Genomic DNA, 112,077 nt, shown 5'->3' on the forward strand with positions numbered 1-112,077 from the left:
GGCCTGACCGTCAATGGCCACGGCGACCTCGACCTGCGCGTGCTGGGCATGGACTACAACGTCGGCGTGGTGGTCGAGGGCGATCAGCGCGCCATGCCCGACCCGGCCTGCCAGGTCAACGAGCGCTATGTCGGCATCGAAGTGCCGCTGCGCTGCCGTGGTCCCCTGGAATTGGGCGCCAAGGCCTGCCGCCTGGACCAGAATGGGCTGGGCAAAGTGGCCGCGAAGCTGGCCGGCGACCGCCTGAAAGACAAGATCGATGAAAAACTCGGAGAAAAAGTGAGCCCAGAATTGAAAGACGCGCTCAAGGGGCTGTTCAAACGATGAGCCCCGAGCAGTTCTCCAACGCCGTTCTGGATTGGTACGACCAGCACGGCCGGCACGACCTGCCCTGGCAACAGGGCATCACCCCCTACCGCGTGTGGGTGTCGGAAATCATGCTGCAGCAGACCCAGGTCAGCACCGTGCTCAACTACTTCGACCGCTTCATGCAAGCCTTGCCGACCGTGCAAGCGCTGGCCGAAGCGCCGGAGGACGAAGTGCTGCACCTGTGGACCGGACTTGGCTACTACACCCGCGCACGTAACCTGCAGAAGGCGGCGAAGATCGTCGTCGAGCAGCACGGCGGCGAGTTCCCGCGCAGCGTCGAGCAGCTGATCGAGCTCCCCGGCATCGGCCGCTCCACCGCCGGCGCCATTGCCAGCATCAGCATGGGCATCCGTGCACCGATCCTCGACGGCAACGTCAAGCGTGTGCTGGCCCGCTACACCGCCCAGGCGGGATACCCCGGCGAGCCCAAGGTGGCCAACCAGCTGTGGGCCACCGCCGAGCGCTTCACTCCTCAGGCGCGGGCCAACCACTACACCCAGGCGATGATGGACATGGGCGCGACGCTGTGTACCCGCAGCAAGCCCAGCTGCCTGATCTGCCCGCTGCAACGCGGCTGCGAGGCGCACCTGCACGGCGAGGAAACCCGCTACCCCGAGCCCAAGCCGCGCAAGACGCTGCCCCAACGCCGCACGTTAATGCCGCTGCTGACCAACCACGACGGCGCCATCCTGCTCTATCGCCGTCCGTCCAGCGGGCTGTGGGGCGGGTTGTGGAGCCTGCCGGAGCTGGATGACCTCGGCCAGCTCGACGACCTCGCCTACCAGCACGGCCTGCGCCTGGCCGAAAGCCGCGCGCTGGATGGCCTGACTCACACCTTCAGCCATTTCCAGCTGGCCATCGAACCCTGGCTGGTGCGCGTCGACCCGATCGGCGAGCACGTGGTCGAGGCCGACTGGCTCTGGTATAACCTCGCCACCCCGCCGCGCCTGGGCCTCGCCGCCCCGGTGAAGAAGCTGCTCAAACGCGCGGCCGACGAATTGATTGCAGGAGAAGCCCGATGACCCGCACCGTGATGTGCCGCAAGTACAACGAAGAACTGCCAGGCCTGGACCGTCCGCCCTACCCCGGCGCCAAGGGCCAGGACATCTTCGAGCACATCTCGCAGAAGGCCTGGGCTGACTGGCAGAAACACCAGACCATGCTGATCAACGAGAAGCGCCTGAACATGATGAACGCCGAGGACCGCAAATTCCTCCAGGCCGAGATGGACAAGTTCTTCGCCGGTGAGGAGTACGCCCAGGCCGAAGGCTACGTTCCACCGAGCGAATGACCCCAGAAATCGTAAGCGACGGAATTAATTTAAAAAATTTTCAAAAAAGTCGTTGACGGAAGGTCTGAAAACCTTTTTAATTCGCCCCGTCGCCCAGATAGCTCAGTCGGTAGAGCAGAGGATTGAAAATCCTCGTGTCGGCGGTTCGACTCCGTCTCTGGGCACCACCTTCAGCTTCTGGTGGTTGCAAAGTTACCCGAAGCGACACAAGAAACCCGCCTAGTGCGGGTTTTTTGTTGCCTGCGATTTTTGCTTCAATAGGCTCCCCTATCGCCCCAAGGACCCGACACCCATGGCCTCCAATACCAAGCAACAGAAACGCGCCAAACGCGCCGCCATCAAGGCCAAGCAGAATCGCATGGTGCGCAGTGGCCAGGCGGTCAAGGCCAGTGCCGGCGACAGCGCCAGCGTCGAGCAGGTCTTCAACAAGGCCATGGAGTCGGGCAGCTACGAACCGCTGTTCAAAAAGATGAAGGAAGCCCAGGAAAACGGCCTGGTGCCGATGATCTCGGTGTTCCTGGTCGACCCGCTGCTGACCTTGGTACTCAAGGGGCACAAGGAAGAACACGCCACCGACTACATCGTGCTGGTGTTCACCGCGTACCGCAAATGGCTCGATGGCGCCGACGAGGACACCACCATGGCCTGGCTGGAAAGTGACGAGTTCCAGGACGCTTATGTGGCAGCCTCGGAGGTCGTGGCCAAGCAGCAGCAACAGCAGAAGCAGTTTGGCTGAGAGGGGCTCGTCTCGAGTTTGGGGGGCGGCGGATATCGAGCGCCGCCCCACCACAAACCTCGCGTCGAACAAACAAAAAGGCCGCGCCCTGCACAGGACGCGGCCTTTTCATCATCAGCAGCGCGGATCAGTTATCCAGCGCCACCCGCCCGGCAGCTTCACGCTTGCGGTGCACCAGCAAGCCCGCCGCCACCACACCGATGCTCAGCAGCGCGGTCGCGATGATCTCGATGCGATGATCCTCACGTAGCGCCATCACCCCCAGCACCGCGACGATGAAGGCGATGGTCGCCCAGGTCAGACCTGGGAACAGCCACATCTTGAAGTCGATCTTCTCGCCACGCGCCTCACGCTGGCTGCGCATGCGCAGCTGCGACACGGCAATCACCAGGTACACCAGCAACGCGATGGCGCCGGAGCTGGCCAGCAGGAACTCGAACACCTGCGCCGGGGCGACATAGTTGGCGAACACGCAAAGGAAGGCTGCCGCGGTCGACAGCAGTACAGCGACATGCGGAGTAGCCGCCTTGGTGGTGCGCTGGGCGATGGCCGGCGCATCACCGCGCTTGCTCAGCGAGAACAGCATGCGCGAGGAGGTGTACAGCGCTGAGTTCAGGCAGCTGGTCACAGCGACCAGGACCACGATGTCGACGATCAGCTTGGCGTTCGGCACGCCGATACGGCTCAGCACGGTCTGATAGGAGCCGGTTTCGGCCAGCGCCGGGTCGTTCCACGGCACCAGGGCCACGACCAGGAAGATCGACACCAGGTAGAACAGGCAGATACGCCAGATCACCGAGTTGGTGGCGCGGCTGATCTGCTTGCCCGGGTCTTTCGATTCGGCGGCAGCGATGGTGACGATCTCAGTCCCCATGAACGAGAACATGGTGGTCAGCATGGCCGCCAGTACGGCGCCCAAGCCATTGGGCATGAAGCCTTGGGTATCGAACAGGTGACTGGCACCACTGACCTGGCTGCCCGGCACCAGGCCGAACATGGCCACGCAACCCACCACAATGAAGCCGATGATCGCCAGCACCTTGAGCAGAGCGAACCAGAATTCGAACTCACCGTAGTTCTTCACACTGCACAGATTGGTCAGAGTGAGCGCCAGGGTGATCAGCAAGGAGAAGGCCCAGAGGTCCACCGCAGGGAACCAGGCATGCAGGATCGCGGCGGCGGCATTGGCCTCCAGCGGGATCACCAGCACCCAGAACCACCAGTACAGCCAGCCAATGGTGAAGCCGGCCCAGCGGCCAATGGCGCGGTCGGCGTAGGTGGAGAAAGAACCGGTATCCGGCGAGGCGATCGCCATTTCACCGAGCATGCGCATCACCAGCACCACCAGGGTTCCGGCGGCGGCGTACGCCAGCAGCACGGCAGGACCGGCCGCCGCGATGGCGTGCCCAGAGCCTACGAACAGACCGGCGCCGATGACGCCAGCAATCGACAGCATGGTGACATGCCGCTGTTTGAGCCCCTGAGCGAGGTCATTGGAATTGTTACCGCTCATAAAACTACCTTTGTAAGGAGTGGACCACGCCGATTGCCATACGAAGTGCACCTGGGGGTGGGATTAGGCGTCACTGCAATCGGCGCATTGCAACTGGCAATAAGTGGGCCAGTTGCTGAATGGTTTCGTCGGACAGGACTTTCGCGCCAAGAACTGCGCGGCCTGCAGGGTATTCGGCCAGGATCCGACCGAATGGTCATCGGATGACTCCACCAACGCCGGATTACTGAAATACTCACTTACAAATGCACCAAAGGTGCTCCTCGGTAACACCTTTGCACCAGCGCAACGCAAATCAGTACAACCTCAAGGTGCAACCTTGTCACTTTGACGGGCGCGACCTACGTACCGCAGATTACCGGCGAATGGTCTAAAACCGCTTCCAACGACCGGCCAAAGCTGGCACCATCGCGCCTTTTTTCATCAAGGCTATGGCGCTGGGCCGATCCATCGCGGACATCTGCGCGACGTTGCGCTGCAGCGATGCGACAAACTGCCCCAGCATTGCCCCAAGCCCCTTGCAACCCAGTTGGCCGCCATAATGCCGCTATGCTAGCGTGGCGCTCGCCAGGAAGGCCGCCAACAGCTGGGAACGCACCCGAATACATGAGGACCGCACATGGCCCAGGCCACGCCCGCGCTGGAAATCCGCAACCTGCACAAACGCTATGGCGAGCAGGAGATTCTCAAGGGCATTTCGCTGACTGCGCGCGACGGCGACGTCATCTCCATCCTGGGGTCGTCCGGCTCCGGCAAGTCCACCTTGCTGCGCTGCATCAACCTGCTGGAAAACCCGCACCAGGGCGAAATCCTCGTCGCCGGCGAAGCCCTCAAGCTCAAGGCCGCCAAGAATGGCGACCTGATCGCCGCCGACAACCGCCAGATCAACCGCCTGCGCAGCGAAATCGGCTTCGTCTTCCAGAACTTCAACCTGTGGCCGCACATGTCGATTCTCGACAACATCATCGAGGCGCCACGCCGCGTGCTCGGCCAGAGCAAGGCCAAGGCCGTCGAAGCTGCCGAGGCGCTGCTGAACAAAGTCGGCATCTTTGATAAGCGCCACAGCTACCCCGCCCAGCTTTCCGGTGGCCAACAACAGCGTGCCGCCATCGCCCGCACCCTGGCCATGAAGCCCAAGGTCATCCTGTTCGATGAGCCGACGTCGGCGCTCGACCCGGAAATGGTCCAGGAAGTGCTTAATGTCATCCGCGCGCTGGCCGAAGAAGGTCGCACCATGCTGCTGGTGACCCACGAAATGAACTTTGCCCGCCAGGTGTCCAGTGAAGTCGTCTTCCTGCACCAGGGCTTGGTCGAAGAGCAAGGATCGCCGCAGCAGGTGTTCGAGAACCCGACCTCGGCGCGTTGCAAGCAATTCATGTCCAGCCACCGCTAACGGAGCAACACATGCAGACCTACAAGAAACTCTTCCTGGCCGCTGCCGCCACGCTGGTGTTTTCGGCCAACGCCCTGGCCGCGGAAAAACTGCGCATGGGCATCGAAGCCGCCTACCCGCCGTTCAACAACAAGGACGCCAGCGGTAACGTGGTCGGCTTCGACAAGGACATCGGTGACGCCCTGTGCGCCAAGATGAAGGTCGAGTGCTCGGTCGTCACCTCCGACTGGGACGGTATCATTCCGGCCCTGAACGCCAAGAAGTTCGACTTCCTGGTGTCGTCGCTGTCGATCACCGACGAGCGCAAGCAGGCCGTCGACTTCACCGACCCCTACTATTCCAACAAGCTGCAGTTCATCGCGCCGAAGAACGTCGACTTCAAGACCGACAAGGCCTACCTCAAAGGCAAGACCATCGGCACCCAGCGCGCGACCCTGGCCGGTACCTGGCTGGAAGACAACTACGGCAGCGACATCGACATCAAGCTGTACGACACCCAGGAAAATGCCTACCTGGACCTGGTGTCCGGCCGTATCGACGGCATCCTGGCCGACAAGTACGTGCAGTACGAGTGGCTGAAAAGCAAAGATGGCTCGAACTTCGAGTTCAAAGGCGAGCCGGTGATGGACAGCGACAAGATCGGCATTGCCGTGCGCAAGGGTGACACCAAGCTGCGCGACGACCTGAACAAGGCCCTGGCCGAAATCAAGGCCGACGGCACGTACAAGAAGATCAACGACAAGTACTTCCCGTTCAGCATCGAATGATCCGCCCTGACCGGCGCGCCCTCGTGGCGCGCCTGTCCCTAGAATGACCTGCCCATGAATATTGACCTGCACGGATTCGGTCCGGCCATGATGGCCGGCACCCTGATGACCGTAAAACTGGCGCTCTGCGCCCTGCTGCTGGGGCTGGTCCTGGGCCTGCTCGGCGCCCTGGCCAAAACGTCCTCGGTCAAGCCCTTGCAATGGCTTGGCGGCTTTTACTCGACCCTGGTGCGCGGCGTGCCGGAACTGCTCTGGGTCCTGCTCATCTATTTCGGCACTGTCGGGCTGATGAACAGCCTCGGCGAAGCCCTGCACCTGCCTGGCCTGGAACTCAATGCCTTCGCCGCCGGCGTGATCGCCCTGGGCTTATGCTTCGGCGCCTACGCCACCGAAGTGTTTCGCGGCGCGATCCTGGCGATCCCCAAGGGGCACCGTGAAGCCGGCCTGGCCCTCGGCCTGAGTAAAGGCCGGATTCTCGCGCGGATCATCCTCCCGCAAATGTGGCGCATCGCCCTGCCGGGCCTTGGCAACCTGTTCATGATCCTGATGAAGGACACCGCCCTGGTGTCGGTGATCGGCCTTGAAGAAATCATGCGCCACGCGCAGATCGGCGTGACCGTGACCAAGGAGCCGTTCACCTTCTATATGGTCGCGGCCTGCATCTACCTGAGCCTGACGGTCGTCGCCATGATCGGCATGCACTTCATGGAAAAACGCGCCGCTCGCGGCTTTGCGAGGGCCGAACAATGAATTGGGAAGTCATCATCAAGTGGCTGCCACGCCTGGCCCAAGGCGCGACCCTGACCTTGGAGCTGGTGGCCATCGCGGTGGTCGCCGGTCTGATCCTGGCCATTCCGCTGGGCATCGCCCGCTCGTCCCGCCATTGGTACGTGCGCGCCGTGCCCTACGGCTACATTTTCTTCTTCCGCGGCACGCCGTTGCTGGTGCAGTTGTTCCTGGTCTACTACGGCCTGGCGCAGTTCGACGCGGTACGCTCGAGCAGCCTGTGGCCGTACCTGCGCGATCCGTTCTGGTGCACCGTGCTGACCATGACCCTGCACACCGCGGCCTACATCGCCGAGATCCTGCGCGGGGCGCTGCAGTCCATCCCCAAAGGCGAGATCGAAGCAGCGCGAGCCCTGGGCATGTCGCGGGGGCAGGCGCTGCTGTACATCATGCTGCCTCGCGCTGCGCGCATTGGCCTGCCGGCGTACAGCAACGAAGTGATTCTGATGCTCAAGGCCAGTGCCCTGGCCAGTACCGTGACCCTGCTGGAACTGACCGGCATGGCCCGCACGATCATCGCTCGGACCTACCTGCCGGTGGAGATCTTCTTCGCCGCCGGCGTGTTCTACCTGGTGATCTCGTTCGTGCTGGTGCAAGGCTTCAAGTTACTGGAGCGCTGGTTGCGCGTCGACGCGAGCCAGGGCCGCTAGCCCCTGAGGCTGCTTGCAGCCTTTCGCGGGACAAGCCCGCTCCCACAGGTTTTCCGCTGTATGTACAGCCGGTAAAGATTCTGTGGGAGCGGGCTTGTCCCGCGAAAGAGCCCCCGAAAACACCCCCACATCTGTAAAACCACCATGCCTTCCATCCTCCACAGCCACTACCTAGCCGAACGCTTCCAGGCCCTCGACCAGTTCCTGACCGAGCACCAACCGCTGTGGAAACCCCGGCCCTTCACCGCCCTGCGTCTGGACTGGGAAACCACCCACCCCGAACTGGCCGCCCACCTGCGCCAGTGCACCCTCGCCGACGCCGAAGCCGACCTCGACACGCAAAGCCTGCCCGCGCCCTTCCCGCAACTGGCGGCCCAGGCCCGGCAACTCTCAGCGGTGGGTGAGCTGCCCGACACTGGTCTGCTCCAGGCCGGGCACCGCCTCGACGTCAACGTGCCTGGGCGCAAGTGGCAGCAGATCGAAGCCTTCAGCCGCCGCCTGGGCTTTCGCCAACAAACCCGTCATTGGCTCGACTGGTGTTCGGGCAAGGGCCACCTCGGCCGTCGCCTGCTGCAGCCCGGCCAGCAACTGACCTGCCTGGAGTACGATCCGGCCCTGGTCGAAGCCGGTCAGGCGCTGAGCGACCACCATCAGTTGCCGGCGACGCACGTGCGCCAGGACGTCATGGACCCCAGCAGTGCCGAACACCTGGGCAGTGACAAGAGCGTGGTGGCCCTGCACGCCTGCGGCGAGCTGCACGTGCAGTTGTTGCGCCTGGCCAGCCAGCGCGGCTGCCGCCACGTCGCGGTAGCGCCCTGCTGCTACAACCGCATCCCGGGCGCGCACTACCAGCCGTTATCCACAGCCGCCCAGCGTTCGTCACTGGCGCTGAGCCTGACCGACCTCGGCCTGCCGCTGAACGAGGCCGTCACCGCCAGCGCCCGCGTGCGCCACCAGCGTGACTGCTCGATGGCCCGGCGCCTGGGCTTCGACCTGCTGCAACGCGAGCAACGCCAACGTGACGAATACCTGTCCACCCCCTCGTTGCCGATCGCGTGGCTGGACAAACCGTTCGAGCAGTACTGTCGCGAGCTGGCGGAGCTGCGTCAGGTCGAGCTACGCGGCCAACCGGACTGGGCGGCCCTGGAAGCCGCCGGCTGGCAGCGCCTGGCCGAGGTACGCAACCTCGAACGCGTGCGCAACCTGTTCCGCCGCCCCTTGGAACTATGGTTGGTGCTCGACCGCGCGCTGTTTCTCGAAGAACAAGGCTATCGGGTCAGCCTGGGCTTGTTCTGTGATTACCCGCTCACACCACGCAATCTGTTGCTACTGGCCGAACGCGACACTTAGCCACAGCACAGCCTGTGGATAACTCTGTGAACAAGCTTTTGATGAATGGTTGGATCCGGGCGCTATTTAAAGGGTTCGGCTTATTCCGGGGTACCGCTCCAGGCCAATGAAAACAGGCGTTTGCGCAAAGACCGGTGGTTATGTGAATTGGCACGCTCTAGGCAAAAGTCACTGATGCCTCTTGTGCATAAACCTTTGATGTGGTTGTTGACGCACCACCGGTATTCGCGATTTGGGGGCTTTGTATCGTGTTTTTCGCTGTGTTTTGTCCCTATCGCCGTGGATGTCGGCGATAGGGCGCGCTCGATCAATGCAAGCCGTTCCTGGCGATTTCGATATCGTTCATCAGGGCCTTGGCCAGGTTGGTGAGGTAATCCGCTGCGCCTAGCAGTTTGTGATCGTCTTCAAGGTCACCTTCACGCAGCAAGTGCTTGATGTATCCGAGCAGAATCGAGACTTGTTCGTAGACATCATCGATCGGGATGCCGGGTTGGACCCGGAGCAAGTCGACCGACGAAGCGCCTACCTCTAGGAAGGTTTCGATGCCTGCGGTGACTACGGGTTTGGGTTGAGTCACATCAGAATTTTTCATGACGATTTTCCGGATTCGAGCCTCAGAAGCCGCCACATCAACCTTTCTCACGGGTTAGGGTGGCAGCGGTGCGCGGGGTGAGAAACCGAGCGAATCCAGAAACTCTCGGCCAGACATAGTCTGCCCGAGCACAGCTGCCATGGAGGATGCTGACGTTGGATTCTTGATCAGGTTCTCACGCCCGACCGCCCTGCTAGGCGGCTTGGAAACGTTATCCCTGAAGCCCTTCCCCGCCTACGGCAGTACCTCGCCAGCGCTCGTAGGATACGTCCGATACAATCCACTCACGAGGCATCCAGTTCCAGTTTCAGAAATCCCTGACATCTGCGCCTCTTGGCTCAAAATGAAAAAGTCGGCGCGGTCCCTGTGGGAGCGGGCTTGCCCGCGAACACGGGCGCAGCCCGTACCATCCACCGCCAAACCCGAACGATGTATCATCCCCACCCTAAATACCTAGAAAACCGAGTCGCGCGCTGCCCGCCAGCCCCCGCGACCCTCTGGCGTTGCGCCAGATCGACAATGGACTATCGGACCTAAACATCGTGCCCAAAGCCAAAGCCCTTGCCCTGCTGACCTCCACCCTGGCCCTGGCCGCCTGCGCCAGCGGCAACCCGGCCCCGCACGGCAGCAACCTCGACTGGAACACGCCTGGCATGCAGCTGGGCGGCGACAACGGCCTGCCCATCCGCCACGAGAGCCCTTGCCGCAAGCGCGGCTGCGACAACGACAAGCTGTTCTTCAACCCAGGCAAGACCGAGCCAAGCGTCAACACCATCCACCGTGGCTGGTAGGAAAAATCTCCTTTTAAGCCGGTGACTTAGCTCGTTTGCACGCAAACGCAAGGAAGTGGTTTACAGCCGCCCCCTGATCGCTATAATGACGCCCCATTGCCGGTATAGCTCAGCTGGTAGAGCAACTGACTTGTAATCAGTAGGTCCCGGGTTCGATTCCTGGTGCCGGCACCATATAAATCAAGGGCTTGCAGCAATGCAGGCCCTTTTTTTTACCCTGCACGTACCAACGCACGTACCAAGAGCGGCTTTGAGGTGCTCCATGGATTGGCTGCAATTCTTCGCATCGATTGTCGGATCACTGGCTTGGCCAGGAGCCGCGGTGGCCTCGGTGTTCATGCTTCGAACGCCGCTGGGAAAGGTCGTCCCGTTGATCCGCACCCTCAAGTACAAGGATTGGCAGATCGACGTGGGCCAAGAGCTGGAAGCCGCGAGAGAGAAGGTGGAAGGGAATAGCGGCGACAATGCCATCGCTGTACCTGAGGAACCGACCCCAGCCATCCGGCAACTGGCGCAGATTGACCCTCGCGCCGCAGTTCTAAGTGCATGGGCTCCCGTTGAACTGGCCTTACAAGAGTTGGGCAGAGAGACCGGCGCATACCAGATTGGCGTTCCACTCTATGTGCTGGTCAAGCGTCTGCATGGGCAGGGGGTGGTTGACGACGGTACCTACCAGGTACTGGAACGACTTAGGCGCATTCGCAATGAAGCAGTGCATCTGAACGAGATCAGCTTCGATGAAGCCATCTCGATGGGCGAAATGTGCGAATGGGCTCTGAAGAAGTTGATGGTGTTAGCCGCCTCTACGCACGCGCCCGCCCCTGCGTCTGACCCTGTCCCTTAGGGTATTGGGGGGGGCAAAAAAAGAGTAACTTCAGTAATCCTGACTATTTTTTCCACTGCACGCCAAGGAAATTGCGGCCTCATTGTTTTGCCGGAAAGTGATTTCTTAGTAACCAAATAGTAATCAGATTACCTTTTGTTTTAGTGATAAACGGCTTAGTCAAAATCCTTTAAAATCAATCATTTATCATAAAATTACCTTTTCCATTACCTCTCTATTACTCCCATCTGTAACCGCCCAGGCCCAATGAATACGTGGCCTAGACCTTGTGCTACCCCATCCGGTTACGGTGATTACTCTTTTTCAGCCCCCTCCCCATATCCCGTACAGAAAGCGCGCATAACTGCCTGCCAAACCTCTCCAGGTGCAGGGATCCGCAGAAATGTTCATGCACTCACATCCTGATCAGCCCTAACGCCGTAGGGCCTGCCAGCACCCTGCAGGGGTGCGGAAATTCCGACACGTTTAGCCCGCAGGCGTGGCGGGGGGACGAGGGCGCGCGCCGGGGTCCAGGTGCCGATAGCCGATTAGGTCGACGGGCGTCCTCGCTCAACTCGGAGAAACCGGGTACTGTATAGGCATCCAGTATAGAAGGCGAACCGATGGACATCGATGACAGTGGCTTCGAGTTGGGCATGCCATCGCACCAGGAGCTGTTGGAGCAACAGTGCGACATGCTCTGCAACGAGAATGATGAGTTGCGCCGGGACCTAATGAATGCGAAGCGCAACATAGAGAAGTTGGTAGAGATCAATGCAGACCTGACAGCCAGATTGCGGACGCTACAGCTGCAAAAGAACGGGGGCTATGGTGAAGGGCAGAGGCGCCGACACAGCGTCGGAACCTGGGGAATGATCGGCAACCTGATGACACCGGAAGAGGCGGCTAGTATCCAGGAAAGGATGAGTGGGGCGGCAGGGAAGGCATTTCCCATCAGTGACATCTAGCCCTAAAGATTACGCCACGGCTCGAAGAGCACTGGACAATTTGGTTGTCTTTGACGACGATTTACGGGTGCCGAGCGGGTCGGCGTAACCAATAAAGGCTCAACAAGATGGCTCACTACGCGATTGCGTTTGATCTCGATACCAAGGCAATGAAGGCAGCTGGCCTGTCCCCTGCCCAGCGCACAAAAATCTATCAGACAGAAATCCCTGCCGCGTTGGCTAGCTGTGGATTCACTGCACACCCGCAGGGGTCGCTCTATCACACTGAGGCAGAGCAGAACCCAATTACCGCGATCATGCAGCTTCAATCGGCCCTACAAGGCAAAGCGCCAAGCTTCTGCCAGTACGTCCGGCGCGTTCATGTCTTCCGTATGGAGGAGTGGAGTGATGTGACCGACCTAGTATCGGTGAAACGTCAACCGGCCGCTCCCGCCCCTGACGCTGAAGAAGAACTTGCGGAACAGGAAGACTTCGACGCCGACGCGGCGTGAACAAAAATGGCCGCTTAGAGCGGCCATTTTTTATGCCTGCTCGAATGGCAGGAAGCGAATTACCTGATCCCCTATCCAGTCGTTGATCTGCCCTAACCTGGCTTGGATAGGCTCTAGCTCATTTCGCGTCCATATTTCGGTCGCCTCCTTAATGGAGCCAAACCCACCAGCATTCTGCGGAACAATCCCCATCAACTGCGGTGGTATTCGCAAGGCGGCCAACAGGTCGTCGCGGCTGATGTTCTTGATCGCACCGAAATCATCCTTCGCCGCCACCTCGCTGATCGGAAGCAGCTGAATACCGTCTTTCTTGCCACCTGGTGCGTACATGAACAGGTTACGAAAGTTGCCAGGGCCTTTGCTGTTCCTCATGGCATCCCGCAGGTCATCGACGAATTTCTCGTTATGGGCTGGGTCGGTCATGTACAGGATGAATCCCGCGTGGCTGCCATTCTGGTAGTACTTACGACGGAACAGGGTCGCACTCTCGTTGAGCAACGCGCTCTGCAGGGCAGCCATCCATTCCGGCAGCCCGTAGATTTCCTGGTTGATGTCGGCCTCCCGCAGGTGGCAGACGGTGCCCGTCTTGAATTCGTGCTCGTCCTTCCAGCCCCGCACCTGGTAATAGGTGTTCAGGTCGGTCCCCCGCCGCATGTACTTGGCTAGGCAGGGCTGCAGCCCAAGCGCCCGGCCGAGCATGTTGTCGTGCTTTTCCAGGTAAAGGTTGCCGCACCATCCCCAGTCCATGACGATCTGCTCGAAGGCCTGCCGGCTCAGCAGCTTGTGGGGAACGAAGCTGCGCACCAGCATATTGCGCTTGAATGTGAGTCCGGACTGCAGATACACGCTGGCCCTGGTCGACCGGGCCAGGCCGTCGAAGTTGACCGGAGGCTCATACCACCGCCCATTGGACCAGGACTCTAAGTAGTCCAGGATCTCGCGCCCATCCAGCACCGGAACCGGATCACCGAATGTGAACGACATGGCTTGGCCCCCCGCGCCCTTGGTCAACAGCTCGCCTTCGCTGGGTTGCTGCACCAGGTCGCCGCCGCTCGGCCGGTTCTTGCGCGCTTTACTCATTGATAGATCTCCATGATGCCGGTGTTGGCCACGGTCTGGCCCTCCAGCGGCTCGTTGTGCAGTGCATGAAAGAGCGCCCAAGCCAGGTCGGCGTGGCCGGTGGTGTCGTTGCGCCCTGCCGTGTAAGTGAACTGGCGCCCGCCAGGTGTGATGGTCTTGCGGATCGCCATCAGCGACTGGGCGAGATCGGTCCAGCCGGCGTCGAACTCCAGCCGGCCGTTGGTGATGACGTCCCAAGCCTTCATGACCAGGCGCGTCTTGACCTCGGGGTTGTAGGTGAAGGTCCGCAGCCCAGGGAAGAACTGGCGCACCAGCTGGGCCACAGCGCTACCCATACCAGTCGTGTCGATGCCGATGTAGGTGACCCAATAGCGCTGCGTTACCTTGCGGATCGTCTCGGCCTGGCTGGCGAAGTCCATCCCTCGGAACTGGTGCCGCTCAAGCACCCGGAATTTCCCGCCGGGAACCATAGGCGGTGCCACCACGATCAGTCCGGCCGTATCGCCCGTTTCTGCCGGGTCGTAACCCACCCAGACCTGCCGATCGGCGAAAGGTCGAGCGGCGAATGGCTTGTAGTCCGCCCACTCGGTCCAGCTGTCGACCATGCACGGCTGCAGCACGGCCAGTGGGAAAATGCTCGCGCCGTCGTCGACGAACTCACACATCAGCAGGTTCTGGAATGCTGCTGCGTCGTACTCCAGTCGCAGTTCGTCCAGGTCGAACAGGTCGCAGCCCCGCTCTTCGGCATCCAGGATCGTGACGATCTGCCGCCAGATCCGGTCCTCGCAAAGGCGGCCCATCTGCAACGCGTTGTGGCCAACGTCCAGCTTGATGTGCTGGGCGGTAGGCTTGCCCTTGTTGAAGCGCTCCCCCGTCCAGAAGCTGTAGGCCTCATGCGCCATCGAGCTGGGGGTCGAGAAGTACGTCCTACGGTACTGCTTCTGCATCGCCATGCCCGAGGCGACCTTGTTCAACTCCTTGAACTTGAACGTCCAGAAGAACTCGTCAAAGTAAAAGTTGCCGTGGTAGCCCTGGGCGGTACGGGCATTGGTGCCGAGGAAATGCAGCTCGGCGCCGTTGGCCAGGATGATCGGGTCACCGGCCAGCTCAACTCCAATGGTGTCTCGGGCGAACGCCTGAATGTAGGCCTTGAATATGTGGGCCTGCGCTTTGCTGGCGGACAGGAATATCTGGTTGCGCCCAGTCGTGAGGGCATCGATCAGGGCCTCCCGGGCGAAGTAGAACGTTGCGCCAATCTGGCGCGACTTGAGGATCGCCCTGGTGCGCTGGTTGCCAGCTCGATACCAGTCCTTCTGGTAGTCGAAGCAACCGTCGAGGAACGCCTCCAACAGCTTCTCGACTTGCTCTTCATCGATCTCGTTGCGCTTGGGTTTGCGCTTCGGCCCTTCGTTGCGCTTCGCCAGCTCCGGGTTGAGGTCCGTTTCACTTCCACCGGTCTTGTACCGCTCGATGCGCGCCTGACGCTCCAGCTGCCGATGGAGCAGGTCGATCTCCTTGAAATCCGTACCGGTCTTCGGGTCCTTCAGCAACAGTTGAACCAGGCGCGCCTCGGTCGCGGCCTGTATGCGCTCCAGTGGCGTGGCCCGATCCCATTCGTCCCGCGCCTTCCAGCTGTGGAGGGTTTTCTCTTTCTCGCCGATCAGCTCGGCGATCTCGCACACGCGATAGCCCTGCCAATATAGGTGCTTGGCGTGGCGACGGTGATCAGTAGGCAGTTCACAGATGGTGGCGTTCATGGCGCCGATGCTGCCGCCCGCGCGCGTGATCCCCTACCTCCCGGCGCTGTAACCCCTGGACCTACAAGTGCAGCGCGTTGCCGGGGCCACACGCGATGCCGACCATGCCCTCATCGCCAGGCACACCGCCACCGCAACGAGGAATACCACAATGGCCGGCAATACCGACAACTCCGCCAAAAAGTACCGTTCCAAATGGACCCGAGTCGCTGTCGAGGGTGCGACCACCGACGGTCGCAACATCGAGCGCAGCTGGATCGAAGACATGGCCAGCACCTACAGCCCCAACACCTACGGTGCGCGGATCAACTGCGAGCACATCAAGGGCTACTGGCCTGGGGGTGAGTTCGGCGCCTACGGCGATGTCCTGGCGTGCAAGGCTGAAGAGGTCGAGATCGCCGGCATCAAGAAACTGGCACTGTTCGCGCAACTGCAGCCAAACGATGCGCTGCTAGCCCTGAACAAAGCTGGCCAGAAGATCTACACCAGCATCGAAGTGCAGCCGAAGTTCGCCGACAGCGGCAAGGCATACCTGGTGGGTCTGGCCGTGACCGACACCCCTGCCAGCCTGGGCACCGAGGCGCTGTCGTTCCGCGCCGGCCACAAAAAGGATAAGGACAACGTCTTCAGCGTGGCCGAAGAGACGGCATTCGAATTTGAAGAGTTCACTGACAGTCCCGGCATGTTCGCCGAGCTACGAGCCAAAGTCAGTGGCCTCATCAACAAGGGCAAGGAAAAGGATGGCAAGGACGCCGCCAGCTTCAACGCGCTGGGTGAGCTGATCGACCAGCTGGCCACCCACGGCGCCGAACAGGCCGAGGCCCTGGAAAAGGGGCAGAAGGCTTTCACCGAGCTGGAGAACAAGTTCGCCAAGCTCAGCACCGACTTTGATGCCCTGGTCAAACGCCTGGGCGATACCAAAGACCACACCCAGAAGGATCGCCCGCCGGTTTCCGGCGGTGGCGGCAACGCAGCTGTCACCGACTGCTGATCCAACAGGACCTGAACCAGCCAAGGATTACCGGAGAACCACCCCATGCGTAATGAAACTCGCGCCCAGTACGGCGCTTACCTGGACCAGATCGCCAAGCTCAACGGCGTCAGCGATGCCACCAAGACCTTTACCGTAGCGCCCTCGGTTCAACAGAAACTCGAATCCCGCATGCAGGAGTCCAGCGACTTCCTGTCGAAGATCGGCATGATCGGCGTCGACGAACTGAAGGGCGAGAAAATCGGTGTAGGCGTCAGCAGCACTATTGCCAGCCGAACGGACACCACCGGCAGCGGCGTCCGTATTCCTCGCGACGTGTCCGGTCTGGACAGCCAAGGCTATGAAGCCCATCAGACCGACTTCGACACCGCGATCCGCTACTCCCAGCTGGATGCCTGGGCGCGCCACCCAGAATTCCAGACCATGCTGCGCGATGCCATCCTGCGCCGCCAGGCACTGGACCGCATCATGATCGGCTTCAATGGCACCTCTGCTGCGGCCAACACCAACCGCGACACCAACCCACTGCTGCAAGATGTGAACATCGGCTGGCTGCAGCAGTATCGCGATAATGCCCCTGCCCGTGTGCTCAAGGACGGTAAAGTCGCCGGCAAGATCGTGATCGGCAGCGGCTCCAGTGCCGACTACAACAACCTGGACGCGCTGATCTTCGACGCTGTAGCGAACCTGATCGACCCTTGGCACCGCAAGGACACTGGTATCGTCGTGATCCTGGGCAGCAACCTGGTGCACGACAAGTACTTCCCGCTCGTGAACAAAGAGCAAGCCGCGTCGGAGAAGCTGGCCACCGACATGATCCTGTCGCAGAAGCGGATGGGCGGTAAGCAGCCGGTCGAAGTGCCGTATGTTCCCGACGGTGCGGCCTTGGTCACCAGCTTGGAAAACCTGGCCATCTACTGGCAGATCAACGGTCGCCGCCGTTACACCCAGGAGAACCCGAGCAAAAACCGCATCGAGAACTTCGAATCCAGCAACGATGCCTACGTCGTAGAAGACTACGGCCTCGGCTGCTTGATCGAAAACATCGAGCTGGAGGCCTAACCCATGGCCCTCAGTCCTGCAAAACGTCATTTCATCAAGGCGACCGCCGCGCTTGACGCAGCGTCCGCTGCCCCGTCCGCGCTCATGGCTGGGTTGAGCAGCTATGAAATGCAACTCGCTCAGTTGCACCAGGACCAGCTTCGTCTGTCGAGCATGCAATCAATGGAAGCACGTGCCCAGCTCAAAGCTGGCTTGCTTCCGGCATATGAGGACTACGTTGCCGGCGTGTTGAGCGCTGGTCGCGGCGCCCAGGACGATGTGCTCGTCACAGTGATGGTGTGGCGCTTCGACGCTGGCGACTGGGCAGGCGGCCTTGATATCGCCGAGTACGTGCTGCAGCACGGGCTCAAGATGCCGGATCGCTTCAACCGCAAGCCGGGGTGCACCGTCGCCGAGGAGCTGGCCGAAGCATCATTCAAGGCACTCAAGGCAGGCGGCAGCATCCCGCTGGACATCCTGAAGAGGACGGACGAGCTTACGGCCGACGAGGACATGCCGGACCAGGTCCGCGCCAAGCTGAAGCTGGCCATGGGTCGTACCACCGTGCTGGGCCTTGACGAAGAAAACCCCGGCCAGCCCGGCAACGTGCAGGCCGGCGTTGACCTTATGAAGCGCGCCATCGAGCTGCACGATAGCTGTGGTGGCAAGAAAGACCTGGAGCGCGCTGAGCGCCTCCTCAAGAAAATTGCCGATCCGGTCGGTTAACAGAGCGTCCCGCGCAACCCCGGCGGCTCGGGGTGGATCAGCGGCCTACGGCCCAGCTGTGAAGCCCCGACCACCGCCGACCTATTCAGAGAACGACCATGAGTGGATTCATTGCCGGCGGTCTGGTGTCGAGCGATTCGGTACCGGGCATCCACATCAACAGCAACCCCTTCTGGCCGTCCATTGACCTGGACAAGCTGCGGGAAACCCTGCGCATCGACTCCAGCGTTACCCCTGCCCGCCTCGAAACCGCCGTTGTCGCTGCAATCATCGGAGTCAACCGGGACCTGAGCAAGTGGCGAGCGGCCCGGCAGACCGAAGGCTTCACAACCCTGGGTAGCGTTCCAGATGACGACCACCTCACCAACGTCGAGCGCGTGCACCTGTACGTGCGTGCCGTCGAGTGCGCGGCCGGTGCGGAGGTCTGCGAGCGTTACCGTAACTACGACAGCACGGCCAGCGGAGACAAGAAAGCAGACGCCGACGCTCCGACGATCGACGACTACCGTCGCGACCAGCGCTGGGCTGTGCGTGATCTGCTCGGCCGCTCCCGCACCACGGTTGAGCTGCTGTGATGGCCGAGCAGAAACGCACCCAACAAAACGACACCGTCGACGCCCTGTGCTGGCGTCACTACGGCCGCACGGCCGGCGTCGTCGAGGCCGTGCTCAATGCCAACCCCGGTCTGGCCGATCAAGGTCCAGTGCTGCCCGCCGGCCTGCTGGTCACATTGCCGGATCAACAGACCGCAGCCCCCGAACGCCAAACGGTGAGCCTATGGGACTGACCTACCGCGCCACCACCAAACCATGGAAGGACCCAACCCATGCCTGACCGCCCCGACACCTGGGCCTGGTTCGCTACCTGGCTCGAACACAACTGGCCGGCCCTGTATGCCGGCTGCCTGGCGGTCATCATCGCCGCCCTTCGTGTCATCTACGGCGGTGGGTCCTGGCGCCGGATGGCGATCGAGGCGCCGCTGTGTGGCGCTCTAGCGCTGTCGGCCAGCCACGGGCTATCGCTGGTGGGTATTCCCCTGACCGCGGCCCCGTTCTTCGGCGGCGTCATCGGCCTGCTTGGCGTCGAGTTCACCCGTGCAACCGCGAAGAAGTTCTTCACACGCAAAGAGGAAACCGCATGACCACGCTTCGACACGGCGACCGCTCCCAGGCGGTGCGCGAGCTGCAGCGCAAACTCAATGAAAACGGCGCCAAGCTGAACACCGATGGCGCCTATGGCGATGCCACCGAGGCGGCGGTACGGACGTATCAGGCGAAGGTCGGACTAGTTTCCGATGGGATAGCGGGCACCAAGACTCTCGCCAGCCTTCAAGGGCAGGACACCGGCAAGCTGCTCAAGCACTCCGATCTGGTGCAGGCCTCTCAGCGCCTCGGCGTCCCCGTGGCGACTGTGTATGCCCTGAACGAGGTCGAATCGAAGGGCCGGGGGTTCTTGGACAACGGTAAGCCGGTAATCCTGTACGAGCGCCATGTCATGTACACCCGGCTGCAGTTGGTGCGGCCGTCAACCGATGACCAGGAACAGCTTCACCAGCGTGCCGAACAACTGGCCAAGCAGGTCCCTAGCCTGGTCAACCCCAAGGCTGGCGGTTACATAGGCGGCACGGCCGAGCACCAGCGCCTGACGCAAGCTCGCCAGCTCGACGAGCAATCCGCCCTGGAATCCTGCAGTTGGGGTGCCTTCCAGGTGATGGGCTACCACTGGCAGCGCCTGGGCTACGCCAACATTCAAGAGTTCGTGGACGCTATGAATCACAGCGAGGCGGACCACCTGGAGGCCTTCGTCCGGTACATCGAAGCAGACGCCAACCTGCTCAAGGCCTTGAAGGCGCAGAAGTGGGCGACGGTAGCGAAGCTGTACAACGGCCCCGACTACCAGCGCAACCTGTACGACGTGAAGCTGGAGCGCGCTTTCGAGCGGCACCAGGACCGCGGGCTGGTGGCTGCGTGATGGACCTGCGCACCGGGATAGTGCTGGCCGTATTGGTCGCCGCCCCTGGGCTGTGGGGGTGGTGGCAGAAATCGATGCTGGAAAGCGAAAAGCAAACATCTGCAGACCTGTCGAATCAGCTGGATACCGCCCAGGGCGAAGCCAGAGCCAACCTGGCAACCGCGAACGAACTGAAATCCACCCTGGAGCGCGAGCGCGATGGCCAGACAAAGCTGCTGCAACTCCAGGGCGAACTGCGAGCAGGCCTGGCCAAGCGTGAGCGCCAGATCGAGGACCTCAAGAATGAGAACCAGGAACTACGGAACTGGGCTGACCAGCCTTTGCCTGACGCTGCTCGCCGGCTGCGGCAGCGCCCCACCATCACCGGCGCCGACGCTTACCGTGAGTGGCTGTCCGGTAGTGGTGCCCTGCGTGCTGGAAGCGACGGCCCCGATGAAAAACGGACAACTGCTCAGTGACCAGGAACGCACCGAGCTGGCCTGGGCCGAGTGCGCCGCCCAGGTCGATCGCGTCTATCAGCACCAGGTGACCCATGAACAAGCCCGATAGTCTACGAACCCTGCTGCTCGAGTCCGTGCCAGGTCTCAAGAAAAACCCCGAGCGCCTGCTCATGTTCATCGACCAGGGGAAAGTACGCTGCACCGCGGCCGCGAGCCTGTCGTTTGAATATGGGTACAGTCTGCAGATCATCCTCACGGACTTCGCCGGCCACCCCGACAGCGTGATGCTCCCGATCCTAGGCTGGCTCCGGACCAACCAGTCCGAACTGCTGGTCAACCTGGACAAGTCCGCCGAGGGGCTCAAGTTCGAGGCCGATCTGCTGGACCGGTCCAAGGTCGATATGGCTATCACTCTGCCCCTTACCGAGCGGGTCATCGTCAAGCGGGAAGAAGACGGCAGCTTCAATGTTACTCATGCCGAGGAACCCCAGTACGAGGGTTATGCGGAGCAAGGACCGGTCACCGTGTATGCCGACGGCGAACCGCTTGTGTCCTGGCAACCCCCAGCCGCCCCAGACAGCATGGCCCTGAACATGCCTCACCCGAAGCGCCCAACCCGTGGCTGATCTCGAAGCCCTCGAAGATTGGGCCGGCCCACTGCTGCGCCAGATTGAACCGGCGGGTCGGGCCAAGCTGGCACGCGCCATGGCGCAGCAACTGCGCCGGGGCCAGCAAAAGCGCATACAGGCCCAGCACAACCCGGACGGCACCCCATTCACGCCCCGTCGGCCGCACAAGTTGCGCGAGAAGCAAGGCCGCGTGAAGCGCAAGGCCCAGATGTTCAAGAAGTTGCGCACCTCCACCTACATGAAGGCCAAAGGCGACCCCAAGGCTGTGACCGTAGGATTTACCGGCCGTGTTGCCCGTATCGCCAGGGTCCACCAGTACGGCCTGCGTGACCGTATCGCAGACCGCGGCCCGATGGCCCACTACGAGAAGCGAGAACTGCTGGGCATCTCGCCTGACGACCAGGACATGCTCAAGGACCTGGTGCTCGCCCACTTAGGCCTGTAGCGGCCGTCTCTACAGTCGCCACGGGCTGCGCTCGCGCACGCGTGGCGCGACCATCGCCGGCATGAACTCTCTCGCCGAACTCTCCCGCCTGTTGGAAAACCTGATCCGCTTCGGCCTCATCGCCGAGGTGCAGCACGTGCCACCCCGCGTGAAGGTTGAAACCGGCGGCATCCTCACCACCTGGTTGCCCTGGCTGGCCTGGCGCGCTGGTGCAGATCGGGAGTGGGACCCGCCCACCGTGGGCGAGCAGGTGTTGCTGTTCTCGCCCAGCGGGCAGCTGGCGAACGGCATCGCGGTCACTGGCGTGTTCAGTGACTTGATTCCAGCCAATGGCGACCGGGCCGGCCTACATCGTCGCACCTACGCCGATGGCGCGGTGGTCGAGTACGACAGCGTGGCTCACCACCTGCGCGCCGTGCTGCCGAACGGAGGAACCACCGAGCTGATCAGCACTGGCGGCATCCACATCGTCGGCGATATCACGCACGAAGGTAACTACATCCAGACCGGCGACCAGACCGTCACTGGACTGGTGACCGTGACTGAAGACGTAGTTGCCGCCGGGATCAGCCTCGTCAAGCACACCCACGGGGGCGTGCAGACCGGGAGCGGAAAAACGGGAGTACCGTCGGCATGAATCGCAGGAACGGCTCAACCCTGACCACACGCGAGCATATCGCTCAGTCCGTCGAAGACATTCTCACCACGCGCATCGGCACGCGAATCGCCCGGCGTGAGTACGGCAGCCTGCTGCCCGAGCTAATCGACCAGCCGCTCAACGAAGCGACATGCCTCCGGCTGTACGCCGCAACCGCGATGGCCCTGATCCGCTGGGAGCCCCGAATCAACCTCATCAGGGTGCAACTGAACATTCCCGACCTCACCGGTCGGGCTGAATTGGAAATGACCGCTGTCCTGGTCGACACCAACGAAGAGTTCAACGTCCGCATACCGCTACAACAGGGGAGCACCGCATGAACACATTCCTCCCGATCGACCTTAGCCAGTTGCCGGCCCCCCAGGTAGTCGAGCAGATCGACTATGAGCAGATTCTGGCCGAGCGTAAGGCTTATGCCATCAGCTTGTGGCCCGAGGATGAACAGGAGGAGATAGCCGGCCGCCTTGCACTCGAGTCCGAGCCCATCACAAAGCTGGTGCAGGAGAACGCCTACCGAGAAATGGTCTGGCGGCAGCGCGTGAATGAGGCCTCGCTGGCAGTGATGCTCAGCTCGGCCGCTGGTAGCGACCTGGATCAGATCGCCGGCAACTTCAACGTATCGCGGCTGGTCATCCAGGCCGCGAACCCGCAAGCCGTACCGCCCATCCCGCAGGAGCTGGAGGGAGACGACGCCCTGCGCGAGCGAGCACAAATGGCGTTCGAGGGGCTGAGTACCGCCGGACCTCGCAACTCATACATTTTCCACGCCAGGGCATCGGATGGCCGGGTCGCGGACGCAACAGCACAGAGCCCATCGCCGGCTGTCGCCCTGGTGACAATCCAGTCTGCGCTTGAGGACGGTACCGCCGACCAGGAGCTGATTGACCTGGTCTATTCATACCTCGACGACGAGGACCGCCGGCCGGTCGCCGATCGCCTGATTGTCCAGGGCGCAGAGGTCCTCCCGTATGAGGTCAGAGCCACTCTGTATCTCAAGACCCTGGGCCCGGAAGCAGAGCCCGTGCTCGCAGCGGCCCAAGAGAAGCTGGAGACATTCGTGAACCAGCGCCGCCGGCTGGGTATGCAGGTATCCGAATCCGCTGTGCATGCCGCCCTGCATGTTGAGGGCGTGCGCAAGGTTGAGCTGGATAACTGGACTGACATCGACGCGACCGACAGCCAGGCGCCCTACTGTTCCGGCATCACCCTGACCCAGGGCAGCGACCAATGAGGCTGCTCCCTGGCAATGCAACCGCCCTGGAACGCCAGGCGGCTGAAGCGCTCGCGCAGATCGAGCGTGTGCCCGTGCCGATCCGCGACCTGCTGAACCCTGATCGGTGCCCTGCCGCACTGCTGCCGTTCCTGGCCTGGGCTTTTTCAGTCGATCGCTGGGACAGCCGCTGGCCGGAATCGGCCAAACGCGGCGCCATCCGCTCGTCATTCTTCATCCACTCGCGCAAGGGCACCATCGGCGCGCTGCGCCGCGTCGTTGAGCCCTTGGGCTACCTCATCGAGGTCATCGAGTGGTGGCAGACCGAGCCACAAGGCGTACCAGGCACCTTCGCCATCACCGTTGGGGTCTCGGACGAAGGCATCAGCGAAGAGACCTACCAGGAACTCACCTGGCTGATCGATGACGCCCGCCCGGTCAGCCGACACCTGACCGGCCTGGCGATCAGCCTCGAAACCTCCGGTTCGCTATTCATCGCGACCAGCATTCAGGACGGTGACGAGCTGGACGTATACCCACCCGCAGCCCGCGACATTGACGTGACCGGCTCCATCGGCCGCGGCGGTCGTGAACACACTATCGACTACCTGGACATTCAACATGGTTGACCAGACATCACAGTTTTACGCGATCCTGACCAATGCCGGGGCCGCAAAGCAGGCCAATGCCGATGCTCTTGGCGTTCCCTGGACGATCACCCACATGGCTGTCGGGGATGGCAACCCCAGCGGCGCAGAGAATCCCGCGCTGCCGCAGCCCTCGGCAACTTGGACGGCGCTGCTCAACGAGTGGCGCCGGGCACCTCTGAACCAGTTGAGGGTCGACGAAAAAGACGCCTCGATCATCGTTGCCGAGCAAGTCATTCCGGCTGATATCGGCGGCCGCTGGATTCGCGAGATCGGCCTCTACGACTCCGACGGCGCCCTGGTGGCAGTAGCGAACTGCGCGCCGACCTACAAGCCGCTATTGAGCCAGGGCTCGGGCCGCACCCAGGTAGTGCGAATGAGCCTGATTGTGAGCAGCTCGAGCAACGTGCAACTCAAGATTGACCCTAGCGTTGTGCTGGCCACTCGGGAGTATGTCGACAGCAAGACGGTGCGTGCCTCGCAGGTCGAGGCTGAGGAAGGCACAGAAAACAGCAAAATCATGACGCCGCTTAGGGTGTTCCAGGCGATTGCCAAAGTCGTGAAGCAGGCCACGGAAACGGCCTTTGGGTGGGCCAAGATTTCGACCCAGGCCCAAGTCGATGCGGGTACCGATGATGCCACCATCGTATCCCCCAAGAAATTGCGGGCCACCCTCGTCAAGCTAGGCTTCCTGACGGATGAAGCACCTTACATCAGCACTTTGCTCAAGCACACTCAGACAGGTACCTATATTGGATTTGGTGGTGGTAATGCCAAGGCTACCGCTGGTGTTCCCGATCTGTTCGCGGATACCTCGCGTAACTCTCTGTTGAATATCGAGGCATTCCGGCCGCGGGTCGATATCACTGTCTATCGCGTGTGGGAGGCGACCGGCATTGAGTACGAGGGAATGTACTCCGATGGCGCCAGTGTCATCAGCTGGAGGCGGATATCGAACGATGGTTATCCGGCCTCGGAGAGCTTGACCGGCCCTGCCAAGCTGGCGACCCAGGCTCAGGTTACGACCGGTACCGACGACGCTACGATCATCACGCCGAAAAAGCTGCGCGCCGCCCAAGCGACGCAAGCAGAGGCCGAGGCCGGCACCGATAACACCAAGGTAATGACGCCGCTGCGGGTGTTTCAGGCGATTGCCAAGGTCGTCGTGCAGGCAACTGAAACGGCCTTTGGGTGGGCCAAGATCGCCACTCAGGCTCAGGTAACGACCGGTACCGATGACACCGCGATGGTCACCGCCAAGAAGTTTCGAGCCGGTCTGGCCGCGTTCGGCATCGGCGCACCAGGTACCGATATCGCTGATGCCAACTTGGCATCCTTGACGGGGATATACCGAGTCCCCAGTGGGCTAAATTGCCCACCGGTGCCAGGGTCGTATCACCTGATTCATATCGAAAGGGCACCAGGCTATCAGTCCGCGCAAATCGCCATGGTCGATGGTGGGGCGGGAAGCTCACACTGGACCCGTAACCGGCACTCAGCCGGTACATGGAGCGATTGGAATCAATCTTGGACGACGGGCAACCTGGCGCTGGCAACCCAGGATCAGGTAGACGCAGGCACCAACGATGCTTCGTTCGTGACCCCCAAGAAGCTGCGCCTTGGCTTCACGGCAAGCCTGACCACCAATGGCTATATCGTATTCCCGTCCTGGCTGGGCGGGTTGGTAATCCAGTGGGGGAGAAAGGCCCATGACGCGACGACCAACGCCGTCGCGCTTTCGACAAGCTTCAATATTGCGTTCCCCAATGCTTGTTTCTTCCCCATCGTCATATCTGATGCGGGTTCGACGTGCACGGACCTCAACGCAATTTCCAACACGGTCATGGGCTTTAACATCACCGCTCGCGATTCGGCGGGAACGATCGTTGCGGGCACTTACTACTGGTTTGCCATTGGCAACTGAGGGGAAACGACCATGCTTTACAGCGCAACGACCGGATGCTGTTACATCCCAGGCCTTAACATCGAGGTTCCAACTGACGCCAAGGAAATTACCCAGGAGCGTTTTCTGGCTGTCATTGCCGAACCTGAGCCCGGCAAGGTGCGATCCCATGATGAGGAAGGACTGCCGATCCTTATAGACCCGCCTGTCATCGCGTTAACGTCCGAGCAACTGGCCGCCAATGAACGCGCCTGGCGTGACGCCGAAGTATCGTCGACCGAATGGCTTGTGACCCGTCACCGTGACGAGCAAGACATGCAGTTGGCCACCACGCTGACCGCCGAGCAATTCGCCGAGCTGCTGGTGTATCGCCAGGCCCTGCGCGACTGGCCCCAAACCGAGGCCTTCCCCGACTCGGCACAACGCCCAGTCGCCCCGGCCTGGATCGCTGAGCAGGTCCTGTAAAAAGCCAGCCTACAAGGCCACCAACTCGCCCGCGACCCGCGCGCGCGGCAGCCTGTGCAGTGTCATCCCACTGCACAGGCAACCAACATGGCCGACGAATACCATCACGGCGTGCGCGTCGTCGAAATCAACGAGGGCACGCGCCCGATCCGCACCGTTTCCACCGCGATCGTCGGCATGGTCTGCACTGCAGACGACGCCGATGCGACCGCATTCCCGCTCAACACCCCCGTACTGCTCACCAACGTGCAGAGCGCCATCGCCAAGGCCGGCACCAACGGCACCCTCGCGGCCAGCCTGCAGGCGATCGCCGACCAGACCAAGCCGGTCACCGTGGTGGTCCGTGTCGCTACTGGTGCCACCGACGCCGAAACCACCAGCAACATCATTGGCGGTACCGACGAGAACGGTAAGTACACCGGCATGAAGGCCCTGCTGGCAGCCAAGACGCGCCTCAAGGTCACCCCGCGCATCCTGGGCGTGCCTGGACTGGACACCCTGCCAGTGGCCACCGCCCTGGTCTCGATCGCTCAGGAGCTGCGTGCGTTCGCCTACGTCAGCGCCTCCGGTTGCAAGACCAAAGAAGAGGCCGTCGCCTACCGCGAGAACTTCGGCGCCCGCGAAGTTATGGTCATCTGGCCCGACTTCGAGTTCTGGAACACCACCACCGACGCCACCGACGTATCGCCGGCAGTCGCCCGTGCGCTGGGCCTGCGCGCCAAGATCGACCAGGACACAGGCTGGCACAAGACGATCTCCAACATCCCGGTCAATGGCGCCACCGGCATCAGTGCCGACGTCTTCTGGGACCTGCAGAACCCCGCCACCGATGCCAACTACCTCAACGGCAACGAGGTCACCACCCTCATCAATGCCGATGGCTACCGCTTCTGGGGCAGCCGGACCTGCACCGACGATCCGCTGTTCGCCTTCGAGAACTACACCCGCACCGCCCAGGTGCTGGCCGACACCATGGCCGAGGCGCACATGTGGGCGATGGACAAGCCCATGCACCCCTCCCTGGTGCGGGACATCATCGAAGGCATCAACGCCAAGTTCCGCGAGCTGATCTCCGGCGGCTACCTGATCGGCGGTGAGGCCTGGTACGACGAGGAAGCCAACACCGAGGACACCCTCAAGGCCGGCAAGCTGTACATCGATTACGACTACACCCCGGTCCCGCCGTTGGAAGATCTCACCTTCCGCCAGCGCATCACCGACCGTTACCTGGCGGACTTCGCCAGCCGCATCAATAGCTGACGGAGGCCAGCACAATGGCATTGCCCAAAAAGCTCAAGAACATGAACACCTACCATGACGGCGTGAGCTACATGGGGGTATCCAAGTCCGTAACCGTTCCCGTCCTGGCCCGGAAGATGGAGGCGTACCGGGGCGGCGGCATGAATGGCCCGGTGAAGGCCGATCTCGGTTTCTCCGATGATGGCCTGCAGATGGAATGGAAGATCGGCGGCATCGACTCGCAGGTCATCACCCAGTTCGCAAACCAGAGCGCCTCCGGCCTGATGATCCGCTTTGCCGGCGCCTATCAGCGTGATGACACGGCAGCTGTCAGCGCCGTGGAAGTCGTGATTCGTGGTCGACACGAGACCATCGACATGGGCGAAGCCGTGGCCGGCGAGGACACCGAGCACACCATCACCACCACCTGCAGCTACTACAAGCTCACCATGGACGGCTCCGTCCTGGTCGAGATCGACCTGCTCAACTTCGTCGAGAACGTCAACGGCGTGGACATGCTGGCCGCCCAGCGCCGCGCAATTGGCCTCTGACCCCACAACAGCAAGGACTGAACACCCATGAACAATGAAAAAGCCACTGTCACCGTCGAGGCCACCCCGAAGGCCTTGGACGAAAACGCCGTCGAGTTGGACACCCCCGTAAAACGCGGCGATACCACTCTCGATGTCATCACCCTGCGCAAGCCATCGTCCGGCGAGCTGCGCGGTATCCAGCTCGCTGACCTGCTGCAGATGGATGTCGGCGCCCTGATCAAGCTGGTACCGCGCATCAGCCCGCTCATCGAGGCCGAGGTCCGCGCCCTGGACCCTGCCGATCTGGTGGCGATTGGTGTGAAGGTTACCGGTTTTTTGCTGCAGAAGCGGACGAAGACGGACGCATCCCTCGTTGCGTAGACGACGCCATGGCCGACCTGGCCGTGGTGTTTCACTGGACCCCGGCCGACATGGACCGGCTGGGCGTCCAAGAGCTGATGGAATGGCGCGAGCGCGCGCGAGTAAGGAGTAGTGGCGATGGCAAATGATCTACGGCTGAGGGTGCTGCTGGACGCCGTGGACAAAGCCACTGCGCCGCTGCGCGAGATCAACCAGGGCGGAAAGGAAACCGCCAGCGCGCTCAAGCTGACAAGGGACCGTCTCAAGGAGCTCAACGCCCAGCAAAAGGACGTGAGCGCATGGCGCAAGCAACATGCACAGGCCCGCGAAACGGCCCAAGCACTCGAAGAGGCTCGGGCCAAGGTCAAGGAAATGGGCCAGGCCATGTCCACCGTGGATGCCCCGACCAAGCAGATGACAGCCGAGTTTCAGGCCGCCATCAGGACCACCAACGCGCTCAAGCAGCAGACGGAGGCCGAACAGCTCGCGCTGCGGGGCCTGCAGCGCCGCCTTGGCGAGGCAGGGATCGACACGCGCAAGCTCAACCAGCACAACGCGGCATTGCGCAAGGAACTGGCGCAGACCAACAACACCATCGAACAGCAGGAAACGAGGCTCAAGCAACTGGCCGCCACCCAGCGCAAAGCTGCCCAGGCCAAGGAACGCCTGGAGAAGGCCCAGGGACGGGCCGGCAAGATGGCCGGCGCCGGCGCCGCGGGGGTCGCAGCAGGAATTGGCGCCGGTATGGCCGGGGCCGCGATCCTTTCGCCCCAGCTGGAAGTCGCGCACCAGGGCTCGATGATCGCGGCCCAGTCCGGCGAGTCCGCCGATCGAGCAGGCAAGTACTCGAAAATCATCCGGGATATTCGCACCGACGGCCAAGGCACAGACACAGCCGAAATCGGCGAAGCCGTGGCCGCTGCCAAGAGCACGCTCGGGGCCATGGGCAGTGTCGGCGACAAGGAATTGGACCAGGCCGCACGACGCGCCTTGGACCTCTCCCAGATCATGGGCGTCGACGTAGCCGAGAGCCTGCAGATGGTCGGTATCCTCATGAAGAACAAGCTGGCCGGCAGCAGTGAAGAGGCATTCGACCTGATCGCCGCCGGTATGCAGAAGGTATCGACGCAGATGCGGGGCGAGATCCCCGAAATCCTGCACGAGTATTCCACCCACTTCCGCGGCATGGGGTTCACCGGCGAAGAGGCGATGAGCCTCCTGGTCAACATGGCCCAGCAGGGCAAGTTCGCCCTGGACAAGACCGGTGACGCCATCAAGGAGTTCTCCATCCGCGGCTCGGACATGTCGAAGGCCAGCACAGAGGCCTACGCCTCGATCGGCCTGAATGCCGCAAAAATGTCCACGGCCATCGCGAAGGGCGGCACCGACGCTCGCCTCGCGCTGACCAAGACGGCCAACGCCTTGCTGCTTATCAAGGACCCGGCCCAACGCGCCAATGCAGCAATCGCCCTATTCGGTACCCCTGTCGAGGATCTTGCCGTCGACCAGATACCCGACTTCCTCAAGGCCCTGGCCGGCGGTACCGCCAGCCTTGGAGACGTCACCGGTGCAGCCGACAAGATGGGCAAGACGTTCAGGGACAACCTGGGCGGCGATCTGGACAAGCTCACTGGAACCTGGAGCGCGCTCGTAGGCGAGCTGGTGGACGGTGAGAGCGGTCCTTTGCGGGAGCTAGTGCAGACCGTTACAGAGATTGTGGGCGCAGCCCGGACCTGGATCAGCGCCAACCCAGAGCTGGCAGCCGGAATCGCCAAAGGCGCAGCCGCCGTAGCAGTTCTGGTCGCCAGTATGGGTGCGCTCACAATGGCCATGGCCAGCGTGCTAGGCCCGTTCGCGCTCGCGCAGTACGGCATGTCACTGTTCGCCCTCAAGGGAGCCACAGTGCTCCCCGTGGTCGGGCGGTTGATCGGCATGCTCTCGGGTGGACTGCTCGGCGCCATTCGAACGGTATCGATCGCGCTTTGGGGGCTGGCTGCAAACCCCGTGGTGCTGGCGATCGCCGCGGCCGTGGCAGTGATTGCCGGTGCGGCCTATCTGATCTACCAGAACTGGGACCAGGTGAAGGCCTATTTCGCCAGCGCCTGGGCGGAGATCAAATCCGGGTTCAGCGGTGGCATCGCCGGAATCCTCACCGTGTTGGCCAACTTCAGCCCGATCGGCTTGGTCTATCAGGCATTTTCTGCCGTCCTGAACTACCTGGGCGTAGAGATGCCGTCTCGCTTTACCGAGTTCGGTGGAATGATTATCAACGGCCTAATCGGTGGCCTTACTGCCGGCCTTGGCCTGGTCAAGGACACCATCACCAGCCTGGGTGAATCGACCATTGGATGGTTCAAGGAGAAGCTAGGCATTCACAGTCCGTCGCGGGTGTTCGCCGAGCTGGGCGGCTTCACCACCGAGGGCCTGGCCATGGGCGTTGATGCCGGCGCTAAGGCCCCGCTCGAGGCGGTTGCTCGCATGGGCCAGGACCTCACCAAGGCCGGGCAATTCGACCTGGCGGCGAAAGCACCCGAAATCGCACTTGGGAAAACCCTCGCGACGAGCGCCAGAAGCACGGGTGCGCACCCGGGTCAGCCCGAGCAATTCGACCTAGCTGCGAAAGCGCCTGAAATCGAGGCGGGGAAGGCCCTCGCGACAAGTGCCCGCAGCACCGGTGCGCAACTGGGCAAGATTGAGCTTGCACCCCAGGCCGTACCGAGTCCGGTCATCAACGCAGCTGCCAAGGTTGCTCCAGTCGAGGTTATGAGCTTGAGCAAGCAGTTGGCCCTGGCCAATGTGGCTCAGCCTGAAATCAAGGAGGTAGCCCCACAGCTCAACACCGGCAAGGCCCTTATCACCGATGCAGCCCCAGGCATCAGCCTCGACAACCGCCCGCCTGTGGCAACCGCGGCCCCGGCCGTGAGCGACAGTCACGACGTAATCAATATCAACATTCATCCCGCCCAGGGAACGGACCCTCAAGCAATTGCCCGTGCCGTCAGCGTCGAGCTGGACCGCCGCGATCGCGAGAAGTCCGCTCGTAACCGCAGCCGCCTTTCTGACCAGGAGTAACCCGCCATGATGCTCGCCCTGGGCATGTTCGTTTTCAGCATGCACACCCTTGCGTACCAGGAACTGCAGCGCCAGACCGATTGGCGACACGCCAGCAGTAACCGAGTCGGCGCGCCACCGGCTCGGCAATTCGTAGGCCGAGGCGACGACAAGATCACCCTGCCCGGCGTCATCCTCCCTGAACTGGCCGGCGACCCGATCAGCCTGGACGAGATCCGGAGCATGGCCAACACCGGCCGTGCTTGGCCCTTGGTGGACGGTACCGGACGCATGCGCGGGCTGTATGTCATCGAGAGCCTGAGCGAAACGCAGACGGTGTTTTTCCCAGACGGCGCGCCCCGTCGCATCGAGTTCAACCTCGCCCTGGCCAGGATTGACGCTGGCCGCATCGACCTGCTGGGCAGCGTGGCGAGCCGCACATCGAGCCTGCTGAGGGCCGTGCTGTGACCGACGATGAACTCCGGGTTGTCGCGTACATGCAAGACGTCCAGGACGAGTTGCGGCGCGACAGCAGCAACTCGATGCCGGCATACCGCCTCACCGTCAACGGCAAGGACATGGCCCAGGCCATCAGCCCGAGGCTCACCAGCCTGCAGCTCACCGACAACCGCGGCCTGGAGGCCGATCAGTTGAGCCTGAGCCTCACCGATGACGACGGGCTGCTGGAGATCCCGCCGCGGGGAGCTGTGGTCAAGCTTTGGCTGGGATGGAGCGACACCGGTCTGGTTTACAAGGGCTCGTACACCGTCGACGAAACAGAGCACAGTGGGTCACCAGACATGCTCAATATCCGCGCTCGATCGGCAGATTTGCGCAACGGGTTGAAGACCAAGCGCGAGCGCAGCTGGAGCAGCACCACCCTTGGCCAGGTTTTGGGTGATATAGCGAGTGCCAACGACCTCAAGACGAGTATCGCAGCGGCGGTGGCTGAGCGCGTGGTGGCGCACCTGGACCAGGCCAATGAGTCGGACGCCAACATCCTCACGCGCCTGGGCGAGCTGCACGACGCCGTCATCACGGTGAAGGCCGGCTGTCTGGTGTGCCTCGCGGCAGGCGGCGGCAAGACGGCCGGAGGCACCGCCCTACCCCACATCACCCTGACCAGGAGCGACGGCGACGGCCACCGCTTCCTACAGGCCGATCGCGACAGTTACGACGGGGTGAAGGCCTACTACTACGACGTGGGCAGCACCAAGAAACAGGAGGCGATTGCCGGCGGCGGCGACAAGGTCAAGGATCTGCGCCACACCTACAGCGATCGGGACTCAGCACTGCGAGCCGCCCGATCGGAGCTGAATCGCTTACAGCGAGGTAGCGCCACGTTGAGCTACAACCTGGCCAAGGGCCGGGCAGACCTCATTCCCGAGCTGACCTACAGCCTGCGCGGGGTCAAGACGGAGATCGATGCCATTGTCTGGTACGGCGGGAACGTCCAGCACAGCCTTACAGCCGACGGGGGCTTCACCACCAGCCTTGAGCTGGAAAGCAAACTGCCCGAGGACACCGTCGATACGCTCTACGAGGAACCGAAGGCAGGCGCCTATACAGGCGTGGTGGCGTTCTACAGGGACAAAGCGACCGGGAAGGAAACCTCGGTTGTGGCTGGCGACTCGACAACCCCCAAACGGATCAAGCGGGTATACGACACCAAGGAAGCAGCCCAGAAGGCGGCCGATCGGGAGTGGAAGAAGCTGCAGGCAGCCAAGACATAGTGACAGCCCCGGTTCGCTGACCGGGGCTCATTGTGCTCTATGGGTGGTCCTGCACTTCGAAGGCTTCAAGAATCATCGTGATCTGCCGGCGCTGATCGTCATTCCGACGACAGAACAGCCACACAACACGAACCAGGTCCTTCAAACTTGGGCACTTGCGATCCAGCATAGAAACTCCATTTCAAGCGCTCGGCGCCACCATGGCACCGTACTTAACGCTCGGGAGTCACCTATTTTCTGCATACCAGCGCGTGCCACCATCCCACTTGATGTCAAAGTGACATTATTTTTCTGTAACAAACTTCTTGACGAAGTCAGCGCGTGACTGCTTGTTGTCGTTCGGCTGAATGAAGCTCTCACGCCAGCTGGACGGGTTCGCCGCCAGGTCGGACAGACTGATGCTGTAATACTGCTCTACCTGCGCTCTCGTCACATCCAGAGTCTGAGCCTTGCCATCACGCGGGATGGTAACCGTGAGCCGCTCAAGATCGGGGACTTCCCGAAGAATCCGAACCGACTCGACGGCAAAAATCTTGTTCGCTTTATCCCCTGACTCGTAGTAGTCGGGCGAACGGGCTGGGACCTTCAATACAACTGTTCCAGCTTTTCCCGACTCGCTCACCGAATCGATCGTAGACGACGACAGCACCCGCTCGACCTTATCGCTGAACTCACTGGCGTAAGCACTCCCTATCGACAGCGCAACCAGCAGCGCACCAGCGCCGCGCACCACAGCACGTCCGAAGCCATTCATTCCTTGGGTTCCATACCGTCGCAGCCGCCGGACTGCGATTGCTTGAGAAGCTGGGGCCGGCGCCCGCCGATCCTGGTCAGCTACTTGCTGAAAGTCGCCAGCGCCTCGCTGACGGAATTGATAGTGCCCTGGGCCTCGTGGGACATGCGGCGATAGCGCTCGACCAACTGGGCCTCACCGGTAGAGAGACTGTCCGCCGCCTGGGGTGACGGAACGCCAGTCAACACGAAAAGAACATCCACGCCGGCGCCAACCGCGAGGTTCAGCAGCAGCGCTCCAGCCTCTCGGGTTCCAGCCTCATAGCTGGCAAGGGTCCGTTTGGAGACGCCTACAAGCGCTGCCATTTGGTCCTGGGTTAGATCAAGCCGCTTGCGTTCGGCTTGGAGGCGCGCACCTATTTCTTCAAGAAGATGCACAAACGTTCCTTTTCTATATTTACAAATGAACAAATGTGCATCATCCTTCGCGTACCACTACACGAAATTGCACGATTGCCACTATGCACGCCACCCATATAACCGAGCAAGCCTGCCAGGACGCCCGTCTCCGATTGGAGAAACAGGGTATCTCGGTCAAAGAGTTCGCCCTCAAGCATGGGCTGCACCCAAGCACTGTCTATGCCGTGCTCTTAGGGCAGAAGAAATGCCTCCGTGGTGAAGCTCACCGCGCCGCCGTCCTGCTGGGCATAAAGCCCGGCGCGAAGAAAAAGTAGCCGCCCTGGCCCAAGGAAGAAACCAGAACATGAAGACCCCCGTTCTAGAAACCCTGCGCCAGGTCGTGAGCGCCGTTGTATGCGCTTACCCAGGCGGTCGTGAGTGCGCATCAACGCGCCTCGGCATCGGCCTCAAACAGTTCGACAACCGTGTCTACGAGAACGCCGGCAGCCGCCCACTAAGCTATGAGCAGATCCAGCTGCTCGAGCAAGACATCAACACCACCCACCTGCCCGAGTTCATTGCCCGGCTGTACGGCGGCATGTTCGTGCCGCTGACCAAGACCGAGGACCTGGACAACGTCGAGCTGTACCAGCGTTCGTTGAAGAGCGACGCGAAGCTGGGACTCATCGACCAGTTGATCCATACCGCGATCCAGGACGGCGAAATCGACTCGTCCGAGGCGATGAGAATCATCCAGGCGCTCACCTGCTACATGGCGGCGCGTACTGCCGAAGTGGCAGCCACCATTCAGCTGTACAGCCCCTCAAACGCAAGGGGGCAGCAGTGAGCAGCGCCTACAAACTCGTTTGCCCCCACTGCAACGGAAAGATGCGCATCCGCACCAGTGAAGGCACCCACATTTTTCTGCGGATTGCCTACCTGCAATGCGTGAACGAGGCCTGCGGCTGGTCCGTCCGGGCTCAGTTCGAAATGACCCATGAAATGAGCCCGAGCGGTATGCCGAACCCTACTGTGCGGCTGCCCGTCGCGCCCGTAGCCCTTCGGCGCCAAGCCATGAAGTCCGCCGCTGCTGATGACCAACCCGACCTGCTGGACCAACTGGACATGGAGCAAGCCACCGCATGAATGCAATCGCCCTGACCACCAACCCAGAAACCGATTACCGCGCCGCCATGCAGCAAGCCGCCGTGGCCTTCTTGTTCCGACGCGAAGGTCTGCACTTGGCCGGCGACCACCAGGTGCTCGACAACTGCCGCGCCTTCCTGGCCATGTCGCTGGAAGTGCCCGACCACCTGGTGCAGCGCATCGCTGAGCTGGCTGTCGCTGAGTTCGAGAGTAAGACCACCAAGCGCCTGCAGCTTGTAGGGGTGTGCGTTACCAGCGGCATTTACCGCCCTCGGCTGGTACTGCTGGATACCGTCACCCAGCACCGATACCCAGTGCCAGCGCGCTACCTACCGCGCCGCATGCTGCAACACCGCGACACCTCGAAGTAACCCAGAACCAACCCCTTTCCCGATGCCCCGTACCGCGTGGGTAAGGGGAAACTGCATTCAACTGGTGGCAGATATGAGCAAGATCAACCTTCAAATTGAGCTGGATGAGCAGCAGGCAGCGCACTACCTGCAATGGCTCAACAGCCAATTCAACCTCACCATGGCGGACGTTTGGTATTCCGACCGGTATCGCAACGTACCGGCGGGTGAGCGCGCTCCCAAGGTGCTTGCCGATGTTCCCCACCTGCAAGGCATTTGCCGTACGCGGAAAGCGCTGGAGCAGAAGCTCGGCCCGGCCAAGTCGGAGCGTGCGCTGTGACCACGACCCACCCCATGAAAGAGCGGCTGCGCACTGATGTACTGCAGCGCCTGGAACGTGATTTCGGCCTCAAGCACATGCCTGGAACCAAGTTCATGCGCAAAGGTAAATGCCCTGCGCATGGCTGCGGTCAGAAGACGCTTTACACCTACCACGACGCCCCCTGGATGCTGATCTGCGGACGCCCGGAAAAGTGCAACCACCGTGTGCATGTCAAGGACCTGTACGACGACTTGTTCAACGACTGGAGCGAGTTGGCCCCATCGACCGAGAGCGACCCGGCGGCCACCGCCCGCGCTTATCTGGAGTTCAACCGCGGCTTCCGCGAAGAGTTGATCAAAGGGTGGTACGCCCAGGACAACTACTACGACCACAAGCTCAAGATCGGCAGCGCCACTGTGCGCTTCCCGCTGGAGAAAGGCGGCTACTGGGAGCGCCTGATCGACCGGCCAAACCGCTTTGGCAAAATGAAGGCTCGCTTCCAACCGACCGGAGAAGGCCGCGCAGGCTACAGCGGCGTCTGGTGGCGCCCCCCTGCACTGGATCTGCTCGAAGTAGACGAGCTGTGGATAGTGGAAGGGATCTTCGACGCCATTGCGCTGATGCACAACGGCATTGCTGCCGTTTCCATGATGTCGAGCGCGCCTCTACCCACCGAGTCGCTCAAGGCCCTGCTGCGCACCTGCCAGGAGGCAGACAAGCGCCCGCCGAAATTGATCTGGGCCCTAGACAATGAACCTGTGGCCAAGAAGAACACCCGGCGCTGGGCGAAAGATGCCCGGGAAATGGGTTTCAAGTGCGAGGCTGCGCTCGTTCCCCAGCCTGACGGCCGAAAGGTCGACTGGAATGACCTGCACCTGCGCTGGAATTTCCTGGAAGACGATCAGCGCGCTGGCCAGGTCGAGAGCGACCTCAAGCAGGCCCGCCATGAGGGAGCCTTGCTGCTCGCCGAAACTGCCGAGGAAAAGGGCCTGCTGATGTACGACTGGCAGCCCCGCGGGGAGTTTTCCTTCTCGTTCAAGAACCGGCTCTACTGGTTCAAGTTTGACCTGGAAAAGTTCGACCGCCGGATGCGGGAAATGGACTCTTCCGAAAGCCAGGAAGATCAGCTACTCAACGATCGCCAGCGGCGAGACAAGGCGATGCGCGAGTGTGGGGCGGTAGTCCGCATTGCGAACTGTTATTTCCAGGCTCTGTACAACATGCGCAACGAGCAGACCGACGAGGCCTGGTACTACTTCCGCATTGAACGTCCTGGCATGGCGGCGACCAAGAGCACATTCACGGCTGCACAGCTGTCGTCGGCGCCGGAGTTCAAGAAGCGCCTACTCAATGTCTCCAACGGCGGGATGTTCACCGGCAGCGCACTTCAGCTGGAGCGCATGCTGGAGCCGCAACTGGACTGTCTGAAGCGGGTCAACACCATTGACTGGATCGGTTACACCAGGGAGCACGGCGTCTACGTGTTCAACGACCTGGCGATCGCCAACGGCAAGGTCCACCACCTGAACGACGAGGACTTCTTCGACGTCGGCCAACTGAGCATCAAGTCCCAGAGCCAGTCGCCGACCCTGGTCGTGAATACCGACCTGGCCGACTACCACGCCGGCTGGTTTGACACCTTCTGGAAGTGCTTCGGCGTGCGCGGCGTGGTTGTCTTGGTGTGGTGGCTTGGTTCGCTGCATGCCGAGCAGATCCGCCAGTTGCAGAAGTCCTTCTGTTTCTTCGAGCTGGTCGGTGAAGCCGGCGCGGGTAAGACCACGCTGGTGGAATTCCTGTGGAAGCTGGTCGGCCGGACCGAGTACGAAGGCTTCGACCCCTCCAAGGCCACACCGGCCAGCCGGGCACGCAACTTTGCCCAGGTGGCCAACCTTCCCGTAGTCCTTATCGAGTCCGAGCGAGAGCAAAAGGACGGCGCTCCGGTGAAGCACTTTGACTGGGACGAAATCAAGACCGCTTACAACGGGCGCTCAGTTCGTTCGACCGGCGTGAAGAACAACGGCAACGAGACACGCGAGCCGCCCTTCCGCGCTGCTGTGCTGATCGCACAGAACAACGCGGTCAACGCCTCTGAACCAATCCTGCAGCGGATTGCGCACTGCATGCTGACCCGTGAGCACCAGACACCGGAAACCAAGCTGCTGGCCGAGGAACTGGAACGCATGCCGATGGAAAAGGTGAGCGGCTTCATCATCAAGGCGCTGCAGAAAGAGAGCGAGATCATCCGCCTCCTTGAGGAGCGGACTGGCACCTATGAGCAAGAGCTGCTCGCTCGCCCTGGCATTCGCACCGTTCGGATCGCGAAGAACCATGCCCAGCTCCGCAGCCTGGTCGACGGTCTGGCCCAGGTCGTTCCGCTCAACGATGAGCGTAAGGCGCTGGTGCACCAGGAGATCACCCGCATGGCGGAAGAACGCCAGCAGGCTATTAACGCGGATCACCCGACAGTGCGTGAGTTCTGGGACCTATACGAATTCCTCAATGGCGACGACGACAACGGCGGGCTGAACCACTCGCGCAAGGACAACCTGATTGCCGTCAACCTCAACGAATTCGTCGAGAAAGCCGTCAACAAGCGGCAGCAAGTGCCGCCGATCAGCGATCTCAAGCGGCTACTCAAGACCAGTAAATCTCCGAAATTCATCGAGTCGAACAAGCCGGTCAATTCCGGCCGACAGCCCGACGCTTTCAACACCAGCCGCACCGTTCGGTGCTGGATCTTCCAGCCCTAATCAAGGAGACACCATGCTGATTCACGTACTGATGGGCAATGCCGGCGGCTGCGGGCAAAGCCAGCTGCAGCAAGAGCGGGACCGACTAGCGCAGGCCGGCAAAGACCACTCCATCGTCAACGCTGGGGCCTATGCCGGCGACGGCTTGCTCTCAATCCTGGAAGTGCGATTCCACGCAGGGCAGCGGGACATCTTGGTCGACGACTGCACCAGGTCGCAGATCCTTGAGGTCCTGGCCTGGCAGAGCTGTGTGGAAGACGACGACAGGTTCGACGACCTGGTCGTCCACCTCGCCCGCCGCAACTGAATTCGAAAGAAGTGGTGCCAAGGAGTTGCAGCTCCCCGGCACCAACCATCCCAAGGAGAAACGACATGCAAGTAGAAACCCCCGGAGTTGGCGCCGAGAAGGCTATCACAGGGACGCGCCCAAGGCTGGCCAGCCACTCGTTGGACCTGCCGAACCACTGCGACATCTGCAACAAGGCCCGCTCGACCAGGAAGCACCAGCGCTGCAGCCAAATCCGCCAGCAGCGGAAATCTGTCGAATGGGAGGCATACATGGCCAACGTCGAAGCCAAAAAAGCACAGCAAGGCCGCCGATATGCACGTTAACCAAAACGCCCCCATCGACCTAGTCATCAGCGTTCGTCTCAGCGCCGGCACCTACACCGCTCGCGCGCGGGGCGAGAAGGCTACCGCCAGCAGCACTATCAGCGCCGATGCAGCCGCACGCGCCTTGGCCAGCAAGCTTGGGGCCCACATGACACAGCCGGATCTGTTCGCAGCCAACCGCTGCAGCACCGACTCACACATCCAGTTCACCGCGCAGCGCATCAGCTGAGAGAAAACCAAGATGACCAATTCAGTTCAATGGCGAGTACTTCCAAACAAAGCGAACCAGGCCATGGAACAGGCCGGTGCTGACGCAGCCCGCGAGTACCTGGAGCGCACTGGCAGCAACAGCCTTTTCGCAATTTATGAGGCGATGGCGCTGGCAGCGCCTACTCCACCTCATGTTGAGGACGACGAAGTTTGCGCATCTCTTCCGAAGCCGGAGGACGACTCCGAGCTTCCGGTGGTTGGCGAAGCGGTCTACGACGCCTGGGACATGGCCCAGCAATGGAACGGGTGCCGCGAAGCTTTCCTTCCGGTAGTCATGCGGCTTAAAGCAGAGCGCGACACCCTGAATGCTCTGCTGGCCATTGCCTATGGTGATATTGAGCACGCGAGCAGGAGTCTCGGCCAGTGTGCCAGCTGCGGTGAATGCCCGGAGGAAGACGACATCATCACCCACGACCCGTCGTGCACCTTCTGTGCAATAGAAATGGCCTTGGCTTCCAGCGGAAAGCCCACTGTCCCGACGCAGCGCGATGAGCGGACGGCGTTCGAGGCATACGCTATCGAAAAGGGTTGGCTTCCCCACCAACTCAAGCAAAGGCCAGATGGAAACTATGAAGACTGGGGCGTAAACCCCGAGTGGCAGGCGTGGAAAGCCCGTGCTTCCCTGGAGCGAACCGAGCGCTATGGCTGATCGTGACGAACGGACCAAGAATTTCAGGGCTGAGATTCTGGTCATCATCCAGCAGGTCCTGCCGCTATGATCCATCAACACCCCCCCAGCACAGTCCTGACATTCCAGGACTTGCAACGACTGACCGGGTACACGCGGCGTTCTGGTGTGGAGGGTGCCCTGCGGAAGCAGGGCATCCGCTGGTTCTGGGGCCGGCATGGCCCCTGGACCACCCTCGACCTAGTCAACCAAGCCGGCGGGAAATCGCCGGTCACCGAGAAATATGACAGCGAGATCCTATGAGGCGGTCGCGTAAACACAACCCGCACATCCCTGCGCACATAGACCAGGCCGCCATTCCGGCGGCCGTTTATTTTGACAGCCGCTGGAACGGTGCCTGGTACACCACCTGGCGAGACGAGGGCGGCAATCGCAAGCGGACCAACATTGCCGGGCCTACTGCTACGTTGGCCGAGCTGCACCGCATCATGGAGGAGAGGAATGGCATCGATCGGGATAGCCTCAACCACCTGTGCAAGGAGTTTCACGAAAGTTCGCAGTTCAAGAAATTGGCTAAAAAGACTCGAGAAGACTACGAGTACAGCCGCGATGTGCTTGTGGCCATTCCAACAAAGCTCCAGAAACCCTTGGGCGATCTGTCTGTGCGCAAATTCACCTCGGCACTGGTGCAACGCCTGGTCGATCGGATCGCGGACGAAGGCACGCCGTCCAAGGCCGCGCACGTTCTGCGATACCTCCGGCGCGTGATGCAGTGGGGGCGTAACCGCGGCTTCCTGGAAATCAACGTTGCCCTGGGCATCGAGGCGCCGACCGAACGCAAGCAGCGCCGGCTGCCAAGCCCCAAGGTAATGGCCGCTCTCATCGCCCGTGCCTACGAGAAGGGCCAGCTCACGCGTGGCCAGCGTGGTTCGTGCCCGGCATACCTGGGCTATGTAATGGAGCTGGCCTACTTGTGCCGACTGCGAGGGATCGAGGCCGTGACCCTGACCGATGCCAACGAACTGGAAGACGGCGTGCAGACAAATAGGCGCAAAGGCAGCCGCGATAACGTGGTGCGCTGGACTGCTCGGCTTCGGGCTGCCTGGGAAGGCGCCAAGGCCTATCGAGACCGGGTGTGGACGAGCCAGGCCTATCCCGCTCCAGCAACGGCCGACCGCCGATTCATCATTGTTGCAGCCCACGGCGGCGCACTGCAAAAGTCCAGTTTGGACACAACCTGGCAACGTTTCATCACCAAGGCGATCAAGGACGGTGTCCTTACCGAGGAACAACGCTTCGCACTGCACGACCTAAAACGCCGGGGCATCACAGATACCCCCGGCGATCGCAAGCAGAAGCAAGACGCCAGCGGCCACCGCGACGAGTCCATGCTCGATATCTACGATTTCAGTCTGCCCATAGTGCATCCATCAGGGGACTGAATGAACGGGCGGCGCATAACGCGCCGCGCCGGTCTCATGCCGCCAGTACCCTGCGCAGCATAGCCTCAGCTTCTACGTCATCCCGGCAGTGATAGACCTGCCGCGCCATTTCTCGCATAGAAACACCAGGTGCGATTTCCGCGTCCCCGTCTGCAAGGTCTACATTCGCAAGCTCTTCTTGCGTGGGCAGGCTGCGCCCAAATTCAACAATCACCCACACATCTGCCGCATTGAAGGACAAGCCCGTCCGAGTTTCTAGAGCTGAGAGAATCGAGGCAATCTTCGCGGCACCTGCCCCGTACATCAGAGCGGCACCAAGCTTGGGGCTCAAGCGGACGCCCAGTAACGGTTCACGATTGAAGAACGTGATATCGCAATAGGCCTCTGTCTCGGAGAGCCTTACGAGAGTCTGCAGGGTGTGTTGCTGGCGTACGGCATCGTCGCTGGTCATTTCTGAAACCTCAGATTGGTGTCCGTCCGAATGTAGCCCGGCCTGCGAGCTAGTCAACCCTGCATCCGTGCGTCTGCGTACCAACAGAAATAGGTATCAGTGAATTAGGCCTCTGCAGCTCACAGTTCACGTACCAGAAACCTACGTAACTAGTTGATTTAAAACAAGAGAGCATCTTTCTTGTAATCAGTAGGTCCCGGGTTCGATTCCTGGTGCCGGCACCATACGCAGTATCAAAAAAGGCTCACCGAAAGGTGGGCCTTTTTTGTTTGCGTTGCAAAACCCTCACCGCCCAGGGTCGTGCCGAAACAAATCATAGCTGCCGACGCGATCGATGTAGGAGCTGGCTTGCCTGCGATGGGCCGCGCAGCGGCCCCGGCAATCTCAAATATCCCGCATTCTCTAACCTAAAGGACACGCCCCCGAACACAAACGCTTTGACTTGCCCATCAAGCCCAGCTACGATTTTTATCGTAAATTTTAGATATCTCTTCTGAGGCAAGCCAATGGCGCTTCAATTCCATGAAAGCCCCTTCCACGCCACCCACGATGCAGAGACGGCCAGCAAAATGGCCTTGAAGATGGATCTGTCCATTTTCATAACAGACTGCATCAAAAAAATGGGCCTCAAGCAGCATGATGCTGCGGTCAGGCTGAACGTGACCCAATCGCGTATCTCCGAGCTGGCAAATGGCAAGATCGAGAAATTTACGCTGGACGCCATGATGGACATGCTCGACAAGCTCGGCTTTCGTACGAGCCTGGTCCTGCTCCCGCATGACGCTGGCGCTCTTGCGCAAATCGTCATCTCGCCAGCACCCAGCAGCCAACCCTCCCCATCTTTCTGAGCCCCTGCTTCAGTTCCTTCAATCGGTCTTCAGCAACCTGCATCGCGTGCCGGTCTGATAAATAAATCAGTCCCCTTTTCTCCAGTTCGCCTCAACCCTCGGATTCAGCAAAACCGAGACGAGTTTTTTCTTGAGTTGCTGCCGGATCGTATCCCCCAGCTTTTGCCATTCCTTCAACGCTCGCGCATCGAACTCAAGGCTATAGGTCATCCAGCGAAACCTTCACTCGCTGAGGGTCGGCAAGGCGCTCGCGAACGGTCGCTAGCAGCGCCTCATCTTCATCAGTCATGAGCACAGGTTTAAAAGGCAACTGCCCGCGCTCGGCGACGTACTGCAAGGCTTGGCGCATGAGCTCGGAGGGCGTAACACCCAACCGCTCAAGCTCACGATAGGCTCGGATTTTGAGATCGTCGTCGATACGAACATTGATGGATGCCATGGTGGCTTACTCATTGTAATGACAATGGTCTTTACAGTGGCGCAATTCTGGGCAGCAGACAAGTGGCTTATGAGAACAAACCGACGAATGATTGGCCATCCCCAGGCCAAGGCCTACTGCACACATTGGCAGGTGCCATGCACTTAGGAAACAGTCCTATATTCAGGAACCCACACGATGAGTGGTCAGGATTGCAACCCAGCAGAGCGGCATAATGGCACCGCTTTTTCTCGCCCTCCGCCTCCCCACTCCGCCCCTGCGAGCCACTTTGCAATGATTACCGAAACACGCTACTCGATCATCCTGGAACACAATGCCGAGGTGCTGCTTGAGAACGCCTCCATGGCGCAGGTGGAAGCCTTCTGGGATGCCAACGACACCCGCTACGTCGGCTTGCGCATGGAAGGCGAGGACAGCACGGATGTGCGAGTTCTGGTTTCCGATGAAATGCCGGAAGACGATGAGGAAGAGCTGTTCGTGAAGGCTTGGCAGCGCTTCGATGGACCGCAGCAAGAGGCTATGCAAGGGCAATAGCCCAGACCTGCATAGCCAATGGAAGTGGCTGTGCCCGCCCCATCGCCGGCAAACCGGCTCCTACAGGTACGGCGCACCGCCTCGGGGTCAGAACGCCGTGCTCACCGTCAGCGACATGTTTCGCGGATCGCCATAGATCGCCCCGGCATAGAACCCGTACCGGGTGTAGTAATGCTTGTCGAACAGGTTGTCGACGTTGAGGCTCACCGCCGTATCGTCGGTCAACTGGTACTTGGCCATGGCATTCCAGATCGCGTAACCCGACCAGTTCACGTCCGTGGACCCCGCACTCACGCCGTTGACCGGCTGCCCGGCGGGGCTGGATACCGCGCGGATGTTGCTCTGTGCCTTGACGCCGGCGCCCAGGGTGAGGCGATCGAGCGGGCCGGACAGACGATAGGTGGTCGAGGCCTTGAATAGGTGCGACGGGTCGCTGCGACCGTCGCTGTCGACGCGGCGGAAGTGCAGGTAGGTGTAACCGGCGTAGATGTTCCAGTTCGGCGTCAGCGCACCGGCGATCTCCAGGTCGATACCGTCGGTTTCCTGGCCGGTGCCGGCCTTGTAGGCATCGCCACCGGTGGGGGTGGTCAGGCCATCGTCGAGTACCGCTTTGTTCTCCTGCTTGGTACGGAAGTACGCCGCCGATGCATTCAGCCGCCCGTCCAGCCACGCACCCTTGATACCGGTTTCGTAGCTTTGGCCACGGATCGGCTCGACCTTGGTGCCGCTGGCGGTCTCGGCGGTTTGCGGGTTGAAGATGTCGGTGTAGCTGGCGTAGAGCGAGTAGGTGTCGTTGAGGTCATACACCGCACCCAGGTACGGCGTGACGATGCCACTGTTCTGCTGGTTGCTGCGCACGCCGCTGACGCTGTGGGTGGTGGCCGAGTAATCGGTGGTGCGCACACCGACGATCACCGAGAAAGGATCGGTGATGCTGAGGCGGGTGGCGGCGTACATGCCCTGGAGGCGCGTGGTGGTCTTGCTGTGACGACCGGTGCGTGAGGCGAGCAGGTCGTAGTCGCTGTCCACGCCGTTGTGCCAGTCGGTCACCGGGAAGCCGTTGTTGGCGCGGAACTGACAGCCCACGGACGGCGCGCTGACGGTGTCGGCGCTGACCATGGTGCAGGTGTACTCCGGCGACCAGGCCACGGTGCGGCTGTCGTTGTAGCCGACCATGGCCTGGTGGGTGCGACCGAACAATTGGAATGGGCCGGACAGGTCGATCTGCGCCGACTGCTGGGTGGTGTCGGTGGAGCTGTGCAAGCCGTTGAGCACCGCGCCGCTGCCATCCTGGTCCCAGTAGCCGCCGTAGCTGCCACGGCCCGCCGAGTTGACCTTGGCCAGCCCTCGATGATTGAGCACCTCGGAGGTGCTCTGGGCGGCCTTGAGGTCGAGGGTCCAGTCGTTGTCGAAGCGATGCTCCAGGGAGCCGAAGGCGGTGCGGGTGGTGTACTCGCCGAAGCTCCAGCTCGGCACCAGATTGGTGCTGCGCGGCAGATCGGTCTTGCTGCCGTCGCGGTACCAGATCGGGATGTTGGCACCCCAACCACCGCCGACCACTTTGTTGTATTCGTACTGATAGCCGGCGCCCAGGGTGGTGGCGTCATCCAGGTCGAATTCGAAGTTGGCCAGAGCCGCGCGGGAGCGCTCGGACTGGTTGTCGCGGAACGAGTTGGCATCTTGCTGGGTCATGACGAAACGCGAACGCAGGCGGCCATCCTCGGACAACGGCAGGTTGAGGTCGGCGCCCAGACGGCGTTTGTCCCAACTGCCATAGGTGGCGTAAGCGCTGCCGCCGAAGGTCTTGCTCGGGGCCTTGCGGATCAGGTTGACGGTAGCCGAGGGGTCGCCGGTGCCGCCGAGCAGGCCGTTGGCGCCGCGGACGATGTCGATGCGCTCGTACAGGTCCATGTTCAGGGCGTTGCCGCCGCCGCTGAAGTCGGAGCCGCCCTGGAACTGCAGGCCGTCGACCTTCCAGTTGCTGATCGAGTAGCCACGGGCGCGGAAATCGGTACGCCCGCCCACTTCCGACTTGCTGCTGGTCACCCCTGGAGTGGTGTCCAGCGCCTGCTCGAGGTTGCGAACACCACGGTCATCCATCTGCTGGCGGGTGATGGTGGTGACCGACTGCGGGGTCTGCCGTGGGGTCAGCTTGAGCCCGGTGGAACTGCGGCTGCTCTCGACGGTGTAACCGAGCTGCCCGGCATCGTCCGCAGGGAGCAAGGCGCTGTCCTCGATCTGGGTGGCCTCCAGTTCCAGCGGCTGACCATCGGCGGCCATGGCGCCGGCACTCAGGCTCAAGGCGATGCACAGGGCAAGCGGGCTGAGGCGGCTACCGCCGCAGGAGTGAAATTGGACGTGGCGAAGGGTGCTGTGGGGTTTCATTTGGGAAGACTTCGTATTCGCAGATGATTTTTTGTTACGATTCTATGGATAAGCCCGTTGGGCTCCATGCCCGGCGTGTACGGGGATGTAATCGAACGTAACGAGGCGCCACCGGCCCTTTCCTCTCACAGGTGATTTACCCGATGAGCACGACCCTGCTGGTCGTCGATGATGACGACGAGATCCGCGAACTTCTCTGCGATTACCTCACCGATGCCGGCTACGCCGTGGTGGCGGCGGTCGACGGCGAGGGTATGCGCGAGCAACTGGCGCGGCACAAAGTCGATCTGGTGGTACTCGACCTGATGCTGCCCGGCGAGGATGGCCTCAGCCTGTGCCGTCAATTGCAGGCAGTGCCTGGGCTGGCTGTGATCATGCTGTCGGCCAAGGGCAGCACGTTCGACCGTATCATCGGCCTCGAAGTGGGGGCCGATGACTATCTGGCCAAGCCCTTCGAGCCACGCGAGCTGATCGCCCGGATCAAGGCAGTGCTGCGCCGGCCACAGCGCCTGGAGGCCAGCCTGCCCGAGCCTGTGGGGCAGGCTGTGGCGTTCGCCGGTTTTCGCCTCGATCCGGTCAAGCGCCTGCTGAGCTGTCCGGACACCACTATCCACACCCTGCCCCGCTCCGACTTCCGCGTGCTGCAGGAATTGCTCGAGGCCAATGAACGCGTGGTGTCCCGCGACTTGCTGACACGCAGCGCCTTCGGCCGCGATCACCTCCCCGACGATCGCTCGGTGGACATGTGCATCAGTCGCCTTCGCCAGCACCTGCGCCGAAGCTCGGCAGCCCGCGCGCAGATCCTCACCATCCGCAACGAAGGCTACCTGCTGACCCTCTGTCAGGCTGAGGCCCACGCCTGAGATGCGCCTGCTGCGCCGGTTGTGGCCGCGTACATTGTTCGGCCAGCTACTGCTGATCATGGTCAGCGGCACGCTGCTCATCCAGCTGATGTCGAGCAGCATCTGGTTCGACGTGCGATTCGCCCAGGTGCTGGAGGCGCCGGTACGGCTGATCGCTGCGCGCAGTGCGCCCTTTATCGCCCAGGCTGACTGCCACCCGGGCAGCCTGCAGATTCCAGCGCACTATCGCCTGGGTTGCACCGAGAGCCTGCCGACCAGCCAGCACGACGAGCGTCGCGGACGCCGGCGGGTCGAACTGCTGCTGCGCCAAGCCCTCGGCTATGAGTTGGGACATGAACAGGCCGTGCGCCTGCTGAATGTGAAACTGACCGATGAGCTGGGCCAGCCGATCGTCTGGCGCAGCCTGTTCGGCCTGCGCACCGCGAAGGCGCATATCGCCTTCGCAGTATCCCTGGCCGACGGCCACTGGCTGACCATCGAGGGCCAGGAGCTGCAAGGCTGGAGCGGCGAGTCGGCATGGGTACTGATCAGCGACTACCTGCTGCGGGTCTATGCGTTGCGCATCGTCGCGGTGCTACTGGTCTGCCTGGTGGCAGTACGCCTGTGCCTGCGCCCGCTGCAGCGCCTGGCCGATGCCGCACGCGGCCTGGGCAGCAACCTGGAGCAGACGCCACTGGCCTTGGATGGCCCGCAGGAGGTACGCCAGGCAGCCATGGCCTTCAACGCCATGCAGCAACGGCTGATTGCCATGGTCAACGACAAGGCCTATTTCCTCGCCGCCGTATCCCACGACCTGCGCACCCCGCTGACACGTATGCGGCTGCGCCTGGAGCGGCTGAAGGACGATGAGCAGCGCGAGCGCTTGCGGCAGAACATCACGCAGATGGACGACATGATCGGCCAGGTCCTGGATTACCTGCGCGCCGGCGAGCAGCAGAACCTGCAACCGGTCAACCTCGATCGCCTGGTGGCGCGGCTGTGCGCGGAACTGGCCAGCGCCGAGGAGCCGCTCCCTGTCCGTGGCCAGGCCGGCAGCCTGCAGGTCGATGCCCTGCTGCTGCAACGCTGCCTGCAGAACCTGCTGGTCAATGCGCTGCGCTATGCCAAGGAGATTTCAGTCAGCTTGGAAAGGACTGCCACGGCAGTATCGATCCATGTCGATGATCGCGGCCCCGGCGTCGCACCGGCGTTGCTGGCGACCATCACCGACCCATTCGTGCGCGGCGAGGGTTCGCGCAACCAGGCGTCGGGGGGCTACGGGTTGGGTTTGAGCATCGCCCAACGCATTGCCACCAGTCACGGCGGCGAGTTGGTGATGCTGAACCGCGAGGGGGGTGGATTGCGGGCCAGCGTCGTGCTGCCCTGTTAGCGACTCCAGCCTCGGCACTCCGCAAGAGGGCATTCAGGCCGAGGTATACCTGAACGAAACAGCCCCGGCATAGGCCGGGGCTGTTGCAGACGCCGAGTCGATCAGAAGAAGCTGATCGGGTATTCGACGAAGACGCGCACTTCGTTGCCGTCGTCGAAGTAACCGTTCTGGCGAACGCTCTCCGAGGTCCGCAGCCAGGAGCCACGCAGCTTGAGGGACAGGTCCTTGGCTGGGCCGTCTTGAACCACGTATTGCAGCTGGTTGAAGATTTCGCGCTCTTTACCTTCGCCGAAGCCGTGGGTGTTGATGTTGTCACCCCGCACGTAGGCGATCTTGTAGCTCAGGCCCGGTACGCCATAGGCACCGAAGTCCAGGCCGTAGGCGATCTGCCAAGAGCGCTCGTCTTCGGCGTTGAAGTCGGACCAGTAGGAGTTGGCCAGGTAGATGGTCGAGCCACCGTCACCCACGCCGCCACGGTCCTGGTACCAGCCGTACTGGTAGCCGGTGCTGCCGGTGCTGCGCTGGTGGGCGATGGTCACCGAATGCGGGCCGAAGGCGTAGGTCGCCGCCAGGCTCCAGATGGTGTTGTCGTCGCCGGTCAGGTCGGCGCGGTCGACGTACTTCTTGTCGATGTCCGACTTGTAGCCGTTGAAGTCCAGGGTCAGGGACTGGTCTGCCGAGATCGGGTAGACGTAGTTCAGACCCAGGTAGTGCTTCTTCATGACGTCCTGGACATCGGAGGTGTACAGGGACGCGGTGAAGTTCTCGGTGAACTTGTAGCTGCCGCCGAACACGTCGATCGACTTCAGGTGGCCGCTGTCACGACCTTCGGCGCTCTTGCGCGCTTCCTGAGTGAAGTGACCGGCGTTCACCACCAGGCCTTCGATCTCCTTGGAGGTGATGAAGGTCCCGGTGTAGCTCTCAGGCAGCAGGCGGCTGTCGTCGTACTGCAGCACCGGCAGCTCGGGCATCATGTCGCCATACTTGAGCACCGTGTTGGAAACACGGAACTTGATGGCCGCGCCGCCACGGGCCAGGTTGTGCGGCGAGTTGGCTGGGTCGGTATCACTGGCCTTGAAGAAGTCGATGCCGGGAGCGCCGTTGCGGCCCTTGCCGCCGTCCAGGCGCAGGGCGTACAGGCCGAAGGCATCGACGCCGACCCCGACGGTGCCCTGGGTGAAGCCGGACTCGAACTTGCCGATGAAGGCCTGGCCCCACTCGCTCTGGTCTTTCGTACCGTGCTTCTTGTCGCGGTTCATGTAGGCATTGCGCAGCAACAGGTTGGCGTGGCTGTCTTCGATGAAGCCTTTGCTTTCGGCCTGATCGTTGGCCTGGGCCTGGGTCGCGGCGATCAATGCCAGGGCGACCAGGCTGATCCTGGTTTTCAACATTTGTTTTCCTTATTTCGTAATCAAAAACGCGCTGCAAGATGACGCCGGGAACCAACGCCCCTGTCGTAGGCTTCGACGTTAATGCGGATCCGAACTGGAAAGCCCGCCGGGACAAGCGCAGCGGGCCTTGAACAGCAGCATGGCCAGGGATTGGCCAGCAGGCGTTGGCCGAATCCTAGCCGTGCATGATTACAAATGTCAAAAACTCGTGAAATGCAGGTTGATCTACCTGGTTTTTCGCCTTAGTCCGGGCATTTTTCTCAGTTTTCCAACCTATCCAGGGTATTTTGTCCTACAACCGGCGGCAGCGCTGCACGGGTATGGATCACAAACGAAAACGCCACCGCGAGCGGTGGCGTTTTACGCTGGCAGAGGTGACTGGAGTTCAGCGCCAGACTGCCTGCAAGGCTTCCAGCTCGGCATCGCTAAGCAGACCTTGCGGGTAACGCCCGTCAAGCAGACGTCGGGGGTCGGTCGTCCTGACCCGTTTGCATCCATGGTGCTTCAACCACTGCGTCAAAGTTTTGAGCGATTGAGGACTCATTGCCGATGGGGGCAAAACCGACTCACTTGCGGCGTTCATCTCTACACGTACTCCCTGGGCCGTGAGCGGCTAACTTACGTCGTCATTGTTACAGTACGGGGGTGCCGTATCTGCTTGAAAAAACGATACAAAACGTATGCCATCCTGGTATACCAGATGTCGCCCAACAAAAAGGCCCGTCACGGGACGGGCCTCTTTCGACTCAGGTCATCGCTCACCGCTTTACCGGTGCCGGTTGCTGCTGAGTCAGGCAATGAATGTTGCCACCGCCGAGCAACAGCTCACGCCCGGGGATCATCACCACTTCGTGATTGGGGAAGACCTTGCTCAGAATCGCTCTGGCTTGGGCATCGGCTGGGTCGTCGAAGCTTGGGGCAATGATGCCGCCATTGACGATCAGGAAGTTGACGTACGAGCCGGCCAGCCGCACCGATGGGTCGCGTTCCTGGCTGCCCTGCACCTGATCGACGCCTGCGCACTCTTCTTCGGTCGCGTACAGCGGGCCCGGAATCGGCATCTTGTGCACGACGAACTCGCGGCCTTTGGCGTCGCGGGTATTTTTCAGCACCTCATAGGCGGCATGGCAGCGCGCATAGTTGGGATCGTTGGAATCATCTGTCCAGGCCAGTAACACTTCGCCGGGTGCGACGTAACAGCAGAAGTTGTCGACGTGGCCATCGGTCTCGTCGTTGTACAAGCCATCCGGCAGCCAGACGATGGTGTCCACCGCCAGGTGATCGCGCAGGATGGTTTCGATCTGCTCGCGATCGAGGTGCGGGTTACGGTTGCGATTGAGCAGGCACTCTTCGGTGGTGATCAGCGTGCCTTCACCATCGACGTGGATCGAGCCGCCTTCGAGCACGAAGCCCTCGGTGTGGTAACGCTGGCAGCGCTCCATTTCCAGCACCTTGGCCGCCAATTCCTCGTCGCGGTTCCATGGCGCATACAGGCCACCGTCGAAACCGCCCCAGGCGTTGAAAGCCCAATCCACGCCGCGCACTTCGCCGTGGTCGTTGATGACGAAGGTCGGCCCGGTGTCACGGACCCAGGCGTCATCGTTGCTGATCTCCACCACTCGGATGTTGGGCAGGTCGAGCTGGCGGCGAGCGTTCTCGTATTGGCCGGCAGAAACGGCCACGGTCACTGGCTCGAAACGGGCGATGGCCTTGGCCAAGGTCAGGTGAGCCGCCTGGGCCGGCTTGCCGCCCAGGCGCCAGTTGTCCGGGCGCTCCGGCCAGACCATCCAGACCTGGCTCTGGGGAGCCCACTCGGCTGGCATGTGGAAGCCATCGGCGCGGGGTGTGGAATTGAGGGTTTTCATCGGTAAACCTCTGCGAGGGCCCGGTGTCGATCCGCACCAGGTCGTTGGTCAATTGGATGGCATCGGCGTGTATCCGTTCTGCCGGCAAGTTCATGCCTGAGAATAGAACGCTTTATAGCCGATATATATCGGCATTTAAAGCAGACATGCTAAATTTTTAGACATAGAAATGCCTCACATACCGATAAGAATCGGCATATGAGGCTGTAAAGGCTTAAAGACCTTCCGCCAGGATGCGGTCAACGCTGTCGACGAAGTAGTCGACGCTGGCGCGGGTGGTGCACATCGGCGGCTTGATCTTGAGGATGTTCAGGTAGTCGCCGGTTGGCTGCATGAAGATGCCCAGGTCACGCAGGCGGTTGCAGAGGTGTTGGGTCTCCGCCGTGGCGGGTTCCAGAGTCTGGCGATCGCGCACCAACTCCAGCCCCAGATAGAAGCCCGAGCCATGGGCAGCCCCGGCAAGCGGATGTTTATCGACCAGGGCCTGCAGTCGCCCCTTGAAGTAGGCACCGGTTTCCCGGGTGTTCTGCCACAACCCCTCCTCCTGCATGACATCCAGCACCGCCATGCCGATCCGGCAGCTCACCGGGCTACCGCCGGCCGAAGAGAAGAAGTAGCCCTCGGCCTCCAGCGCCTCGGCAATCTCGCGCCGGGTGATGACCGCGCCGAGCGGCTGGCCGTTGCCCATGCCTTTGGCCATGGTAATGATATCGGGCACCACACCCTGCTCCTCGAAGCCCCAGAAGTACTCACCGAGGCGGCCATAGCCGACCTGCACTTCGTCGGCGATGCACACGCCGCCACGGGCCCGTACCTGGGCATAGGCTTCGCGCAGATAACCGGGCGGCAGCGAGATGCCCCCGGCGTTGCCATAGACCGGCTCGCAGATCATGCCCGCCAGCTGGCGTCCCCGGGCATCGAGATCGGCAAGCTTGGCCTCGACGTCGCGCAGATAGTCGCCAGCGCTGTCTGCACCGCGGTAGCGCCCGCGGAAGGTATTGGGCGCCTCCACCGGGTGCACCCAGTCCGGTCGCGTTTCCAAAGCCTGTGGGTTGTCGGCGATCGAAGTGGAGATCGCGTCCGTGGCCACCGACCAGCCGTGATAGGCCTCCAGCACGCTCAGCAGGTCGCGCCCGCCGCTGTAGGCCCAGGCCAAGCGGATCGCCAGATCGTTGGCCTCGGTGCCGCTGTTGACCAGGAACACCCGATCGAAGCCCGGCGGTGCCAGGGCCAGCAAGCGCTCGGAGAAATCGGCGATGGCGGCGTAGTGGAAACGCGAGTTGGTGTTGAGCAGCGACCATTGCCGCGCCGACTCGGCGGCCATGCGCGGATGACCATGACCGAGCACCGCGACATTGTTGAGCATGTCGAGGTACGAGCGGCCTTGCATGTCGATCAGGTAGTTGCGCCAGCCACGTTCGATGTGCGGCGGCTGCGCGTAATAGTGCTTCTGCGAGCGAGCGAAGCTGGCATCGCGGCGAGCCAGCAAGGCGGCCGGGTCTTGCAGCGGTTCGGCATCGCAATCGAAACCCAGTAGCGCCGCCGGCGACGGGCACAGGGCCAGCCAGGCAGCCGCATGGGATGGCTTGGCGAAGAACGGTGGCTGCACGTTCGACGCTCGGCACAGTTGGACCGCGAGCAGGGCCGAGGCGCTGCCCAGCGACTGGCCCCGGGCAATCGTCGCAGCGTCTTCCGGCGCTCGCTCCAGGCCGCTCAACCACAGGCTCCAGCCGTCGCTGCGCAAGCAACCTCGCCCTTCGCCGGTACGCTGCCAGATGCCCTCCTGGGGGGCGTGAACGGCAGTGCCGGGTTGCAGGTGCAACTCCACACCCAAGGCGCACGTGGCCGGTTCATCGGGGCGATCGATATGGGTTTGCGAAAGGCGATACTGGCCATGCAGGGTGCAGGCCGGCGCGGGTTGGGCGGCCAGCAGACGCTGATCGAAACCAGGCTGCTGCCAATTGCCAGCCTCATGATGACGACTGAGCACGCCCAGGTCGAGCCGTGTCACGGGCAGCCCGGCCAGCGCGGGTAGCAATGGCACGCAGCCCTGCAAAGCCGGGGCCTCGGCGTTCAAGCCGGCCGCTTGCAGGATGGCCGCTTCCATCAAGGCGCAAGGAACCGCCGTGGCAGTGTCGAAGATGTCCCACTCGTGGGCGATATTGTCGAGGATGTACTGATTGCCCGGATCGATCGTCAGTTGCTGCTCGCTGCTGAGGACGAGCACGGCGGCGCGGTTCAGCACCAGCGGCCACAAGGCGCGCAGCTCGGCCTCGGTGAGCGGGTTACAGGCGTGATAGGCAGCTACCGCAGGCAGGACACGCAGGGGATCGCCCTCGGCGTGATGCAACAACGCCGCGCAGGTGACCGACAGATCGGCGATCCGCCAGGTGCGCAACAGATCGCCGAAATCGATCACCCCCTGCAGTTGCCATTGGCGTTCGTCATCGCGGGCCCATACGGCGTTGTCATCGGTGATGTCCAGGTGCACGGCCTGGCTTGGCAAATGCGCCGCCAGCGGTGCCAGGCGCTCGGCTGCCAATTGCGTCGCCTGTTCGACGCTGGTGCGTTTGGACGCATCCTGAAGGCTCGGAAGCAAATGGGCGATGAGCGCGTGGGCATGTTGTGGGTCCCACTGCAACGTCCGCGTCAGGCCAGGGTGGTCGAAATCCGCCAGGGCCTTGTCGACCCGAGCGCACAGCTCGCCAAGCTCGGCCATCAGCCGCGGCGGCATGTGCTTGATGCGGGTCAGCGGCTGACCGTCGATATAGTCGAGCAGGCGGGCGCGCAGTGCCTGGCCTTCGACGTCCATGGCGAGCAGCGCCTGGCCGTCGCGTGCGGGACGCACTGCCGGCACGGGCAGGCCCTGCTCGCGCAGGTAGGCCAACGCCGCATGCTGCGCCTCGAGCTCTACCTGGGCATAGCTGGCGTGGCAGACCTTGAGCACGAACCGTCCCTGATCGCTGTCGACCCTGAAATTGAGGTCCTGCTGGCTGCCCAGCGACTGCAGGCTGCCCGCCAGATCGTAGTGCGCCCGCAGCAGGGCATGCGCCTGAGCTTCGCTGAGCGAAGGGGTGGGCTGACTGGAACGCTGGATCAGGGTGCGGAGGGGCATGAACGGGGAACCTCGGTTTTTTTCTGCGTATATCGCCACTAGCGCGGCGAATAAACAAGAGGGCTTTGAGACAAAGCGTCGGATACACGGTGCAGCCGGCACTTGCCTCAAATGGATACAGTCGACAAGCTAGGCAGGTTCGGAACAACTTCCTTAGGCAAAGGCAACTGCACATGCGCATTCTCGTCACCGGCGGAGCCGGTTTCATCGGCTCAGCCCTGATCCGTCACCTGATCGAGCACACGGGACATGAAGTGCTCAATCTCGATAAACTGACTTACGCGGGCAACCTCGAATCGCTGCAGCGCATTGCCAGCAACAGCCGCTATGAGTTCGTCCAGGCCGACATCGCCGACCAGACCACGGTTTCGGCCCTGCTCGAACGCTTCCAGCCCGATGCGATCATGCACCTGGCAGCCGAGTCCCATGTCGACCGCTCCATCGATGGCCCTGCGGCGTTCATCCAGACCAATATCGTCGGTACCTACGCCCTGCTGGAAGCCACCCGTGCCTGGTGGAACCGCCTGCCTGCGGAAAAGCGCCAAGCTTTCCGTTTTCACCATATTTCCACTGACGAAGTGTATGGCGATCTGCACGGTGTTGATGACCTATTCACCGAGACCACGCCCTATGCACCAAGCTCGCCGTACTCGGCCAGCAAGGCGGCGTCTGATCATCTGGTCCGAGCCTGGCACCGTACTTACGGCCTACCTGTGCTGCTGACCAATTGCTCGAACAACTACGGCCCGTTCCACTTCCCGGAAAAATTGATTCCCCTGGTCATCCTCAACGCCCTGGCCGGCAAGCCTCTACCGGTCTACGGCAACGGCCTGCAGGTGCGCGACTGGTTGTTCGTCGAAGACCACGCCCGCGCCCTGCTCAAGGTGGTTACTGAGGGCAAGGTCGGCGAAACCTACAACATCGGCGGTCATAACGAGCAGAAGAACATCGACGTAGTACGTGGCATATGCACGCTGCTTGAAGAGTTGGCGCCCGAGCATCCAGCCGGTGTGGCAAACTATGCCGACCTGATCACCTTCGTCCAGGACCGCCCTGGCCACGACCTGCGCTACGCCATCGATGCGAGCAAGATCGAGCGAGAACTGGGTTGGACACCTGAGGAAACCTTCGAGTCCGGCCTGCGCAAAACCGTGCAGTGGTACCTCGACAACCTCGAATGGTGCAGGCATGTCCAAGATGGCAGCTATCAAGGCGAACGTCTGGGCAACACCGACTTCAAGGATCTGATTGCATGACAAAAGGTATCGTCCTGGCGGGTGGCTCCGGCACCCGCCTGCACCCCATCACCCTCGGCGTTTCCAAGCAGTTGCTGCCGATCTACGACAAGCCGATGATCTACTACCCGATCTCGGTACTGATGCTGGCCGGCATCCGTGACATTTTGCTGATTTCCACCCCGCAGGATCTGCCGCAATATCGCCAATTGTTCGGCGACGGCAGCCAGTTCGGCATCAACCTCACCTATGCCGAACAACCTTCCCCAGATGGCCTGGCTCAGGCCTTTCTGATCGGCGAGGAATTCATCGGCGATGACCCGGTATGCCTCATCCTTGGCGATAATATTTTCCATGGCCAAGGCTTCAGCGAGCAGCTGCTGCGTGCTGTCAGTCAGCCTGCCGGAGCCACGGTGTTCGGCTACTGGGTTAAAGACCCGGAACGCTTCGGTGTGGTCGAGTTCGACGACCAAGGCAAAGCCCTGTCAATCGAGGAGAAGCCGCTCGAACCGAAGTCCAGCTATGCCGTCACCGGCCTGTACTTCTACGACAACGACGTGGTCAAGATCGCCAAGGGCATCAAGCCGTCGCCACGCGGCGAGCTGGAGATCACCGACGTCAACAATGCCTACCTGCAACGCGGCGACCTGCGTGTCGAGCGTTTTGGCCGTGGCTTCGCCTGGCTCGACACCGGCACCCACGACAGCCTGCTGGAAGCTTCCCAGTACGTGCAGACCATCGAACACCGCCAGGGCCTGAAAGTGGCCTGCCTGGAAGAGATTGCCTTCCAGAAGGGCTGGATCGGTCGTGACCAGTTGCAGGCCAAAGCCGAGGAACTGAAGAAGACCGGTTACGGGCAATACCTACACACCCTGGCGAAAGAGCACGCATGAATATCATCAAGACCGCTATCCCCGATGTCGTGATCATCGAACCCAAGGTGTTCGGCGACAGCCGCGGCTTCTTCTTCGAAAGCTTCAATGCCCGCGCCTTCGCCGAACAGACCGGAGTCGATGTGACGTTTGTCCAGGACAACCACTCGCGCTCGCAGAAAGGCGTGCTGCGCGGCCTGCACTACCAACTGCAGAACCCCCAGGGCAAACTGGTGCGCGTGGTCCAGGGCGAAGTGCTGGACGTGGCCGTGGACATCCGCAAGCACTCGCCAACCTTCGGCCAGTGGGTTGCCGTGCGCCTGTCCGCCGACAACCACCGCCAGCTGTGGGTACCGGCAGGCTTCGCCCACGGTTTCGTGGTGCTGAGCGAATCGGCCGAATTCCTCTACAAGACCACCGACTACTACAACCCATCCGCCGAGCGCTGTATCCGTTGGGATGACCCGACCCTGGCGATCGACTGGGAGCTGGCCGAGCAACCGCAGCTGTCGGCCAAGGACCAGGCTGGCGTGTCGTTCAAGGACGCGGAGCTGTTCCCATGAAGGTCCTGGTGTGTGGCCGCAACGGCCAGGTCGCCCAGGCCCTGCAAGCGGAACTGGGCGGCCTCGGCGAGTTGCACCTATTGGGCCGCGAACAACTCGATCTGGCTCAACCCGAAGCGCTGCGCGAACCCTTGCGGGAACTGGCGCCCGACCTGATCATCAACGCCGCCGCACACACGGCGGTGGACCAGGCCGAACACGAAACCGAACTGGCCTTCGCGATCAACGCCGAAAGCCCCCGGGTTCTGGCTGAGGAAGCCGCCCGCCTAGGCGTGCCGCTGATCCATTACTCCACCGACTACGTGTTCGATGGCGACAAACCGGCCCCCTACACCGAGGACGACGCACCGAATCCGCTGGGGGTGTATGGCCGCAGCAAGCTGGCCGGCGAACAAGCCATCGCTGCCGTCGGTGGCGAGCACCTGATCCTGCGCACCAGCTGGGTATATTCGCTGCACGGGCGCAATTTCCTGCTGACCATGCAACGCCTGCTCCAGGAAAAGCCCGAGCTGCGCATCGTCTGTGACCAGATCGGCGCACCGACCTGGGCCAGTACCATCGCATTCAGCACCCGCGCGCTGATCGAACGCTGGCAAAACGGCCAGGCCGGCGCCTGGGGTACCTACCACCTCACCGCCCAGGGCGAGACGTCCTGGTTCGGCTTCGCCCAGGCCATCGGCGAACAGCTCAAGGCCCGGGGGCTGCCATGCGCCGAGCTGCTGCCGATCCCGTCCAGCGAGTATCCGACCCCTGCGCGCCGACCACTCAACTCCCGGCTCGACTGCTCGCGCCTGGCCCGTGAGTGGCAGGTCAGCCAACCGCACTGGCAGCAGGCGCTGATCGACTGCCTGAAGTAGCGCATAATTGCGCCAGACCCTTCTGGCGCATTCCACCCGATGATTGCAAAGCCCACGCCTCCCCGCCGCCCACGCTGGCGCAGCCTTGCCCTCCTGGCCCTGTGCCTGGCTCCCTTGCTCTGGCCGCTGCACCACCTGGCCGAGCGCTATTATCAGGACCAACTGGCATCGCAGAATCGCCAGACCCTCGACCTGTACGTGGCCAATCTGCTCGGCACCTTGCATCGGTACGAGACCTTGCCGCAGATCCTGGGTGACCTGCCGGCATTGCGTAGCGTGCTGGCCGACCCATTGCGCCTCGAAGCGGTCACCAACGCCAATCGCCTGCTCAAGGACATTACTCGGCAGACCGGTGCCGAAGTGATGTACCTGATGGACGTCCGCGGCAACACCTTGGCCGCTTCCAATTGGGACAAGCGCGACACCTTCGTGGGGCGCAACTTCGCCTTCCGCCCCTATTTCAACGAAGCCATGGCCGGCCACCTGGGTCGTTTCTTCGGTCAGGGCACCACCTCGGCCAAACGCGGCTACTTCTTCGCCGCTGCTGTGCGCGACCGCGAGCGGGTGATCGGCGTGCTGGTGGTCAAGGTCGATCTCGACCACACCGAAACCCTCTGGGGACGCACACCGGAGCAATTGCTGGTGACCGACCACAACGGTGTGGTGGTGCTCACCTCGCGACCGGAATGGCGCTTTCGTGCCACGCGCCCGCTGAGCGACGCCGAGCGCCAGGCCATCATCGCCATCCAACCCTACCCGACCCAGGCGCCGCAACCATTGCAACTCAACCATGACGCCTGGATCTCGCAGAGCCGCGACATCAAGGAAACCGGCTGGCAGGTCAGCATCCTGGCGCCGCGCATGCTGGTCGACCGCTCGGTGCAGACGGTGATGGCCATCGGTGGCGCCACGCTGCTGGTGCTGATGCTATTGGCCGGCCTGCTGATGCAGCGACGCCGTCACTACATCGACCGCATCGACTTCGAGGCCAAGGGCCGCCAGGAGCTGGAAAAGCGCGTGGCCGCCCGCACCGCGGACCTAGAAGGACTCAATACCCGCCTGAAAAGCGCCGTGCTCGAGCGCGAAAACGCCCAGCAGGAGTTGGTGCGGGCCCAGGACGAGCTGGTCCAGGCCGGCAAGCTGTCGGTGTTGGGCACCATGTCGGCGAGCATCAGCCACGAACTCAACCAACCCCTGGCGGCGATTCGCAGCTATGCGGAAAACGCCGAGATCCTGCTCGACCACCAGCGTACCGAGGACGTGCGCGGCAACCTCAAGCTGATCGGCGAGCTGACCGGGCGCATGGCCTCGATCATCGCCCATCTGCGCGCCTTTGCCCGCCGCGACCGCCATGCGCCGGAAAGCGTGGCCCTGCAACCGGCGCTGGACGACGCACTGGCATTGCTGGCCAAGCGCAGGCGGGCGATGGCCGTCGAGCTGATCCGCGACTTGCCCGAGGCCACCTTCTGGGTGCAAGCCGGCGAAACCCGATTGCGTCAAGTGCTGGGCAACCTGCTGGCCAATGCCCTCGACGCCCTGACCGAGAAGGCCAACCCGCGCAAGCTCTGGCTAAGTGCCGAAAGACGTGACGACGACGTCTACCTGTACATCCGTGACAATGGCCCGGGCTTCAGCCGCCAGGCCTTGGAGCATGCCAAGGAACCTTTCTTCACCACCAAGACCCGCACTCAGGGCCTGGGCCTAGGCCTGGCCATTTGCGAGAGTCTGATGCTGGCCCTGGGCGGCGAACTGCTGCTGGGCAATCACCCGGAAGGCGGTGCCTTGCTCACCCTGCGCCTACGCGTGGCCAAGCCCGGAGCCAACCTGCAATCTTCGGAGGATACGTCGGCATGACGACCGAGCCCCTGATCGACAGCCGCGCCCAGGTGATCCTGGTCGACGACGACCCCCACCTGCGCCAGGCCCTGAGCCAAACCCTGGACCTGGCCGGGCTCAAGGTGCTCGCCCTGGCCGATGCCCAGGGCCTTGCCGAGCGTATCGAGCCGGACTGGCCGGGGGTGGTGGTCAGCGATATCCGCATGCCCGGCATCGATGGTCTGCAACTGCTCGAACAGCTGCACGGACGCGACAACGAACTGCCAGTGCTGCTGATCACCGGCCACGGTGACGTACCGCTGGCGGTGCAGGCAATGCGCGCCGGTGCCTACGACTTCCTGGAAAAGCCCTTCGCCAGCGATGCGCTGCTCGACAGCGTGCGCCGCGCCCTGGACCTGCGCCGCCTGGTCCTGGACAACCGAAGCCTGCGCCTGGCCCTGAGCGACCGCCAGCAGCTGGCCACGCGCCTGGTCGGCCATTCGCCGGCCATGCAGCGGCTACGTGAACAGATCGGTGCACTGGCCGGGACCCGCGCCGACGTGCTGATCTTGGGCGAAACCGGCGCCGGCAAGGAAGTGGTGGCGCGGGCGCTGCACGACTTGTCCAGCCGTCGCGACGGCCCCTTCGTCGCCATCAACGCCGGCGCCCTCGCCGAGTCGGTGGTCGAGAGCGAGCTGTTCGGACACGAACCCGGCGCGTTCACCGGCGCGCAGAAGCGCCGCATCGGAAAGTTCGAGTTCGCCAACGGCGGCACGCTGTTCCTTGACGAGATCGAGAGCATGAGCCTGGACGTACAGGTGAAACTGCTGCGTCTGCTTCAGGAGCGCGTGGTCGAGCGCCTGGGCGGCAACCAGTTGATCCCCCTCGACCTACGCATCATCGCCGCGACCAAGGAGGACCTGCGCCAGGCCGCCGACCAAGGGCGCTTCCGCGCCGACCTCTACTATCGACTCAACGTGGCGCCGCTGCGCATCCCGGCCCTGCGCGAGCGCGGTGACGACATTCTGGTGCTGTTCCAGCACTTCGCCGATGCCGCCAGCGAGCGCCACGGCCTGACGCCCCATAGCCTGCAACCCGCCCACCGCGCCATGCTCTTGCGCCACGAATGGCCAGGCAATGTGCGCGAACTGCAGAACGCGGCGGAACGCTTCGCCCTGGGCCTGGAGCTGGCCCTGGATGGCCAGGCACCCACAGCGCCGGCGCCGGCCACAGCAGTCGTGACCGGCAACCTCAGCGAGCAGGTCGAACAGTTCGAGCGCTCGCTGATCGCCGCCGAACTGGGCCAACCCCACGGCTCCATGCGCAGCCTGGCCGAGGCGCTCGGCATTCCGCGCAAGACCCTGCACGACAAGCTGCGCAAGCATGGCCTCAATTTCGAAGGCGGCAGCAGCGGGCATGACGACCAAGAGGACAACCGCCCATGACCACCGACAGCCAGTACCTGCAAACGGTGCTGCATAACGACATTCCCCTGACCCGCGAGATGGGCCTGGAGGTCATCGATTGGCAGGCCCACTGCCTGCGCCTGCAACTGCCGCTGGCGGCCAACGTCAACCACAAGAGCACCATGTTCGGCGGCAGCCTTTACTGCGCCGCAGTGCTGGTGGGATGGGGCTGGTTACACCTGCGCCTGCGCGAGCTGGGCATCGACGACGGCCATATCGTCATCCAGGAAGGCCAGATCAGCTACCCGCTGCCGGTGACCGGCGCTGCGGTGGCGCGCTGCCCAGCGCCGGACGAGAAGACCTGGGAGCGTTTCCTGACCCTGTACCAGCGGCGTGGCCGAGCTCGCCTGACGCTGCACACCACGGTGAGCAACGCAGGCAGCGATGAGCCCGCCGTGACCTTCAGCGGCCAATACGTGCTACATCGCTAGCGCGAGCTGGACCAACGCCTGGCGCCACCTTGCAGTGCCGGGCAACGCCAGGAAGAACGGGTTGAGCAGTGACTCACGAGGCGGATAACGGAATGCCTGGCCATCGAGCCCGATCACCTCTCCGCCAGCCCCTTCCAGCACGCCCTGGGCCGCAGCCGTATCCCACTGCGAGGTCGGCGCCAGACGCGGATAGCAGTCGGCGCTGCCTTCGGCCAGCAGGCAGAACTTCAACGAGCTGCCGATATTGGCCAACTCCAGTTCTCCCACCGCAGCCCCCAGCCCGGCCAGCAACGCTTCCTGCTCGGGGCTGGAGTGACGTCGGCTGGCTACCACGGTGAAGCGGCCATCAGCCGGCGGGGTGTTGCGCACCTGTATCGCCACGACCTGTCCATCGGCCTCGGCGCGCCAGGCGCCCAGGCCGCGTCCACCGAAGTAGGCGCGCCCGTTGGTAGGCATGGTCACCACGCCAAATACCACCTCGCCATTCTCGATCAGCGCAATGTTGACGGTGAATTCCTCGCTGCCGGCGATGAATTCCTTGGTCCCGTCCAATGGATCGACCAGCCACCAGCGTTGCCAGCCCTGGCGTTCGGCCAGGGGGATATTGCAATCTTCCTCGGACAGTACCGGGATCTGCGGCGCCAGCGCCTGCAAACCGTCGACAATGACCTGATGCGCTGCCAGGTCGGCAGCGGTCACCGGGGAGTCGTCGGCCTTGCTCTGCACGGCAACGTCGGCCCGCCAGTAAGGTAGGATCGCGTTGCCGGCCAGAAGGGCGAGCTTGACGACTTCATGCATCAGTTGCTGGTCACTCATGACTCGAACAACCCCCGCTGGATCAGTAGGTCACGGGCCAGGTACAAGGCCGCCAGGGCGCGCCCTTCGGTGAACTGCGGGTGCATGGCCAGGGCCGAAAGCTCGCGCAGGTTGACCTTGTCGACCCGCATCGGCTCCGGCTCGTCGCCTTCCAGGCGCTCCTCGTAAAGGTCACTGGCCAGCACCACCTGGATCTTCTGGCTCATGTAGCCCGGCGACAGCGACAACTCGGTCAGGTGTTCCAGCTGACGCGCGCCGAAGCCGGCTTCTTCCTTGAGCTCCCGTTCAGCCGCGGCCAGCACGTCTTCGCCTGGTTCGATCAGGCCCTTGGGCAGCGACAGCTCGTACTCATCAGTGCCCCCGCAATACTCTTCCACCAGCACGGCGTGCTCAGCGTCCAGCATTGCCACGATCATTACCGCGCCGTAGCCGTTGCCCCGCCCGACCAGCCGTTCGTAGGTCCGCTCGTTGCCATTGCTGAAGCGCAGTTGCACGGCCTCGACACGGAACAGGCGGCTGCTGGCGACGATTTCGCGACTGAGGACGGTGGGTTTCTGGCGCATGGGGCGGCTCCTTGGCGTGAACGGGTTACTATACCGTGGCTTGCCGACTGATCGAGAGTTTCCCATGCCTGTTCTTCCCTGGCCCGCCATCGATACCGTCCTGCTGGACATGGACGGTACCCTGCTCGACCTGCACTACGACAACCGCTTCTGGCTGGACCACCTGCCGCAACGCTATGCCGAGCTGCATGGGGTGAGCCGGACAATGGCGGAGCTGGAACTGCAACCGCTGTTCGAGCGCAACGCCGGCACCCTGAACTGGTACTGCCTGGACTTCTGGAGCCGCGAACTGAAGCTGCCGATCCGCGAGCTCAAGCGCGAGATCGCCGATCTGATCGCCCTGCGCCCGGATGCCGATACCTTTCTCGCAGCAATCCGCCAGGCCGGCAAGCGCGTGGTGCTGATCACCAATGCCCACCGCGATTCGCTGTCGCTTAAGTTGGAGCGGGTGGAACTGGCCCCCTACTTCGAGCGGTTGATCAGTTCGCACGATTACGGTTATCCGAAGGAGAGTCCGCAGTTCTGGGATGCGTTGCAGGCCGATATCGGCTTCGAGCCGCAACGCAGTCTGTTCATCGACGATACCCTGGCGATCCTGCGCAGTGCCCGACGGTTCGGCGTAGGACACCTGCTGGCAGTGCGCCAGCCCGATAGCCAGGCACAGCCTCGCGATACCGAGGAGTTCGCGGCGGTGGAGGATTACCGGGAGTTACTGGTTGGCCTGTGAGGGCCTCTTCGCGGGCAAGCCCGCTCCCACAGGATCTCCACAGGTCCGAACTTTGTGGGTTACTTGTGGGAGCGGGCTTGCCGGCGAAAGGGCCGAGACAGCAGGTAGAAATCAGTCAGGAATACGCAGCACCTGCCCTGGGTAGATCTTGTCCGGATGCTTGAGCATCGGCTTGTTGGCCTCGAAAATCTTGTTGTACTGGTTGGCATCGCCGTATACGACAACCGAAATGGCCGACAGCGTGTCTCCTTTTTTCACAGTGACGAACCTCGCTGCCGCCACCACCGGCCCGGTCACGGTGATCTGATCATCGACGCTGGCCACCCCAGCGATGTTGCCAGCGGCGAGAATGATCTTCTCTTTCTCCTCCTGGCTGGCAACCTCCCCCTTGAGGATGACCTTATCGCCCTCTACAGTGGCGCTGATGTTCGGATTGCCCAGGCCTACGCTTTCAACGTGCTTCTTGAGCTGCTCCTCGGCATTGGCGTTGCCGGGGGTCAGCAGGTCGATCAACTTCTCGCCGGCTTCTTTCACGAAACTGAACAGGCTCATAGCGTTCTCCTTGTCGATATGGACTCGAACCTTGGAGTCTAGGGCATGAATGACAATCCCGCCCCGCTGCGACCCATCGACGCAGTCTATCAAGGCATAGACCCTAGCGATTAGACGTCACCGGCCCACACGCCTAGGCTTGTGCTATCAAATAGCCGCCGGTAATCCACGCCGATGCACAGCAAACCCCCGGTCTGCGCGGCGTCATCGCCCCTGACCCTGCCCGCTGCCAGCAACACCTACGACTACGTCCAGCTCGACGACGGCGCGAAGGCGCGCACGCCGCTGGCCGAGGAAGTGGCCCTGGCGATCGTCTACAACGGCCTCAACCAGGCAGTGATGCTGGTCAGCCCCACCGACCTCGAGGACTTCGCGGTCGGCTTCAGCGTCGGCAGTGGCATCGTCGAAGGCACCACGGAAATCTACGACCTCAAGCTTTCCGGCAGCGGATCGGCGATGTACGCCGATCTGGAAATCTCCAGCCGTGCGTTCTGGAACCTGAAGAACCAGCGCCGGCAATTGGCCGGGACCAGCGGCTGTGGCCTGTGTGGGGTCGAAGCCCTGGAGCAGGCCTTGCCGGAGTTGGCCGTGCTGCCGGGCGCACCACTGCCGCCGGCGCACTGGCTGGCCAACCTGCGTGAACGGATCGATGCCTTCCAACCGCTCGGCCAGCACTGCGGCGCAGTGCACGCGGCGCTGTTCATGAACGATCAGGGCGAACTGCTGCTGGGCCGTGAAGACATCGGCCGGCACAACGCCCTGGACAAGCTGATCGGCGCCCTGCTGCGCCAAGGCATCGACGCCACGGGTGGCCTGGCCATCGTCACCAGCCGCTGCAGCCTGGAGCTGATCCAGAAAGTCCTGCGCGCCGGCATCCAGACCCTGGTCAGCCTGTCGGCACCGACCGGCCTCGCCCTGCAATGGGCACGCAAGCACAACCTCAATCTCATCCATCTGCCCAAACACAGCGCACCGCGGGTCTATAGTCCTGCGGCGGAGTCCCATCAGTCGTGACCTCGTACCAACACATTCCAGACAACACCCCCGCCTCTTCCCCACGCTACAAGCCCTACCACGGCCCCGCCGGTGGCTGGGGCGCGCTGCGCAGCGTGGCCAAGGCCTGGGTGAGCAGCGACAACGCGTTGAAGAACATCCGCGCGCTGCTCAAGACCAACCAGAACGGCGGTTTCGACTGCCCCGGCTGCGCCTGGGGCGACTCGCCCGAAAGCGGCATGGTCAAGTTCTGCGAGAACGGCGCCAAGGCCGTCAACTGGGAAGCCACCAAGCGCCGCGTCGACGCCGCCTTCTTCGCCCGCTACAGCGTCAGCGCGCTGTTGGCGCAGAGCGACTATTGGCTCGAATACCAGGGTCGGCTCACCGAACCCATGGTCTATGACCCGCAGACCGACCGCTACCAGCCGATCGAATGGGACGCCGCCTTCGCCCTGATCGCGCGGCATCTGAACGACCTGACCAGCCCCGATCAGGCCGAGTTCTACACCTCCGGACGTGCCAGCAACGAAGCGGCCTACCTCTACCAGCTGTTCGTGCGCGCCTACGGCACCAACAACTTCCCGGATTGCTCGAACATGTGCCACGAGGCCAGTGGCGTGGCGCTCGGGCAGAGTGTCGGCGTTGGCAAAGGCACCGTGACCTTCGATGACTTCGAGCATGCCGACGCGATCTTCGTCTGGGGCCAGAACCCAGGCACCAACCACCCACGTATGCTCGACCCCCTGCGCGATGCGGTGAAGCGCGGCGCCCAGGTGGTATGCGTCAACCCGCTCAAGGAACGCGGCCTGGAACGTTTCCAGCACCCGCAGAACCCACTGGAGATGCTCACCAACAGTGACCGTCCGACCAACACCGCCTTCTTCCGTCCGGCGCTGGGCGGCGACATGGCGCTGTTGCGCGGCATGGCCAAGTTTCTCCTGCAGTGGGAACGCGAGGCCCAGGCCAAGGGCGAGCCCGCCGTGTTCGACCACCTGTTCATCGCCGAGCATGGCCATGGCGTCGATGAATACCTTGCCGTGGTCGACAGCACCTCGTGGGCGCACATCCAACAGCAATCAGGACTGGACCTGGCTGACATCGAGCTTGCCGCGCGCATGTACTGCCGCGGCAAGCGCGTGATCATGTGCTGGGCCATGGGTATCACCCAACACCGCCATTCGGTGCCGACCATCCAGGAAATCGTCAACCTGCAGATGCTGCGCGGCAACATTGGCGTGCCAGGTGCCGGCCTGTGCCCGGTACGCGGCCACAGCAACGTGCAGGGCGACCGCACCATGGGCATCAACGAGCGCCCGCCGGCGGCGCTGCTCGATGCCATTGAGCGACGATTCAACTTCCCGGTCCCGCGGCACAATGGCCACAACACCGTCGAAGCCATCCACGCCATGCTCGAGGGCCGGGCCAAGGTGTTCATCGGTCTGGGCGGCAACTTCGCCCAGGCAACCCCGGATACCGAGCGTACCGCCCAAGCGCTGCGTAACTGCGAGCTGACCGTGCACATCAGCACCAAGCTCAATCGCAGCCACCTGGTCCATGGCAAACAGGCGCTGATCCTGCCATGCCTGGGTCGCACCGACATCGACCTGCAGGCCGACGGCCCGCAAGCGGTCACCGTTGAAGACTCGTTCAGCATGGTCCACGCCTCGAACGGCCAGCTCAAGCCACTGTCCCCCCAGATGCGCTCGGAGCCTGCGGTGATCGCCGGCATCGCGGCAGCCACCCTGGGCAAGAAACCGGTGGACTGGCACTGGTTGGTGGCCGACTACGACCGCATCCGCGACCTGATCGGCGACACCATCGCCGGCTTTGCCGGATTCAACGAACGCCTGCGCCACCCAGGCGGGTTCTATCTCGGCAACAGCGCCGGCAGCCGTGAATGGAAGACCAGCACTGGCCGGGCCAACTTCAAGGCCAACCTGCTGCCCGACACCCTGCTCGACGAACGCGTGCGCGCCAGCGGTCAGCTACCCGACCTGATCATGCAGTCGATGCGCTCCCACGATCAGTACAACACCACCATCTATGGACTGGACGATCGCTACCGTGGCGTGCGCGGCCAACGTGAGGTGCTGTTCGTCAACGAAGCCGACATCGTGCGCCTGGGCTTCCAGCCTGGGCAGAAGGTCGACATCGTCTCGCTGTGGGGCGATGGCCACGTACGCCGGGTACAGGGCTTCACGCTCCTGGCGTTCGACATCCCCGCCGGCCAGGCAGCGGCGTATTATCCCGAGGTGAACCCGCTCATTCCGCTGGAGAGCATTGGCGACGGCAGCCATACCCCGACCTCGAAATTCGTCGCCATCAAGCTCGAGCGAGCCCGGGACGACGGGCGTATCGTGTAGACGTCAGAGGGTTGGCAATACCCTCTTGCAGCATTGAAAAAGCCCTGTTCCGCAACGGTTCAGGGCTTTGTCTTAACCTACTGAGACACGAGAAAATTCATAAAGTTTCATCATAAAAACAATAACTTAGATAATTGTGTACAACTCGTGCTACTCGTCGGATTTGCGTTGCCAGGCGCCTTCGAGACCTTCACATTTCGCCTCGTCATCCCTATGAGGCTCTCTTGATGAAGAAGTACTCCTCGATTCTGTTGTTGTCTTTCAGCTTGCTCAGCGGCGTTGCCATGGCAGGCGGCTCCACCGAGGCCGGCATTGGCGGCGCATTGGGTGGGGTACTGGGTTCAGTCGTCGGCCAGTCGATTGGCGGTAGCACCGGTGGCGCGATCGGTGCCGGCCTGGGTGGCGCCGCGGGCAGTGCCGTCGGTGCCGACAAGCACCAGCGCGGCGAAGCCGCCATCGGTGGCGCGCTGGGCGCCGCGGGCGGCAACGTGATCGGTCGCTCGGTAGGCGGCACCACCGGCAGCTATATAGGCGCGGCCGCAGGCGGCGGTGCCGGTGGCGCGCTGGGCAACTACATGGGCAACAAGGCCGATGAAGACGACCGTCATGACGGACGCCGCTACCGTCGCGGCTACGACGACGATCGTCGCCACTGGGACCGCGGCCACCACTATGGCCACCGCAAGCACAAGCGCCACTGGCGTCACTAATACCTGGAGCTAGGCCCAGGCAGTTAGAAGAGCCCCGCCCTTGCTGGCGGGGCTTTTTCATGCTGGCCGGTCGAGCGCCAGGCCGGCCAGGATGGCCTGCAACGTCTCTGGCAAGGCCAACGGACGGCCACTGGACCGCTCGACGAACACCTGCACCACCGAGCCCGCCGCGCAGGCCTCAGCCTCTCCTGGACGGAACAACGCCAGGCGGTATTCCACCGTGCTGCCCACAAGCCGCGTGACTCCCAGCCCGACCTCAAGCACGTCCGGGAAACCGGGCAGGGCGTAGAAGTCCGCCGCTGAACTGACCACGAACGCCGCCACCTCGCCTTCGCGAAGGTCCAATGCGGCCTGCTCGACCAGGAAGGCCTGGATCGCGGTTTCGAAGAAACCGTGGACGGTAGCACCGGCAATATGACCGTTGAGATCGTTGTCCTGGGGACGGGTGAGGATCGGGTGGAAGTGGAAGAAGGCGGTGCGATTGGGGGATTCGGTCATGGGAGTGGGCTCGATATCCGCGACGGGTCTATCAAGTGAAACAGAAAAGCCGCCCCAAGGGGCGGCTTTCTCATTCCAACCAGCGACAGCTTACAACTGAGGACCAGCAGCCTTGATGGCCTCGGACACGTCGAACTTCTTGAAGTTCTCGGTGAACAGCTTGGCCAGGCCTTTGGCGGCCTCGTCGTATGCAGCCTTGTCAGCCCAGGTGTTGCGCGGGTTGAGCAGCTCGGTGTCAACGCCCGGAACGGCCTTCGGCACGTCCAGGTTGATGATGTCCAGGTGCTCGGTCTCGGCACCGACCAGAGCACCGCTCTGGATGGCAGCGATCACGCCACGGGTGGTCGGGATGCTGAAGCGCTTGCCAACACCGTAGCCACCGCCGGTCCAGCCGGTATTGACCAGGTAGACCTTGGAGCCGAAAGCATTGATACGCTTGATCAGCAGCTCGGCATACTCACCGGCCGGACGCGGGAAGAACGGTGCGCCGAAGCAGGTGGAGAAGGTCGACTTGATGCCGCCGCCCGAACCCATTTCAGTGGAACCGACCAGTGCGGTGTAGCCGGACAGGAAGTGGTAGGCCGCCTGCTCGTTGTTCAGGATCGACACCGGAGGCAGAACACCGGTCAGGTCGCAGGTCAGGAAGATCACTGCGTTAGGCTCGCCACCCAGGTTGGCCTCGGCACGCTTGGCCACGTGCTCCAGCGGGTAGGCGGCACGGCTGTTCTGAGTCAGGCTGACATCGGCGTAGTCGGCGTGCTTGTTGGCATCGAGAACGACGTTCTCCAGGACTGCGCCGTGCTTGATGGCTTTCCAGATGACTGGCTCGTTCTTCTCGGACAGGTCGATGCACTTGGCGTAGCAGCCACCTTCCATGTTGAAGACGACACCTTCGCCCCAACCGTGCTCGTCGTCACCGATCAGGTAACGGCTTTCGTCGGCCGACAGGGTGGTCTTGCCGGTACCGGACAGGCCGAAGAACAGGGTCACGTCGCCTGCTTCGCCGATGTTAGCCGCACAGTGCATCGGCAGTACGTCGGCAGCCGGCAGCAGGAAGTTCTGCACCGAGAACATGGCTTTCTTCATTTCGCCGGCATAACGCATGCCAGCGATCAGCACTTTCTTGGCGGCGAAGTTGATGATCACGCAGCCGTCGGAATTGGTGCCGTCACGCTCAGGCTCGCAGACGAAGTTGGCGACGTTGAGAATCTGCCACTGGTCGCGGCCAGCCGGATTGAACTGCTCAGGGTTGATGAACAGGCAACGGCCGAACAGGTTCTGCCAGGCAGTCTGGGTGGTCATCTTCACCGGCAGGTAGTGCTCGGCGGCCGCCCCTACGTGAACGTAGGAAACGAAGTGATCCTGGGCGTTGTTGAACGCCTCGACGCGGTCCCACAGGGCATCGAACTTGTCGGCCGGGAACTTGCGGTTGATCGGGCCCCAGGCAATGGCGTCCTGGGTGGAAGGTTCTTCTACGATGAAACGGTCGGCTGGCGAGCGGCCGGTACGGTGGCCGGTCTCGACTACCAGTGCGCCAGTATCGGCCAGCACGCCTTCACCGCGTTGCAGCGCTTCTTTGACCAGTTCATCGACGCTCAGGTCGGTGTACACGGTGTTGTTGGCTTGCGTCATGAGATACCCCATCCGGCCCGAGGCCGAGTGCTCCAAACGTTTTGTAGTTGTCTCGAAAAAACTACTACAGCGAAAAAAGTGGCCGGATTATGCCAGAAACGCCCAAAAAAAGTAGGCCCCTCCTGTCAGATCCGCTCTTTTGCGCAATTCGACAGGAGATTTCCCTAAACTTAAACGTTTCAGTGACGAGTGTCTGACGCCAGGTCAGTGCCACCACCGGCAAACAGCTGGGCCACGTCGCTGGCATCGAAGAAGTAGCGTTCGTTGCAGAACTGGCAGTCGATCTCCACCGTTCCCCCGCACTCTTCCACCAGCTGCTTGGCGTCATGCTCGCCAAGACTGACCAGTGCATTGCCGGATCGTTCGCGCGAGCAACTGCATTTGAAGCGCAGCGGCTGGATATCGAACAGGCGCACGGCATCTTCGTGATACAGGCGGTGCAGCAGGGTTTCGTTTTCCAGGCTCCACTCCTCGGGCTTGAGTGTACTGGCCAAGGCGATCACATGTTGCCAGCTTTCCTCACGCTCTTCATCGTCCGGCTGACGGTCCCGCGGCAGTTGCTGCAGCAGAAGACCGCGAGCCTTGCCCGTGGTGGTATCGAGCCAGAAGCGGGTGTTGAGTTGTTGGGACTGAACGAAATAGTTGGTGAAACACTCAGACAGGTTGGCACCGTCGAGGTCGACGGTACCCTGGTAGCGCTGGCCCTTGACCGGGTCGATGGTCAGGGTCAGATGGCCATCGGGCATCAACTGAGCCAGGCTCGCATCAGCCGGGATCTGGTCCGCTTCATAACGGGCCATGCCGCGGATGTCACGCTCACCCGAGCACTCGACCATCAGCAATGGGATCGGCCCCTGCGAGCGCGCCTGCAGGATCAGCAGCCCGTCGAACTTCAACGCGCCCACCAACAGGGCGGTGGCAGCCATCAGTTCGCCGAGCAGCGCCTGTACGGGAGCGGGGTACTGATGACGTGCCAGCACCGCGGCATAGCTGTCCTCGAGCGTCACCCACTCGCCGCGGACATCGCGGTCGTCGAAGATGAAACGTTGGGTGAAATCGGTATCTGGCAAATCGCTCATAGGTTTTGGCTATCTGAAAATGATGACAAAATGGTTACACCGGCTATCGCGCACTGCGAAGGCCCATGACAGAGCACTCACAAGGCGCTCCGATTTCTGTTTGCAATAGAGGCATTTTATGGACAATCGACCCCTGTTCCAAGCAAGGTGGTCTTGGGGCCCCCTGGTAGCCTGCACCGTGCTACCCATTGCTCTACTGTGTTTCTGGTTGTGGCCTTTTGGCCAGATACTCTGCCTGACTTTCGACGAGTGGCTGTTCCACAGCCTCAATGCGCCACTGGCAGACAACACCGCTTGGCGGTATGTGTGGACCGTCGGCAGCCTGCGGCCCTTCGACATCGTCGTTGGCCTGATCCTGCTGGCCGTGCTGATCCGGGGCAACTTCGTGTTCAAGGCCGGCCAGGTGCGCGAGGCCTTTTTCGGCTTTCTGGTCACGCTGATCCTATTAGTGGTGATTCGCGCACTGTTTTCCAAGTGGGTGGATGCAATGGGTTGGCAACATGACAGCCCATCGATGGTGTTCGACAATGTCGTGCACCTGAGCGACTACTACCCCAATCTGGAAAAAGCCTGGGAACTGAAAGACCGTTCCAGCAACAGCTTCCCGGGCGACCACGCCTCGGTACTGTTGATCTGGGCGCTGTTCATGAGCCTGTTCAGCCGCCGCCTGGTGCAGTACCTGGTGATCTGGGGCCTGGCCTTCCTGTTCATGATGCCGCGCCTGGTGGCCGGTGCCCACTGGGGTCAGGACGACTATATCGGCGGCCTGCTGATGGCGGTACTGGCGCTGGGCTGGAGCTGCCATACGCCACTGGCGGCCAAGGGGAGCGCCTTGCTGCTGCGTTGGACGGCGCCGCTGTTCAGGCTGATGGGCAAGTTGCCATTGGTCGGCCGGCTGGCAGTCGTTCGCTAGCAAACCGGCTCCTACAGGTATAGCGCCGGCCTGTAGGAGCCGGCTTGCTGGCTGATGAGCGCTACTCGAAACTACCATGCAGCTGGTGAATCTGCCGGCGCTGCTTCTTGTTCGGCCGACCGTCGGTAGTCATTCCCAACGCCCCAGCCTTTCGCAGCTCGGCCGCTTGCTCGCGGCGGCGCACGCTTTCCTCGGTTTCTTCATACAACGTCTGCGCCTCGGGTGCCCCACGCCGCACGACCGACAACGCCTTGACCACCACCGTGCGTTCGTCGAAGCCGGTACGCAGCACGAACTCGTCACCCACCCGGGGTTCCTTGCCTGGTTTGCAGCGCTCGCCACGGCAGTGCACCTTGCCACTCTCGATGGCCGCTTTGGCCAGCGCCCGTGTCTTGTAGAAACGTGCCGCCCAAAGCCATTTATCCAGACGAACCTTGTCGTCCTCCTCCTGCTTGCCTGCCATCCCTCTACCTCTGATTCTGTCTTTCATCGAACTGTACTACCGTAACCAGCGGATGCAAAAAATCGCTGCCGTGCTTACAGTTCACCACCTCATCCGCAGGGTGCGCTTCGTGAAGACATTTGACCATCTGACAATGATCGGCCTGCGCGAGTGGGTCGCGCTGCCCGACCTGGGCGTCGCTGGGCTGCGCGCCAAGATCGACACCGGCGCCAGCACCTCCAGTCTGCATGCCACCGAGGTGGAACCCTTCGAACGCGATGGTCAGCGCTGGGTGCGCTTTACCGCCCACCTGGGCTCGGTGGTGCAGTTGCGCCACCGCCGTTGCGAAGCGCCGCTGGTCGCCATGAAAACCATCAAGAGCTCCAACGGCCAGGCCCAGATTCGTTACGTGATCCGTACGTCGCTGGCGCTGGGCGATGAAGTCTGGGAGGTCGAATTTACCTTGGCCTGCCGCAAGAACATGCGTTACCGCCTGCTGCTCGGCTCCAAGGCGCTCGTCCAGGCGCAATTGGTCGTCAACCCTGGTCTCAAATACGTTCAAGACAAACCGGCCTTCCCGGCCACACTCTCTCCTGTCACAGGTGCTGCATGAAGATCGCTGTGCTGTCGCGCAATCCGCGTCTGTATTCCACCCGCCGCCTGGTCGAAGCCGGCACCCAGCGTGGCCACGAAATGGTAGTGATCGATACGCTGCGGGCCTACATGAACATCGCCAGCCACAAGCCGCAGATCCATTACCGCGGCAAACCGTTGGAAGGCTTCGATGCGGTGATACCGCGCATCGGCGCCTCGGTGACCTTCTATGGCTGCGCCGTGCTGCGCCAGTTCGAGATGATGGGGGTCTATCCGCTCAACGAGTCGGTGGCCATCGCCCGCTCGCGCGACAAGCTGCGCTCGCTGCAGTTGCTGTCGCGGCGCGGTGTCGGCCTGCCGGTCACCGGTTTCGCTCATTCGCCAGACGATATTCCCGACCTGATCCAGATGGTCAACGGCGCGCCGCTGGTGATCAAGGTGCTCGAAGGCACCCAGGGTATCGGCGTGGTGCTGTGCGAAACCACCAAGGCTGCCGAGTCGGTGATCGAAGCCTTCATGGGTTTGAAGCAGAACATCATGGTTCAGGAGTACATCAAGGAAGCCGGCGGCGCCGACATCCGCTGCTTCGTGGTCGGTGACAAGGTGATCGCCTCGATGAAGCGCCAGGCCAAACCTGGCGAGTTCCGCTCGAACCTGCACCGAGGTGGCGTGGCGAGCCTGATCAAGATCACGCCCGAAGAGCGCATGACCGCCATTCGTGCGGCCAAGGTCATGGGGTTGAGCGTGGCGGGGGTGGATATCCTGCGCTCCAACCATGGCCCGTTGGTGATGGAGGTGAATTCATCGCCAGGCCTGGAAGGCATCGAGGTGACCACCGGCAAGGACGTGGCCGGGATGATCATCGAGCACCTGGAGAAGAACGGCGGACCTAATCAGACCCGAACCAAAGGCAAGGGTTGATCCGAACCGCAACGGTCCCTTCACGGGCGAGCTCGCGAAGGGACCGTGCAGTCCATCACATTCAAACGGCGTTACGCGGCAGCAAGAGCCCCAGCGGCAGCCTCACCCGCGCCTCGATCCCCCCGCCGGAGCGGTTACGCAGTTCGACGTTGCCACCGTGCTGCGCGGCGATCCGCTTGACGATCGCCAGACCTAAGCCAGTGCCCTTGCCACCTCGCGCCCGATCACCGCGAATGAACGGGTTGAAGATGGTCTCCAGCTCCGACTCATCGATCCCCGCGCCGCGGTCCAGTACGCTCAGCACCACGTACGGTGCGCTCTCGTCACCCGATACGTAGGCGGCCACCTCGACCCCCTTGCCGGCGTGGTGCAAGGCATTGCCGATCAGGTTGCCCAACATGCGCTTCAAGGAAACCCGGCGCAGCGGAAACGGCGGGATCGGCTCCAGACACAGGCGCACACGCTCTTCCGGCTGGTTGTAAGGGGCCACGACTTCCCGCACCAGGTCAGCCAGGTCGACCTCCTCCACCGGCTCGTCACGGCCATCGCGGATGAAGGCCAGGAACTGGTCGAGGATCGCGTCCATGTCCTCGATGTCGCGCACCATGTCCTCGCTCAGTTCGCTGTCATTGCCCATCAGCGACAACGAAAGACGCAGGCGGGTCAACGGTGTGCGCAGGTCATGGGACACGCCCGCCAGCATCAGCTCACGCTCTCGTCCGGCCTGCTCGACATCCTCGGCCATCTGGTTGAACGCACGGTACACCTCGGTCATTTCGCTCGGCGTATCGCTGATCGGCAACCGTACGCTGCGCCCCTGCCCCAGCTGGCGAGCAGCGAAGACCAGGCGCTTGAGCGGTTGGTTGAGCTGACGTACGAAGATCCACGCCGACGCCGTGGACAGCAGGCCGATCGCCAGGAACCAACCCAGCACGTTCCAGATCTTCTGTCCGCGCAGCGGGTGCGGGTACAGCGGCACCTTCAACCAGCCGGGTCCCAGGCTCGGCGCATTCACCCACAAGGCGGGTGGTGCGTGGATGCGCAGGCGGACTTCGGTGTCCTCGCCCAACTCGGCCTGCATCTGCCGCTGGTAGATTTCACTGTACGGCCAGTGCTGCTCGCCTTCCGGCACGCCGGAGCCCGTCACGCGGATCAGGCCCGCAGCCTCGGCGATCTTGTCGCGGTTCTGTTCATCCGCCGCCCAATACGCCCGGAGGGTCAAGGCCACGCCGTGGCTGTACTGGCGGTCGACCAGCACGTCCTCGTTCATGAGCAGATAGACCAGGGTCAGGGCCTTGGAGAACAGGACGACGATCAGCACCAGCCACAGCGTGCGCGCAAAGAAGCTCTGCGGGAACCACAGCGGCGTTTTCATCGATGGCGAGGCATCATCATTTGCTGGCGTTTCCGTCCGGTACGAACACGTAGCCCACGCCCCATACGGTCTGGATATAACGCGGCTTGGACGGGTCCGGTTCGATCATGCGACGCAGGCGCGAGATCTGCACGTCGATCGAGCGCTCCAATGCATCCCACTCACGGCCGCGGGCCAAGCTCATGAGCTTGTCGCGGGTCAGCGGTTCGCGGGCATGCATGACCAAGGCCTTGAGCACGGCGAACTCGCCGGTGGTGAGCATGTGCACCTCGGCGCCGCGTTTGAGTTCACGGGTAGCCAACGACAACTCGTAGTCGCCGAAGGTGACCGTTTCGTCTTCGCTGCCCGGCGCGCCCGGCACGCTTGGCGCCTGACGGCGTAGCACGGCCTTGACGCGGGCCATCAGCTCGTCCGGGTTGAACGGCTTGCCCAGATAATCGTCGGCACCCAGTTCGAGCCCCTTGATACGGCTAAGCTCGTCGCCCTTGGCGGTGAGCATGATGATCGGGATCTGGTTGTTCGCTTGGCGCAGGCGCTTGCACGCGGACAGACCGTCCTCGCCCGGGAGCATGAGATCGAGCACTACCAGATTGAAGACTTCGCGCTGCAGCAGGCGGTCCATCTGTTCGGTATTGGGCACCGCACGGGCACGATAGCCCTTGCTGGTGAAGAAACGCTCCAGCAGGCTGCTCAGCCCCGGGTCGTCATCGACGATGAGAATCTTTTCGCCTTCAGCGTTGTTCGCAGTGCCGGTCATGAATAACTCCTCTGATATCGCCGCACATTATGGCGTAGCCACTGCCGTGCGTGCCGTGTGCATTGTTAGCAGATTTTTCCCCAGGCGCCAGTTCCCAGGCCCGGCCACTGGCCTGGCGCCATCACCGCAAGCGAGTTTCGACGGGTATAATGCGCCGCTTTCATCCAGCGCCGCCGGGCCCATGCCCTGCCGCGGCCCCGCATTCACTATTGTCAGGTGGTTTACATGGACAGCATCAACAGCCGTATCGCCGAAGAACTGGGCGTGCGTCCACAACAGGTCGAGGCGGCCGTGGGCCTGTTGGACGAAGGCTCGACGGTGCCCTTCATCGCCCGTTACCGCAAGGAAGTGACCGGCAGCCTGGACGACACCCAATTGCGCCACCTGGAAGAACGTCTGCGCTACCTGCGTGAACTGGACGAGCGCCGCACCAGCATCCTCGCCAGCATCGAGGAGCAAGGCAAACTGACCCCAGAGCTGGCCCGCGAGATCAAGCTGGCCGACACCAAGACCCGCCTCGAAGACCTGTACCTGCCGTACAAGCAAAAGCGCCGCACCAAAGGCCAGATCGCCCTCGAAGCCGGCCTCGGCGAGCTGGCCGACGGTCTGTTCAACGACCCGAACCTCACCCCGGAAAGCGAGGCAGCGCGCTTCGTCGACGCGGAAAAGGGCTTCGCCGACGTCAAGGCCGTGCTTGAAGGGGCCAAATACATCCTCATGGAACGTTTCGCCGAGGATGCCGCCCTGCTCGACAAACTGCGCAGCTTCCTCAAACAGGAAGCGGTACTCAGCGCCCGCGTGGTGGCCGGCAAGGAAGAGGAAGGCGCCAAGTTCCGTGACTATTTCGCCCATGACGAACTGCTGCGCACCGCACCTTCCCACCGCGCCCTGGCCATTTTCCGTGGCCGCAACGAAGGCGTGCTGAGCGCCTCTCTCAAGGTCGGCGAGGAGCTTCCTGGCACCCTGCACCCCTGCGAACTGATGATCGGCAACCACGTCGGCATCGAGAATCGCGGCCGCCCGGCCGACAAGTGGCTCGGCGAAGTGGTGCGTTGGACGTGGAAGGTGAAGCTCTACACCCACCTGGAAACCGACCTGTTCGGCGAACTGCGCGACAACGCCGAAGGTGAGGCCATCAACGTCTTCGCCCACAACCTGCACGACCTGCTGCTGGCCGCACCCGCCGGCCCCCGCGCCACCCTGGGCTTCGACCCGGGCCTGCGCACCGGCTGCAAGATCGCCGTGGTGGACGCCACCGGCAAGCTGCTGGACCACACCACCGTCTACCCGCACGCGCCGAAGAACGACTGGGACCGCACCATTTCGATCATGGCTGCCCTGTGCGCCAAGCACTCGGTGGAACTGATCGCCATTGGCAACGGCACCGCCAGCCGCGAAAGCGACAAACTGGTGGCGGAGCTGGTTAAAAAGTATCCAGCGCTGAAGATCACCAAGATCATGGTTTCCGAAGCCGGTGCATCGGTGTATTCGGCCTCGGAACTGGCAGCCCGCGAGTTCCCGGACCTCGATGTGTCGATCCGTGGCGCGGTGTCGATCGCCCGTCGTCTGCAGGACCCCCTGGCCGAGCTGGTGAAGATCGATCCGAAATCCATCGGCGTCGGCCAGTACCAGCACGATGTCTCGCAGGTGAAGCTGGCCCGTGGCCTGGACGCTGTGGTCGAGGACTGCGTGAACGCCGTGGGGGTCGATGTCAACACCGCCTCGGTGGCACTGCTGACGCGCATCTCCGGCCTTAATGCCACCCTGGCGCAGAACATCGTCGCCCACCGCGACGCCAACGGCCCGTTCGCCACCCGTGCGGCGCTGAAAAAGGTCAGCCGCCTGGGCGAGAAAACCTTCGAGCAGGCCGCAGGCTTCCTGCGCGTGATGAATGGCGACAACCCGCTCGACGCTTCCGCCGTGCACCCGGAGGCTTACCCGCTGGTACAACGCATCGCCGCCGACACCGACCGAGATATCCGCTCGCTGATCGGCGACAGTGGCTTCCTCAAACGCCTCGACCCGAAGAAGTTCACCGACGAGACCTTCGGCCTGCCGACCGTCACCGACATTCTCCAGGAGCTCGACAAACCGGGCCGCGACCCACGCCCCGAGTTCAAGACCGCCACCTTCCAGGAGGGCGTCGAAGACCTCAAGGACCTGGAGCCTGGCATGATCCTCGAAGGTGTGGTGACCAACGTCACCAACTTCGGCGCCTTTGTCGATATCGGTGTGCATCAGGACGGCCTGGTGCATATCTCGGCGCTGTCGGAGAAGTTCGTCAAGGATCCACGGGAAGCAGTCAAGGCTGGCGACGTGGTCAAGGTCAAGGTCATGGAAGTCGACATCCCGCGCAAGCGCGTCGGTCTTTCCATGCGCATGGGCGACACCCCCGGCGAGAAGGTCGAAGGTCATCGCGGGGGTGGCCGTGGCAACGGCGGCAATCGCCAGCAACAGGCCCAGCGCCCACGTGAAACCACCAGCGCAGCCCCGGCCAACAACGCCATGGCTGCGCTGTTCGCCAACGCCAAGCAACTGAAGAAGAAATGATGGAAATTCCCAAGGATTTGGTCCACAGCGCCTACAGCCAGCTTCTCGGCTGCCGCGTGCAACGCCTGGACACCGGCGTTGCCGAGGTGGCTCTGGCGCTGGAGCCTCAGTTGCGCAACCGTGGCCAGAAGCTGCACGGCGGGGCGATCTTCAGCCTGGTGGACATCGCCATGGGCCTGGCCTGCTCGGCCAGTCATGGTTTCGACCAGCAAAGCGTCACCGTCGAATGCAAGATCAACTACATGCGCGCCATCAGCGAAGGGGAAGTGCTGTGCACCGCCCGCGTGCTGCATGCCGGGCGGCGTACGCTGGTGGTCGACGCCGACGTAGTCCAAGGCGACAAACTGGTGGCGAAAGCGCAAGGAACCTTTGCAGTTCTATAGCCGCCAAAGCGGTATCTGCGGTATTTTTCGGCAGTGCGCTGGCACTGCCGGAACCGCGTAAACCAGGCGACAACGCCAGTTCCTTTCTACCTACCCTTGTAGACCGTTATTTCTACCCCCATATTGGGGCGACTGACGCGTGAAGGAATACATCTTGAGCGACCTCCTCAACCGCCGCCTGAGCCTGCTCGGCGCCAATCTTCCCCTGCTCAAGCAGTGCCTGCACGGTATTGAGCGCGAATGCCTGCGCGTGACCGACGAAGGTCGCCTGGCCCAGACCCCGCACCCAGAGGCATTGGGCTCGGCGCTGACCAACGAGCAGATCACCACCGATTATTCCGAGTCGCTGCTGGAGTTCATCACCCCAGCCCTGCCCGACCCAGCCCAGGTCCTCGACAGCCTCGAGCAGACCCACCGCTTCGTCTACAGCAAGCTGGGTGACGAATACCTGTGGAGCCCGTCGATGCCCTGCGTGTTGCCGGCCGAGGAGGACATCCCGATCGCCGAGTACGGCACCTCGAACATCGGCAAGCTCAAGCACGTGTACCGCAAAGGCCTGGCCCTGCGCTACGGCCGCACCATGCAGTGCATCGCCGGCATCCACTACAATTTCTCGCTGCCCGAGGCGCTGTGGCCGCTGCTGCGCGCCGCCGAAGGCAGCGACGAGAACGACCGCGACTTCCAGTCGTCGGCGTATATCGGCCTGATCCGTAATTTCCGCCGCTACAGCTGGTTGCTGATGTACCTGTTCGGCGCCTCGCCGGCCCTGGACAAAGGCTTCATGCGCGGCCACCCGCACCAGCTCGAAGAGCTCGATGCCGACACCCTGTTCCTGCCCTACGCCACCAGCCTGCGCATGAGCGACTTGGGCTACCAGAGCAATGCCCAGGCTGGGCTCACGCCCTGTTACAACGATCTGGCCAGCTACACCGACAGCCTGCGCCGGGCAGTGGGCACGCCGTATCCGCCGTATGTCGAGATCGGTACCCATGTCGATGGCGAGTGGGTGCAACTGAACACCAACATCCTGCAGATCGAGAACGAGTACTACTCGAACATCCGCCCCAAACGCGTCACCTACACCGGCGAGCGGCCGATCCAGGCGCTGACGGCCCGTGGCGTGCAGTATGTCGAGGTACGTTGCCTGGACATCAACCCGTTCCTGGCAGTGGGCATCGACTTGCCCCAGGCTCGCTTCCTCGACGCCTTCCTACTGTTCTGTGCACTGAACGACAGCCCACTGCTGGACAACGGCGAATGTGGCCAGTGCACCGATAACTTCCTGACCGTGGTCAAGGAAGGCCGGCGTCCAGGCCTTGAACTGCAGCGCAACGGCCAGCCGATCGACTTGAGGCAGTGGGCCAACGAGTTGCTCGACAACATCCGCCCCCTGGCTGAGTTGCTCGACCAGGCCCATGGCGGTGAAGCCCACGCCAAGGCGCTGGAAGCGCAGCGGGCGAAGGTCGACGACGCTTCGCTCACCCCATCCGCCCAAGTGCTGGCGCGCATGACCGAGCATGACGAGAGCTTCGCCAAGTTCGCCCTGCGTCAGAGCCGCATCCATGCCCAGACCTTCCGCGAGCAGCCGCTGAGCCAGGATCGCCAGCAAGCTTTCGAGACCCTGGCCCGCGATTCGCTCGTCGAGCAGTCGCGCCTTGAACAGCAAGAGGTCGGTGACTTCGACCTGTTCGTCGGCGCCTATCAGGCGAGCATCCTGGCGATCAGCAACTGATGACCCGCGCTGCCACCCCCCGCAAGCCCCGCGCCAGCAGCCAGGCCAGGATCGACGCGATTCTGGCGGCGGCTCGCGAATTGCTGGCCGAACAAGGGGTCGCGGGGTTGTCGATCTACAGCGTCGCCGAGCGGGCGCAGATCCCGCCGTCGTCGGTCTATCACTTCTTCGCCAGCGTTCCGGCGCTGCTCGAAGCACTGACCGCCGATGTGCACCGGGCGTTTCGCGAAGCGTTGAGCGCTCCGATCGACAGCAGCGCCTTCACCACCTGGCATGAACTTTCGAGGTTGATCGAGCGGCGCATGCTGGAGATCTACAACGATGATGCTGCCGCCCGCCAGTTGATCCTGGCCCAGCATGGCCTGAGCGAGGTGGTGCAAGCCGACCGCCTGCACGACATGGAATTGGGCGACCTGATGCACAAGCTGTTCGACCAGCATTTCCGCTTGCCGCAGATGCCGGACGATGTGGATGTGTTCGCCCTGGCGATGGAGTTGAGTGACCGCGTCTACGCCCGCTCGATGCAGCTGTTCGAACAGATCACACCGCGCATGGCCGAAGAAGGCATGCGCGTATTCGAAGCCTACCTGGCGCTGTACCTACCGCCCTTCCTGCCCCTGCGCATCAATGGCTGAGTAGATAGATCTACCACCTCGCGTCACCCAATGAACCTTTCAATGAGGGCACTCGCGCACGCGCGCCTTCAAAGAGATGATCGTTCATGTCCACCCCCACCCTTACCCTTCTGCCACTCACGGATACCGATACCGACAGCGCCGACCAACACCTGGCAGGAAAAGGCAATCTGCTGGTCGTCGCCCGGCAGACCCAACGTTCGAGTGCCGCGCAACTGCGAACACTGCTGAGCCAGGCGCCCGGCTTGCAGCACATCTTGCGCACGACGCTGCGTACCCAGCTGCAATTCGATCCGTCCAGTTGTGGCCTGCGGCATGATCAAAGCCAGGTGACACTGCTGACCTTCGCCGCCCGCCTGCTTGTCAGCCCGGTCTCTGCCAACGCCTTTGCCGAGTGGTCCGGCTGGGGCTTCGGCGATACCCATGCCAACTGGAGCGTCGCGCAATGGACGCAGTACCTGACCCCGATCGTGACTGCTGCCAGGCTGCGCGCCCCTGAGGAGTACTGGCAAGGACGCATGCCAGGTACGACCATCTCCCGGCAGAGCCACGCGTGCGAGCTGTTGCGAGAACACTTCGCCAGCAGCCTGGACATCGCCTACGGGATCGCCACGGTGCAAGTCGATGATTGGCTGCATGGTCGGCAAACCGTGCTGCCCTGCGCCCAACTGGCATGGCGCCAGCCCGACAACCGAGCGCTGGTCAGTGCCTCGGCGCTGCTGATCGGCCCCTCTTCCGAAGGCTCACGCTGGTTGCTCTACCAGCCGGGTGCCAGGCACCCGATACTGGCATTCGACACCCTCGACAGCCTACGCGACTGGAGCTTCCAGAATCGATCCAGTCTCTGGTCGAACCCGAGGTCATCGGTTACCCAGGGCACTCGCGATGATGTGGTGGTCACACCATTCGATGGCGACGGCTTCGCTACGTTGATCGCGCAAATCCTCCGCCACAACGACGCCGTGACCGACCATCATCTGCTCGAGGCCAGCCAGCGAAGCGATACCGACCCGCTGGACTGGAGCGATCTGCAAGCCTGGGAAGCAGAGCGCAGCGAGGCCGTGAGAGCATCACTGGATGCCGCCCACGAAGTTGCCATCGAAGGCGTGATCGCAGCCGATGTTGAACTGGCGCACGAGGAGGTGCACTTCGCCTGCCTGGAGCAGCACCTGCCGCTGCGTTGGCGAAACCAGCAGGTCGAGCATCAGGAAATGCTCCTGGAACAGCACTTGGCAGGCGACGAGGAGCCGACTTCCGACAAACTCACGCAATTGCGCGAGCAGCAGGCAGCGCTGGAACAACTGCAGGATTCTCAGGAGCTGTATCTGCTCGAACTGCCTGACGAGGTGACCAGCACCGATTGGCAAGCAATCACCGGTGAACAAACACGGGAAGAACAGCTCACCGATGGTCTGACCCAGGCGCTGCTCAAAGAAGCTCGCCTCAGCCATCTGTTGGGCGAACTGTCTGCATCCCATCTGCAGTGGATCGAACAACTCGTCGACCGCCCAGAACCCAGCCTGCAGCGCCCTGTTCAGGTATGCTCGCTGGAGTTGATCGCAGGAGACCACACCTGGCAACTCTGCGGCTACCTGACCCTGCACGCCATCCCCGATCAGGACGATGAGAATCCGGATCGTTCGGTTCTGTTGTACAGACCAGGCCAGCGTGGCGGCCTGATGGCATTCGATGGCGTGGCTGCGCTCGACGCCCGCCTGTTGGCGACGCTATATGGGGCATGGCCGGATGCATTGCTCGAATCCGCCTCGCCAAGCGACCCAGCGCAGCTGTTCAGCATACTGGCAAGTGCGCCACAGGTAACGTTCAAGCGCGTGCCTATCGACACCCACTTCATGCAGCACTGCGTGCGCTCCATCGTCAACGCATTGCCTGCGCCAGCCAAACGGCAACAGGCCCGGCAACGCTTGTGCATTGGTGAAAACCGCGCCCGTGCGCTGGCGGTTGCACGCTTCGCGGAAAAGAACCGCACCGAGCATCTGCATGCACGAGTAACGTCATTGCAGCATCTTGACGCCGAACAGATCACCGAGCTGGCCAGCACGATCGAAAAACTCGAAGGCGCGTTACGGGCTTCGGGCGACTTGCTCAAGCTGAGCCTGCCAGCCCGCAAGGAGTATGCCCGGCTCAAATTGCTCAATCACTTGCGCCGCGCTTTCAACCTCAAGGAAATACCACGCATCAGCCTCGACATCGCCGACAGTGTCACCTTGCAAAAGACCGTCACCGGCCAATCGGCGACGGGCGGGGCCGGCTCACGCGATGTGCCGGTGTTCAGCAAGGAACGCAGTGAAGTCGAGCTGGAAACCTTCATCCTCTGGGCGCTAGACAACAGCCGCAGCCTGCGCCTGAAAGATGCCTCCATCAAGATCGAACCCGCCAATACCGTGCTGCAACAAAGCGTCACCACGGATTACATCGCCACGCTCATCGAACAACTCGATGTCGCCGGAAACTACGAAAAACGCATCACCGAAAGCTACCTGGGGTTCCCCCACGAATCCGCGTGGCAGGCGCAGTGGCGCCAGGAAACCCTCCGCCAGCCTTACCTGTGCCGCTTGCAAGTGCTCACGCAGCTCAGGTCGACCAGCCTCGATGCCGATGGCCAACGGTTGCTGGAGAACTTCTGTAGAGAGCAGATCGATGCAAATAATCACAGAACCATCGCACACCATACCGTGGAGCTCAGGCCCGGAGTCGCCGCAGACGGTTCAAGCGACAGGATCGGCCTGACCGGTGTTCACATCATTCAGGGCACGACCGGACCCACGCTGCTGTATCTACCCGAAGCGCCCAGTGGCGAGGTCATCAGCCAATACGCCAACGCCAGCGAAGCCTGCCAGGCCCTGCAAAACATGGCACTGGACGACGACATGGCGCAATACCTGGCGAACCAGTCCCAGGAAGGCGATCCCAAGCTTCATCACAGCTACATCAAGACCGCCCTGCAGAAGGGCTTCCGTGGCTTTATCGAAATTGGCCTGGCGCGCCCGGAGTCCTTACCGACCTATGAGTCTCGCCTGGACATGGGCCAGCGCATCCGTGCTCACCGCGCCTCCTCGCGCAGCCAGGCCGACTTGAGCCTGGCGGCTCCCGACAACTTTGATCGCTACTTCTTCCTGATGCTCAGGCTGGCTCTGGGCATTACACCTGGCGTGGGGACGGCCCTGGCGCTCTACGACGGCTGGAATGCGGCGACGGCTGCGGTCAAGGCCTTCGGCGCTGGCAACACGGAAGAGGGGCTCCAACAGTTGACCAGCGTACTGCAGTCATTGACCGATGCCGTCCTCACACTCGCGCCGCTGGCCAGCACCGCGAATACACCGGCCCTGAGTGCCCGTCAATTGACCCAGCACCGCCAACGGCTGGACCCGCTTCGCAGCGTGGGCAGTATCCGCAAATCGCCGCCCAGCCCATTCGCCGGGTACGAGGTCGAACTCCCCACCGGCCCGATGCTACGCACCAGGCACCGGCAAGGCGCGCAGGTGTTCGAGCACGTGGACAGCCAACAGCACTACATCACCCGCAACGACGCGTGGTATGCCGTGAACTGGGACCCCACCTACTCGACCTGGAGGCTCAAGCCCCAGGGCACCCGCACCTATCCCCAGCCCGTGCGTTTGAGCGAACACGGTCGATGGGAAACCCCTGGCAGGTTGAGCGGCCTTCTGGTCGATGACGGCCTGGCGGGCGGCGGTGGGGTATTGACCCGGCTGTACGACCACGGCGTAGCCTATTGGCGCACGACGCTCGGCCGACTGCGTCGTCCACTGACCGGCATGGAGCTCGCCTATGACATCAGCGAAGAGCTGCAACGCATCGGCCGCCGCATGAATGCGAAGGAGTTGGCGTACAACGCGGCTAAACGACAAGTCGCGGACCTGGACCTCATCAGCGATGGGCAACGAAAAGCGATTGCCAAGGCGCGTCAGCAATGGGTCGATGAGCTTAATCGAAGTCTGGAATTCAACACGCTCAGCCTTGCGCGCCTCCAAGACCAACGCTCAACCCTGACCCCCAGTAACTACAAGAGCTTCACCAACAGGTGCAAGAAGAACATCAACGAACTGCACGTACTCGACATGAAGCTGATCTCCGAGCGCGTCATCTTTGCTACAGAGCATGTAAGACAAGCTGGAGACGCGATCCGGGATCTGCATGGACGGCTGGTGGACGCCGCGTTGATGCAGCGCCGGACTGCAGATTCCATACGGGCGAATCTTGAACTGATCGATGCCCTGCAGGAAGTGGAGCGTGTCTCCATTCGCCACCACACCAGGGCCGGCCAAGTGCAAGGCGAGGTGAAGGCTCATTACGATAAAAAGGTCAAAGGCGTCATTCTGACCCTCGACGCGACCAATGCACGACTGGTACGGGCATCGATTCTGTCAACGACCCTGTTTACCTCCCATGCAACCCAACATCCGCAGATGGGAGCGTTCATGACGCTCTTCCTCGAGCAGGGCAGGACATTCCGCAGCACGCTATACAGCCAGATACAATTGCCCTCGACCGACCTGAGCGTGGCTCAGAGGCGCCGCTTCTTGCTCAATGCACAGGATCGCTATCGAACCTTCCTGAGCCACCTCACGTCTTGGGAGGATACCTTCCAGGACCTGCTATCCCCGACCGAAACCCGCGCTTTCCGACGATTGACGCATCAGTTGATCCGCCAGATCGACGACCACCTCAAAACCAACACACCCCCTCCAACAACCGGGCAAGATGTCAGGGTCAGCCACCCACGAATGTTCGAAACCGTCGAGGGTCCGCTGATCGGCACCGAGGTCATCGAAGGTGGGCAGCCCCGCATGCACATCAACGAGCCCAACTCCAATCGAGCGCACTCCATCTATGCCAGGAACGCGGCAGGCGAATGGCAGCTAACCGGACAGCAACACGCAGCCCCGACGCAAACGGTCGCTCAGCTTGTCGATACGGCCACTGCCAGATTGAATGATCTTTCCCGGCAGCAGGCCAGGTTGCGCCAATACCAGACACCACAAAGCTTGCCGGTCGACCTCGAAGACATTGCCCAGGGCCATGCGCAGCAACTGCGATTCATTGCCGCGAGGATCCGCCAGCGGGCAGGCGATGGCATCACCGCCCAGCACACTGCCTTGATCGACAGGCTGGACACGGCCGCCGAGCAGATGAGGGCGCTGGGTCGCCAGCTACGCATCGCCCAGACCAAGGCGAGCAGCAAGCCTACCGGTGGTTACCTGGAATATCTGGTTGAACAGGGAGAAGTGGAGGTTGCCTGGTCGCGCACCTTGAAACCAAAAGTGGACCGCAGGAACAAACCGATCGAGTATCTGGAGGAATACCGTATCGATGATGCAGCGACTCAGCAGCCGCTGTGGTATGCCCATTTCCATTTCAGAACGAAGCCGGCAAGGGGTTTCAACCGACTCGAAAAAGGCCATCTGAAGTTGCCCAGCGAGCGTGACATGGGCACTGGCGCTTGGCGCGGAGACTTGAACGAAGAGCAGGCCACGAGGCTGTTCGGCAACTTGCGCCCGGCCAGCCGTTGAGCCTTCGCCTGGGCTGCCCTGCAGCCCAGGCCTTGGCCCTTACAGCTTGGCGATGGACACTTCGGTCGACTTCACGAAGGCAATCACTTCGCTGCCAACCTGCAGTTCGAGCTCCCGCACCGAACGCGTGGTGATCACCGAGGTGACGATACCCGATGCAGTCTGTACGTCGATTTCCGACAGCACCGGGCCTTCGAGGATTTCTTTCACGGTGCCTTTGAACTGGTTGCGGACGTTGATCGCTTTGATGGTCATGGTTTGATTCCTTCTCTATGGCTTCTGGGGTCTATGGCTCTGGGGTTCAGTGCGCCCAGCGCAGTTGCGTGGGCAAAGGGGCTACAGGGTCCGGCTCGGGCGGCGTGCCCGGCACCGACAACACACGGTTGAGTACTTCGCTTTCCAGCGCCGCCAGGCGATGCGAACCACGCGCCCTCGGCCTTGCCAGATCGACCGTCAGGTCCAGGCCGACTTCGCCGTCCTCGATGAGGATGACGCGATCGGCCACAGCCACGGCCTCGTTGACGTCATGGGTGACCAACAGCACGGTGAAGCCATGCTGGCGCCACAATCGTTCGATCAACTGCTGCATTTCGATCCGGGTCAGTGCATCCAGCGCACCCAGCGGTTCGTCCAGCAGCAGCAGACGCGGCTGATGGATCAGTGCCCGGGCCAGGGCCACACGTTGTTTCTGACCTCCCGACAACGCTGCCGGCCACTCGTTGGCACGGTCCGCCAGGCCTACCGCTTCCAGCGCATCCCGCGCACGTGGGCGCCAGTCACCGGAAAGCCCCAGGCCCACGTTGTCGATGACCTTCTTCCAGGGCAACAGGCGTGCGTCCTGGAACATCAGCCGGGTTTCTTCACGCGCATCGGCCAGCGGCGCGGCGCCTGCCAGCAGCTCGCCGGCGCTGGGTTGATCGAGCCCGGCCAGCAAGCGCAACAAGGTGCTCTTGCCGCAACCGCTGCGACCGACGATGGCGACGAACTGGCCGGCCGGAATATGCAGATCGATCCCCCGCAGCACTTCGCGCTGGCCGAAGGTCTTGCGCAGGCCCTTGGAGGCCAGCGGGATGCCGCGCAGCAAGCGCGGCGGCTGTTCCTTGAGCACAGTCATGCGCCCTCCTTCCTGGCCACTTGGTAGGCCGGGTGCCAGCGCAGCCATACACGCTCCAGGCCGCGGGCGGCGAGGTCGGCGAGCTTGCCGAGCACGGCGTACAGGACGATCGCCAGCACCACCACGTCGGTCTGCAGGAACTCACGGGCATTCATCGCCAGGTAGCCGATGCCGGCATTGGCCGAAATGGTCTCGGCGACGATCAGCGTCAGCCACATGAAACCCAGGGCGAAGCGCACCCCCACCAGGATCGATGGCAGAGCGCCCGGCAGGACCACCTGGCGGAACAGGCCGAAGCCGGTCAGTCCGTAGCTACGGGCCATTTCCACCAACGCCGGATCGACGTTGCGAATGCCGTGGTAGGTGTTGAGGTAGATCGGGAACAGGGTGCCCAACGCGACGAGGAAGATCTTCGCCGACTCATCGATGCCGAACCACAGGATCACCAACGGGATCAGCGCCAGGTGCGGAACGTTGCGGATCATCTGCACCGAGCTGTCGAGCAGGCGTTCGCCCCAGTTCGACAGGCCGGTGATGAAGCCGAGCAGCAGGCCGATGCTGCCACCGATGACAAAGCCCAGGCCGGCGCGCCAGCCGCTGATCGCCAGGTGGGTCCAGATCTCGCCACTGCGCACCAGTTCGACGCCGGCGCTGACCACAGCGCTCGGTGCCGGCAGGATCCGCGTGGACAGCCAACCGGCGCTCACCGCCAGCTGCCAGGCCGCCAGCAGCAGCACCGGCAGCGCCCAGGGCGCCAGGCGCTGGCTCAGATGGGTAGAGGTTGCACGACTCATGACCTCGGCCCTCAGCTTTGCGCGACGGACTTGGGCAGGATGTCGTTAGCCACCATCTCGCCGAACGGGCTGACATAGCCACCGGACTTGGGCTGCTCGGGACGCTGCACGTCCAGGTGCGGGAACAGCAGTTCGGCCACGCGATACGACTCCTCCAAGTGGGGGTAGCCGGAAAAGATGAAGGTATCGATACCCAGTTCGGCATATTCCTTGACCCGTGCGGCCACGGTCGGGCCGTCGCCAACCAGGGCAGTACCGGCGCCACCACGCACCAGGCCGACACCAGCCCAGAGGTTGGGGCTGACTTCCAGCTTGTCGCGGTTGCCATTGTGCAGGGCCGCCATGCGCTGCTGACCGACTGAGTCGAAGCGTGCCAGCGAAGCCTGGGCGCGGGCGATGGTGGCGTCATCCAGGTGGGAGATCAGCTTGTCGGCAGCGGCCCAGGCCTCTTCGTTGGTTTCCCGCACGATCACGTGCAGACGAATACCGAAGCGCACTTCACGGCCTTGGGCGGCGGCTTTCTCACGCACGGCGGCGATCTTTTCGGCCACGGCACTCGGTGGCTCGCCCCAGGTCAGGTACAGCTCGACCTGCTCGGCGGCCAGGTCTTGGGCGGCCTCGGAGGAACCGCCGAAGTACAGCGGCGGACGCGGTTGCTGAATCGGCGGATAGAGCAGCTTGGCGCCCTTCACCTGGATGTGCTTGCCGTCGTAGTCGACCACATCGCCTTCGAGCACCTTGCGCCAGATGCGGGTGAACTCGACCGAGGCTTCGTAGCGCTCCTGATGGTTCAGGTGCAGGCCATCGCCAGCCAACTCCTCCGGATCACCGCCGGTGACCAGGTTGAACAGCGCGCGGCCATTGGACAGGCGATCGAGGGTGGCCGCCTGGCGTGCCGCCACGGTCGGCGAAATGATGCCTGGGCGCAGCGCGACCAGAAACTTCAGGCGCTGGGTCACCGGAATCAACGAAGCTGCCACCAGCCAGGAGTCCTCGCAGGAACGCCCGGTGGGAATCAGCACTCCGCCGAAACCAAGGCGGTCGGCGGCCTGGGCGATCTGCGCCAGATAGCCGTGATCGACTGCGCGTGCGCCCTCGGAGGTGCCCAGGTACTTGCCGTCACCATGGGTGGGGAGGAACCAGAAAATGTTCAAGCTCATTGGAGTTGTCTCCTTGCAAAAGGGCCCAGGCCGGGGCTACGCCGCGGCACGGCGAATCGGTCAAGGCGCGCTGGCGACCTTGGCCGGTGGCGTCCAGATCACATCCTTGATGCTCAGCGGCTTGGGAATCAGCTTGAGCGCCTGGAAGGTGTCGGCGATCTTCTGTTGCGCGGCGACTACCGCCGGGGTCAGCGGCGCCGCGCCGTAGCCCTGGCGCTTGACCGAGGTCAGGGTGATGTCGGCTGGCAGCCCGAGCAGCGGCGCGACCTGGTCGGTGACCTGTTGCGGGTTGGCCTGGGACCATTCGCCCACCGCGCGCACTTCGTCGATCAACGCGCTGACCACTGCAGGGTGCTTGGTCGCATAGTCACGGGTGGCCAGGTAGAACTGGTGGTTGTCGACCAGGTCCTTGCCGTCGCGCAGGGTGCGCGCCTGCAGTTGCTGTTCGGCAGCGGCCTGGTACGGATCCCAGATCACCCAGGCATCGACGCTGCCACGCTCAAAGGCGGCGCGGGCATCGGCCGGAGGCAGGTAGACCGGTTGAATGTCGCTGTACTTCAGGCCCGCGTCCTCGATGGCGCGGACCAGCAGGAAATGGACGTTGGAGCCTTTGTTGAGGGCGACCTTCTTGCCCTTGAGCTCTTTTACCGACTGAATCGGCGAACCCTGGGGCACGAGGATGGCTTCACTGTGCGGCGCAGGTGGCTCGTAGGCCACGTACAACAGATCGGCGCCAGCAGCCTGGGCGAACACCGGCGGGGTCTCGCCGGTTACGCCGAAGTCGATCGAACCGACGTTGAGCCCTTCGAGCAACTGCGGGCCGCCGGGAAACTCGGTCCATTGCACCTGGATGCCCTGTGCGGCCAGACGCTTTTCCAGCGAGCCTTTGGCCTTGAGCAGCACCAGGGTGCCGTATTTCTGATAACCGATACGCAGGCTCTCGGCCTGGGCTTGGGTAATCGCGCCGAAGGACACAGCCGCCGCGAACAGGGCGACCAGACCACGACGCAAGAAGAATGTGCGCATAGCGCTCTCCTGTGCGAATAGGGTTCGGGTTGCACCTGCTTGCCTCGTTGACGGGCGAGTAAGGTGGATGAAGCGATGAAACGTTGGTGCGGGGTCAGATACTCCAACGGGCACTGATCAGGCGTTCGTTTAGCACACCCGGAGCCACGGGCCGGGGCCTGCGGGCCAGGGCGACGTGAAAGGTCTCCAACGAATCGAGCAGGCGCTCTTGCAGAGCCGGTGCCAGCTTGGCAGGCCCTGCGCCTTCTGCGTAGGCGATCTGGCTGTCGTCGGCGAAGATCCCTTGCAGGGTCTCCTGCGCCTTGAGTGCCGACAGCACAGGTTTCAATGCGTAATCCACTGCCAACATGTGGGCGATGCTGCCGCCAGTGGCGATCGGCAGCACGATCTTGTGCTCCAGGGCACGTTCGGGCAGCAGGTCGAGCAGGGTTTTCAAGGCGCCGGCAAACGATGCCTTGTACACCGGGGTGGCGACCACCAGGCCATCGGCCTGCGCCACCAACTGCTGGAGATGCTGCACGTGCGGGCTGTCGAAGCGCGCGTGGAGCAAGTCCTCTGCCGGAAAGTCGCGGACCAGGAAGGTCACCACCTCGACCCCACGCTCCTGCAGCCACTGGCGCGAACGCTCGAGCAGCACGCCTGAGCGTGAACGTGGACTGGGACTACCACCGATTGAGACGACCAGCATTGCAGCGCTTCCTTGTGTTGGGTTGAGGTGACATTACCAGCCGTTTAATATATCTATAAATCATATTTTTTCATTTGTTTATTCTATTTAAGCCTATACAAAAGACTCAGATTGCACGCATAAAAAAGGGCCGTCGAAACGGCCCGAAACCCCTGCAATGGCTAAGCGCAATGCAACGCAAGAATGCCTAGCGGTTGGGCTGCGGAGTCACGCGCAGATAAGGTTTGACGGCCCGATATCCCTTGGGAAAGCGCTGCTTGATCTCATCCTCGTCCTTCAGCGCAGAGACGATCACCACGTCGTCGCCGTCCTGCCAGTTGGCTGGCGTGGCGACCTTGTGGTTGTCGGTGAGCTGGAGTGAGTCGATCACCCGCAGAATCTCGTTGAAGTTGCGCCCGGTACTGGCAGGGTAGGTGATGGTCAGTCGCACCTTCTTGTTCGGGTCGATGACGAACAGCGAGCGCACGGTCAGGGTGTCGTTGGCGTTGGGGTGGATCAGGTCGTACAGATCGGAAACCTTGCGGTCGGCGTCGGCGATGATCGGGAAGTTGACCACGGTGTTCTGGGTCTCGTTGATGTCACCGATCCACTTGTGGTGCGAATCAACCGGATCCACCGACAGGGCGATGACTTTGACCCCACGCTTGGCGAATTCGTCCTTGAGCTTGGCGGTCAGGCCCAGCTCGGTGGTGCAGACCGGGGTGAAGTCGGCCGGATGGGAAAACAGCACGCCCCAGCTGTTGCCGAGCCATTCGTGGAAACGGATCTTGCCTTCGCTGGATTCCTGCTCGAAGTCGGGGGCGATGTCGCCGAGTTTGAGGCTCATGGGGAACGGCTCCTGTGCTGTGTTCTGACGTTGTGGGTTCAATGTGCCTGCGTTCGCATAAAAACAAAAAGAATAAATAACGATTTATTTATAACTATCATTCATACGAAATTCCAGGCACAAAAAAGCCTCGCACTAAGCGAGGCTTCTTTTGCAACTACGACTTACAGGAAGCTGTAAGTGTAGTTGACGATGAAGCGGGTCTGATCCTGGTCAGCAGAGGACTCTGGACCTTCGCCACGGTAAACACCCTGGCGCAGGCTGAAGCCCAGGCCCTTGAGGGTGCCTTGCTGAACGGTGTAGTCGATGCGTGCATCGCGCTCCCACTCATCATAGGTGCCGTGACCGGACTTGTAACGAACATCGTCACCACGCAGGTAGGAGATGGACGCCTTCAGACCAGGCACACCCAGACCAGCGAAGTCATAGGAGTACTGACCGAAGGTGGTGTTTTCACCCGCCTTGGCGAACTGGTTGATCATGCTGTCGGTGAACAGGTAGAAGCTCGCACCACCGGCACCTTCGTCGACCAGGCTGCCTTGGTTCAACCAGACGAAGCCGCCGTCGTCGCTGACCTGTTGGTGACCGACCATCAACGCATGGCTACCCAGGGTGTAGGTGAACATGGCGGACCAGGTCTTGTTGTCGACCTCACCATTGTTCTTCGCATAGCCATTGTTGTTGTTGAAGATGTAGCCAGCCTGGCCGTTCTTGCCATCGCTGCTGCTATCGAAGTAGCGCAGGTCGGTCTTGAACGACTGATCGTCAGCGATCTTGAAGACGTGGGTCGCACCCAGGAAGTGCTGCTTATAGAAGTCTTCCAGGTTCGAGTAGTAGTACTGCAGGGTCAGGTCCGGGGTGAGCTTGTAGTCCAGGCCACCGTAACGGAACTTGTTGCTTTCCTGAGTACCGCCTGCAACGGACAGGCCGGTGCGGTTGCTCGACGCACGGCCCATGGCGTGGGTCAGTTGACCGGCGTTGATGGTCAGGTTGTCGATTTCCTTCGACTGGATGGTGCCACCCTCGAAGGTTTGCGGCAGCAGACGGCCATCGTTGGCGACCAGGATCGGCAGGTTCGGCGCCAGAGCGCTACCGAAGTGCACCTCGGTCTTCGAGAAACGCGCCTTGGCGTTAGCACCCAGGCGAGCCCACTGGCCGACAGCCGAGCCATCGGAGTCGCTTGGGAAGAAGCTGCTGTTATCGGGGTGCTTGCCGCGGCCACCGTCCAGGTGGATGCCCCACAGTGCTTGGGCATCGACACCGAAGCCGACGGTGCCTTCAGTGAAACCGGAGATGTAGTCGAGCTTGAAGCCCTGACCCGATTCGCGGTTGTCGGAACCGCCATCGCGGTTGTCACCGTTGAAGTACATGGTACGCGAGCTGAGGGACAGCTTGCTGTCCTCGATGAAACCAGCAGCGCCTGCTTGTTGGGCGAGAACCCCCACTGCCACGGCGAGAGCCAGGCTGGACTTGTACATGTTTTGCTCCTCTACGTTCTAATTCTTGTGTGTCTCAGGCGGCAGGGTCTTGCGCCCCGCTTGCCAGGGATGGGCGATTTAGCCCTAAAAGGTCACCGTTCAGTCAATATATTTCTAAACGTTTCGCGACTTTGGTCTAAGAAGCCCGTGCGCTACAGGATAATGACAATCCTATAAATCCAAAATGACCGTTTTATGAATTTCTAAGATTTTTACGGAATAACGTAGGAATCTTTACTGCGATAGGTTGTATCGACGAGGGCCCTCATACCTTTAGGTTATTTGCAAACGTTTGCCCGTACGCTAGGCAAAGTACGCCAAAAAGGAGGGAGGTTAGCAGGGAATTCTCATTTCACCAGGCGCATCACGTGCTGCCTCTTCGCGGGTGTGCCCGCGAAGAGGCCAGCGCAGATCCTTACCGGACCAGATGCAGGAACTGCATGTGCCGCTCGTACTGGTCGAGGATGTCGTTGATGATCTGCTCCTTGCTGTAGCCCACCAGGTCGTAGTTCTGGCTGCCCTCGGCAAGGTGCACCTCGGCGCGGTAATAGCGGCGGTTCTTCAGGTCCTGGGCACCCAGCCCGCCGAGGGCGAACGAGGGCGTGAAATAGCCACGCATCTGCACCTGATAGATGAACGGCTGCTCTTCGCCGTGGCCGATCTTCAGGCTGACGTTGTCGTGGCTCGGGTCGTCCTGGGTGATCAGCGCCAAGCCCTTCTGCGTGAACACCTCGGTCACATCGGCAATCGCCGGGCGCACCACGTCGTCCATGAAGCGGTATACCTCGTCGCGCGACGGGAAGTGCACCGCCTGGCTCAGGCGCTGGCGCCAGCCACCGCGGCCACGGCGTGACTGGGCAAACGGCGCCAACGAGTGCATCTGGGCGATCTGCCGCTGGCTTTCCAGGTAGAACGCTTTGTGCAACCCCCACATCATGCACAGCAAAATCAGCGAGAACGGCAACGAGGTCAGCACCACCGCCGACTTGAGCGAGTCGATGCTGCCGGCGAACAACAGCCCACTGGTGATCAGCGCGGTCATCGCCCCCCAGAAGATCCGCAGCCAGTTCGGCCCATCCTCGTCCGGGCCACCGCCCTTGGCCGAAAGCGTCGACAGCACCACGGTGCCAGAGTCAGCCGAAGTGACGAAGAACACGAAACTGATGAACACCGTGACGGCGATCACCACTCTGCTCCACGGATAGTGCTCGAGCAGCAGGTACAGGCTCATCGACGGATTATCCAGCGCCGACTGGCCGAGCGCGCTCATGCCGTGGTTGATCACCTGATCCAGAGCGCTGTTGCCGAAGATCGACATCCAGGCCAGGGTGAAGCCCAGCGGGATCAACAGCACGCCGAAAACGAACTCGCGGATGGTACGCCCGCGCGAAATCCGCGCGATGAACAGGCCCACGAATGGCGCCCAGGCGATCCACCAAGCCCAGTAGAACACCGTCCAGCCGCCCAGCCAGCCGCGGTTCTCGCCGTAGGCATAAACATCGAAGCTCTTGCGCGGCAAGGCTCCCAGGTAATCACCGAGATTCTGGATGAGGGTATTGAGCAGGTGCTGGGTGGGCCCGGCGAACAATACGAACAGCAGCAACGCGCAGGCCAGGAACAGGTTGATGTCACTCATCACCCGCACGCCCTTCTCCACGCCAGCGACCGCCACAGCCACTGCCGCGCCCATCATCAGGGTGATCAGAATCACCTGCACCCACTGGCTGTGACTGATGCCGAACAGGTAGTCGAGCCCGGCATTGAGATGCAGAACGCCAAAGCCCATGTCGGCGCCCAGGCCGAACACGGTGGCGATGATGCCGAATCCATCCACTGCGTAGCCGATCGGCCCGTTGATGCGCTTGCCGATCAGAGGGTACAACGCCGAGCGCAGCGCCAGCGGCAGGTTATGTCGATAGGCGAAGTAGGCCAGAGCCATGCCGACAAAGGCGAATACGCCCCAGCCGTGCAGGCCCCAATGCAGGAACAGGATCTGCATCGCCTGGCGCCCGGCCTCGGCGGTACCGGCCTCGCCCTGGGGCGGTTGCAGCAGGTGGGTCAGCGGCTCGGAGACGCAGAAGAAGAACAGCGTGATGCTGATGCCAGCGGCGAACAGCATGCCGGCCCAAGACAGGTAACTGAACTCGGGTTCGTCGTGGTCGGCACCGAGCTTGATCTTGCCGTAGCCGGACAAGGCGGTGACCACCACGAAGACCAGATACAGGCTCATGGCGAGCATGTAGTACCAGCCCACCGTGTTGGCCGCCCAGTTCTGCGCCGCCAGCAGCCACTCACCGGCCGCCTGCGGCTGAGCGATGACCACCAGGCCGAAGATGAGGATGAAGCTTGCCGCGAAGTAGAAAACGGGGGGGTTCATGCGGATCTTGCCATTGGCAAGGGTGGAAGTCGGTGCACTCATCGGACGCGCACCTCGTCACGGGACGTGAGGTTCGGATTGAACGGGTTCAGCAAAGGAATCCTCCTGTTGAACACCGGCAGCGGACCAGCGTTTTTCATTGAACGAGCGTTCAATTTAAACATGGATCGGCTTTCAAAGCGAACCGGCTGGCTGACCGGTAGGTGTCTGCCCTGGCCCGCGAGAGGGCCGGTACAGCCGGCCCCTCACCTCAATTCTTGTCCTGGCAATCCAACTGCAAATTGGCCTGGGTGATATTGCTGTCGGCCGGCACGCTGCGGGTCAGCCACACGTTGCCGCCGATGGTCGAGCCTTTGCCGATGGTGATGCGCCCGAGGATGGTCGCCCCGGCATAGATCACCACGTCGTCCTCGACGATCGGGTGCCGCGCCAGGCCCTTGTGCAAGGTGCCCGACTCGTCGCTGGGGAAGCGCTTGGCGCCCAAGGTCACCGCCTGGTAGATGCGCACCCGCTCGCCAATGATCGCCGTCTCGCCGATCACTACACCCGTGCCATGGTCGATGAAGAAGCTCGGACCGATCTGCGCGCCCGGGTGGATGTCGATGCCGGTAGCCGAATGCGCCAGCTCCGAGCTGATACGCGCCAGCAGCGGCAGACCTGCCCGGTATAAGTGGTGGGCCAGCCGATGATGGATCACCGCCAGGATGCCCGGATAGCACAGCAGCACCTCATCCACGCTGCGCGCCGCCGGATCGCCGTGGTAAGCGGCCAGCACGTCGGTGTCGAGCAGCACACGCAGCTCGGGCAAGGCCGCCGCGAAGCCCTGGATCAGGCACAACGCCTGGGCATCGACCTCGGCCAGGTCGGCCTTGTTCTGCCGCGCGGCGTAACGCAGCTCCAGACGCGCCTGGGCCAGCAGTGCGGTCAGTGCGGCATCGAGGGTATGGCCGACATAGAAGTCCTCGCTCTCCTCGCGCAGATCGACCGGCCCCAGGCGCATGGGGAACAAGGCCCCGCACAGCTGCTCGAGAATATGCCGCATCGCCTCGCGCGACGGCAGTTCGCGGCCACCCTGCTCGCCACTGCTGCGGCCATTGCGGGTACGCCACTGCTCACGGGCGCTGCGCAGGCCGCTGACGATGCTGTGCAATTGCCACTGCCCGGATGAAAGTTGGTCGCTCACGGTGTTCTCCTGCCACTCGGCTAATCGCTTTGTCGTTATCGTCATGCATAAGCCGCCATGACGCCACCCCCATCCTGGCCTACCCTCAAGGTTACTTTAAGACCAACCCGGGGCCTATCATGTCGAAATTCGTCAAACCGCTTGTCACTGCCAGCCTGGCCGTATTGCTCGGAACCGGCCTGTTCGGCCAGGCATTCGCGGGCGAGCAGTTGAAGACCATCCAGGAAAAAGGCGTGATCAATGTCGGCCTCGAAGGCACCTATCCGCCCTTCAGCTTCCAGGACGAGAACGGCGAGCTGACCGGTTTCGAGGTCGAGTTGTCGGAGCTGCTGGCCAAGCAGCTGGGGGTCAAGGCCAAGATCCAGCCGACCAAGTGGGACGGGATCCTCGCTGCACTGGAGTCCAAGCGCCTGGATGTAGTGGTCAACCAGGTGACCATCTCCGATGAACGCAAGAAGAAGTACGACTTTTCCGAGCCCTACACCATTTCCGGCATCCAGGCGCTGATCCTGAAGAAGAAGGCCGACCAGCTGAACATCAAGAGTGCCAAGGACCTGGCCGGCAAGAAGGTCGGCGTGGGCCTGGGTACCAACTATGAGCAATGGGTGAAGCAGGACGTGCCCGAGGCCGACGTACGCACCTACGAGGACGACCCGAGCAAGTTCGCCGACCTGCGCAATGGCCGCATCGACGCCATCCTGATCGACCGCCTGGCCGCGCTGGAATACGCACAGAAAGCCAAGGACACCGCGCTCGCCGGGGACGCGTTCTCGCGCCTGGAAAGCGGCGTGGCGATGCGCAAGGGCGAGCCCGAACTGCTGGCGGCGATCAACAAGGCGCTGGACACGCTCAAGGCCGACGGCACCCTGGCCAAGCTGTCGGAAAAATACTTCGGTGCCGATGTGACTAAATGATCGCCGAAAGCCTGCAACTGGTCGCCGATTCGACGCCCTTCCTGCTCAAGGGCGCCGGCTACACGGTACTGCTCAGCGTCGGTGGAATGTTCTTCGGCCTGCTGCTGGGCTTCGCCCTGGCGCTGATGCGGCTGTCGAAGCGCGCACTGCTGGACTGGCCGGCCCGCGTCTACGTGTCGTTTTTTCGCGGCACGCCGCTGCTGGTCCAGCTGTTCGTCATCTACTTCGGCATGCCGCAGATCGGCATCGAGCTCGACCCGATCCCAGCATCGCTGATCGGCTTGTCGCTGAACATGGCCGCGTACATCTGCGAGATCCTGCGGGCGGCGATTTCCTCGATCGATCGCGGGCAGTGGGAAGCCGCGGCCAGCATCGGCATGACCCGTACCCAGGCGATGCGCCGGGCGATTCTGCCGCAGGCCATGCGCACGGCTCTGCCGCCACTGGGCAACAGCTTCATTTCGCTGGTCAAGGACACCGCACTGGCGGCGACCATCCAAGTCCCGGAACTGTTCCGCCAAGCCCAACTGATCACCGCGCGCACCTTCGAGGTATTCACCATGTACCTGGCCGTGGCAGTGATCTACTGGATCCTCTGCAGCATCCTCGCGCACTTCCAGAACCGCATGGAAGCGCGGGTCAACCAGCACGACCGGGAGCATTGACGATGATCGTGGTAGAAGGCCTGACCAAGCGCTTCAATGGCCAGACCGTCCTGGACGGTATCGACCTGGCCGTGCAGGCCGGCGAGGTGATCGCCATCATCGGCCCCAGCGGCTCGGGCAAGACGACCTTCCTGCGTTGTCTCAACCTGCTGGAAACCCCGGACGCCGGGCATATCCAGATCGGCGACATCAGCATTGACGCCAACCGCCCGCTGGGCACTCAGCAAGCGGCGATCCGCCGTCTGCGCCAGCAGGCCGGGTTCGTGTTCCAGAACTTCAACCTGTTCCCCCACCGCACCGCCCTGGACAACGTCATCGAAGGACCGGTGGTAGTGAAGAAGACACCCCGTGCCCAAGCCTTGGCGCTTGGCCGCCGACTGCTGGCCAAAGTAGGACTGGCGGGCAAGGAAGATTCATATCCCCGGCGCTTGTCTGGCGGCCAGCAGCAACGGGTGGCGATCGCCCGCGCGTTGGCCATGGAGCCGGAGGTGATCCTGTTCGACGAGCCCACCTCGGCGCTGGACCCGGAACTGGTCGGCGAGGTCCTGGAGACCATTCGGGGATTGGCCGAAGAGAAGCGCACGATGATCATCGTCACCCATGAGATGTCCTTCGCCCGCGACGTGGCCAACCGAGTGATCTTCTTCGACAAGGGCGTGATCGTCGAGCAGGGCGAGGCCAAGGCGTTGTTCGCCGCGCCCAGGGAAGAGCGCACCCGGCAGTTTCTGCGTAAGTTCCTCGGGACCGCTGCGTCCGAGTAGGTCATCAAGGGCCTCTTCGCGGGACAAGCCCGCTCCCACAAAAACACCCCTGCCCGTAAGAACGGCGCAATACCTGTAGGAGCGGGTTTACCCGCGAAGAGGCCGGCCCAGACAGAAACAATCTCCTCTTCTATCAATATTCCAAAGAGTTAGTTCATAAAACTTTAATAAGCATTTAGGGTATATGAACCGGACCACCGGACCCGCACACGTCCGTCGCGATCAGCTGCAGCGACGCATCCATTTTGGTGAGGTCAGGTATGGTCAGGATCACAATCATCCCAGTGCGTAACGGCGGGGTATCGAGTGCAGCCAAGGAGCGGTACTGATGTCCAGCCAGGCGAATTCCATTCTGCAGAGCGACCTCGACAACTCGCCCCTGCTGCTGCCGGCCAAAGTGCTGCGCAGCGATGCCCAAGCCCTGCAAGCCGCTCAAGAACTGGCCGACGTGGCCCGCGAGCAGGCCGCCCGTCGCGACCAACAACGCAAACTGCCCTGGGCCGAAATCGAACAGTTCACCCGCAGCGGCCTGGGCAGCATCACCGTACCCAAGGCCCATGGTGGTCCTGATGTCAGCTTCGCCACCGTGGCCGAGGTGTTTCGCATCATCAGCGCCGCCGACCCGGCGCTGGGGCAAATTCCGCAGAATCAGGTCGGCATACTGCACCTGTTACGCGTGACTGCCAGCGAGGCCCAGCAGGCGCTGATCTATCGCAGCGTGCTGGACGGCTGGCGGATCGGCAATGCCGGCCCCGAGCGCGGCACCAAGGACACCCTGACCCTCAAGGCGAGGATCACCCGCCACGGCGACGGTTATCGCATCAGTGGCGAGAAGTTCTATTCCACTGGCGCCCTGTTCGCCCATTGGGTGGCGGTCAAAGCCCTGGACGATGAGGGCCGCCAGCGCCTGGCCTTCATTCGCCGTGGCAGCCCCGGGTTGCGTATCGTCGACGACTGGTCCGGCTTCGGACAACGCACCACCGCCAGCGGCACCGTACTGCTCGACCAAGTGCCGGTGGACGCGGACCTGGTGATCGACAACTGGCGCCAGCGCGACCTGCCGAATATTCAAGGCGCAGCATCGCAGTTAGTGCAGGCTGCGATCGACGCCGGGATCGCCGAAGCGGCGATCGATGACGCCATTACCTTCGTCCGCCAGTACTCGCGGCCATGGATCGAGGCCAAGGTCGAGCGGGCCAGCGACGACCTGTACGTGATTGCCGAGATCGGTCGCCTGAAGCTCGAGCTGCATGCCGCCCAGGCATTGCTGGCCAAAGCCGCCCAGGTGCTCGACGAGGTCAACGCCGAGCCCATCGACGCGACCGCTGCAGCGCGGGCGTCGATTGCCGTGGCCGAGGCCAAGGTACTGACCACCGAGATCGCCCTGCAGGCCAGCGAAAAGCTGTTCGAGCTGGCCGGCAGCCGCGCGACGCTGGCCGAGTTCAATCTCGATCGCCACTGGCGCAATGCCCGCGTGCACACGCTGCATGACCCGGTGCGCTGGAAGTACCACGCGGTGGGCGCCTATCACCTCAACGGCACGCTGCCCACACGGCATTCCTGGATCTGATTTTTGCCTGGGGCCACTGCCCCGCGAATGGGCCGCACAGCGGCCCAAAGGCCCGGAGAACACCATGACGACATCAGTAATCAGCAGCGATGCCCAGGCACTGGCCATCGCTGAACAAGTAGCCCAGCAACTGCGCCGCGAGAGCGCTTTGCGCGACCGCGAACGCCGCTTGCCACACGCCGAACTGGAGCTGTTCAGCCGCTCCGGCCTTTGGGGCATCAGCGTACCCAAGGCATTTGGCGGCGCCGGGGTGTCCAACGTCACCCTGGCCCAGGTCGTCGCCCGCATCGCCCAGGCGGACGCTGCCCTCGGGCAGATCCCGCAGAACCACTTCTATGCCCTGGAAGTGCTACGCGTGAACGGCAGTCCCGAGCAGCAAAAACGCCTCTACCAGGAAGTCCTGGCCGGACGGCGCCTGGGCAACGCCCTCGCCGAACTCGGCACCAAGACCGCCCACGACCGCACCACCCGCCTGACCCGCGACGCTGACGGCTATCGCATCGACGGCCGCAAGTTCTACGCCACCGGCGCGCTGTACGCCCAGCGTATCCCCACTTCCGTCATAGACGAGCAAGGCGTGCAACACCTCGCCTTCGTCCCGGCCGACAGCCCAGGCCTGCAGGTGATCGACGACTGGAGCGGCTTCGGCCAACGCACGACCGGCAGCGGTTCGGTAGTCTTCGACAGGGTGCACGTCCGCGCCGAAGACGTGGTGCCCTTCCAGAGCGCCTTCGAGCGCCCGACCCCAGTCGGCCCGCTGGCGCAGATTCTCCACGCCGCGATCGACACCGGTATCGCCCGCGCCGCCTATGAAGATGCCCTGCACTTCGTGCGCACCCGCAGCCGACCGTGGATCGACTCCGGTGTCGACAAGGCCAGCGACGACCCGCTGACACTGAAGAGCGTCGGCCACCTGGCGATCCGCCTGCATGCCAGCGAAGCCCTACTAGAACGCGCTGGGCAGTATCTGGACCTGGCCCAGCAGGACAGCACCGAGAGCAGCGTTGCCGCCGCCTCCATCGCCGTCGCCGAAGCCCGCGCCATCAGCACCGAAATCGCCCTTGCCGCCGGTACCACGTTGTTCGAGCTGGCCGGCAGTCAGGCCACCCTGGCCGAGCACAACCTCGACCGCCACTGGCGCAACGCCCGCGTTCACACCCTGCACGACCCGGTGCGCTGGAAGTACCACGCCATCGGCAACTACTACCTCAACGACCAAAACCCTCCGCGCCGGGGGACCATCTGATGGCCAGGGAAATCCTCCTCAACGCCTTCAACATGAACTGCATCGGGCATATAAACCACGGGCTATGGACCCACCCACGGGACACCTCGACGCAGTACAAGACCCTGGCCTACTGGACCGACCTGGCACAGCTACTGGAGCGTGGGCTATTCGATGGCCTGTTCATCGCCGACATCGTCGGCACCTACGACGTCTACGGCCAGTCGCTGGACGTGACCCTGAAAGAATCGATCCAACTGCCGGTCAACGACCCACTGCTGCTCGTCTCGGCCATGGCTGCGGTTACCCGCAACCTGGGCTTCGGCCTGACCGCCAACCTGACCTACGAAGCGCCCTACCTGTTCGCCCGACGTCTTTCCACCCTCGACCACCTGACCGGCGGTCGGGTTGGCTGGAACATCGTCACCGGCTACCTGGACAGCGCCGCCCGGGCCATGGGCCTGGACCAACAGCCTGAGCACGACCGCCGCTATGACCAGGCCGACGAGTATCTGCAGGTGCTGTACAAGCTGCTCGAAGGTAGCTGGGCCGCCGATGCGGTGGTCGCCGACCGCGAGCGGCGGGTGTACGCGGAGCCTGGGAAAGTGCACAAAGTCCGCCACCAGGGCGAGTTCTATAAGGTCGAGGGCTACCATCTATGCGAACCCTCACCGCAACGTACGCCGGTCCTGTTCCAGGCCGGCAGTTCGTCGCGCGGCCTGGCCTTCGCCGGCAACCATGCCGAGTGCGTGTTCATCGGTGGCCGGGAAAAGGCCGCCACCCGCGCTCAGGTCGACAAGGTGCGAGCCGCGGCCAAAGCTGCAGGTCGCGATCCACAAGCGATCAAGGTATTCATGGGCATCACGGTGATCGTCGCGCCCACCGAACAAGCTGCCCTGGCCAAACACGCCGAATACCTGCGTCACGCCAGCCCCGAGGCGGGCGTTGCGCATTTCGCCGCGTCCACCGGGATCGACTTCGCAGCCTACGGCTTGGACGAGCCGATCGACGCCAGCCCCGGTAATGCCATCCAGTCGGCCACGCGCCAGCTGCAGGACAACGCTTGGACCCGCCGCCGTCTGCTGGAGCAGCACGCACTCGGCGGGCGCTACGCGACCGTGATCGGCTCGCCCGAGCAGGTCGCCGATGAGTTGATCGCCTGGATCGACGAAACCGGCCTGGACGGCTTCAACCTGACGCGTACGGTGACCCCGGAAAGTTTCGAGGACTTCATCGACCTGGTGATCCCGCGCCTGCAACAGCGTGGCCGCTACAAGACCGCCTACGCCCAGGGCACGCTGCGCGAAAAGCTGTTCGCCAGCGACCAGCCACAGCTGCCCGCCGACCACCCAGGTTCGGCCTATCGCCACACCACCCCCGCCCCGACTGGAGCCCTGCACCATGCTTGAGAAACTGTTCCGGCCCGTTGCGGCCATTGCCCTGGGCCTCGGTTTGAGCGCCACTGCGCTGGCCGCCGAGCCATTGAAGATCGGCACCACCTCGGCCTTTGCCATCCCGCTGGAAGCAGCCGTCGAAGAAGCCCACAAGCAGGGGCTGGAAGTCAAACTGATCGAGTTCAGCGATTGGATCGCGCCGAACGTCAGCCTCAACAGCGGCGACATCGACGTGAACTACTTCCAGCACATCCCGTTCCTGGAGAATGCCAAAGCCGCCGCCGGCTTCGACCTGGTGCCCTACGCCCCTGGCATCATCAACAACGTCGGGCTCTACTCCAAACGCTACAAGCGTTTCGACGATCTGCCCGAAGGTGCCAGCGTGGCCATCGCCAACGACCCAATCAACAGTGGTCGGGGCCTACAACTGCTGGCCAAGGCCGGGTTGATCACGCTCAAGCCTGGCGTGGGCTACAAGGCCACCGAAGACGACATCGTCGCCAACCCGAAGAAGATCAGGATCCTCCAGGTTGAAGCCGTGCAGCTGGTGCGTGCCTACGACGACGCCGACCTGGTGCAGGGCTATCCCGCCTACATCCGTCTGGCCAAGACCTTCGATCCGGCTTCGGCACTGCTGTTCGACGGGCTGGAGAACAAGGAATACGTGATCCAGTTCGTCATCCGCCCACAAAGCAAGGCCGACCCGCGTCTGGCCAAGTTCGTCGACATCTACCAGCACTCGCCGGTGGTGCGCGAGGCGCTGAACAAGGCCCATGGCAACCTCTACCAAGCCGGTTGGGAAGGCTGACATGGGCCAGGCCAACGCCTTCCAGGCGTATACCGCGAACACCGCACCGGTTCCCGGCGGCGAACAGGCCTTGCGCCCGGAGGTGAATCAAGCCCACGTTCGCTTCATCGGCCTGGGCAAGACTTACCCAGGCCAAGTGCAACCGGCCTTGCAAGGCATCGACCTGAATATCCGCCGTGGCGAGATCTTCGGCATCATCGGCCGCAGCGGCGCCGGCAAATCGTCGCTGCTGCGCACCATCAATCGTCTGGAGCGACCAAGCCAGGGCCGGGTGCTGATCGACCAGGTAGACATCGCTCCGTTCGACGAGGATCGCCTGGTCGCCCTGCGCCGGCGTATCGGTATGATCTTCCAGCACTTCAACCTGATGTCGGCCAAGACCGTTTGGCAGAACGTCGAACTGCCGCTCAAGGTCGCCGGCATCGCCAAGCCCGAGCGCCAGCGCAAGGTGCGCGAACTGCTGGAGCTGGTCGGGCTTGAGGAAAAACACCATGTCTACCCGACGCAACTTTCCGGTGGGCAGAAGCAGCGGGTCGGCATCGCCCGCGCTCTGGTGCACGACCCCGAGATCCTGCTGTGCGACGAGGCGACCTCGGCGCTGGATCCGGAGACCACCGCCTCGATCCTCGAACTGCTGCGCGACATCAACCAGCGGCTCGGCTTGACCATCGTGTTGATCACCCACGAGATGGCGGTGATACGCGAAATCTGCCATCAGGTGGTGGTGCTCGAACGTGGCGAGGCGGTCGAACAGGGTGAGGTCTGGCGGGTGTTCGGCGCACCACGCCACGCGGTGACCCGGACACTGCTCGCGCCGTTGCAGGCCAAGTTGCCCGCAGTCTTGCAGGCAAGCCTGCGGGCCAGCCCGGCAGGCCACGACAGCGCCGTGGTGCTCAAGCTCAACGTGCTCGGCGAGCCGGCGCTGTCGGACCTGTTCGAGGATCTCGGCGGGCGTGTGCGTCTGCTGCAGGGTGGCGTCGAAACCATCGGCGCGCACGCCTTGGGCCAGTTGATCCTGGCTGTGCAGGGCTCGCCGCACGATACCCATCAACTGCTCGAACGAGCCCGGCGCTGGGCCGAGAACGTGGAGGTGCTGGGCCATGTGGTTTGATCGCTTGCTCGAAGGCTTGCTCGACACCCTGCTGATGGTTGGCGTGTCGTCGTTGATCGCGCTGCTGCTGGGGGTGCCGATGGCGGTGCTGCTGGTTACCAGTGACAAGGGCGGGATCTTCCAGGCGCCGCTGCTCAACCGGGTGTTGGGCGCCGGCGTCAACCTGTTCCGCTCGGTCCCTTTCCTGATCCTGATGGTCGCGCTGATCCCCTTCACCCGTCTGGTGGTCGGCACCACCTATGGCGTATGGGCGGCGGTGGTGCCGCTGACCATCGCCGCCACACCGTTTTTCGCGCGCATCGCCGAGGTCAGCCTGCGCGAGGTCGACCACGGCCTGGTGGAAGCGGCTCAAGCCATGGGATGCCGGCGTTGGCACATCGTCTGGCATGTGCTGCTGCCCGAGGCGCTGCCAGGGATCGTCGGTGGTTTCACGATTACCCTGGTCACCTTGATCAACTCGTCGGCCATGGCCGGGGCGATCGGTGCGGGCGGGCTGGGTGATATCGCCTATCGCTATGGATATCAGCGCTTCGACAGCCAGATCATGCTCACCGTGATCGCCATACTGGTGGCGTTGGTGGCATTGATCCAGCTGGGAGGCGATCGGTTGGCGAAGGGCTTGAACAAGCGGTGAGCTTTTAGGGTTCGTCGGGCAATTTGCAGTGACGCGGATATCGAGCGCCGCGCGGGCGGCGCTCGATATCCGCCCCCCACAAATCCCCAGCCACCCTCCTTAACCCCAGCACAACTCCCCAGCCGGCGCCGGCCGCCCGAACCAGTACCCCTGTCCCAACTGACAATGCTGCTCCAGCAGGAACCTCGCCTGCTCGGCCTGCTCGACCCCTTCGGCATGCACCTGCAAACCCATGCTTCGGGCCAGGGCGATGATGACCTGCACGATCGCGATATCATCGTCGTCCAGCGGCAAGCCGGCAACGAAGCCCTGATCGATCTTCAACTTCTGCACCGGCAGGCGCTTGAGCCTGAGCAGCGATGAGTAACCCGTGCCGAAATCGTCGATCGCCAGGTTCAGGCCCAGTTCTCGCAGGCGGTGGAGCTGTTCCAGCGCGACCTCCGGGTCTTCCATCACCGCGCTTTCGGTCACCTCCAGCTCCAGCAGCGCAGGATCCAGGCCAGTGTCGTGCAACACGTCGGCGACCTGCCGATACAACTCAGGCTGACCGAAAAGACGGCTGGAAATGTTCACCGCGACGAATTCGAGCTTGTGCCCTTCCCGCTGCCACTGAATCATCTGCGCGCACGACTGGCGCAGTACCCAGGCATCGATATCGGCGATCAATCCGGTGCGCTCGGCAATCGGGATGAACTCGCTTGGCGGCACCAGCCCGCGTTGAGGATGCTGCCAGCGCACCAGCGCCTCGACGCCGACCATCCGCGCCTGCATCAGATCGTGCACCGGCTGGAAGAACACCCGCAGCTCGCCCTGGGCCAGGGCACGGCGCAACTCGCCCGCGGTCTCCACCCGCTGCTGGGCATGGGCGGTCAGTTCCTCGGTATACAGTGCGTAGCAGGTTCGTCCGTTGCCCTTGGCCTTGAACAGCGCGGCATCGGCATTGCGCAGCAACTGTTCGGCGCTCAAGGCATCGGCCGGGAACAGGCTGATGCCGACGCTGGCGCTGATGAACAATCGGTGGCCGTCGAATTCGAACGGCTCGCGCATGCGCTCGATGATGGCCTGGGCCAGCTTGCCCGCCTCGCCTGCCTGCTGGCAGTTTTCCGCCAGCACGCCAAACTCGTCGCCGCCCAGGCGCGCCAAGGTCACGCCAGTGCCGAGCAGCTCGCGCAAACGCTCGCCCACCAGCCGCAGCAACTGGTCGCCGATGGTATGGCCAAGGCCATCGTTGATGCTCTGGAAATGGTCCAGGTCGAGCAGCAGCAAGGCGCAACCGCGCTTGTTGGACTGGGCCGCCGCCAGCGCCTGCTCGGCACGGTCGCTGAACAGCAGGCGGTTGGGCAGGCCGGTCAACGGGTCATGGTGAGCCAGGTAGGCCAGTTCGCGTTCGGAATGCTTGATCGCGCTGATGTCGCTGAACACCGCTACGTAGTGGCTGAGGTCACCGATGTCGTCATGAATCGCGCAGATGGTCTGCCACTGTGGATAGATCTCGCCGCTCTTGCGGCGGTTCCAGATCTCCCCGCTCCATTCGCCTTTCTGGGCCAAGGCGGCGTAGATGGTCTGGTAGAAATCGACACCATGGCGCCCCGACTTGAACTTGCTCGGACGTTCGCCGAGCACTTCATCCTGCTGGTAGCCGGTAATGCGCATGAACGCCCGGTTGACGTGCACGATCAGGCCGTGGCGATCGGTCACCAGCACCCCCTCCAGGGTGCTGTCGAACACCGCCGCAGCCATGCGCAGACGCTCGCGATCCTCGCTGCGCAGGCGCGCGCCGATGCCGATGAAGTTGAGCAACCGGGCCCGGGACACGAAAATCAGCAAGGCACTGACCAGCACCCAGACCACCACGTTGATCTGCCGCCCCACGGTCAACGCCAACGGGTCTTCGGCCATGCTGCGCAATACCGCCTCTGCCAGCACCAGCCAGAGAATCGAGAGCACCACATAGAGCGCGGCCATGCGCAAGGCGTCGCGAACGGAAACAGACATGTCGGAAAGCAAAACCCCTGGAAATGGTCGGGGCATTATAAAGGCTGAAACATGCCGTGACTTCCTATCTGAACGGCTGACTGGTTTTATTTGCTCACCCAGGGATAATCGGACCTTTCCCTGTTTTCCCGAGGGTTTATACGCCTATGTGGTACAACGGCCTGCTCGACTTGTCGGCCTGGCAACTGGTCGCGGTCACGTTGCTGATGACCCACCTGACCATCGTCAGCGTCACCATCTACCTGCACCGCTACTCGGCGCACCGCGCCCTTGAACTCAATGGCGCGCTCAAGCATGTCTTCCGCTTCTGGCTGTGGCTGACCACGGCGCAGAACACCCGCGAGTGGACTGCGGTCCACCGCAAGCATCACGCCAAATGCGAAACCCCGGACGACCCACACAGCCCCCTGCACAAGGGCCTGGGCACGGTGCTGCGCAAAGGCGCCGAGCTCTACCGCGAAGAAGCGCGCAACCCCGAAACCCTGCGCATCTACGGCAAGAACTGCCCTGACGACTGGATCGAGCGCAACGTTTATTCACGTTACAAGCTCGGCGGCATAGCCTTGATGGCAGTCATCGACCTGATGCTGTTCGGCACCATCGGCATCACCATCTGGGCGATCCAGATGATGTGGATTCCGTTCTGGGCCGCAGGTGTGGTCAACGGCCTGGGTCACGCCATCGGCTATCGCAATTTCGAATGCCGTGATGCGGCCACCAATCTGGTGCCCTGGGGCATCGTCATCGGCGGCGAAGAACTGCACAACAACCACCATACCTACCCGAACTCGGCCAAGCTGTCGGTCAAGCGCTGGGAGTTCGACATGGGCTGGGCCTGGATCCGCCTGCTCAGTCTGCTGGGTCTGGCCAAGGTGCAACGGGTGGCGCCGATCGCCCACCGCGTCGAAGGCAAGGCCAACCTGGACATGGACACCGCCATGGCGATCCTCAACAACCGCTTCCAGATCATGGCCCAGTACCGCAAGCTGGTGATCGCCCCATTGGTGACCCAGGAGCTGGGCCGCGCCGATACCTCGGTGCGCCACAGCCTGCGCCGTGCCAAGCGCCTGCTGTCCCGTGAAACCAGCCTGTTGCAGGATCGTCACCACCTGCGTATCGAAAACATGCTCGCCCATAGCCAAGCGCTGAAAACCATCTACGAGAAGCGTCTGGCACTGCAACAGATCTGGGCCCGCACCAGCGCCAACGGCCACGACATGTTGGCAGCGATGAAGGACTGGGTGCACGAGGCCGAAGCCAGTGGCATCCAGGCGCTGCGTGACTTCGCCGCCCAGCTCAAGACCTACTCGCTGCGCCCCACCGGGGCCTGATCGCCGCTGATCGGCACGCCCGTTGGCAGGGCGTGCCGAGCGGAACTTCGCACCTGTTTGTCCACTCGAAATCAGCATATTGCCCGCGTGGCGGGCCGCATGTTGGCCGCACGCTCTCCCGTCGAGACTCGCTCCGTGCACATGGCCAACGATACCCCCCCCACCCTTTCCGGCAACGCCCCGCCTGAAGGCGCGCAGACACTACTCGCCTTGCTTCATGCCCAAGGCGAAGTCGCTCGCCTGAGCGAGCGCGAGCAGCTCTATAGCGCGCTGCTCGATAGCGTCAATGCGGTGCTTTGGGCGTTCGACTGGGAGACCCGCCAGGTGCTGTATGTCAGCCCTGCCTACGAGCGCATCTTTGGCAAGCCGGTCAGCCTGGTCCTGGCCGACTACAACGAGTGGCGCGACAGCATCTACCCCGACGACCTCGAGTTCGCCGAGCGCAGCCTTGCCCAGGTGCTGCTCGAAGGCGCCGTGGAGGATCGCGAGTACCGCATTCTCAATGCCAACGGCGAGGTTCGCTGGCTCAGCGACAAGTGCTACATCAATCAGCAGCGAGGCGAGCGCGTCATCATCGTCGGGATCGCCGAGGACATTACCGAAAAGAAGCAGCTCGAAGGCGAGCTCCAGCGCCTGGCCACCACCGACGTACTGACCCAGAGCAGCAACCGTCGACACTTCTTCGAA

Annotated in this window: 113 protein-coding genes, 2 tRNA genes and 3 pseudogenes (2 of these 118 cut by a window edge); 85 read left to right on the forward strand and 33 right to left on the reverse strand. The window is 62.5% G+C overall.

Translation table 11 applies throughout. The features are described from left to right. From E2H86_RS10710 to E2H86_RS10730, 5 genes are all read left to right on the forward strand, one after another. A protein-coding gene (locus E2H86_RS10710) for an AsmA family protein (protein WP_133327502.1) crosses the window boundary here: on the forward strand, positions 1–327 show its 3' portion. Its footprint begins 1,905 nt before the window's first position; the window shows 327 of its 2,232 coding nt (coding positions 1,906–2,232); the start codon falls outside the window, past its left edge; it ends in the stop codon at positions 325–327. Further along, the gene (mutY, locus tag E2H86_RS10715) at positions 324–1,391 is read left to right on the forward strand and encodes an A/G-specific adenine glycosylase (RefSeq protein ID WP_133327504.1); all 1,068 of its coding nucleotides are present in this window, start codon (positions 324–326) and stop codon (positions 1,389–1,391) included. Before E2H86_RS10710 ends, mutY begins: the two co-directional genes overlap by 4 nt. Continuing rightward, complete coding sequence (locus E2H86_RS10720) at positions 1,388–1,660, forward strand: oxidative damage protection protein (protein ID WP_133327505.1); 273 nt, start codon at positions 1,388–1,390, stop codon at positions 1,658–1,660. The genes mutY and E2H86_RS10720 overlap by 4 nt, the downstream gene beginning before the upstream one ends. Positions 1,661–1,751: 91 nt before the next feature. Then, positions 1,752–1,827 (forward strand) — tRNA-Phe (locus E2H86_RS10725). Positions 1,828–1,952: 125 nt separating this feature from the next. Continuing rightward, complete coding sequence (locus E2H86_RS10730) at positions 1,953–2,396, forward strand: hypothetical protein (protein ID WP_133327507.1); 444 nt, start codon at positions 1,953–1,955, stop codon at positions 2,394–2,396. Between the two features lie 127 nt (positions 2,397–2,523). Here the strand turns inward: E2H86_RS10730 and gabP are convergent, their stop codons facing one another. Then, positions 2,524–3,909 carry a GABA permease gene (gene gabP / locus E2H86_RS10735; RefSeq protein ID WP_133327509.1) on the reverse strand — a complete coding sequence of 462 codons (1,386 nt, stop codon included), beginning with the start codon at positions 3,907–3,909 and terminating at the stop codon, positions 2,524–2,526. Between the two features lie 619 nt (positions 3,910–4,528). Between gabP and E2H86_RS10740 the strand changes: the two genes are divergently transcribed. The 5 genes from E2H86_RS10740 (at position 4,529) to E2H86_RS10760 (ending at position 8,855) form a co-directional block, all read left to right on the forward strand. Next, entirely contained in the window at positions 4,529–5,302 is a 774-nt protein-coding gene (locus E2H86_RS10740) for an ABC transporter ATP-binding protein (protein ID WP_133327511.1), read from the forward strand. An 11-nt stretch (positions 5,303–5,313) separates the two neighbouring features. After that, on the forward strand, positions 5,314–6,069 hold the full coding sequence (locus E2H86_RS10745; RefSeq protein WP_133327513.1) for an ABC transporter substrate-binding protein: 756 nt from the start codon (positions 5,314–5,316) through the stop codon (positions 6,067–6,069). 54 nt (positions 6,070–6,123) lie between these two features. Beyond that, positions 6,124–6,819 (forward strand): ABC transporter permease, encoded by a 696-nt coding sequence (locus E2H86_RS10750; RefSeq protein ID WP_133327515.1) that lies wholly within the window; start codon positions 6,124–6,126, stop codon positions 6,817–6,819. Continuing rightward, positions 6,816–7,505: an ABC transporter permease gene (locus tag E2H86_RS10755; protein ID WP_133327517.1), complete on the forward strand. Its 690-nt coding sequence runs from the start codon at positions 6,816–6,818 to the stop codon at positions 7,503–7,505. Before E2H86_RS10750 ends, E2H86_RS10755 begins: the two co-directional genes overlap by 4 nt. A gap of 144 nt (positions 7,506–7,649) precedes the next feature. Beyond that, a complete protein-coding gene (locus E2H86_RS10760) occupies positions 7,650–8,855 on the forward strand; it encodes a methyltransferase (protein WP_133327519.1) in 1,206 nt (401 codons plus the stop codon). Between the two features lie 307 nt (positions 8,856–9,162). Here the strand turns inward: E2H86_RS10760 and E2H86_RS10765 are convergent, their stop codons facing one another. Beyond that, complete coding sequence (locus tag E2H86_RS10765) at positions 9,163–9,447, reverse strand: DUF3077 domain-containing protein (protein WP_133327521.1); 285 nt, start codon at positions 9,445–9,447, stop codon at positions 9,163–9,165. A 542-nt stretch (positions 9,448–9,989) separates the two neighbouring features. Between E2H86_RS10765 and E2H86_RS10770 the strand changes: the two genes are divergently transcribed. From E2H86_RS10770 to E2H86_RS10790, 5 genes are all read left to right on the forward strand, one after another. Continuing rightward, positions 9,990–10,238 carry a hypothetical protein gene (locus E2H86_RS10770; protein ID WP_133327523.1) on the forward strand — a complete coding sequence of 83 codons (249 nt, stop codon included), beginning with the start codon at positions 9,990–9,992 and terminating at the stop codon, positions 10,236–10,238. Positions 10,239–10,336: 98 nt separating this feature from the next. Beyond that, a tRNA-Thr gene (locus E2H86_RS10775) sits at positions 10,337–10,412 on the forward strand. An 88-nt stretch (positions 10,413–10,500) separates the two neighbouring features. Beyond that, the gene (locus tag E2H86_RS10780; RefSeq protein ID WP_165976056.1) at positions 10,501–11,082 is read left to right on the forward strand and encodes a DUF4145 domain-containing protein; all 582 of its coding nucleotides are present in this window, start codon (positions 10,501–10,503) and stop codon (positions 11,080–11,082) included. Positions 11,083–11,684: 602 nt separating this feature from the next. Beyond that, positions 11,685–12,029, forward strand: a complete 345-nt coding sequence (locus E2H86_RS10785; RefSeq protein ID WP_133327527.1) for a hypothetical protein — start codon at positions 11,685–11,687, stop codon at positions 12,027–12,029. 107 nt (positions 12,030–12,136) lie between these two features. Further along, on the forward strand, positions 12,137–12,520 hold the full coding sequence (locus E2H86_RS10790; protein WP_133327529.1) for a hypothetical protein: 384 nt from the start codon (positions 12,137–12,139) through the stop codon (positions 12,518–12,520). A 30-nt stretch (positions 12,521–12,550) separates the two neighbouring features. Here the strand turns inward: E2H86_RS10790 and E2H86_RS10795 are convergent, their stop codons facing one another. Continuing rightward, entirely contained in the window at positions 12,551–13,600 is a 1,050-nt protein-coding gene (locus E2H86_RS10795) for a phage portal protein (protein WP_133327531.1), read from the reverse strand. Continuing rightward, entirely contained in the window at positions 13,597–15,357 is a 1,761-nt protein-coding gene (locus tag E2H86_RS10800; RefSeq protein WP_133327533.1) for a terminase ATPase subunit family protein, read from the reverse strand. Before E2H86_RS10800 ends, E2H86_RS10795 begins: the two co-directional genes overlap by 4 nt. A 151-nt stretch (positions 15,358–15,508) precedes the next feature. Between E2H86_RS10800 and E2H86_RS10805 the strand changes: the two genes are divergently transcribed. The 24 genes and pseudogenes from E2H86_RS10805 to E2H86_RS10915 all read left to right on the forward strand — a co-directional run bounded on the left by E2H86_RS10805 (position 15,509) and on the right by E2H86_RS10915 (position 33,399). Further along, positions 15,509–16,348 carry a GPO family capsid scaffolding protein gene (locus tag E2H86_RS10805; protein ID WP_133327535.1) on the forward strand — a complete coding sequence of 280 codons (840 nt, stop codon included), beginning with the start codon at positions 15,509–15,511 and terminating at the stop codon, positions 16,346–16,348. Between the two features lie 45 nt (positions 16,349–16,393). Next, positions 16,394–17,410, forward strand: coding sequence for a phage major capsid protein, P2 family (locus E2H86_RS10810; protein ID WP_133327537.1), 1,017 nt, complete (start codon positions 16,394–16,396; stop codon positions 17,408–17,410). 3 nt (positions 17,411–17,413) lie between these two features. After that, positions 17,414–18,115, forward strand: coding sequence for a phage terminase small subunit (gpM, locus tag E2H86_RS10815; RefSeq protein WP_133327539.1), 702 nt, complete (start codon positions 17,414–17,416; stop codon positions 18,113–18,115). Between the two features lie 98 nt (positions 18,116–18,213). After that, positions 18,214–18,690 carry a head completion/stabilization protein gene (locus E2H86_RS10820; RefSeq protein ID WP_133327541.1) on the forward strand — a complete coding sequence of 159 codons (477 nt, stop codon included), beginning with the start codon at positions 18,214–18,216 and terminating at the stop codon, positions 18,688–18,690. Next, on the forward strand, positions 18,690–18,902 hold the full coding sequence (locus tag E2H86_RS10825; RefSeq protein ID WP_133327543.1) for a tail protein X: 213 nt from the start codon (positions 18,690–18,692) through the stop codon (positions 18,900–18,902). Before E2H86_RS10820 ends, E2H86_RS10825 begins: the two co-directional genes overlap by 1 nt. A 39-nt stretch (positions 18,903–18,941) precedes the next feature. Beyond that, positions 18,942–19,256: a phage holin, lambda family gene (locus E2H86_RS10830; protein ID WP_133327545.1), complete on the forward strand. Its 315-nt coding sequence runs from the start codon at positions 18,942–18,944 to the stop codon at positions 19,254–19,256. Beyond that, positions 19,253–20,086 (forward strand): N-acetylmuramidase domain-containing protein, encoded by an 834-nt coding sequence (locus E2H86_RS10835; protein WP_133327547.1) that lies wholly within the window; start codon positions 19,253–19,255, stop codon positions 20,084–20,086. Before E2H86_RS10830 ends, E2H86_RS10835 begins: the two co-directional genes overlap by 4 nt. A gap of 74 nt (positions 20,087–20,160) precedes the next feature. Further along, a pseudogene (locus E2H86_RS26205) lies at positions 20,161–20,445 on the forward strand (Rz-like lysis system protein LysB); the annotation flags it as partial. Next, on the forward strand, positions 20,369–20,635 hold the full coding sequence (lysC, locus tag E2H86_RS26210) for an Rz1-like lysis system protein LysC (RefSeq protein ID WP_243744040.1): 267 nt from the start codon (positions 20,369–20,371) through the stop codon (positions 20,633–20,635). The pseudogene E2H86_RS26205 and the gene lysC, both read left to right, overlap by 77 nt. Further along, complete coding sequence (locus E2H86_RS10845; protein WP_133327551.1) at positions 20,619–21,152, forward strand: phage tail protein; 534 nt, start codon at positions 20,619–20,621, stop codon at positions 21,150–21,152. Before lysC ends, E2H86_RS10845 begins: the two co-directional genes overlap by 17 nt. Next, positions 21,145–21,600 carry a phage virion morphogenesis protein gene (locus tag E2H86_RS10850; protein ID WP_133327553.1) on the forward strand — a complete coding sequence of 152 codons (456 nt, stop codon included), beginning with the start codon at positions 21,145–21,147 and terminating at the stop codon, positions 21,598–21,600. The genes E2H86_RS10845 and E2H86_RS10850 overlap by 8 nt, the downstream gene beginning before the upstream one ends. A gap of 61 nt (positions 21,601–21,661) precedes the next feature. Further along, entirely contained in the window at positions 21,662–22,237 is a 576-nt protein-coding gene (locus tag E2H86_RS10855) for a phage baseplate assembly protein V (protein ID WP_133327555.1), read from the forward strand. Then, a complete protein-coding gene (locus tag E2H86_RS10860) occupies positions 22,234–22,578 on the forward strand; it encodes a GPW/gp25 family protein (protein WP_133327557.1) in 345 nt (114 codons plus the stop codon). The genes E2H86_RS10855 and E2H86_RS10860 overlap by 4 nt, the downstream gene beginning before the upstream one ends. Beyond that, positions 22,575–23,489, forward strand: coding sequence for a baseplate assembly protein (locus tag E2H86_RS10865; protein ID WP_133327559.1), 915 nt, complete (start codon positions 22,575–22,577; stop codon positions 23,487–23,489). Before E2H86_RS10860 ends, E2H86_RS10865 begins: the two co-directional genes overlap by 4 nt. Further along, positions 23,486–24,097 (forward strand): phage tail protein I, encoded by a 612-nt coding sequence (locus E2H86_RS10870; protein WP_133327561.1) that lies wholly within the window; start codon positions 23,486–23,488, stop codon positions 24,095–24,097. The genes E2H86_RS10865 and E2H86_RS10870 overlap by 4 nt, the downstream gene beginning before the upstream one ends. Beyond that, positions 24,090–26,039: a phage tail protein gene (locus tag E2H86_RS26215; RefSeq protein WP_243744041.1), complete on the forward strand. Its 1,950-nt coding sequence runs from the start codon at positions 24,090–24,092 to the stop codon at positions 26,037–26,039. Before E2H86_RS10870 ends, E2H86_RS26215 begins: the two co-directional genes overlap by 8 nt. 12 nt (positions 26,040–26,051) lie before the next feature. Beyond that, entirely contained in the window at positions 26,052–26,483 is a 432-nt protein-coding gene (locus E2H86_RS10880) for a phage tail assembly chaperone (protein ID WP_133327563.1), read from the forward strand. Positions 26,484–26,570: 87 nt separating this feature from the next. Then, the gene (locus E2H86_RS10885) at positions 26,571–27,743 is read left to right on the forward strand and encodes a phage tail sheath protein (protein WP_133327565.1); all 1,173 of its coding nucleotides are present in this window, start codon (positions 26,571–26,573) and stop codon (positions 27,741–27,743) included. A gap of 14 nt (positions 27,744–27,757) precedes the next feature. Beyond that, positions 27,758–28,273, forward strand: coding sequence for a phage major tail tube protein (locus E2H86_RS10890; RefSeq protein ID WP_133327567.1), 516 nt, complete (start codon positions 27,758–27,760; stop codon positions 28,271–28,273). A gap of 27 nt (positions 28,274–28,300) precedes the next feature. Next, the gene (locus E2H86_RS10895) at positions 28,301–28,636 is read left to right on the forward strand and encodes a phage tail assembly protein (protein ID WP_133327569.1); all 336 of its coding nucleotides are present in this window, start codon (positions 28,301–28,303) and stop codon (positions 28,634–28,636) included. An 8-nt stretch (positions 28,637–28,644) separates the two neighbouring features. Further along, positions 28,645–28,764, forward strand: coding sequence for a GpE family phage tail protein (locus E2H86_RS10900; protein ID WP_125924999.1), 120 nt, complete (start codon positions 28,645–28,647; stop codon positions 28,762–28,764). Beyond that, positions 28,754–31,687 (forward strand): phage tail tape measure protein, encoded by a 2,934-nt coding sequence (locus E2H86_RS10905; protein ID WP_133327571.1) that lies wholly within the window; start codon positions 28,754–28,756, stop codon positions 31,685–31,687. The genes E2H86_RS10900 and E2H86_RS10905 overlap by 11 nt, the downstream gene beginning before the upstream one ends. 6 nt (positions 31,688–31,693) lie before the next feature. After that, complete coding sequence (locus E2H86_RS10910; protein WP_133327573.1) at positions 31,694–32,134, forward strand: phage tail protein; 441 nt, start codon at positions 31,694–31,696, stop codon at positions 32,132–32,134. Positions 32,135–32,163: 29 nt separating this feature from the next. Then, on the forward strand, positions 32,164–33,399 hold the full coding sequence (locus tag E2H86_RS10915) for a phage late control D family protein (protein WP_133327818.1): 1,236 nt from the start codon (positions 32,164–32,166) through the stop codon (positions 33,397–33,399). 283 nt (positions 33,400–33,682) lie between these two features. On the opposite strand, the gene E2H86_RS10920 is transcribed toward E2H86_RS10915, so the two are convergent. Both E2H86_RS10920 and E2H86_RS10925 read right to left on the reverse strand, forming a co-directional pair. Continuing rightward, entirely contained in the window at positions 33,683–34,153 is a 471-nt protein-coding gene (locus tag E2H86_RS10920; protein WP_133327575.1) for a hypothetical protein, read from the reverse strand. 80 nt (positions 34,154–34,233) lie between these two features. Beyond that, positions 34,234–34,569, reverse strand: a complete 336-nt coding sequence (locus tag E2H86_RS10925) for a helix-turn-helix domain-containing protein (protein ID WP_133327577.1) — start codon at positions 34,567–34,569, stop codon at positions 34,234–34,236. Positions 34,570–34,652: 83 nt separating this feature from the next. Between E2H86_RS10925 and E2H86_RS10930 the strand changes: the two genes are divergently transcribed. The 12 genes from E2H86_RS10930 (at position 34,653) to E2H86_RS10985 (ending at position 42,050) form a co-directional block, all read left to right on the forward strand. Beyond that, positions 34,653–34,865, forward strand: coding sequence for a DNA-binding protein (locus E2H86_RS10930; RefSeq protein WP_133327579.1), 213 nt, complete (start codon positions 34,653–34,655; stop codon positions 34,863–34,865). A 29-nt stretch (positions 34,866–34,894) separates the two neighbouring features. Beyond that, positions 34,895–35,377, forward strand: a complete 483-nt coding sequence (locus E2H86_RS10935) for a YmfL family putative regulatory protein (RefSeq protein ID WP_133327581.1) — start codon at positions 34,895–34,897, stop codon at positions 35,375–35,377. Continuing rightward, the gene (locus tag E2H86_RS10940; RefSeq protein ID WP_133327583.1) at positions 35,374–35,676 is read left to right on the forward strand and encodes an ogr/Delta-like zinc finger family protein; all 303 of its coding nucleotides are present in this window, start codon (positions 35,374–35,376) and stop codon (positions 35,674–35,676) included. Before E2H86_RS10935 ends, E2H86_RS10940 begins: the two co-directional genes overlap by 4 nt. Then, positions 35,673–36,047, forward strand: a complete 375-nt coding sequence (locus tag E2H86_RS10945; protein WP_133327585.1) for a hypothetical protein — start codon at positions 35,673–35,675, stop codon at positions 36,045–36,047. The genes E2H86_RS10940 and E2H86_RS10945 overlap by 4 nt, the downstream gene beginning before the upstream one ends. A 73-nt stretch (positions 36,048–36,120) precedes the next feature. Next, a complete protein-coding gene (locus tag E2H86_RS10950) occupies positions 36,121–36,366 on the forward strand; it encodes a hypothetical protein (protein WP_133327587.1) in 246 nt (81 codons plus the stop codon). 14 nt (positions 36,367–36,380) lie between these two features. Then, a complete protein-coding gene (locus E2H86_RS10955) occupies positions 36,381–39,098 on the forward strand; it encodes a toprim domain-containing protein (protein WP_133327819.1) in 2,718 nt (905 codons plus the stop codon). A 13-nt stretch (positions 39,099–39,111) separates the two neighbouring features. Then, positions 39,112–39,405: a hypothetical protein gene (locus E2H86_RS10960; RefSeq protein ID WP_133327589.1), complete on the forward strand. Its 294-nt coding sequence runs from the start codon at positions 39,112–39,114 to the stop codon at positions 39,403–39,405. A gap of 65 nt (positions 39,406–39,470) precedes the next feature. Continuing rightward, positions 39,471–39,710 carry a hypothetical protein gene (locus tag E2H86_RS10965; protein ID WP_133327591.1) on the forward strand — a complete coding sequence of 80 codons (240 nt, stop codon included), beginning with the start codon at positions 39,471–39,473 and terminating at the stop codon, positions 39,708–39,710. Continuing rightward, positions 39,700–39,939: a hypothetical protein gene (locus E2H86_RS10970; protein ID WP_133327593.1), complete on the forward strand. Its 240-nt coding sequence runs from the start codon at positions 39,700–39,702 to the stop codon at positions 39,937–39,939. The genes E2H86_RS10965 and E2H86_RS10970 overlap by 11 nt, the downstream gene beginning before the upstream one ends. A 12-nt stretch (positions 39,940–39,951) precedes the next feature. Then, entirely contained in the window at positions 39,952–40,629 is a 678-nt protein-coding gene (locus E2H86_RS10975) for a hypothetical protein (protein WP_133327595.1), read from the forward strand. A gap of 66 nt (positions 40,630–40,695) precedes the next feature. Next, entirely contained in the window at positions 40,696–40,911 is a 216-nt protein-coding gene (locus tag E2H86_RS26220) for a DUF4224 domain-containing protein (RefSeq protein ID WP_133327597.1), read from the forward strand. Beyond that, on the forward strand, positions 40,908–42,050 hold the full coding sequence (locus tag E2H86_RS10985) for a site-specific integrase (protein WP_133327599.1): 1,143 nt from the start codon (positions 40,908–40,910) through the stop codon (positions 42,048–42,050). The genes E2H86_RS26220 and E2H86_RS10985 overlap by 4 nt, the downstream gene beginning before the upstream one ends. A 34-nt stretch (positions 42,051–42,084) precedes the next feature. Here E2H86_RS10985 and E2H86_RS10990 read toward each other — a convergent pair whose 3' ends face one another. Then, the gene (locus tag E2H86_RS10990) at positions 42,085–42,501 is read right to left on the reverse strand and encodes a transposase (protein ID WP_133327601.1); all 417 of its coding nucleotides are present in this window, start codon (positions 42,499–42,501) and stop codon (positions 42,085–42,087) included. A 506-nt stretch (positions 42,502–43,007) separates the two neighbouring features. Between E2H86_RS10990 and E2H86_RS10995 the strand changes: the two genes are divergently transcribed. Then, on the forward strand, positions 43,008–43,349 hold the full coding sequence (locus E2H86_RS10995) for a helix-turn-helix domain-containing protein (RefSeq protein WP_133327603.1): 342 nt from the start codon (positions 43,008–43,010) through the stop codon (positions 43,347–43,349). An 84-nt stretch (positions 43,350–43,433) separates the two neighbouring features. Here the strand turns inward: E2H86_RS10995 and E2H86_RS26770 are convergent. Both E2H86_RS26770 and E2H86_RS11005 read right to left on the reverse strand, forming a co-directional pair. Next, a pseudogene (locus E2H86_RS26770) lies at positions 43,434–43,559 on the reverse strand (type II toxin-antitoxin system RelE family toxin); the annotation flags it as partial. After that, on the reverse strand, positions 43,549–43,788 hold the full coding sequence (locus E2H86_RS11005) for a type II toxin-antitoxin system RelB/DinJ family antitoxin (RefSeq protein ID WP_060478286.1): 240 nt from the start codon (positions 43,786–43,788) through the stop codon (positions 43,549–43,551). The gene E2H86_RS11005 and the pseudogene E2H86_RS26770, both read right to left, overlap by 11 nt. 273 nt (positions 43,789–44,061) lie before the next feature. Here E2H86_RS11005 and E2H86_RS11010 point away from each other — a divergent pair, with 273 nt between their 5' ends. After that, positions 44,062–44,322 carry a hypothetical protein gene (locus tag E2H86_RS11010; protein WP_133327605.1) on the forward strand — a complete coding sequence of 87 codons (261 nt, stop codon included), beginning with the start codon at positions 44,062–44,064 and terminating at the stop codon, positions 44,320–44,322. 87 nt (positions 44,323–44,409) lie between these two features. On the opposite strand, the gene E2H86_RS11015 is transcribed toward E2H86_RS11010, so the two are convergent. Further along, positions 44,410–46,707 carry a TonB-dependent siderophore receptor gene (locus E2H86_RS11015; RefSeq protein ID WP_133327607.1) on the reverse strand — a complete coding sequence of 766 codons (2,298 nt, stop codon included), beginning with the start codon at positions 46,705–46,707 and terminating at the stop codon, positions 44,410–44,412. A gap of 143 nt (positions 46,708–46,850) precedes the next feature. Here E2H86_RS11015 and E2H86_RS11020 point away from each other — a divergent pair, with 143 nt between their 5' ends. Further along, positions 46,851–47,570 carry a response regulator gene (locus E2H86_RS11020; protein ID WP_133327609.1) on the forward strand — a complete coding sequence of 240 codons (720 nt, stop codon included), beginning with the start codon at positions 46,851–46,853 and terminating at the stop codon, positions 47,568–47,570. Position 47,571: 1 nt separating this feature from the next. Next, positions 47,572–48,939, forward strand: coding sequence for an ATP-binding protein (locus E2H86_RS11025; protein ID WP_133327611.1), 1,368 nt, complete (start codon positions 47,572–47,574; stop codon positions 48,937–48,939). Positions 48,940–49,040: 101 nt separating this feature from the next. On the opposite strand, the gene E2H86_RS11030 is transcribed toward E2H86_RS11025, so the two are convergent. The 3 genes from E2H86_RS11030 to E2H86_RS11045 all read right to left on the reverse strand — a co-directional run bounded on the left by E2H86_RS11030 (position 49,041) and on the right by E2H86_RS11045 (position 55,310). Continuing rightward, positions 49,041–50,330, reverse strand: coding sequence for an OprD family porin (locus tag E2H86_RS11030; protein WP_133327613.1), 1,290 nt, complete (start codon positions 50,328–50,330; stop codon positions 49,041–49,043). A 758-nt stretch (positions 50,331–51,088) separates the two neighbouring features. Beyond that, positions 51,089–52,195: an agmatine deiminase gene (gene aguA, locus E2H86_RS11040; RefSeq protein ID WP_133327617.1), complete on the reverse strand. Its 1,107-nt coding sequence runs from the start codon at positions 52,193–52,195 to the stop codon at positions 51,089–51,091. Positions 52,196–52,409: 214 nt separating this feature from the next. Beyond that, entirely contained in the window at positions 52,410–55,310 is a 2,901-nt protein-coding gene (locus E2H86_RS11045; protein WP_133327619.1) for an aminotransferase, read from the reverse strand. A 173-nt stretch (positions 55,311–55,483) separates the two neighbouring features. Here E2H86_RS11045 and rfbB point away from each other — a divergent pair, with 173 nt between their 5' ends. From rfbB to E2H86_RS11080, 7 genes are read left to right on the forward strand one after another with little or no spacing between them, the layout of a single operon-like run. After that, entirely contained in the window at positions 55,484–56,566 is a 1,083-nt protein-coding gene (gene rfbB / locus E2H86_RS11050) for a dTDP-glucose 4,6-dehydratase (protein WP_133327621.1), read from the forward strand. Then, positions 56,563–57,438: a glucose-1-phosphate thymidylyltransferase RfbA gene (gene rfbA / locus E2H86_RS11055; protein WP_133327623.1), complete on the forward strand. Its 876-nt coding sequence runs from the start codon at positions 56,563–56,565 to the stop codon at positions 57,436–57,438. Before rfbB ends, rfbA begins: the two co-directional genes overlap by 4 nt. Beyond that, positions 57,435–57,980, forward strand: a complete 546-nt coding sequence (rfbC, locus tag E2H86_RS11060; protein ID WP_133327625.1) for a dTDP-4-dehydrorhamnose 3,5-epimerase — start codon at positions 57,435–57,437, stop codon at positions 57,978–57,980. The genes rfbA and rfbC overlap by 4 nt, the downstream gene beginning before the upstream one ends. Beyond that, positions 57,977–58,837 (forward strand): dTDP-4-dehydrorhamnose reductase, encoded by an 861-nt coding sequence (gene rfbD / locus E2H86_RS11065; RefSeq protein ID WP_133327627.1) that lies wholly within the window; start codon positions 57,977–57,979, stop codon positions 58,835–58,837. Before rfbC ends, rfbD begins: the two co-directional genes overlap by 4 nt. A gap of 39 nt (positions 58,838–58,876) precedes the next feature. Beyond that, positions 58,877–60,691 (forward strand): sensor histidine kinase, encoded by a 1,815-nt coding sequence (locus E2H86_RS11070; RefSeq protein WP_133327629.1) that lies wholly within the window; start codon positions 58,877–58,879, stop codon positions 60,689–60,691. After that, the gene (locus E2H86_RS11075; RefSeq protein WP_133327631.1) at positions 60,688–62,097 is read left to right on the forward strand and encodes a sigma-54-dependent transcriptional regulator; all 1,410 of its coding nucleotides are present in this window, start codon (positions 60,688–60,690) and stop codon (positions 62,095–62,097) included. The genes E2H86_RS11070 and E2H86_RS11075 overlap by 4 nt, the downstream gene beginning before the upstream one ends. Further along, positions 62,094–62,549 (forward strand): thioesterase domain-containing protein, encoded by a 456-nt coding sequence (locus E2H86_RS11080; protein WP_133327633.1) that lies wholly within the window; start codon positions 62,094–62,096, stop codon positions 62,547–62,549. Before E2H86_RS11075 ends, E2H86_RS11080 begins: the two co-directional genes overlap by 4 nt. On the opposite strand, the gene cysQ is transcribed toward E2H86_RS11080, so the two are convergent. Continuing rightward, positions 62,538–63,365: a 3'(2'),5'-bisphosphate nucleotidase CysQ gene (cysQ, locus tag E2H86_RS11085; protein WP_133327635.1), complete on the reverse strand. Its 828-nt coding sequence runs from the start codon at positions 63,363–63,365 to the stop codon at positions 62,538–62,540. The genes E2H86_RS11080 and cysQ overlap by 12 nt on opposite strands. Next, positions 63,362–63,928 (reverse strand): ADP compounds hydrolase NudE, encoded by a 567-nt coding sequence (gene nudE / locus E2H86_RS11090; RefSeq protein ID WP_133327637.1) that lies wholly within the window; start codon positions 63,926–63,928, stop codon positions 63,362–63,364. The genes cysQ and nudE overlap by 4 nt, the downstream gene beginning before the upstream one ends. Before the next feature lie 64 nt (positions 63,929–63,992). On the opposite strand from nudE, the gene yrfG reads away from it, so the two are divergent. Further along, the gene (gene yrfG, locus E2H86_RS11095; protein ID WP_133327640.1) at positions 63,993–64,655 is read left to right on the forward strand and encodes a GMP/IMP nucleotidase; all 663 of its coding nucleotides are present in this window, start codon (positions 63,993–63,995) and stop codon (positions 64,653–64,655) included. Positions 64,656–64,766: 111 nt separating this feature from the next. On the opposite strand, the gene lysM is transcribed toward yrfG, so the two are convergent. After that, a complete protein-coding gene (gene lysM / locus E2H86_RS11100) occupies positions 64,767–65,207 on the reverse strand; it encodes a peptidoglycan-binding protein LysM (protein ID WP_133327642.1) in 441 nt (146 codons plus the stop codon). Positions 65,208–65,381: 174 nt separating this feature from the next. Here lysM and fdhD point away from each other — a divergent pair, with 174 nt between their 5' ends. From fdhD to E2H86_RS11115, 3 genes are all read left to right on the forward strand, one after another. Then, positions 65,382–66,221 carry a formate dehydrogenase accessory sulfurtransferase FdhD gene (fdhD, locus tag E2H86_RS11105; protein ID WP_133327644.1) on the forward strand — a complete coding sequence of 280 codons (840 nt, stop codon included), beginning with the start codon at positions 65,382–65,384 and terminating at the stop codon, positions 66,219–66,221. Next, positions 66,218–68,563 (forward strand): FdhF/YdeP family oxidoreductase, encoded by a 2,346-nt coding sequence (locus E2H86_RS11110; protein WP_133327646.1) that lies wholly within the window; start codon positions 66,218–66,220, stop codon positions 68,561–68,563. Before fdhD ends, E2H86_RS11110 begins: the two co-directional genes overlap by 4 nt. A gap of 227 nt (positions 68,564–68,790) precedes the next feature. Continuing rightward, complete coding sequence (locus E2H86_RS11115) at positions 68,791–69,273, forward strand: glycine zipper domain-containing protein (protein WP_133327648.1); 483 nt, start codon at positions 68,791–68,793, stop codon at positions 69,271–69,273. 57 nt (positions 69,274–69,330) lie between these two features. On the opposite strand, the gene E2H86_RS11120 is transcribed toward E2H86_RS11115, so the two are convergent. The 3 genes from E2H86_RS11120 to hslO form a co-directional block, all read right to left on the reverse strand. After that, on the reverse strand, positions 69,331–69,771 hold the full coding sequence (locus E2H86_RS11120; protein WP_133327650.1) for an acyl-CoA thioesterase: 441 nt from the start codon (positions 69,769–69,771) through the stop codon (positions 69,331–69,333). Between the two features lie 90 nt (positions 69,772–69,861). After that, positions 69,862–71,403, reverse strand: coding sequence for a phosphoenolpyruvate carboxykinase (locus E2H86_RS11125; RefSeq protein ID WP_133327652.1), 1,542 nt, complete (start codon positions 71,401–71,403; stop codon positions 69,862–69,864). Between the two features lie 179 nt (positions 71,404–71,582). Beyond that, positions 71,583–72,482: an Hsp33 family molecular chaperone HslO gene (gene hslO / locus E2H86_RS11130; RefSeq protein ID WP_133327654.1), complete on the reverse strand. Its 900-nt coding sequence runs from the start codon at positions 72,480–72,482 to the stop codon at positions 71,583–71,585. A 118-nt stretch (positions 72,483–72,600) separates the two neighbouring features. Here hslO and E2H86_RS11135 point away from each other — a divergent pair, with 118 nt between their 5' ends. After that, a complete protein-coding gene (locus E2H86_RS11135) occupies positions 72,601–73,395 on the forward strand; it encodes a phosphatase PAP2 family protein (protein ID WP_133327656.1) in 795 nt (264 codons plus the stop codon). A 61-nt stretch (positions 73,396–73,456) separates the two neighbouring features. Here E2H86_RS11135 and E2H86_RS11140 read toward each other — a convergent pair whose 3' ends face one another. Then, on the reverse strand, positions 73,457–73,858 hold the full coding sequence (locus E2H86_RS11140; RefSeq protein ID WP_133327658.1) for an RNA-binding S4 domain-containing protein: 402 nt from the start codon (positions 73,856–73,858) through the stop codon (positions 73,457–73,459). A 109-nt stretch (positions 73,859–73,967) separates the two neighbouring features. Between E2H86_RS11140 and rimB the strand changes: the two genes are divergently transcribed. Further along, positions 73,968–74,450, forward strand: coding sequence for a retropepsin-like aspartic endopeptidase RimB (rimB, locus tag E2H86_RS11145; protein WP_133327660.1), 483 nt, complete (start codon positions 73,968–73,970; stop codon positions 74,448–74,450). Further along, a complete protein-coding gene (rimK, locus tag E2H86_RS11150) occupies positions 74,447–75,352 on the forward strand; it encodes a 30S ribosomal protein S6--L-glutamate ligase (protein WP_133327662.1) in 906 nt (301 codons plus the stop codon). The genes rimB and rimK overlap by 4 nt, the downstream gene beginning before the upstream one ends. Before the next feature lie 61 nt (positions 75,353–75,413). Here rimK and E2H86_RS11155 read toward each other — a convergent pair whose 3' ends face one another. Both E2H86_RS11155 and ompR read right to left on the reverse strand, forming a co-directional pair. Beyond that, positions 75,414–76,727 (reverse strand): ATP-binding protein, encoded by a 1,314-nt coding sequence (locus tag E2H86_RS11155; protein ID WP_133327664.1) that lies wholly within the window; start codon positions 76,725–76,727, stop codon positions 75,414–75,416. Positions 76,728–76,743: 16 nt separating this feature from the next. After that, positions 76,744–77,484, reverse strand: a complete 741-nt coding sequence (ompR, locus tag E2H86_RS11160) for an osmolarity response regulator transcription factor OmpR (protein WP_133327667.1) — start codon at positions 77,482–77,484, stop codon at positions 76,744–76,746. A gap of 225 nt (positions 77,485–77,709) precedes the next feature. On the opposite strand from ompR, the gene E2H86_RS11165 reads away from it, so the two are divergent. From E2H86_RS11165 to E2H86_RS11185, 5 genes are all read left to right on the forward strand, one after another. After that, positions 77,710–80,034 (forward strand): Tex family protein, encoded by a 2,325-nt coding sequence (locus tag E2H86_RS11165; protein WP_133327669.1) that lies wholly within the window; start codon positions 77,710–77,712, stop codon positions 80,032–80,034. Then, entirely contained in the window at positions 80,034–80,417 is a 384-nt protein-coding gene (locus E2H86_RS11170; protein ID WP_133327671.1) for a PaaI family thioesterase, read from the forward strand. Before E2H86_RS11165 ends, E2H86_RS11170 begins: the two co-directional genes overlap by 1 nt. Positions 80,418–80,571: 154 nt before the next feature. Next, positions 80,572–82,149: a glutamate--cysteine ligase gene (gene gshA, locus E2H86_RS11175; protein ID WP_165976057.1), complete on the forward strand. Its 1,578-nt coding sequence runs from the start codon at positions 80,572–80,574 to the stop codon at positions 82,147–82,149. Continuing rightward, the gene (locus tag E2H86_RS11180) at positions 82,149–82,784 is read left to right on the forward strand and encodes a TetR/AcrR family transcriptional regulator (protein WP_133327675.1); all 636 of its coding nucleotides are present in this window, start codon (positions 82,149–82,151) and stop codon (positions 82,782–82,784) included. The genes gshA and E2H86_RS11180 overlap by 1 nt, the downstream gene beginning before the upstream one ends. An 86-nt stretch (positions 82,785–82,870) precedes the next feature. Continuing rightward, positions 82,871–88,336 (forward strand): dermonecrotic toxin domain-containing protein, encoded by a 5,466-nt coding sequence (locus E2H86_RS11185; protein ID WP_133327677.1) that lies wholly within the window; start codon positions 82,871–82,873, stop codon positions 88,334–88,336. A 39-nt stretch (positions 88,337–88,375) separates the two neighbouring features. Here the strand turns inward: E2H86_RS11185 and E2H86_RS11190 are convergent, their stop codons facing one another. The 10 genes and pseudogenes from E2H86_RS11190 to epsC form a co-directional block, all read right to left on the reverse strand. Next, positions 88,376–88,591, reverse strand: a complete 216-nt coding sequence (locus E2H86_RS11190) for a TOBE domain-containing protein (RefSeq protein WP_003255829.1) — start codon at positions 88,589–88,591, stop codon at positions 88,376–88,378. A gap of 46 nt (positions 88,592–88,637) precedes the next feature. After that, positions 88,638–89,502 (reverse strand): annotated as a pseudogene (ssuB, locus tag E2H86_RS11195) (aliphatic sulfonates ABC transporter ATP-binding protein). Then, positions 89,447–90,244, reverse strand: coding sequence for an aliphatic sulfonate ABC transporter permease SsuC (ssuC, locus tag E2H86_RS11200; RefSeq protein ID WP_133327681.1), 798 nt, complete (start codon positions 90,242–90,244; stop codon positions 89,447–89,449). Before ssuC ends, ssuB begins: the two are co-directional and overlap by 56 nt. Before the next feature lie 11 nt (positions 90,245–90,255). Further along, a complete protein-coding gene (gene ssuD, locus E2H86_RS11205) occupies positions 90,256–91,404 on the reverse strand; it encodes an FMNH2-dependent alkanesulfonate monooxygenase (protein WP_133327683.1) in 1,149 nt (382 codons plus the stop codon). A gap of 60 nt (positions 91,405–91,464) precedes the next feature. After that, positions 91,465–92,430, reverse strand: a complete 966-nt coding sequence (locus tag E2H86_RS11210) for a sulfonate ABC transporter substrate-binding protein (RefSeq protein ID WP_133327686.1) — start codon at positions 92,428–92,430, stop codon at positions 91,465–91,467. A gap of 94 nt (positions 92,431–92,524) precedes the next feature. Next, complete coding sequence (ssuE, locus tag E2H86_RS11215) at positions 92,525–93,118, reverse strand: NADPH-dependent FMN reductase (RefSeq protein ID WP_133327688.1); 594 nt, start codon at positions 93,116–93,118, stop codon at positions 92,525–92,527. Positions 93,119–93,305: 187 nt separating this feature from the next. Then, complete coding sequence (locus E2H86_RS11220; protein WP_133327690.1) at positions 93,306–93,944, reverse strand: peroxiredoxin; 639 nt, start codon at positions 93,942–93,944, stop codon at positions 93,306–93,308. 164 nt (positions 93,945–94,108) lie between these two features. Next, positions 94,109–95,422 carry an OprD family porin gene (locus E2H86_RS11225; protein ID WP_133327692.1) on the reverse strand — a complete coding sequence of 438 codons (1,314 nt, stop codon included), beginning with the start codon at positions 95,420–95,422 and terminating at the stop codon, positions 94,109–94,111. Positions 95,423–95,837: 415 nt separating this feature from the next. Further along, positions 95,838–97,799 carry a choline transporter BetT gene (gene betT, locus E2H86_RS11230; protein WP_196173668.1) on the reverse strand — a complete coding sequence of 654 codons (1,962 nt, stop codon included), beginning with the start codon at positions 97,797–97,799 and terminating at the stop codon, positions 95,838–95,840. 250 nt (positions 97,800–98,049) lie between these two features. Beyond that, on the reverse strand, positions 98,050–98,982 hold the full coding sequence (gene epsC / locus E2H86_RS11240; RefSeq protein ID WP_133327698.1) for a serine O-acetyltransferase EpsC: 933 nt from the start codon (positions 98,980–98,982) through the stop codon (positions 98,050–98,052). 119 nt (positions 98,983–99,101) lie between these two features. On the opposite strand from epsC, the gene tcyJ reads away from it, so the two are divergent. From tcyJ to E2H86_RS11290, 9 genes are all read left to right on the forward strand, one after another. Beyond that, complete coding sequence (tcyJ, locus tag E2H86_RS11245) at positions 99,102–99,896, forward strand: cystine ABC transporter substrate-binding protein (RefSeq protein WP_133327700.1); 795 nt, start codon at positions 99,102–99,104, stop codon at positions 99,894–99,896. Next, positions 99,893–100,561: a cystine ABC transporter permease gene (gene tcyL / locus E2H86_RS11250; protein ID WP_133327702.1), complete on the forward strand. Its 669-nt coding sequence runs from the start codon at positions 99,893–99,895 to the stop codon at positions 100,559–100,561. The genes tcyJ and tcyL overlap by 4 nt, the downstream gene beginning before the upstream one ends. Positions 100,562–100,563: 2 nt before the next feature. Next, a complete protein-coding gene (tcyN, locus tag E2H86_RS11255) occupies positions 100,564–101,322 on the forward strand; it encodes an L-cystine ABC transporter ATP-binding protein TcyN (protein WP_133327704.1) in 759 nt (252 codons plus the stop codon). Between the two features lie 328 nt (positions 101,323–101,650). Next, positions 101,651–102,892: an SfnB family sulfur acquisition oxidoreductase gene (locus E2H86_RS11265; RefSeq protein ID WP_133327708.1), complete on the forward strand. Its 1,242-nt coding sequence runs from the start codon at positions 101,651–101,653 to the stop codon at positions 102,890–102,892. Between the two features lie 64 nt (positions 102,893–102,956). Further along, the gene (locus tag E2H86_RS11270) at positions 102,957–104,138 is read left to right on the forward strand and encodes an SfnB family sulfur acquisition oxidoreductase (protein ID WP_133327711.1); all 1,182 of its coding nucleotides are present in this window, start codon (positions 102,957–102,959) and stop codon (positions 104,136–104,138) included. After that, positions 104,138–105,526 (forward strand): LLM class flavin-dependent oxidoreductase, encoded by a 1,389-nt coding sequence (locus E2H86_RS11275; RefSeq protein ID WP_133327713.1) that lies wholly within the window; start codon positions 104,138–104,140, stop codon positions 105,524–105,526. The genes E2H86_RS11270 and E2H86_RS11275 overlap by 1 nt, the downstream gene beginning before the upstream one ends. After that, on the forward strand, positions 105,519–106,319 hold the full coding sequence (locus E2H86_RS11280; RefSeq protein ID WP_133327715.1) for a MetQ/NlpA family ABC transporter substrate-binding protein: 801 nt from the start codon (positions 105,519–105,521) through the stop codon (positions 106,317–106,319). Before E2H86_RS11275 ends, E2H86_RS11280 begins: the two co-directional genes overlap by 8 nt. A 1-nt stretch (position 106,320) precedes the next feature. Then, positions 106,321–107,430 (forward strand): methionine ABC transporter ATP-binding protein, encoded by a 1,110-nt coding sequence (locus tag E2H86_RS11285; RefSeq protein ID WP_133327821.1) that lies wholly within the window; start codon positions 106,321–106,323, stop codon positions 107,428–107,430. Beyond that, positions 107,420–108,064, forward strand: a complete 645-nt coding sequence (locus tag E2H86_RS11290; protein WP_133327717.1) for a methionine ABC transporter permease — start codon at positions 107,420–107,422, stop codon at positions 108,062–108,064. The genes E2H86_RS11285 and E2H86_RS11290 overlap by 11 nt, the downstream gene beginning before the upstream one ends. A 99-nt stretch (positions 108,065–108,163) precedes the next feature. Here the strand turns inward: E2H86_RS11290 and dibA are convergent, their stop codons facing one another. Then, positions 108,164–110,059 carry a phosphodiesterase DibA gene (gene dibA / locus E2H86_RS11295; protein ID WP_133327719.1) on the reverse strand — a complete coding sequence of 632 codons (1,896 nt, stop codon included), beginning with the start codon at positions 110,057–110,059 and terminating at the stop codon, positions 108,164–108,166. A 146-nt stretch (positions 110,060–110,205) separates the two neighbouring features. On the opposite strand from dibA, the gene desA reads away from it, so the two are divergent. Both desA and E2H86_RS11305 read left to right on the forward strand, forming a co-directional pair. Continuing rightward, complete coding sequence (desA, locus tag E2H86_RS11300) at positions 110,206–111,390, forward strand: delta-9 fatty acid desaturase DesA (protein ID WP_133327721.1); 1,185 nt, start codon at positions 110,206–110,208, stop codon at positions 111,388–111,390. 99 nt (positions 111,391–111,489) lie between these two features. Continuing rightward, positions 111,490–112,077, forward strand: partial view of a sensor domain-containing diguanylate cyclase gene (locus E2H86_RS11305; RefSeq protein ID WP_133327723.1) — the 5' portion only. It continues 438 nt past the right edge of the window; only the first 588 of its 1,026 coding nucleotides appear in the window; it begins with the start codon at positions 111,490–111,492; its stop codon lies off the right edge, out of view.

Source organism: Pseudomonas putida (genome assembly GCF_004357765.1).
GTDB lineage: Bacteria > Pseudomonadota > Gammaproteobacteria > Pseudomonadales > Pseudomonadaceae > Aquipseudomonas > Aquipseudomonas putida_U.

Coding starts and splice junctions, on each gene's coding strand:
- E2H86_RS10985 (WP_133327599.1), top strand. CDS start 40,908: ATGAGGCGGTCGCGTAAACACAACCCGCACATCCCTGCGCACATAGAC.
- E2H86_RS11070 (WP_133327629.1), top strand. CDS start 58,877: ATGATTGCAAAGCCCACGCCTCCCCGCCGCCCACGCTGGCGCAGCCTT.
- ssuC (WP_133327681.1), bottom strand. CDS start 90,244: ATGAGTCGTGCAACCTCTACCCATCTGAGCCAGCGCCTGGCGCCCTGG.
- rfbB (WP_133327621.1), top strand. CDS start 55,484: ATGCGCATTCTCGTCACCGGCGGAGCCGGTTTCATCGGCTCAGCCCTG.
- E2H86_RS10835 (WP_133327547.1), top strand. CDS start 19,253: ATGACCACGCTTCGACACGGCGACCGCTCCCAGGCGGTGCGCGAGCTG.
- ssuE (WP_133327688.1), bottom strand. CDS start 93,118: ATGCTGGTCGTCTCAATCGGTGGTAGTCCCAGTCCACGTTCACGCTCA.
- E2H86_RS11005 (WP_060478286.1), bottom strand. CDS start 43,788: ATGGCATCCATCAATGTTCGTATCGACGACGATCTCAAAATCCGAGCC.
- mutY (WP_133327504.1), top strand. CDS start 324: ATGAGCCCCGAGCAGTTCTCCAACGCCGTTCTGGATTGGTACGACCAG.
- E2H86_RS11045 (WP_133327619.1), bottom strand. CDS start 55,310: ATGCCCCTCCGCACCCTGATCCAGCGTTCCAGTCAGCCCACCCCTTCG.
- E2H86_RS11210 (WP_133327686.1), bottom strand. CDS start 92,430: ATGCGCACATTCTTCTTGCGTCGTGGTCTGGTCGCCCTGTTCGCGGCG.
- E2H86_RS10970 (WP_133327593.1), top strand. CDS start 39,700: ATGCACGTTAACCAAAACGCCCCCATCGACCTAGTCATCAGCGTTCGT.
- E2H86_RS10745 (WP_133327513.1), top strand. CDS start 5,314: ATGCAGACCTACAAGAAACTCTTCCTGGCCGCTGCCGCCACGCTGGTG.
- E2H86_RS10755 (WP_133327517.1), top strand. CDS start 6,816: ATGAATTGGGAAGTCATCATCAAGTGGCTGCCACGCCTGGCCCAAGGC.
- rimK (WP_133327662.1), top strand. CDS start 74,447: ATGAAGATCGCTGTGCTGTCGCGCAATCCGCGTCTGTATTCCACCCGC.
- E2H86_RS10930 (WP_133327579.1), top strand. CDS start 34,653: ATGCACGCCACCCATATAACCGAGCAAGCCTGCCAGGACGCCCGTCTC.
- E2H86_RS11190 (WP_003255829.1), bottom strand. CDS start 88,591: ATGACCATCAAAGCGATCAACGTCCGCAACCAGTTCAAAGGCACCGTG.
- cysQ (WP_133327635.1), bottom strand. CDS start 63,365: ATGAGTGACCAGCAACTGATGCATGAAGTCGTCAAGCTCGCCCTTCTG.
- E2H86_RS11015 (WP_133327607.1), bottom strand. CDS start 46,707: ATGAAACCCCACAGCACCCTTCGCCACGTCCAATTTCACTCCTGCGGC.
- E2H86_RS10855 (WP_133327555.1), top strand. CDS start 21,662: ATGAACTCTCTCGCCGAACTCTCCCGCCTGTTGGAAAACCTGATCCGC.
- E2H86_RS10890 (WP_133327567.1), top strand. CDS start 27,758: ATGGCATTGCCCAAAAAGCTCAAGAACATGAACACCTACCATGACGGC.
- hslO (WP_133327654.1), bottom strand. CDS start 72,482: ATGAGCGATTTGCCAGATACCGATTTCACCCAACGTTTCATCTTCGAC.
- lysC (WP_243744040.1), top strand. CDS start 20,369: ATGAGAACCAGGAACTACGGAACTGGGCTGACCAGCCTTTGCCTGACG.
- E2H86_RS11135 (WP_133327656.1), top strand. CDS start 72,601: ATGGACAATCGACCCCTGTTCCAAGCAAGGTGGTCTTGGGGCCCCCTG.
- E2H86_RS10955 (WP_133327819.1), top strand. CDS start 36,381: ATGAAAGAGCGGCTGCGCACTGATGTACTGCAGCGCCTGGAACGTGAT.
- gpM (WP_133327539.1), top strand. CDS start 17,414: ATGGCCCTCAGTCCTGCAAAACGTCATTTCATCAAGGCGACCGCCGCG.
- aguA (WP_133327617.1), bottom strand. CDS start 52,195: ATGAAAACCCTCAATTCCACACCCCGCGCCGATGGCTTCCACATGCCA.
- tcyJ (WP_133327700.1), top strand. CDS start 99,102: ATGTCGAAATTCGTCAAACCGCTTGTCACTGCCAGCCTGGCCGTATTG.
- E2H86_RS10785 (WP_133327527.1), top strand. CDS start 11,685: ATGGACATCGATGACAGTGGCTTCGAGTTGGGCATGCCATCGCACCAG.
- E2H86_RS11275 (WP_133327713.1), top strand. CDS start 104,138: ATGGCCAGGGAAATCCTCCTCAACGCCTTCAACATGAACTGCATCGGG.
- E2H86_RS11185 (WP_133327677.1), top strand. CDS start 82,871: ATGTCCACCCCCACCCTTACCCTTCTGCCACTCACGGATACCGATACC.
- E2H86_RS10820 (WP_133327541.1), top strand. CDS start 18,214: ATGAGTGGATTCATTGCCGGCGGTCTGGTGTCGAGCGATTCGGTACCG.
- E2H86_RS11155 (WP_133327664.1), bottom strand. CDS start 76,727: ATGAAAACGCCGCTGTGGTTCCCGCAGAGCTTCTTTGCGCGCACGCTG.
- E2H86_RS10800 (WP_133327533.1), bottom strand. CDS start 15,357: ATGAACGCCACCATCTGTGAACTGCCTACTGATCACCGTCGCCACGCC.
- yrfG (WP_133327640.1), top strand. CDS start 63,993: ATGCCTGTTCTTCCCTGGCCCGCCATCGATACCGTCCTGCTGGACATG.
- E2H86_RS10990 (WP_133327601.1), bottom strand. CDS start 42,501: ATGACCAGCGACGATGCCGTACGCCAGCAACACACCCTGCAGACTCTC.
- E2H86_RS11265 (WP_133327708.1), top strand. CDS start 101,651: ATGTCCAGCCAGGCGAATTCCATTCTGCAGAGCGACCTCGACAACTCG.
- lysM (WP_133327642.1), bottom strand. CDS start 65,207: ATGAGCCTGTTCAGTTTCGTGAAAGAAGCCGGCGAGAAGTTGATCGAC.
- E2H86_RS10825 (WP_133327543.1), top strand. CDS start 18,690: ATGGCCGAGCAGAAACGCACCCAACAAAACGACACCGTCGACGCCCTG.
- dibA (WP_133327719.1), bottom strand. CDS start 110,059: ATGTCTGTTTCCGTTCGCGACGCCTTGCGCATGGCCGCGCTCTATGTG.
- E2H86_RS10885 (WP_133327565.1), top strand. CDS start 26,571: ATGGCCGACGAATACCATCACGGCGTGCGCGTCGTCGAAATCAACGAG.
- E2H86_RS11140 (WP_133327658.1), bottom strand. CDS start 73,858: ATGGCAGGCAAGCAGGAGGAGGACGACAAGGTTCGTCTGGATAAATGG.
- rfbC (WP_133327625.1), top strand. CDS start 57,435: ATGAATATCATCAAGACCGCTATCCCCGATGTCGTGATCATCGAACCC.
- E2H86_RS10975 (WP_133327595.1), top strand. CDS start 39,952: ATGACCAATTCAGTTCAATGGCGAGTACTTCCAAACAAAGCGAACCAG.
- E2H86_RS11180 (WP_133327675.1), top strand. CDS start 82,149: ATGACCCGCGCTGCCACCCCCCGCAAGCCCCGCGCCAGCAGCCAGGCC.
- E2H86_RS10870 (WP_133327561.1), top strand. CDS start 23,486: ATGAGGCTGCTCCCTGGCAATGCAACCGCCCTGGAACGCCAGGCGGCT.
- tcyN (WP_133327704.1), top strand. CDS start 100,564: ATGATCGTGGTAGAAGGCCTGACCAAGCGCTTCAATGGCCAGACCGTC.
- E2H86_RS11270 (WP_133327711.1), top strand. CDS start 102,957: ATGACGACATCAGTAATCAGCAGCGATGCCCAGGCACTGGCCATCGCT.
- E2H86_RS10910 (WP_133327573.1), top strand. CDS start 31,694: ATGATGCTCGCCCTGGGCATGTTCGTTTTCAGCATGCACACCCTTGCG.
- E2H86_RS10730 (WP_133327507.1), top strand. CDS start 1,953: ATGGCCTCCAATACCAAGCAACAGAAACGCGCCAAACGCGCCGCCATC.
- E2H86_RS10845 (WP_133327551.1), top strand. CDS start 20,619: ATGAACAAGCCCGATAGTCTACGAACCCTGCTGCTCGAGTCCGTGCCA.
- E2H86_RS10750 (WP_133327515.1), top strand. CDS start 6,124: ATGAATATTGACCTGCACGGATTCGGTCCGGCCATGATGGCCGGCACC.
- E2H86_RS10895 (WP_133327569.1), top strand. CDS start 28,301: ATGAACAATGAAAAAGCCACTGTCACCGTCGAGGCCACCCCGAAGGCC.
- tcyL (WP_133327702.1), top strand. CDS start 99,893: ATGATCGCCGAAAGCCTGCAACTGGTCGCCGATTCGACGCCCTTCCTG.
- E2H86_RS10915 (WP_133327818.1), top strand. CDS start 32,164: ATGCAAGACGTCCAGGACGAGTTGCGGCGCGACAGCAGCAACTCGATG.
- E2H86_RS11170 (WP_133327671.1), top strand. CDS start 80,034: ATGGAAATTCCCAAGGATTTGGTCCACAGCGCCTACAGCCAGCTTCTC.
- E2H86_RS10960 (WP_133327589.1), top strand. CDS start 39,112: ATGCTGATTCACGTACTGATGGGCAATGCCGGCGGCTGCGGGCAAAGC.
- E2H86_RS10760 (WP_133327519.1), top strand. CDS start 7,650: ATGCCTTCCATCCTCCACAGCCACTACCTAGCCGAACGCTTCCAGGCC.
- E2H86_RS11285 (WP_133327821.1), top strand. CDS start 106,321: ATGGGCCAGGCCAACGCCTTCCAGGCGTATACCGCGAACACCGCACCG.
- fdhD (WP_133327644.1), top strand. CDS start 65,382: ATGCACAGCAAACCCCCGGTCTGCGCGGCGTCATCGCCCCTGACCCTG.
- E2H86_RS11075 (WP_133327631.1), top strand. CDS start 60,688: ATGACGACCGAGCCCCTGATCGACAGCCGCGCCCAGGTGATCCTGGTC.
- E2H86_RS11120 (WP_133327650.1), bottom strand. CDS start 69,771: ATGACCGAATCCCCCAATCGCACCGCCTTCTTCCACTTCCACCCGATC.
- E2H86_RS10900 (WP_125924999.1), top strand. CDS start 28,645: ATGGCCGACCTGGCCGTGGTGTTTCACTGGACCCCGGCCGACATGGAC.
- E2H86_RS26220 (WP_133327597.1), top strand. CDS start 40,696: ATGATCCATCAACACCCCCCCAGCACAGTCCTGACATTCCAGGACTTG.
- rfbA (WP_133327623.1), top strand. CDS start 56,563: ATGACAAAAGGTATCGTCCTGGCGGGTGGCTCCGGCACCCGCCTGCAC.
- rfbD (WP_133327627.1), top strand. CDS start 57,977: ATGAAGGTCCTGGTGTGTGGCCGCAACGGCCAGGTCGCCCAGGCCCTG.
- E2H86_RS11080 (WP_133327633.1), top strand. CDS start 62,094: ATGACCACCGACAGCCAGTACCTGCAAACGGTGCTGCATAACGACATT.
- E2H86_RS10805 (WP_133327535.1), top strand. CDS start 15,509: ATGGCCGGCAATACCGACAACTCCGCCAAAAAGTACCGTTCCAAATGG.
- E2H86_RS10720 (WP_133327505.1), top strand. CDS start 1,388: ATGACCCGCACCGTGATGTGCCGCAAGTACAACGAAGAACTGCCAGGC.
- E2H86_RS10950 (WP_133327587.1), top strand. CDS start 36,121: ATGAGCAAGATCAACCTTCAAATTGAGCTGGATGAGCAGCAGGCAGCG.
- E2H86_RS11125 (WP_133327652.1), bottom strand. CDS start 71,403: ATGACGCAAGCCAACAACACCGTGTACACCGACCTGAGCGTCGATGAA.
- E2H86_RS10765 (WP_133327521.1), bottom strand. CDS start 9,447: ATGAAAAATTCTGATGTGACTCAACCCAAACCCGTAGTCACCGCAGGC.
- E2H86_RS10740 (WP_133327511.1), top strand. CDS start 4,529: ATGGCCCAGGCCACGCCCGCGCTGGAAATCCGCAACCTGCACAAACGC.
- E2H86_RS11290 (WP_133327717.1), top strand. CDS start 107,420: ATGTGGTTTGATCGCTTGCTCGAAGGCTTGCTCGACACCCTGCTGATG.
- E2H86_RS11280 (WP_133327715.1), top strand. CDS start 105,519: ATGCTTGAGAAACTGTTCCGGCCCGTTGCGGCCATTGCCCTGGGCCTC.
- nudE (WP_133327637.1), bottom strand. CDS start 63,928: ATGCGCCAGAAACCCACCGTCCTCAGTCGCGAAATCGTCGCCAGCAGC.
- E2H86_RS10905 (WP_133327571.1), top strand. CDS start 28,754: ATGGCAAATGATCTACGGCTGAGGGTGCTGCTGGACGCCGTGGACAAA.
- E2H86_RS10860 (WP_133327557.1), top strand. CDS start 22,234: ATGAATCGCAGGAACGGCTCAACCCTGACCACACGCGAGCATATCGCT.
- E2H86_RS10795 (WP_133327531.1), bottom strand. CDS start 13,600: ATGAGTAAAGCGCGCAAGAACCGGCCGAGCGGCGGCGACCTGGTGCAG.
- betT (WP_196173668.1), bottom strand. CDS start 97,799: ATGAACCCCCCCGTTTTCTACTTCGCGGCAAGCTTCATCCTCATCTTC.
- E2H86_RS11220 (WP_133327690.1), bottom strand. CDS start 93,944: ATGAGCCTCAAACTCGGCGACATCGCCCCCGACTTCGAGCAGGAATCC.
- ompR (WP_133327667.1), bottom strand. CDS start 77,484: ATGACCGGCACTGCGAACAACGCTGAAGGCGAAAAGATTCTCATCGTC.
- desA (WP_133327721.1), top strand. CDS start 110,206: ATGTGGTACAACGGCCTGCTCGACTTGTCGGCCTGGCAACTGGTCGCG.
- E2H86_RS10830 (WP_133327545.1), top strand. CDS start 18,942: ATGCCTGACCGCCCCGACACCTGGGCCTGGTTCGCTACCTGGCTCGAA.
- E2H86_RS10790 (WP_133327529.1), top strand. CDS start 12,137: ATGGCTCACTACGCGATTGCGTTTGATCTCGATACCAAGGCAATGAAG.
- E2H86_RS11225 (WP_133327692.1), bottom strand. CDS start 95,422: ATGTACAAGTCCAGCCTGGCTCTCGCCGTGGCAGTGGGGGTTCTCGCC.
- E2H86_RS10780 (WP_165976056.1), top strand. CDS start 10,501: ATGGATTGGCTGCAATTCTTCGCATCGATTGTCGGATCACTGGCTTGG.
- E2H86_RS10935 (WP_133327581.1), top strand. CDS start 34,895: ATGAAGACCCCCGTTCTAGAAACCCTGCGCCAGGTCGTGAGCGCCGTT.
- E2H86_RS10965 (WP_133327591.1), top strand. CDS start 39,471: ATGCAAGTAGAAACCCCCGGAGTTGGCGCCGAGAAGGCTATCACAGGG.
- E2H86_RS26215 (WP_243744041.1), top strand. CDS start 24,090: ATGGTTGACCAGACATCACAGTTTTACGCGATCCTGACCAATGCCGGG.
- E2H86_RS10865 (WP_133327559.1), top strand. CDS start 22,575: ATGAACACATTCCTCCCGATCGACCTTAGCCAGTTGCCGGCCCCCCAG.
- gabP (WP_133327509.1), bottom strand. CDS start 3,909: ATGAGCGGTAACAATTCCAATGACCTCGCTCAGGGGCTCAAACAGCGG.
- E2H86_RS11020 (WP_133327609.1), top strand. CDS start 46,851: ATGAGCACGACCCTGCTGGTCGTCGATGATGACGACGAGATCCGCGAA.
- E2H86_RS11030 (WP_133327613.1), bottom strand. CDS start 50,330: ATGTTGAAAACCAGGATCAGCCTGGTCGCCCTGGCATTGATCGCCGCG.
- E2H86_RS10920 (WP_133327575.1), bottom strand. CDS start 34,153: ATGAATGGCTTCGGACGTGCTGTGGTGCGCGGCGCTGGTGCGCTGCTG.
- E2H86_RS10880 (WP_133327563.1), top strand. CDS start 26,052: ATGCTTTACAGCGCAACGACCGGATGCTGTTACATCCCAGGCCTTAAC.
- E2H86_RS11025 (WP_133327611.1), top strand. CDS start 47,572: ATGCGCCTGCTGCGCCGGTTGTGGCCGCGTACATTGTTCGGCCAGCTA.
- E2H86_RS11165 (WP_133327669.1), top strand. CDS start 77,710: ATGGACAGCATCAACAGCCGTATCGCCGAAGAACTGGGCGTGCGTCCA.
- E2H86_RS10945 (WP_133327585.1), top strand. CDS start 35,673: ATGAATGCAATCGCCCTGACCACCAACCCAGAAACCGATTACCGCGCC.
- E2H86_RS10810 (WP_133327537.1), top strand. CDS start 16,394: ATGCGTAATGAAACTCGCGCCCAGTACGGCGCTTACCTGGACCAGATC.
- ssuD (WP_133327683.1), bottom strand. CDS start 91,404: ATGAGCTTGAACATTTTCTGGTTCCTCCCCACCCATGGTGACGGCAAG.
- E2H86_RS10995 (WP_133327603.1), top strand. CDS start 43,008: ATGGCGCTTCAATTCCATGAAAGCCCCTTCCACGCCACCCACGATGCA.
- E2H86_RS11115 (WP_133327648.1), top strand. CDS start 68,791: ATGAAGAAGTACTCCTCGATTCTGTTGTTGTCTTTCAGCTTGCTCAGC.
- E2H86_RS11010 (WP_133327605.1), top strand. CDS start 44,062: ATGATTACCGAAACACGCTACTCGATCATCCTGGAACACAATGCCGAG.